This is a genomic window from Cupriavidus sp. 2KB_3, assembly GCF_052115685.1.
In the GTDB taxonomy this organism is placed as follows: domain Bacteria; phylum Pseudomonadota; class Gammaproteobacteria; order Burkholderiales; family Burkholderiaceae; genus Cupriavidus; species Cupriavidus campinensis.
Genome location: NZ_JBFRHD010000006.1, coordinates 1 through 112980 on the forward strand (window position 1 = coordinate 1; position 112980 = coordinate 112980).

106 protein-coding genes, 1 rRNA gene and 1 pseudogene (1 of these 108 only partly in view) are annotated in these 112980 nt (G+C 67.7%); 69 read left to right on the plus strand and 39 right to left on the minus strand.

Translation table 11 applies throughout. The features are described from left to right. Together rrf and AB4120_RS07470 are read left to right on the plus strand one after the other, a co-directional pair. A 5S ribosomal RNA gene (gene rrf, locus AB4120_RS07465) occupies positions 1–93 on the plus strand; the annotation flags it as partial. A gap of 99 nt (positions 94–192) precedes the next feature. Further along, complete coding sequence (locus tag AB4120_RS07470) at positions 193–474, plus strand: GIY-YIG nuclease family protein (RefSeq protein WP_441642151.1); 282 nt, start codon at positions 193–195, stop codon at positions 472–474. A 60-nt stretch (positions 475–534) separates the two neighbouring features. Here the strand turns inward: AB4120_RS07470 and AB4120_RS07475 are convergent, their stop codons facing one another. Both AB4120_RS07475 and AB4120_RS07480 read right to left on the minus strand, forming a co-directional pair. Further along, positions 535–957, minus strand: coding sequence for an organic hydroperoxide resistance protein (locus tag AB4120_RS07475; RefSeq protein WP_092296121.1), 423 nt, complete (start codon positions 955–957; stop codon positions 535–537). A 60-nt stretch (positions 958–1017) separates the two neighbouring features. Then, positions 1018–1488: a MarR family winged helix-turn-helix transcriptional regulator gene (locus AB4120_RS07480; RefSeq protein ID WP_149138637.1), complete on the minus strand. Its 471-nt coding sequence runs from the start codon at positions 1486–1488 to the stop codon at positions 1018–1020. 185 nt (positions 1489–1673) lie between these two features. On the opposite strand from AB4120_RS07480, the gene AB4120_RS07485 reads away from it, so the two are divergent. Then, complete coding sequence (locus AB4120_RS07485; RefSeq protein ID WP_149138638.1) at positions 1674–3143, plus strand: DegQ family serine endoprotease; 1470 nt, start codon at positions 1674–1676, stop codon at positions 3141–3143. Positions 3144–3367: 224 nt separating this feature from the next. Then, complete coding sequence (locus AB4120_RS07490; protein WP_149138639.1) at positions 3368–3694, plus strand: hypothetical protein; 327 nt, start codon at positions 3368–3370, stop codon at positions 3692–3694. Positions 3695–3754: 60 nt separating this feature from the next. Here AB4120_RS07490 and AB4120_RS07495 read toward each other — a convergent pair whose 3' ends face one another. From AB4120_RS07495 to AB4120_RS07515, 5 genes are all read right to left on the minus strand, one after another. Then, positions 3755–5290, minus strand: coding sequence for an MFS transporter (locus AB4120_RS07495; protein ID WP_149139358.1), 1536 nt, complete (start codon positions 5288–5290; stop codon positions 3755–3757). 47 nt (positions 5291–5337) lie between these two features. Further along, complete coding sequence (locus AB4120_RS07500; RefSeq protein ID WP_149138640.1) at positions 5338–5835, minus strand: MarR family winged helix-turn-helix transcriptional regulator; 498 nt, start codon at positions 5833–5835, stop codon at positions 5338–5340. An 80-nt stretch (positions 5836–5915) separates the two neighbouring features. Next, positions 5916–7916, minus strand: coding sequence for a transglutaminase TgpA family protein (locus AB4120_RS07505; protein ID WP_149138641.1), 2001 nt, complete (start codon positions 7914–7916; stop codon positions 5916–5918). Beyond that, complete coding sequence (locus AB4120_RS07510; RefSeq protein WP_149138642.1) at positions 7913–8890, minus strand: DUF58 domain-containing protein; 978 nt, start codon at positions 8888–8890, stop codon at positions 7913–7915. Before AB4120_RS07510 ends, AB4120_RS07505 begins: the two co-directional genes overlap by 4 nt. A gap of 13 nt (positions 8891–8903) precedes the next feature. After that, positions 8904–9827: an AAA family ATPase gene (locus AB4120_RS07515; protein ID WP_149138643.1), complete on the minus strand. Its 924-nt coding sequence runs from the start codon at positions 9825–9827 to the stop codon at positions 8904–8906. Between the two features lie 225 nt (positions 9828–10052). Here AB4120_RS07515 and AB4120_RS07520 point away from each other — a divergent pair, with 225 nt between their 5' ends. Next, positions 10053–10898 (plus strand): phytanoyl-CoA dioxygenase family protein, encoded by an 846-nt coding sequence (locus tag AB4120_RS07520; RefSeq protein WP_441642111.1) that lies wholly within the window; start codon positions 10053–10055, stop codon positions 10896–10898. 79 nt (positions 10899–10977) lie between these two features. Here AB4120_RS07520 and AB4120_RS07525 read toward each other — a convergent pair whose 3' ends face one another. The 7 genes from AB4120_RS07525 to AB4120_RS07555 form a co-directional block, all read right to left on the minus strand. After that, positions 10978–11154: a hypothetical protein gene (locus AB4120_RS07525; RefSeq protein WP_187645311.1), complete on the minus strand. Its 177-nt coding sequence runs from the start codon at positions 11152–11154 to the stop codon at positions 10978–10980. Between the two features lie 152 nt (positions 11155–11306). Then, on the minus strand, positions 11307–12035 hold the full coding sequence (locus AB4120_RS07530) for a GntR family transcriptional regulator (protein ID WP_149138644.1): 729 nt from the start codon (positions 12033–12035) through the stop codon (positions 11307–11309). Between the two features lie 142 nt (positions 12036–12177). After that, entirely contained in the window at positions 12178–13200 is a 1023-nt protein-coding gene (locus AB4120_RS07535; RefSeq protein WP_149138645.1) for a 2Fe-2S iron-sulfur cluster-binding protein, read from the minus strand. Positions 13201–13214: 14 nt separating this feature from the next. Then, positions 13215–13694 carry a GlcG/HbpS family heme-binding protein gene (locus AB4120_RS07540; RefSeq protein WP_149138646.1) on the minus strand — a complete coding sequence of 160 codons (480 nt, stop codon included), beginning with the start codon at positions 13692–13694 and terminating at the stop codon, positions 13215–13217. A gap of 32 nt (positions 13695–13726) precedes the next feature. Further along, a complete protein-coding gene (locus tag AB4120_RS07545) occupies positions 13727–15175 on the minus strand; it encodes an aldehyde dehydrogenase family protein (RefSeq protein WP_149138647.1) in 1449 nt (482 codons plus the stop codon). 77 nt (positions 15176–15252) lie between these two features. Further along, the gene (locus AB4120_RS07550; RefSeq protein WP_144199753.1) at positions 15253–15972 is read right to left on the minus strand and encodes a TenA family transcriptional regulator; all 720 of its coding nucleotides are present in this window, start codon (positions 15970–15972) and stop codon (positions 15253–15255) included. 155 nt (positions 15973–16127) lie between these two features. After that, positions 16128–17054, minus strand: coding sequence for an ornithine cyclodeaminase family protein (locus AB4120_RS07555; RefSeq protein ID WP_149139359.1), 927 nt, complete (start codon positions 17052–17054; stop codon positions 16128–16130). Between the two features lie 335 nt (positions 17055–17389). Between AB4120_RS07555 and AB4120_RS07560 the strand changes: the two genes are divergently transcribed. The 4 genes from AB4120_RS07560 to AB4120_RS07575 are packed head-to-tail and all read left to right on the plus strand — an operon-like array spanning position 17390 to position 20042. Further along, positions 17390–18928, plus strand: a complete 1539-nt coding sequence (locus tag AB4120_RS07560) for a hypothetical protein (RefSeq protein ID WP_149138648.1) — start codon at positions 17390–17392, stop codon at positions 18926–18928. 48 nt (positions 18929–18976) lie between these two features. Continuing rightward, on the plus strand, positions 18977–19345 hold the full coding sequence (locus AB4120_RS07565) for a 2Fe-2S iron-sulfur cluster-binding protein (protein WP_262389723.1): 369 nt from the start codon (positions 18977–18979) through the stop codon (positions 19343–19345). Then, entirely contained in the window at positions 19336–19641 is a 306-nt protein-coding gene (locus AB4120_RS07570; protein ID WP_144199759.1) for a ferredoxin, read from the plus strand. The genes AB4120_RS07565 and AB4120_RS07570 overlap by 10 nt, the downstream gene beginning before the upstream one ends. Positions 19642–19685: 44 nt before the next feature. Beyond that, a complete protein-coding gene (locus AB4120_RS07575; RefSeq protein WP_149139360.1) occupies positions 19686–20042 on the plus strand; it encodes a 2Fe-2S iron-sulfur cluster-binding protein in 357 nt (118 codons plus the stop codon). A 41-nt stretch (positions 20043–20083) separates the two neighbouring features. Here AB4120_RS07575 and AB4120_RS07580 read toward each other — a convergent pair whose 3' ends face one another. Next, positions 20084–20905 (minus strand): IclR family transcriptional regulator, encoded by an 822-nt coding sequence (locus AB4120_RS07580; RefSeq protein WP_149138649.1) that lies wholly within the window; start codon positions 20903–20905, stop codon positions 20084–20086. 171 nt (positions 20906–21076) lie between these two features. Between AB4120_RS07580 and AB4120_RS07585 the strand changes: the two genes are divergently transcribed. Further along, a complete protein-coding gene (locus AB4120_RS07585; protein WP_441642112.1) occupies positions 21077–22063 on the plus strand; it encodes a LysR family transcriptional regulator in 987 nt (328 codons plus the stop codon). A 69-nt stretch (positions 22064–22132) separates the two neighbouring features. Here AB4120_RS07585 and AB4120_RS07590 read toward each other — a convergent pair whose 3' ends face one another. Both AB4120_RS07590 and AB4120_RS07595 read right to left on the minus strand, forming a co-directional pair. Then, positions 22133–22411 (minus strand): hypothetical protein, encoded by a 279-nt coding sequence (locus AB4120_RS07590; protein ID WP_149138650.1) that lies wholly within the window; start codon positions 22409–22411, stop codon positions 22133–22135. Between the two features lie 164 nt (positions 22412–22575). Beyond that, the gene (locus AB4120_RS07595) at positions 22576–23127 is read right to left on the minus strand and encodes a YggT family protein (protein ID WP_149138651.1); all 552 of its coding nucleotides are present in this window, start codon (positions 23125–23127) and stop codon (positions 22576–22578) included. A 174-nt stretch (positions 23128–23301) separates the two neighbouring features. Between AB4120_RS07595 and AB4120_RS07600 the strand changes: the two genes are divergently transcribed. Beyond that, positions 23302–23754, plus strand: coding sequence for a MarR family winged helix-turn-helix transcriptional regulator (locus AB4120_RS07600; RefSeq protein WP_149138652.1), 453 nt, complete (start codon positions 23302–23304; stop codon positions 23752–23754). A gap of 193 nt (positions 23755–23947) precedes the next feature. Next, positions 23948–24679 carry a glycine zipper 2TM domain-containing protein gene (locus AB4120_RS07605; protein ID WP_441642113.1) on the plus strand — a complete coding sequence of 244 codons (732 nt, stop codon included), beginning with the start codon at positions 23948–23950 and terminating at the stop codon, positions 24677–24679. Positions 24680–24708: 29 nt separating this feature from the next. Here AB4120_RS07605 and AB4120_RS07610 read toward each other — a convergent pair whose 3' ends face one another. The 3 genes from AB4120_RS07610 to AB4120_RS07620 all read right to left on the minus strand — a co-directional run bounded on the left by AB4120_RS07610 (position 24709) and on the right by AB4120_RS07620 (position 26957). After that, on the minus strand, positions 24709–25425 hold the full coding sequence (locus AB4120_RS07610; protein WP_149138654.1) for a dienelactone hydrolase family protein: 717 nt from the start codon (positions 25423–25425) through the stop codon (positions 24709–24711). Between the two features lie 231 nt (positions 25426–25656). Continuing rightward, positions 25657–26094 (minus strand): hypothetical protein, encoded by a 438-nt coding sequence (locus AB4120_RS07615; RefSeq protein WP_149138655.1) that lies wholly within the window; start codon positions 26092–26094, stop codon positions 25657–25659. A 254-nt stretch (positions 26095–26348) separates the two neighbouring features. Then, entirely contained in the window at positions 26349–26957 is a 609-nt protein-coding gene (locus AB4120_RS07620) for a phospholipase D family nuclease (RefSeq protein ID WP_149138656.1), read from the minus strand. A gap of 164 nt (positions 26958–27121) precedes the next feature. Here AB4120_RS07620 and AB4120_RS07625 point away from each other — a divergent pair, with 164 nt between their 5' ends. After that, complete coding sequence (locus AB4120_RS07625; protein WP_144199777.1) at positions 27122–27328, plus strand: dodecin; 207 nt, start codon at positions 27122–27124, stop codon at positions 27326–27328. Here the strand turns inward: AB4120_RS07625 and AB4120_RS07630 are convergent. The 4 genes from AB4120_RS07630 to AB4120_RS07645 all read right to left on the minus strand — a co-directional run bounded on the left by AB4120_RS07630 (position 27303) and on the right by AB4120_RS07645 (position 33734). After that, positions 27303–28118, minus strand: coding sequence for a tetratricopeptide repeat protein (locus tag AB4120_RS07630; RefSeq protein WP_441642114.1), 816 nt, complete (start codon positions 28116–28118; stop codon positions 27303–27305). The two genes, AB4120_RS07625 and AB4120_RS07630, sit on opposite strands and share 26 nt — an antisense overlap. 15 nt (positions 28119–28133) lie before the next feature. Continuing rightward, the gene (locus AB4120_RS07635) at positions 28134–30437 is read right to left on the minus strand and encodes a TonB-dependent receptor (protein ID WP_441642115.1); all 2304 of its coding nucleotides are present in this window, start codon (positions 30435–30437) and stop codon (positions 28134–28136) included. 114 nt (positions 30438–30551) lie between these two features. Further along, the gene (locus AB4120_RS07640) at positions 30552–32228 is read right to left on the minus strand and encodes a ShlB/FhaC/HecB family hemolysin secretion/activation protein (RefSeq protein WP_441642116.1); all 1677 of its coding nucleotides are present in this window, start codon (positions 32226–32228) and stop codon (positions 30552–30554) included. Between the two features lie 135 nt (positions 32229–32363). After that, entirely contained in the window at positions 32364–33734 is a 1371-nt protein-coding gene (locus AB4120_RS07645) for a collagen-like triple helix repeat-containing protein (RefSeq protein ID WP_441642117.1), read from the minus strand. 482 nt (positions 33735–34216) lie between these two features. Between AB4120_RS07645 and AB4120_RS07650 the strand changes: the two genes are divergently transcribed. The 20 genes from AB4120_RS07650 (at position 34217) to AB4120_RS07745 (ending at position 57329) form a co-directional block, all read left to right on the plus strand. Further along, positions 34217–35362: a collagen-like triple helix repeat-containing protein gene (locus tag AB4120_RS07650; protein WP_149138659.1), complete on the plus strand. Its 1146-nt coding sequence runs from the start codon at positions 34217–34219 to the stop codon at positions 35360–35362. A gap of 443 nt (positions 35363–35805) precedes the next feature. Next, the gene (locus tag AB4120_RS07655; protein ID WP_144199789.1) at positions 35806–36000 is read left to right on the plus strand and encodes a Flp family type IVb pilin; all 195 of its coding nucleotides are present in this window, start codon (positions 35806–35808) and stop codon (positions 35998–36000) included. Between the two features lie 332 nt (positions 36001–36332). After that, complete coding sequence (locus AB4120_RS07660; protein WP_441642118.1) at positions 36333–36794, plus strand: TadE/TadG family type IV pilus assembly protein; 462 nt, start codon at positions 36333–36335, stop codon at positions 36792–36794. Positions 36795–36857: 63 nt separating this feature from the next. Beyond that, the gene (gene cpaB, locus AB4120_RS07665; protein ID WP_144199793.1) at positions 36858–37808 is read left to right on the plus strand and encodes a Flp pilus assembly protein CpaB; all 951 of its coding nucleotides are present in this window, start codon (positions 36858–36860) and stop codon (positions 37806–37808) included. Between the two features lie 13 nt (positions 37809–37821). After that, positions 37822–39252, plus strand: a complete 1431-nt coding sequence (locus AB4120_RS07670) for a type II and III secretion system protein family protein (RefSeq protein WP_149138661.1) — start codon at positions 37822–37824, stop codon at positions 39250–39252. Between the two features lie 3 nt (positions 39253–39255). Then, entirely contained in the window at positions 39256–40518 is a 1263-nt protein-coding gene (locus tag AB4120_RS07675) for a response regulator (RefSeq protein WP_149138662.1), read from the plus strand. Between the two features lies 1 nt (position 40519). Next, positions 40520–41836 carry a CpaF family protein gene (locus AB4120_RS07680; RefSeq protein ID WP_441642119.1) on the plus strand — a complete coding sequence of 439 codons (1317 nt, stop codon included), beginning with the start codon at positions 40520–40522 and terminating at the stop codon, positions 41834–41836. 1 nt (position 41837) lies between these two features. After that, the gene (locus tag AB4120_RS07685) at positions 41838–42764 is read left to right on the plus strand and encodes a type II secretion system F family protein (RefSeq protein ID WP_149138663.1); all 927 of its coding nucleotides are present in this window, start codon (positions 41838–41840) and stop codon (positions 42762–42764) included. Positions 42765–42786: 22 nt separating this feature from the next. Next, positions 42787–43773: a type II secretion system F family protein gene (locus AB4120_RS07690; RefSeq protein WP_149139361.1), complete on the plus strand. Its 987-nt coding sequence runs from the start codon at positions 42787–42789 to the stop codon at positions 43771–43773. Further along, positions 43774–44580 carry a tetratricopeptide repeat protein gene (locus AB4120_RS07695; protein ID WP_262389729.1) on the plus strand — a complete coding sequence of 269 codons (807 nt, stop codon included), beginning with the start codon at positions 43774–43776 and terminating at the stop codon, positions 44578–44580. It begins immediately after the preceding gene. Continuing rightward, positions 44577–44900: a DUF3613 domain-containing protein gene (locus tag AB4120_RS07700; protein ID WP_441642120.1), complete on the plus strand. Its 324-nt coding sequence runs from the start codon at positions 44577–44579 to the stop codon at positions 44898–44900. Before AB4120_RS07695 ends, AB4120_RS07700 begins: the two co-directional genes overlap by 4 nt. 10 nt (positions 44901–44910) lie before the next feature. Next, positions 44911–46620, plus strand: a complete 1710-nt coding sequence (locus tag AB4120_RS07705) for a TadG family pilus assembly protein (protein ID WP_441642121.1) — start codon at positions 44911–44913, stop codon at positions 46618–46620. A gap of 14 nt (positions 46621–46634) precedes the next feature. Then, positions 46635–47999 carry a sigma 54-interacting transcriptional regulator gene (locus AB4120_RS07710; protein WP_149138664.1) on the plus strand — a complete coding sequence of 455 codons (1365 nt, stop codon included), beginning with the start codon at positions 46635–46637 and terminating at the stop codon, positions 47997–47999. 141 nt (positions 48000–48140) lie between these two features. Next, complete coding sequence (locus tag AB4120_RS07715; RefSeq protein ID WP_149138665.1) at positions 48141–49286, plus strand: exonuclease SbcCD subunit D; 1146 nt, start codon at positions 48141–48143, stop codon at positions 49284–49286. Continuing rightward, positions 49283–52336, plus strand: coding sequence for an AAA family ATPase (locus AB4120_RS07720; protein ID WP_149138666.1), 3054 nt, complete (start codon positions 49283–49285; stop codon positions 52334–52336). The genes AB4120_RS07715 and AB4120_RS07720 overlap by 4 nt, the downstream gene beginning before the upstream one ends. A 351-nt stretch (positions 52337–52687) precedes the next feature. Next, the gene (locus AB4120_RS07725; RefSeq protein ID WP_149138667.1) at positions 52688–53386 is read left to right on the plus strand and encodes a 3-oxoacid CoA-transferase subunit A; all 699 of its coding nucleotides are present in this window, start codon (positions 52688–52690) and stop codon (positions 53384–53386) included. Between the two features lie 18 nt (positions 53387–53404). Further along, positions 53405–54052 (plus strand): CoA transferase subunit B, encoded by a 648-nt coding sequence (locus tag AB4120_RS07730; protein WP_149138668.1) that lies wholly within the window; start codon positions 53405–53407, stop codon positions 54050–54052. 28 nt (positions 54053–54080) lie between these two features. Then, positions 54081–55283, plus strand: coding sequence for a 3-oxoadipyl-CoA thiolase (gene pcaF, locus AB4120_RS07735; protein WP_149138669.1), 1203 nt, complete (start codon positions 54081–54083; stop codon positions 55281–55283). A gap of 206 nt (positions 55284–55489) precedes the next feature. After that, positions 55490–56221 carry an SDR family NAD(P)-dependent oxidoreductase gene (locus AB4120_RS07740; RefSeq protein WP_144199817.1) on the plus strand — a complete coding sequence of 244 codons (732 nt, stop codon included), beginning with the start codon at positions 55490–55492 and terminating at the stop codon, positions 56219–56221. A gap of 103 nt (positions 56222–56324) precedes the next feature. Next, positions 56325–57329, plus strand: a complete 1005-nt coding sequence (locus AB4120_RS07745; protein WP_144199819.1) for a Bug family tripartite tricarboxylate transporter substrate binding protein — start codon at positions 56325–56327, stop codon at positions 57327–57329. Between the two features lie 167 nt (positions 57330–57496). Here the strand turns inward: AB4120_RS07745 and AB4120_RS07750 are convergent, their stop codons facing one another. Next, positions 57497–57712 carry a hypothetical protein gene (locus AB4120_RS07750; RefSeq protein ID WP_144199821.1) on the minus strand — a complete coding sequence of 72 codons (216 nt, stop codon included), beginning with the start codon at positions 57710–57712 and terminating at the stop codon, positions 57497–57499. Between the two features lie 337 nt (positions 57713–58049). Between AB4120_RS07750 and AB4120_RS07755 the strand changes: the two genes are divergently transcribed. Then, complete coding sequence (locus AB4120_RS07755) at positions 58050–58640, plus strand: PadR family transcriptional regulator (RefSeq protein ID WP_149138670.1); 591 nt, start codon at positions 58050–58052, stop codon at positions 58638–58640. Between the two features lie 9 nt (positions 58641–58649). Here AB4120_RS07755 and AB4120_RS07760 read toward each other — a convergent pair whose 3' ends face one another. Further along, a complete protein-coding gene (locus tag AB4120_RS07760) occupies positions 58650–59645 on the minus strand; it encodes an NAD(P)H-dependent flavin oxidoreductase (RefSeq protein ID WP_149138671.1) in 996 nt (331 codons plus the stop codon). 42 nt (positions 59646–59687) lie between these two features. After that, the gene (locus AB4120_RS07765) at positions 59688–60119 is read right to left on the minus strand and encodes a nuclear transport factor 2 family protein (RefSeq protein WP_441642122.1); all 432 of its coding nucleotides are present in this window, start codon (positions 60117–60119) and stop codon (positions 59688–59690) included. Positions 60120–60302: 183 nt separating this feature from the next. Between AB4120_RS07765 and AB4120_RS07770 the strand changes: the two genes are divergently transcribed. Further along, positions 60303–61355: a tyrosine-type recombinase/integrase gene (locus AB4120_RS07770; RefSeq protein ID WP_149138673.1), complete on the plus strand. Its 1053-nt coding sequence runs from the start codon at positions 60303–60305 to the stop codon at positions 61353–61355. 130 nt (positions 61356–61485) lie between these two features. Further along, the gene (gene galE, locus AB4120_RS07775) at positions 61486–62505 is read left to right on the plus strand and encodes a UDP-glucose 4-epimerase GalE (RefSeq protein ID WP_149139363.1); all 1020 of its coding nucleotides are present in this window, start codon (positions 61486–61488) and stop codon (positions 62503–62505) included. A gap of 126 nt (positions 62506–62631) precedes the next feature. Here galE and AB4120_RS07780 read toward each other — a convergent pair whose 3' ends face one another. Further along, positions 62632–62940, minus strand: coding sequence for an H-NS histone family protein (locus AB4120_RS07780; RefSeq protein ID WP_144199831.1), 309 nt, complete (start codon positions 62938–62940; stop codon positions 62632–62634). A 570-nt stretch (positions 62941–63510) separates the two neighbouring features. On the opposite strand from AB4120_RS07780, the gene AB4120_RS07785 reads away from it, so the two are divergent. The 19 genes from AB4120_RS07785 to AB4120_RS07875 all read left to right on the plus strand — a co-directional run bounded on the left by AB4120_RS07785 (position 63511) and on the right by AB4120_RS07875 (position 84606). Further along, positions 63511–65289 carry a methyl-accepting chemotaxis protein gene (locus AB4120_RS07785; RefSeq protein WP_149138674.1) on the plus strand — a complete coding sequence of 593 codons (1779 nt, stop codon included), beginning with the start codon at positions 63511–63513 and terminating at the stop codon, positions 65287–65289. Between the two features lie 133 nt (positions 65290–65422). After that, positions 65423–67408 carry a putative bifunctional diguanylate cyclase/phosphodiesterase gene (locus AB4120_RS07790; RefSeq protein WP_149138675.1) on the plus strand — a complete coding sequence of 662 codons (1986 nt, stop codon included), beginning with the start codon at positions 65423–65425 and terminating at the stop codon, positions 67406–67408. Between the two features lie 211 nt (positions 67409–67619). Then, the gene (locus AB4120_RS07795) at positions 67620–68003 is read left to right on the plus strand and encodes a response regulator (RefSeq protein ID WP_149138676.1); all 384 of its coding nucleotides are present in this window, start codon (positions 67620–67622) and stop codon (positions 68001–68003) included. 183 nt (positions 68004–68186) lie between these two features. After that, a complete protein-coding gene (locus tag AB4120_RS07800; protein WP_144199839.1) occupies positions 68187–68675 on the plus strand; it encodes a chemotaxis protein CheW in 489 nt (162 codons plus the stop codon). 79 nt (positions 68676–68754) lie between these two features. Further along, a complete protein-coding gene (locus AB4120_RS07805; RefSeq protein ID WP_149138677.1) occupies positions 68755–70413 on the plus strand; it encodes a methyl-accepting chemotaxis protein in 1659 nt (552 codons plus the stop codon). Positions 70414–70542: 129 nt separating this feature from the next. Next, positions 70543–72402 (plus strand): methyl-accepting chemotaxis protein, encoded by a 1860-nt coding sequence (locus AB4120_RS07810; RefSeq protein ID WP_441642123.1) that lies wholly within the window; start codon positions 70543–70545, stop codon positions 72400–72402. Positions 72403–72503: 101 nt separating this feature from the next. Further along, positions 72504–73256: a DUF4088 domain-containing protein gene (locus AB4120_RS07815; RefSeq protein WP_149138679.1), complete on the plus strand. Its 753-nt coding sequence runs from the start codon at positions 72504–72506 to the stop codon at positions 73254–73256. Between the two features lie 413 nt (positions 73257–73669). Then, positions 73670–73987 (plus strand): flagellar transcriptional regulator FlhD, encoded by a 318-nt coding sequence (gene flhD, locus AB4120_RS07820; protein ID WP_010812713.1) that lies wholly within the window; start codon positions 73670–73672, stop codon positions 73985–73987. After that, entirely contained in the window at positions 73984–74589 is a 606-nt protein-coding gene (gene flhC / locus AB4120_RS07825; protein WP_144199847.1) for a flagellar transcriptional regulator FlhC, read from the plus strand. The genes flhD and flhC overlap by 4 nt, the downstream gene beginning before the upstream one ends. Positions 74590–74712: 123 nt before the next feature. Then, positions 74713–75576, plus strand: coding sequence for a flagellar motor stator protein MotA (motA, locus tag AB4120_RS07830; protein WP_092295940.1), 864 nt, complete (start codon positions 74713–74715; stop codon positions 75574–75576). Between the two features lie 13 nt (positions 75577–75589). Further along, positions 75590–76585, plus strand: a complete 996-nt coding sequence (gene motB, locus AB4120_RS07835; protein WP_149138680.1) for a flagellar motor protein MotB — start codon at positions 75590–75592, stop codon at positions 76583–76585. Between the two features lie 61 nt (positions 76586–76646). After that, complete coding sequence (gene cheA / locus AB4120_RS07840; RefSeq protein WP_149138681.1) at positions 76647–78677, plus strand: chemotaxis protein CheA; 2031 nt, start codon at positions 76647–76649, stop codon at positions 78675–78677. 33 nt (positions 78678–78710) lie between these two features. After that, positions 78711–79205, plus strand: a complete 495-nt coding sequence (locus AB4120_RS07845) for a chemotaxis protein CheW (protein ID WP_092295931.1) — start codon at positions 78711–78713, stop codon at positions 79203–79205. Positions 79206–79284: 79 nt separating this feature from the next. After that, the gene (locus AB4120_RS07850; protein WP_144199853.1) at positions 79285–80202 is read left to right on the plus strand and encodes a CheR family methyltransferase; all 918 of its coding nucleotides are present in this window, start codon (positions 79285–79287) and stop codon (positions 80200–80202) included. Further along, positions 80202–80858, plus strand: coding sequence for a chemoreceptor glutamine deamidase CheD (gene cheD, locus AB4120_RS07855; RefSeq protein ID WP_149139364.1), 657 nt, complete (start codon positions 80202–80204; stop codon positions 80856–80858). The genes AB4120_RS07850 and cheD overlap by 1 nt, the downstream gene beginning before the upstream one ends. 22 nt (positions 80859–80880) lie before the next feature. Continuing rightward, positions 80881–81957 (plus strand): protein-glutamate methylesterase/protein-glutamine glutaminase, encoded by a 1077-nt coding sequence (locus AB4120_RS07860; protein ID WP_149138682.1) that lies wholly within the window; start codon positions 80881–80883, stop codon positions 81955–81957. A 71-nt stretch (positions 81958–82028) separates the two neighbouring features. Next, on the plus strand, positions 82029–82415 hold the full coding sequence (gene cheY / locus AB4120_RS07865) for a chemotaxis response regulator CheY (RefSeq protein ID WP_144199859.1): 387 nt from the start codon (positions 82029–82031) through the stop codon (positions 82413–82415). Between the two features lie 12 nt (positions 82416–82427). Next, complete coding sequence (cheZ, locus tag AB4120_RS07870; RefSeq protein ID WP_144199862.1) at positions 82428–83063, plus strand: protein phosphatase CheZ; 636 nt, start codon at positions 82428–82430, stop codon at positions 83061–83063. A 193-nt stretch (positions 83064–83256) separates the two neighbouring features. Further along, positions 83257–84606 (plus strand): M20/M25/M40 family metallo-hydrolase, encoded by a 1350-nt coding sequence (locus AB4120_RS07875; RefSeq protein WP_149138683.1) that lies wholly within the window; start codon positions 83257–83259, stop codon positions 84604–84606. Between the two features lie 32 nt (positions 84607–84638). On the opposite strand, the gene AB4120_RS07880 is transcribed toward AB4120_RS07875, so the two are convergent. After that, positions 84639–85589, minus strand: coding sequence for an ABC transporter substrate-binding protein (locus AB4120_RS07880; RefSeq protein WP_441642124.1), 951 nt, complete (start codon positions 85587–85589; stop codon positions 84639–84641). A 327-nt stretch (positions 85590–85916) separates the two neighbouring features. Here AB4120_RS07880 and AB4120_RS07885 point away from each other — a divergent pair, with 327 nt between their 5' ends. Continuing rightward, positions 85917–86810, plus strand: coding sequence for a hypothetical protein (locus tag AB4120_RS07885; RefSeq protein ID WP_149138684.1), 894 nt, complete (start codon positions 85917–85919; stop codon positions 86808–86810). A 12-nt stretch (positions 86811–86822) separates the two neighbouring features. Here AB4120_RS07885 and maiA read toward each other — a convergent pair whose 3' ends face one another. Beyond that, positions 86823–87458 carry a maleylacetoacetate isomerase gene (gene maiA, locus AB4120_RS07890; protein WP_441642125.1) on the minus strand — a complete coding sequence of 212 codons (636 nt, stop codon included), beginning with the start codon at positions 87456–87458 and terminating at the stop codon, positions 86823–86825. A gap of 76 nt (positions 87459–87534) precedes the next feature. Further along, positions 87535–88062 (minus strand): annotated as a pseudogene (locus AB4120_RS07895) (thioredoxin family protein); the annotation flags it as partial. Between the two features lie 238 nt (positions 88063–88300). On the opposite strand from AB4120_RS07895, the gene AB4120_RS07900 reads away from it, so the two are divergent. The 5 genes from AB4120_RS07900 to AB4120_RS07920 all read left to right on the plus strand — a co-directional run bounded on the left by AB4120_RS07900 (position 88301) and on the right by AB4120_RS07920 (position 94208). Continuing rightward, positions 88301–89044 (plus strand): response regulator, encoded by a 744-nt coding sequence (locus AB4120_RS07900; RefSeq protein WP_149138686.1) that lies wholly within the window; start codon positions 88301–88303, stop codon positions 89042–89044. 2 nt (positions 89045–89046) lie between these two features. Beyond that, a complete protein-coding gene (locus AB4120_RS07905) occupies positions 89047–90366 on the plus strand; it encodes an ATP-binding protein (protein WP_149138687.1) in 1320 nt (439 codons plus the stop codon). Between the two features lie 125 nt (positions 90367–90491). Next, a complete protein-coding gene (locus AB4120_RS07910) occupies positions 90492–91199 on the plus strand; it encodes a YceH family protein (RefSeq protein ID WP_144199878.1) in 708 nt (235 codons plus the stop codon). 202 nt (positions 91200–91401) lie between these two features. After that, positions 91402–93189 (plus strand): ATP-binding protein, encoded by a 1788-nt coding sequence (locus AB4120_RS07915; RefSeq protein ID WP_441642126.1) that lies wholly within the window; start codon positions 91402–91404, stop codon positions 93187–93189. A gap of 155 nt (positions 93190–93344) precedes the next feature. After that, positions 93345–94208: an oxidoreductase gene (locus tag AB4120_RS07920; RefSeq protein WP_149138688.1), complete on the plus strand. Its 864-nt coding sequence runs from the start codon at positions 93345–93347 to the stop codon at positions 94206–94208. Between the two features lie 36 nt (positions 94209–94244). Here the strand turns inward: AB4120_RS07920 and AB4120_RS07925 are convergent, their stop codons facing one another. Both AB4120_RS07925 and AB4120_RS07930 read right to left on the minus strand, forming a co-directional pair. After that, a complete protein-coding gene (locus AB4120_RS07925) occupies positions 94245–94526 on the minus strand; it encodes a type II toxin-antitoxin system RelE/ParE family toxin (RefSeq protein WP_244844735.1) in 282 nt (93 codons plus the stop codon). Positions 94527–94531: 5 nt separating this feature from the next. Next, positions 94532–94996 carry a hypothetical protein gene (locus AB4120_RS07930; protein ID WP_313817493.1) on the minus strand — a complete coding sequence of 155 codons (465 nt, stop codon included), beginning with the start codon at positions 94994–94996 and terminating at the stop codon, positions 94532–94534. 428 nt (positions 94997–95424) lie between these two features. On the opposite strand from AB4120_RS07930, the gene flhB reads away from it, so the two are divergent. The 6 genes from flhB (at position 95425) to AB4120_RS07960 (ending at position 103270) form a co-directional block, all read left to right on the plus strand. Further along, a complete protein-coding gene (gene flhB / locus AB4120_RS07935) occupies positions 95425–96567 on the plus strand; it encodes a flagellar biosynthesis protein FlhB (protein WP_149138689.1) in 1143 nt (380 codons plus the stop codon). Beyond that, positions 96564–98651 (plus strand): flagellar biosynthesis protein FlhA, encoded by a 2088-nt coding sequence (flhA, locus tag AB4120_RS07940; protein WP_144199888.1) that lies wholly within the window; start codon positions 96564–96566, stop codon positions 98649–98651. Before flhB ends, flhA begins: the two co-directional genes overlap by 4 nt. 9 nt (positions 98652–98660) lie before the next feature. After that, entirely contained in the window at positions 98661–101168 is a 2508-nt protein-coding gene (gene flhF, locus AB4120_RS07945) for a flagellar biosynthesis protein FlhF (RefSeq protein WP_149138690.1), read from the plus strand. A gap of 12 nt (positions 101169–101180) precedes the next feature. Further along, on the plus strand, positions 101181–101984 hold the full coding sequence (locus AB4120_RS07950) for a MinD/ParA family ATP-binding protein (protein ID WP_149139366.1): 804 nt from the start codon (positions 101181–101183) through the stop codon (positions 101982–101984). A 117-nt stretch (positions 101985–102101) separates the two neighbouring features. Then, the gene (locus AB4120_RS07955; RefSeq protein WP_144199892.1) at positions 102102–102818 is read left to right on the plus strand and encodes an RNA polymerase sigma factor FliA; all 717 of its coding nucleotides are present in this window, start codon (positions 102102–102104) and stop codon (positions 102816–102818) included. Continuing rightward, on the plus strand, positions 102818–103270 hold the full coding sequence (locus AB4120_RS07960) for a flagellar protein FlhE (RefSeq protein ID WP_244844730.1): 453 nt from the start codon (positions 102818–102820) through the stop codon (positions 103268–103270). Before AB4120_RS07955 ends, AB4120_RS07960 begins: the two co-directional genes overlap by 1 nt. 72 nt (positions 103271–103342) lie before the next feature. Here AB4120_RS07960 and AB4120_RS07965 read toward each other — a convergent pair whose 3' ends face one another. Further along, entirely contained in the window at positions 103343–104299 is a 957-nt protein-coding gene (locus AB4120_RS07965) for a tripartite tricarboxylate transporter substrate-binding protein (RefSeq protein ID WP_149138691.1), read from the minus strand. 50 nt (positions 104300–104349) lie between these two features. Then, the gene (locus tag AB4120_RS07970) at positions 104350–105501 is read right to left on the minus strand and encodes a TauD/TfdA family dioxygenase (protein WP_149138692.1); all 1152 of its coding nucleotides are present in this window, start codon (positions 105499–105501) and stop codon (positions 104350–104352) included. Between the two features lie 144 nt (positions 105502–105645). On the opposite strand from AB4120_RS07970, the gene AB4120_RS07975 reads away from it, so the two are divergent. Then, positions 105646–106524: a LysR family transcriptional regulator gene (locus AB4120_RS07975; protein WP_149138693.1), complete on the plus strand. Its 879-nt coding sequence runs from the start codon at positions 105646–105648 to the stop codon at positions 106522–106524. A gap of 40 nt (positions 106525–106564) precedes the next feature. On the opposite strand, the gene AB4120_RS07980 is transcribed toward AB4120_RS07975, so the two are convergent. From AB4120_RS07980 to AB4120_RS07995, 4 genes are all read right to left on the minus strand, one after another. Next, a complete protein-coding gene (locus AB4120_RS07980; protein WP_144199900.1) occupies positions 106565–106918 on the minus strand; it encodes a DUF1428 domain-containing protein in 354 nt (117 codons plus the stop codon). A gap of 68 nt (positions 106919–106986) precedes the next feature. Then, positions 106987–108921 (minus strand): hybrid sensor histidine kinase/response regulator, encoded by a 1935-nt coding sequence (locus tag AB4120_RS07985; RefSeq protein WP_441642127.1) that lies wholly within the window; start codon positions 108919–108921, stop codon positions 106987–106989. 108 nt (positions 108922–109029) lie between these two features. After that, positions 109030–111273, minus strand: coding sequence for an NADP-dependent isocitrate dehydrogenase (locus AB4120_RS07990; RefSeq protein ID WP_149138695.1), 2244 nt, complete (start codon positions 111271–111273; stop codon positions 109030–109032). Positions 111274–111498: 225 nt separating this feature from the next. After that, positions 111499–112383, minus strand: a complete 885-nt coding sequence (locus AB4120_RS07995) for a YihY/virulence factor BrkB family protein (protein WP_149138696.1) — start codon at positions 112381–112383, stop codon at positions 111499–111501. A 199-nt stretch (positions 112384–112582) separates the two neighbouring features. Between AB4120_RS07995 and AB4120_RS08000 the strand changes: the two genes are divergently transcribed. After that, positions 112583–112980 carry the 5' portion of a LysE family translocator gene (locus tag AB4120_RS08000; protein WP_149138697.1) on the plus strand. Its footprint extends 235 nt past the window's final position, so 398 of the gene's 633 nt are visible here — the first part of the coding sequence; the start codon lies at positions 112583–112585; its stop codon lies beyond the right edge, outside the window.

The window sequence follows — 112980 nt, forward strand, 5'->3', positions numbered from 1 at the left end:
GAACCACCCCTTCCCATCCCGAACAGGACCGTGAAACGACTTTGCGCCGATGATAGTGCGGACTACCCGTGTGAAAGTAGGTCATCGCCAGGCTCTTATACCCAAAACCCCCAGCCCCAAAAGGCTGGGGGTTTTGCTTTTGCGGCGACAGATTGGTATTTTCGTGACGAAAACGCTTATGATCTGCCTGCCATGCCCTCTGACGAAGAAGCCCCCTGGTATCTCTACCTGCTCGAATGCGAAGGCAATTCGATCTACACGGGGATTACCACTGACGTCCAGCGCCGCTATGCCCAGCACCTTGCCGGGATTGGTGCCAAATACACGCGTTCCCGGAAACCCAGGCGCCTGCTTGGATGGCTTCGCTACGACAACAAATCGGAAGCGTTGAAGGCCGAGCTGGCCACCAAGCGCATGTCGGCCGTGCAAAAGCGCGCGTTTTGCGCGGTGCTCGAAACGGAAGACAATGCATAAAAGCAAAAACGCCGGCAAATTTGCCGGCGTTTTTGTTTGTGATCGCAGCAGTAGCCAAATTTAGACCACCGTCAGCGTCACCTCGATGTTGCCGCGCGTGGCGTTCGAATACGGGCAGACCTGGTGAGCCGCTTCCACCAGCTTCTGGGCCGCTTCTTTATCCATGCCCGGCAGCGAGATCTTCAGATCGGCCTGGATACCAAAGCCCTGCGGAATCTGGCCGATGCCGACGGCGCCTTCGATCTTGGCGTCCGGCGAGACCGTGATCTTCTGCTGGCTGGCCACGAAACGGATCGCGCCCAGGAAACATGCCGAATAGCCAGCCGCGAACAGTTGCTCGGGATTCAGGCCATCACCCTTGCCACCCATTTCCTTGGGTACGGCCAGCTTCACATCCAGTTGATTATCGGACGTCACGGCGCGGCCATCGCGGCCACCGGTTGCGGATGCGTGGGCGGTGTACAGGACTTTCTCGAGTTTCATTTGCATTCTCCTAGCGATGCCCGCTCGGGGGCGTTTCAAAATCATGCCGAAATCGGCAACTCAATCCTCGGACCGTGCATTGTCCAGCGTGGTCCGCATCTCATGCAGGCGCGCCGTCAATGCCTGGATCTCCTCGATCGAGCACTGCGTCGCGCACAACATCTTTTCCGGGATACCTTCCGCCGATGCGCGCAGGCGCCGGCCGGCATCCGTCAGGCTGACCAGCACGCGTCGCTCATCTTCTTCATCGCGTGCCCGTGCCACGAACCCGGCGACCTCCAGCCGCTTGAGCAGCGGGGTCAGTGTCCCGGAGTCCAACGTCAACCGTTCCCCCAGTGCCGACACCGTTAGCTTGTCCGTCTCCCATAACACGAGCATGACCAGATACTGCGGATAAGTGAGTCCAAGCTCACCCAGAATCGGCTTGTAGATCTTGGTCATTGCCAGCGACGTGGAATACAGCGCGAAGCAGAGCTGTTGATCCAGCCGGAGCCATTCATCGGTAGCGGGAGAGTTCGTTGCGTCAGCCATGGCTCTATCTTATACACAATTAAATTGTGTGCAAGATAAATTTTCTATCGTGACTATTGAGGATAGGTGACGCGGGCGAGATGGGGCGAAACTTTAAGTCTGGTTTAAGGATGGCTGCTTAGGATGCTTCCATCGCGCCGCAACTCCTGCGTCCGCGCAAGAAGCCAAACCAGAAAGGAAAGACCATGATTCGCCAGACTTTTGCCCGCTCCGCCGTCGGTGTCGCCGCGCTCGTTGCGCTGGCCGGCGGTTATGCCTATCTCCAGAAGGATGCCATCACCCCCGGCTACGCCGCGCCGACGCCCGTCACGGCTTCGGCCTCCGGCGCGCCCGTCGCCGTCGCTACGCCGGCCGACTTCTCGGGCATCGTCGACCAGTACGGCCCCGCCGTGGTGAACATCAGCGTCACCGCGCGCGCCCAACGGACCTCCGCGCAGGCGCCGCAGGGTATCGATCCCGACGATCCGCTGTTCCAGTTCTTCAAACGCTTCGGCCCGCAGTTCCAGGGGCCGCAGAGCAGCCAGCCGCAGTTGGTGCGCGGCCTGGGCTCCGGCTTCATCGTCAGTTCCGATGGGCTGATTCTTACCAATGCTCACGTGGTCGACAACGCCACGGAAGTCACCGTCAAACTGACCGATCGTCGCGAATTCAAGGCCAAGGTGCTCGGCGCGGATCCGCAGACCGACATCGCCGTGATTCGCATCGATGCGAAGAACCTGCCCACGGTGCGACTTGGCGATCCGTCGAAGATCCGCGTCGGCGAGCCCGTGCTGGCCATCGGCTCGCCCTATGGTTTCGAAAACACGGTCACTGCCGGCATCGTCAGCGCCAAGTCCCGCTCGCTGCCGGACGACACCTATGTGCCGTTCATCCAGACCGATGTGGCGGTGAATCCCGGCAACTCCGGCGGCCCGCTGTTCAACCAACGGGGCGAAGTGATCGGCATCAACTCGCAGATCTATAGCCAGACCGGTGGCTACCAGGGGCTGTCGTTCGCGATTCCGATCAACGTGGCGACGAAGGTGCAGGAGCAACTGGTGGCGCATGGCAAGGTCACGCGCGGCCGCCTCGGCATCTCGGTGCAGGAGGTCAACCAGGCCCTGGCGCAGTCCTTCAACCTGCCCAAGCCGGCCGGTGCGCTGGTCAATTCGATCGAGCCGGACAGCCCCGCGGCCCGCTCCGGCCTGAAGCCGGGCGATGTGATCGTGCAGTTGGGCGACGATGTCATCGACCATTCAGGCGATCTGCCGGAGCACGTCGCCGACATGAAGCCCGGCACGCAGACCCAGCTCAAGGTCATCCGCAAGGGTGAGCCGCTGACGCTGACCGTCAAGGTGGGCACGGCCCAGGAAGGGGCCGTGGCGCAGAAGGCGAATGGTGGCGATACCGGCGGCAAGCTCGGCCTCGCGGTGCGCCCGCTCACGCCGGCGGAGAAGCGGGACAGCGGCATCGATGGCGGGTTGGTAGTGGAAGACGTAGCCGGTCCGGCCGCGCGCGTGGGCATTCAGCCGGGTGATGTCATCCTGTCGCTGAACGGCACGCCGATCAGTTCGGCGGAGCAGCTGCGGGCTCTCGTGTCGAAGTCCGGCAAGCAGGTTGCGCTGCTCGTGCAACGTGACGACGCCCGGATTTTCATCCCCCTCGACCTCGGTTAACGGGGTCCGGAAAACCGGGTTTACGGTGCCCGGTTTACGTATACAGGCCGTATACCGTAAACCGGTATACGGCCCGCAAACCCTTGCCAGAGGCCGAATTCAGGGCGATAAAACATCCCAAAAACGCGTTTGAGCAGGTATGATCTCGACTGCGATGCATGAAGCGTGTGGTGGCCATGGCCGCCACGTCTGGTTCTTGCTGAATCGACAGAACAAGGAAGTCTATGCAGTTGGATTTCACCCGCGCCCCCATCTCGCCGGGTACCGACCGAACGCGGCGCCTGACGCCTGCCACCACCAAGCCGACGACCCCGCGTCGCCGCAAGAAGGAAGCCGCTCCGCACTGGGAGCGCGGCTACCGTTCTCATTTCTACCGTAACGAACGCGGCGAAAAGCTTGGCGAGGTCCACCTCTCCGATCGCGGCGAACTCCCCGTGGTCTACCGTTGGGCGGCCGGCAACTACTCCGGCGCCGAGGGCTCGCTGGCCCATGCGCGTGCCCGCGTGGAAGAAACCATCGGCTTCGGCATGCGCCAGCTGTCGCTGTTCTGACGGGCGGAAACCTCTCCCGCCCCTAGTCGTATCCTCACCGCGCCGTCCACAGTCTGGGCGCTAGTCCAGCCGACGCTGCGCGAACATGCCGATTGCCGCCACCAGCGCGAGCACGGCAATCAATCGATAGAGATCCTCGCAGGCAATTAGCCGTGCCTGTTGGTCGACGATTGTCGCCAATTGCGCCAGCGCGCCCGCGTGCGCCTGTCCGGCATCAAAGCCCCGCGCCACCAGCGCCTTTTGTGCCGATTCCATCCACCGCGCCGTCTCGGCGGGGTGTTGCCCGATGGCATGGGTCAGGCTGGTATGCACCGCGAACTGCCGGTTTTGCAGCAGCACCGCCCCCAGGGCCGACGCAAACGAGCTGGCAATCTGCCGCATCAGGTTCTTGCTGCGGTAGCCGTGGGCGAAGTCGTCGTCGTCGGCCAGCGAGCGGAACGTCAGCCCGGCAATCGGGATGATGACCATCACACCGAACAGCCCCTTGCCCACGAGCCCGGGCAGCAGCGCCACCGGCCCGACGTCGGGCGGCATCATCGAAAACCACGTCATCGCGCCCGCCATCAGCAGCAGGCCCGCCACCATGACCGGCTTCTTGTGCTTGAGGTGCCGCGCTACGCGCAGATAGCACCAGATACCGGCGAGGCTGATCGTGGCGGCCAGCGTGTTGAGCCAGCCCGTGGTGGCCAGCGGGAACCAGAGTGCCTGTTCGGCGTAGATCGGGAAGACGTAGCCGCTCAGGTTGCTGATCATGTAGTAGACGAAATACATGGCCAGCCCGGTCAGGTAGACGGGGTGGCGCAGCGCGCGCAGTCGTAGCACCGGCGTGGCGTGGTGCCACTGGTGCCACAGGAAGCCGGCCAGCAGTGCCAGGGCTAGCGCGGCGACCACGGCCACGCGCGCGGGATGCGAGAACAGGTCGAAGCGCGCTTCGGTCAGGGATGCCTGGAGCGCCACGATGGCCACGCCGAACAGCAGCAACGGGCCGAGCGCCGGGCCGCCCACATCGTCGCGCGGCTCGGCATCGGGCAGGAGCAGCCAGGCGCCGAGCGTGGCCAGCGCCGCGAACGGCAGCACGCCGTAGAACACATCCTGCCAGACCCCGCGCTCGACCAGCTCGGCCGCGAACGCCGGCCCCAGCGCCGACGCGCCGAAGATCCCCAGCATGAAGATGCGTGTGGCGCGCGGCCGGTCAGCCGGGCCGAACATCAGATTCACGAGAATCCGGCAACTGGTGAACAGCGCGCCGCCGCCCACGCCTTGCACGAAGCGGGCGGCCACCATCTGGGTCAAGCCGGTGCTGGTGGCCGCGCCGAGCGTGCCGGCCATGAACAGCAGCAACGACGCCGTCAGGTAGTAGCGATAGCCGAAGCGCTGCGCCAGCCATTGCTGCTTGAGAATCATCAGCATGCTGCCCACGGCATAGGCCGCCTGCACCAGCGCAAAGCTACGCGGATCTGCATCGATGCCGCCGACGATATGGCTCGACGCGAACACGAACATGATGTTCTCGAGGAACTCCACGCCGGTGGCCAGTGCGAGCAGCATCATCAGCAGCGTCTGGCGCTGCGGTCGGCTCAACAGGCGACTCAACATACCGGGCCAGCGAGGGCCGGCGCGCTCGCCTTGCGGGGCGGGCAGGTTCACGACCGCTGCGCGTCGAGCGCCGCGAGATTCTGGTGCAGCTGCGCGAGGTCGCGTGTGACATCGGCCAGCCGGTCCTTGCCCAGCGGCGCCCAGGCCTCGCCATAGGCGGCATGCACGGCGGGCGCGGCGCGCTCCAGCAGCGCCCGGCCTTCCGCCGTCAGCGTCAGTTCCAGGCTGCGCCGATCCTGGGTGGAGGTCTTGCGCTGCACGAGCCCGCGCGCCTCCAGGCCGTCTATCAGACGCGTCATCTGGGTGCGCGTGGCGTCGATGGCGACGCCAAGCTCCGACGGCATGGTCGGCTGTCCGCCATCGGCGACCAGCAGGCTCATGACCAGGTATTGGCCCATGTCCAGCGCGTGCGGCGCCAGCGCGCGCTCGATGTGATGTCGGAGCAATCTGGCGGAGCGCAGCAGGAGGCGGGAGGCGAGCATCAGGTCGTGCGGCGCTTCCGGGTATTCCGCGCAGAACCGGGCAATGCGCTGTTCGAAGGGCATTTGTTACATCCGATATAGTTACAAAAGTAACTATATGCCCGGGACACGGGAATGGCAACCAACCATGGCGCGAGAGACGGTTAGCGCACCTGTCGCCGTACGAGTAGTAGCGCCTTGCGCATGCGTGCCATCGCCTGCAGCCGGCTCGCGGCGTCTGGCATGCCGTAGCGCAGCGCGATGTAGTCGCGTGTGAACGCCTGCAAGGCGGTGGCGGCGCCTGGCAATGCCTCGGCGGCGCGCAGTGCGAAATCGGCGGGCCCTTCCGATGCCCCGCGCGCGCAGCCATGGCGCGCCAGCAGCGCGCAGAAGCGGGCATAGAGCGCCTGGAGTGGATCGAGCCGGCGTTGCCGCAGCCAGAGCGGCAACAGTGCGACAAGACTCAGCGTTGCCAGCCCGCCCGCCAGCAGTGCCGGCAGCTGGCCATCCATGCCAAGCTTCTGCAGCAGCCGGCCCTGTTGCGCCCGGTCATACTGGAGCACCCAGCGCTGCCACGTATAGGTCAGTCCGTCGAGGCCCAGGCGCAGGTCCCGCAGCCATGCCGGCCCGCGCAACGCACGTAGCGCCTCGGCTTCATCGCCGCTCAGGGCGGCGTCCACGCCTTCTTCCACGCGGCTCGGCGCCACGGCGCTGGTCGGGTCCACGCGCACCCATCCGCGCCCGGCGATCCACACCTCGGCCCAGGCGTGAGCATCCGATTGCCGGATGATGTAGTGCCGGCCCAGCGGGTTGTACTCGCCGCCCTGATAGCCCATCACGGCGCGCGCGGGCACGCCGGCGGCGCGCATCAGGAACACGAAGCTGCTGGCGTAGTGCTCGCAGAAGCCACGGCGGGTGTCGAACAGGAAGCTGTCCACCTGCTGCTTGCCCAGCGGCGGCGGGGAGAGCGTGTAGGCGAAGGGTGCACCGGCGAAAAGCCGCAGTGCGGCCTGCACGCGCTGCCACGGGTCGGGATACTGCGCCATCCAGCTGGCAGCGAGTTCGCGGCTGCGCGGATTGCCTTCCGGCAACGCGAGCGACAGCGCCAGCGTGCGCCGCGACAGTGGTTGTGGAGTGCCCGCCAGCGTCGAGTGGCCCCGGTAGCGCAGTGGCCGGTCCACCGGGGCGCGGGCGAAGAATTCGTCGTCGGCGGAGACGCGGGCGTCGAGGCTGCCAGACACCGCGAGGCCCCGGTCGAGCAGGTACAGCCACGCCTGCTGGTTCGGCTCCAGCGTGACGTTGTACGCGCGCACACCAGCGGGCGGTGGCGTGGCGTCATCGTCGTCGTCGCGCAGCCCGTTGGCCGGGCGCATGGGCCGCATCGATCCATCGGCGGGCCGCCACGCCAGTCCGTCATAGTTCCAGAGCACCAGCGCGCGCCAGTACAGCGCGCTGGCGGGCAGCGGATCCCCGACGATATCGGCACGGAACGCCACCTCGGGCGAGCGGATCAGTTCGCCGACGCTGCCGGGTTTCATCGTGTCTGAAATGCCGGTCCGGCCCACCGGCTCGGACTGCGGCAGCCGCCACAGCGGATGGTCGAGTCGTGGAAACAGCACGAACAGGAACAGCGCCCACGGCAGGCCGATCAGCGCCATGCGGCCAAGCAGCGGCCAGATCGCCAGCCGCCCGCGCGCTTCCGGATGATGCAGCAGCAGCCAGTTGCGCAGGATCCATGCGCCAATCGCCATGCTGTAGATCGCCAGCCAGAACGGCTGATCGGCGAGGTAAAGCGTCAGTAGCAAGTAGAACGACAGTTGCGTGACCAGCGTGGCATCGGACAGTGCCCGGGTTTCCAGCAGCTTGAGGATGACGAACGCGCCCAGCAGCGCCACGCAGAGTTCGCGTCCGAGGCTGCCGCCCGACTGCCACACGAGCGCGGCGGCGGTCACCAGTACCAGCACGGCCGATACGCCGAGCATCAGCTTCGACGGCAGCGGTGCGCGCTGGCGCCAGAGCAGCCAGCGCCAGGCCAGCAGCACCAGCAGCAGCAGGCTGACCGACACCGGCAGCGAGCGCGCCTGCGGCGCCAGCACCAGCGCGAGCTGGCCCATCAGCATGCCGTGTTCCTGATGCCCGATCGGGCGAACTTCGTGCCGCGTCATGACGCGCGCCGCTCCGGCCACACGGCCAGCGCTTCCAGGCAGGCGCGGCGATGGGCGGCACCCTGGGCGGGCGGCAATGCCACGCCGGGCAGGCGCAGGCCGATCTCGATGTCGTCGCCGGCGGCCAGCACCCACGCGCACAGTCGCGACAACCGGGCCTCCGTATCCATGCCCGGTGGCAGCGCGTCCCAGTCGAGCCAGCAGCCGGGCAGGCGCGGCGTGGACCCGGTGCGGCTCAGCATCCGGCCCGTACGGGCGCTGTGCTTCCAGGCGATGCGGTGCAGCGGGTCGCCAGTGCGATAGCGGCGCAACTGGTCGATGCCATCGTCCGACGCGACGGACAGCGTGCCGTCCTCGGCGTCGTCCGGACGGGCCACTTGCGGCAGTGGCGGAGCGTTCGGCTCGGGCGCCGGATAGACGAAAGCCACCAGCGACAAGTCCGCGTAGCTCCACACGCGGAACAGGCCGAACGGAAAGCGGCTGGAGAACGTGACGCGTGGCAGCTTCAGGCGCCCGCGCGCGGAGGCCGGCACGCGCAGCGGCAAGGTGCCCCGGCTGTCGCCGTCGAGGGTCAGCGTGGCCACCTCGGATTGGGGCGTGCGGGCCTCCAGGCCGATGCGGGCCGCTGGGTCGGCGTTGTCCACGTTCAGCGCAAAGACTGCCGCATCGCCCACGAAGGCCGGAGAGGCGGCACCCGTGGACACCGCCAGTTCCAGCAGATTGCGATAGGCCATCCACATGCACGCCATGCCAATGCCGGCGAGCAGGAACGTGAGCGCGAAGCCGAGGCTGATGTTGTAGTTCAGCGAGGTCAGCAGCATCGCCACGAGCAGCACGCCAAAGCCGGCCCCGCTGCGCGTAGGCAGGATATAGAGATGGCGCCGATCGAAGGTCACCACACCATTGACCGGCCCGTGCTGGCGATGCAGCCAGGCGGTCAGCGGACGATGCGCGGTGGCGGAGGCTTGCCGCATGGCGGGCCGGAAATCAGGGAATGGCGACGTTGGACAGCAGGCGGTCGAGCACCCCGGCGCCCTGGCCCACGCCATGGCCGGACGGCAGCAGACGGTGCCCCGCCACTGCCGCGAATACGGCCTGCACGTCCTCGGGGACCACCAGCTCGCGCTGCTCCAGCAACGCCCACGCGCGTGCGCAGGCCAGCAGCGCCAGCCCCGCACGCGGCGACAGCCCGGCCACGAAGCCCGGTTCCGCACGCGTGGCCTGCACCAGCGCCAGCACGTAGTCCACCAGCGCCGGGCTCGCGTAGACCTTGGCGGCGGCGGCCTGCAGCGCCATCACCTGCTCGGCGTCCATCACGGCCACCGGGCGCTGTTCGGCGGCCCCGCCGAGGTACAGCACCCGCTCGAAGGCCGGATCGGGATAGCCGAGCGAGATCCGCATCGTGAAGCGGTCGAGTTGCGACTCGGGCAACGCATGCGTGCCGATCTGCTCGAGCGGGTTTTGCGTGGCGACGACGAAGAACGGCGCGGGCAGCGCATGCGTGGTGCCGTCGTGGGTCACCTGCCGCTCGGCCATGGCTTCCAGCAGCGCGCTCTGGGTTTTCGGGGGCGCGCGGTTAATCTCGTCGGCGAGCACCAGTTGGGCGAAGATCGGGCCGCGATGGAAACGGAACTCGTTGGCCTCGCGCAGGAAGACCGAGACGCCAACCAGATCCGCCGGCAGCAAATCGCTCGTGAACTGCACCCGCTGGTACTGCAGGCCCAGCGTCTGCGCCAGTGCATGCGCGAGCGTGGTCTTGCCCACGCCGGGTACGTCCTCGAGCAGCAGGTGGCCGCCGGCCAGCATGCAGGCCAGGGCAAGGCGCACCTGGCGCGGCTTGCCCAGCACGATGCGGCCTAGCTGGGTTTGCGCCTCGGCGAGCGAGGCAACGATCCTGGGTCGGGCGGTCACGAGTTGCCTCCGGTGACGTGGCTGCAGGTGCAGAGTGCGGCCATTGTAGCGGCGTAGGGGTCGCATCGGACAGTGGGTTGCCGCACGCATTCGGGGCGACAAATGTCCTGTTGTCTCACGCGAAATGGGCCGTATCGCCCGCCAGCCCGCGCCGGATCTCGCCGCTTCTGGCATCATCGATCTGTTGGCGCCTTGCCACTTTCAGATTGGTCTCATCCCTCCCCGATGACTGCCTCGCAACACCGCGCCTCCGGCGCCCCGGTTTCCCTCGATTTCGACTCCTCCGCGCCCCTGGCTGACCAGGCGGGTCTGGCCAGCCTTGCGCGTGAATTCCACGCGGGCGGCTACATCGTGCTGCGCCGCTTTGCCAGCGAGGCCATGTGCGCCGCGCTGGAGGACATGACCCGCAAGCATCTGGCCGCCGCCGTGCCGCCGGTGGAGCTGGAGGCCGATCTGGGCTATCCCGGCGCGCCCGCCTCGCGCCAGGCCGAAGGGGGCGGCACGGTGCGCCGGCTGCGCCAGGCCTATGGCCGTGACGAGGTATTCCGCCGCTGGGCCAGCGATCCGCACGTGGTGGCCACGGTGGAGGCGCTGCTGGGCGAGCCCGCCCGTCTGACCCTGGCGCACCACAACTGCGTGATGACCAAGCATCCGCACTTTGGCAGCCAGACGGGTTGGCATCGCGATACGCGCTACTGGTCATTCGTGAAACCCGAGTTGGTGACGGTTTGGCTGGCGTTGGGCGATGAAGACGAACGAAATGGCGTCTTGCGTGTGATTCCGGGCTCGCATCAGGCCAAACTGGCGCCTGAGCAGCTCGACCCGGCCGAATTCCTTGTCGAGGCGCATCCCAACAGTCAGAGCCTGCTGAAAGGGGCGATGCCGCTGACCCTGCATCGGGGCGACGTGCTGATGTTCGACAGCAGGCTGTTTCACGCGGCGGGCCGGAACGACGCCGAGTCGGTCAAGCTGTCGGTAGCGTTCGCTTACTTCGGCGCGAGCAACCGGCCGCTGGCCGGCACACGGTCAGCCGAATTCGGCAGTGTGGAGTTGCCGCCGGCCGCCTTGTAAGCGCGCTGTGTCCCAGAAACACAAAAGCCGCCATCATGGCGGCTTTTTCATTGGCGCGATGTCCAGCGGGTGGCGTGCGTCAGGCGGCGTTGCCGCGGGTCGTGCCCGAACGGAACAGGGCAAACAGATCGGCCAGACGGACAGGCAGCAGCGGGGTGGTGTGCCGAACCGCGTCGCGGCGGGCAAAGTGCTTCAGGAGTTGCTCGCCGACCGGACGGCCGAGGTACGAAGCATCCGGGTATTGCATGATGGTCATTCCCTATTGTGGTTAACAACGGCCTACAGTATACACCGCGATGGTGCGGCGCGCCATTTGCTGGTGCGGTCGGGGCATGACCATGTGCAGACGCCCGCGCGAAGGCGGGCGTCGGTGCACCGGTATGTGGCGGGAGCGTCAGGCGGAGGGCGTTACGCGTCCTTGTCGGGTGTGTCGCTTGCCGGGGCGCCGTTCATGTTTTCGACAGCTTTTGCCGCACTGAACACATGGCGCGTAGCCAGCAGCGCGGCCAGGTCGGCATCGCCGGCAATCACGGCCTGGAGAATCTGGGCGTGCTCGTCCCAATTCAGGCGCGCGCGGCTCAGGTTGGCCGGCGCGAACAGCAGCCCCGTGCGCTCGCGCAGCGAACGCATCATGTCCTGCAGCACGCTGTTGGCGGCGATATTGCCCAGCAGTTCGTGGAACCTGGAGTTCAGTTCGACGAAGCGCTCGGTCTGGCCGCTGTTCACGGCGTCGTTGCCTTCCTTGAGTACCTTCTCGATTTCCAGAATCAGCGCGGGGTCGCGGCGTTGCGCGGCGAGCTTGGCGTTGAGACCCTCGAGCGTGGCGCGGACCTCGACCATCTCGCGGGCGATATTGGGCGACAGGCGCGCCACCGACGCCCCGCGCCGGGGCTCGATCTTGACCAGCCCTTCCGCCGCCAGCGCGCGCAGCGCCTCGCGCACCGGAATGCGGGACACGCCGAGCTCCTGCGACAGCGTGTTCTCCACCAGACGCTCGCCGGGGTCGTACTGGCCGCCGAGGATGCGCTGCCGCAACGTATCGGTCACAAGCGCGAAAAGCGGGGAATGCTGGGCGCCCAGGCTGGCAGCCGGGGTGTCCGGATTCGGGCTGAAGGCACTGGTGGTGGCGTCGTTCATGGTCGGGATCGGCCGTGGAAATCGTGGAGCGCGCAAGAAACTTGAGCGTTGAAGCGCCGGCCCGTCGAAACGAAATGGAACCGATGGGACCGGCGTGAATGCCACTATTGTATACCGTCAACCTTTGCGACCAGACATTCCACTACATCGTCGGATGCTGGAAAGTGAACCCGTCGGCATACAGGAACGGTACCTGCGCGCCGAGTCCGGTGAACAGCTGTTTCGCATCGCGGATCATGTTGGGCGAGCCGCAGAGATAAATCGCATGCTCGGACAGGTCGCCCAGGTCCGCCGCCACGGCTTCGTGCACATAGCCGCGCCGGCCCTGCCAGTCGGCGCCCGCGCGGGACAGCACCGGCACGTACTGGAAATCGTAGAGCCGCTCGCCCCAGGCGCGGATCTCGTCGTCCAGGTAGAGGTCCGATGCGGACCGCATGCCCCAGTAGAGCCACACCGGCGGGCAGTCCGGGTCGTCCATCAGGGACTCCAGCATGCTCTTGATGGGCGCAATGCCGGTGCCCGTGGCCACCATCAGCAGTGGGCGGTAATCCTCCTTGCGCAGCGCGAAGTTGCCGAGCGGCACTTCCACATCGAGCCGGTCGCCCGGTTGCAGGCGTGGCAGCTGCCCCGCCGTGAAGCGGCCGCCGGCAATGCGGCGCACGTGGAAGTCCACCTCGTTGCCGCGCGGGGCGGATGCCATCGAGAAGCTGCGATGGCTCCCGTCGTCTAGCAGAATCTTCATGTACTGGCCCGGCGCGAAGGCCAGCGGCGCGTCGTCGGGCAGGGCCATGCGCAGGTGCAGCACGTCGGCCGCGAGCGGCGTCACCGCCTGCACGATGGCCGACGCGCGGCGTGCCGGCTCGGCCGGCTCCATGGCGCGCGCGGTGCTGATGACGAGGTCGGCCGTGGGCCGGGCCTGGCAGGCCAGGGCGAAGCCGGCGGCGTCCTCGTCTTCGGTCAGTCCCATCGGAAATTCTTCATAACTGACCGATCCTTCCACCACGCGCACGCGGCAGGTGCCGCAACCGCCGAAGGTGCATTCATGGGCCAGGCTGACGCCCGTGCGCAGCGCGGCATCCAGCACGGACTCGCCGGGCTGCGCCGTGAACGACTGCTGCGTCTCGGCAATCTCGATGCGATAGAGGGGATGGGTACCGTGGGACATGACCGCGCTCCTGCTTACTTCTTGATGTCGGCCTGCGCCAGCACGGTCAGGTCCTCGGCGGCCAGCAGGTCGCGCAGCGCCTCCAGCGCGGCCACGCCGCAGGCGGTGTCCTGCTCGCCGTTGCCGCCGGACAGGCCCACGCCGCCAACCACCTCGCCGTTGACCACCACCGGGTAGCCGCCGACGAATACCGCGAACTTGCCTTCGAAGCTCCACTGGATGCCGAACGCCTCGTTGCCGGGCAGCGCCGGGCCGTTGGGCGCCGTGTTGAATAGGTGCGTGGAGCGCTTGTGGCCGGCCGCCGTGAACGCCTTGTTCCAGGCGATCTGCGGGCCGGTGATGCGGGCGCCGTCCATGCGCTCGAGCAGCAGCGGATAGCCGCCTTCATCGACAATGCAGATGGACTCCAGCACGCCGATTTCCTCGGCCTTCTTCACCGCCGCCGCCACCATGCGGCGGGCTTCCCGCAATTCGAGCTTGATTGCCTTTTTCATCGTGAAATCCTTAATAACCGGGGACTGACGGCTTAGCAGCCGCGATAGATGGTCTTGATCTGGGTGTAGAACTCGAGCCCCGCGCGGCCCGACTCCCGGAACGTGGAGGTGCTCGAGCGCTTCAGCCCGCCGAACGGCGCGTTGACGAGGTTGCCGGTGGTGGTGCGGTTGATCTTCACCGTTCCGGACTCGATGTCGTGCGCAAAATCGTGCATGTAGCGCGGATTGCGCGTGGCGATGGCGGCGGACAGGCCGTACTCGGAGTCATTGGCCACGGCGATGGCCTCGGCGTAGCTGCCCACTTCCAGGATGGCGAGCACCGGGCCGAAGATCTCCTCGCGGGCGATGCGCATGGTCGGCGTGACATCGGTGAACACGGCTGGCGAGACGTAGTAACCGTGCGAGAAATCGCCTTCCGTCAGTGCCTCGCCACCACACAGCAACGTGGCTTCGGACTTACCGGCGGCGATGTAGCCCAGCACGGTCTCCAGCTGCTTGCGCGTGGCCAGCGGGCCAAGATCCATGCCGGCCGCCATGCCACTGCCGATCTTCAGCGTCCTGACCTTGGCCACGAGCTTGTCCGTGAACGCCTGCTTCACCTCGCGCATGACGAGGATGCGGCTGGTGCCGGTGCACGCCTGCCCGGACAGCGACAGTCCGCCCTTGATGGCCAGGTCCACGGCTTTGTCCAGGTCGGCATCCTCCATCACGATAAGAGGATTCTTACCGCCCAGCTCCATCTGCGTGCGCGTGGTCATCGGCACGGACTTGTGGATCTGCTCGCCCGCCGCCGTGGAGCCCGTGAACGACACCGCCCGCACCGCGCGCGATTCGACGATGGTCGGGCCCACCTCGGCAGCGCTGCCGGTCAGGAAGTTGAGCACGCCCTTCGGAATGCCCGCCTTGACGAAGGCTTCGGCCAGCCGGTAGCCCGAGAGCGGCGCGTCCGACGAGGGCTTGAAGACCACGGTGTTGCCGGTGATCAGCGCCGGCGCGATCTTGCGGGCCGGAATCGACACCGGGAAGTTCCACGGCGAGATCACGGTCACCACGCCCAGCGGTTCGCGCTGGCTGTAGACCAGCATGTCCGGGTCATCGTTAGGATACGTCTCACCGCCGTAGGTCTGTCCCTCCACGGCGTAGAAGCGCAGCGTCTGGGCAGAGCGCATGACTTCGTCGCGCGCCAGCGACAGCGCCTTGCCTTCCTCGCGGGTCAGCTCGGCGGCGATGGCGTCGGCGTTGGCTTCCAGATGCGCGGCGGCATCGTTGAGAATTTTCGCGCGCTTGCCGATCGGGGTTGTCTTCCAGGCGTCGAAGGCGGCCGAGGCGGCGGCCACGGCGGCGGCAGCGTCACGCGCGTCCGAAGCGGCGTGCCGGCTCACGATGTCGCGCGTGTCGGCCGGGTTGAGGTTGTCGGTGGTACGGCCGCTGGCGCTGTCGCACCATTCGCCGTCGATGTAGTTGCGGTACGTCTCGGTCATGACTGTGGCCTTTGCGAACGGGGGCGGGGCGCCCGGCCTTGCCCGAGGGAGCAAGCCGGGGCAGATGCGGGGGCCGCTCAGGCGGCCACGGTCTCGCGCGTGCCGTCCACGTAGTCGTAATAGAGCGCGGTGGTGTAGAGCAGTCGCATCTGGGCGCCAATCTCGCAGATCTTCAGGCAACGCTGCTGCAACTCCGGCGTATTGGCGTGCTCGAGCACGATCTGGTAGCCGCGTTCGCCGTGGATCTCGTCGGAGACGATGTGCAGGTCGAAGAATTCAACTTCCTCATCGGTGAAGCCGTACTTCTCGCGCAGCGTGGGGGTCTGCTTGCGGTAGATCGACGGCACCTGCGACTCCAGGCCCACGACCAGGCCGGCCACGGCCACCACCGGGTCTTCGCGCATGGCCACGGCGTAGCACCAGCTTTGCAGGCCGCGCGTGGTCGGCGACATGTTGTCCGCATCCACCACGCGCTCGCGGGTGGTGCCGCAGGCTTCGGCAAAGCGGATCAGCAGGTCGGTGTGGCGGTCGCCGCCGATTTCTTCCTCGTACATATTGGCCAGCAGGAAGTCCTTGGCCTCGGTCATGTGGTCCGGCGTGCGCGCATAGATATAGGCGAGATAGTCCGCGAACGGGCCCACGTAGTGATAGTGGTTCTCGGCCCAGCGGGCGAGGTGGTCGCGCGAGAGCGTGCCGCCGGCCCATGCCTTGCTGAAGGGGGCCTGGTTGGCGCTCTTGCCCTTGATTGCGTTCTCGAGGGCGGCGCGGAAATCTTCACGGTTCATCAGTTCGGCCATTTGGGGGCTCCTGTTTTGACGAGGGGTGGTTCAGGGGTGGTTGTGAGCCGCGACGTGAGAGACGTCTTATCTGCGGCGGGTTTGAATCGGAATGCTGTTTGTATACTTTCTGCAATCGGATCTGGGCGGCAGAAGGCAACTGGGCACAGGGCGCCTCAGCCTTTCCCGGCCTCCGCTTCGGTAATCCGTCGATAGGCCATGCCGGCCAGGGCGATGTCCTCCAGGCCGACGCCGACCGACTTGTAGATCACGATGTCGTCCGCGTGGCGGCGCACTGGCTTGCCCAGCAGGACATCGGCCAGTTCCACGATCTTGCTGTCGGGCAGCACCGCCTTGTCGGCCAGCACCAGGTCGCCCGCCTCGCGCAGCGACTGCGGGCGCCACTCCACCACCACGGTGGCGGCGCGGGCCAGCGCGGTGTCGTCGAGTTCGCGGGTGTGGGGCAGGCTGGAGCCGATGGCGGCGATAAAGGTGCCCGGCTGGATCAGCTCGCCCGAGAACAGCGGCGTGGTCGAGCGCGAGGCGGTGACGATGATGTCGGCCTGCGCGGCGGCCACGGCCGGATCGGCAAAGGTCACGGGGATGCCGCACTGCGCGGCGAGCCGGTCGGGCAGCCCCGCATCGGCATAGGGATCGACCACCAGCACGCGGCGCAGCGGCAGCGCGGCGGACAACTGCGCCGCATGCTGCACGCCCTGCGTGCCGGCGCCGAACAGTGCGAGCGTGGCGCTCTCCGGCCGGGCCAGCCGCTGCGCCGCCAGCACCGTGCACGCTGCCGTGCGCAGCCGCGTGATCGCGCCCGCATCGAATGAAGCCAGGGGGCGGCCGTCAACGGTTGAAAACAGCAGGATGACAAATGAGAACTGTCCTGCGATCGTCGTATATACCTTGGCCCCCGCCACCTCCTGCTCCGGAATCACCGCGCCAAGCGTGGAAAGCTTCACACCGCCCGCCTCCGTCCGGATCCGTTCCTGCATCGCGGCCGCGCCGCGTCCAAAACTCTGGAAGGCCGCCAGCATCGCCTGCTGGGCGTCCTGGGCTGTCACGTGTCGGTCGATTCGTTCGTCGGTGATATGGAGCATGTTCGATGGGGGCTCAAGGCTGTTCTGGCTCGATTCGGTATACAGTCTACACATGACCGGAAAAATTGCTAGCGCTGATGCATCGATATTTTTTTGGAGCGCGCCTTCCAGGGTGGTGCGTGATGCGCTGAAACCGTGCACTGACGCGGCTTTTCGCACCGCATTGGGGGATTACCCCAAGCCATGCAGGTTTCGCTTGTTCGGAAGCATCAACGGGATATAGTATACAAATTAGATCGACGCACAGCGCTGCACGCACGCAGCCAAGAGGTCGACGGCAGGTTTTATTTCATCCGCCCCCACAAGGGCCCCAAGATCAGGATCAGGGGAGCCTCATGCAACAAACCGTAGAAATCGGCCTGGCACACTGGGTGTATCTGCTAGGTGTCGCAGTCATCGTCTTGACGATGATCCTGCGGGCCAACGTTGTCGTGCCGTCGATAGTCGGCACCTTCCTCGTGATCCTCGCCATCACGGGCAACCCGGTCAGCGCGTTGGGGGGCATCTTCTCGGCCAGCCTCGTCGCGGCCAAGGAACTGTTCAATATCTTCCTGGTGATCGCCTTCATGACGGCGCTGCTCAATGCGCTGAAATCGTTGCGATCCGATATCCGCATGGTGGAGCCGTTCCGCCTCGTCATGAAGAACGGGCATAGCGCCTACTTCATCCTGGCGGGCATCACCTATGTGATTTCGCTGTTTTTCTGGCCCACGCCGGCCGTGCCGCTGGTGTCGGCCATCCTGCTGCCCGCGGCCATCGCCGCCGGGCTGCCGCCGCTGGCCGGCGCCATGGCCATCGCCATCGCGGGGCAGGGCATGGCGCTCTCGTCGGACTACGTGATCGGCGTGGCGCCGGGCATCAGCGCCAAGGCGGCGGGCGCGGCGGTCAGCGCTGCCGTGGTGGCAGACCGGGCGCTGATCCTGTCGATCATCACCGGCACCATCGCGCTGACGCTGGCCTATCTGTCGATGCGCCGCCACATCGTGCCGGCCAACGGCGCGCTGCTGGACCGCTGGCAGGCCCGTGCCACGGGCGTGGACACGGCCATGGAAGCCACCGGCACCTTCGACAAGGCGGAGATTGCGCGCGGCACGCAGCACCCGGAACCGCTCGCAACGGACGCCAATATCGAACAGAGCCTGGCGATGGTGGCCAAGCGCCGCATCAAGTGGTCGAAGTTCTTCGCGGTCCTCACGCCGGTAGCCTTTATCTGCGTGGTGTCGTTGATGGTGCTGCCCAAGCTGGCCGCCGGCATGCCCGACCTCAAGGGCGGCGCGGCAGCGGCGCTGGTGGGCGGCGTGGCTGCGCTGCTGATGATGCTGGCCACGCTGGCCGCCGAAGGGCCGCGCAAGATGCTCGACGTTTGCCCGGAGCACATCACCGATGGCTTCGTGTTCGCGTTCAAGGCAATGGGCTCGGTGCTGCCGATTGCCGGCTTCTTCTTCGTGGGCGCCGGCGAGACCGCCGCGCAGATCCTGGGCGTGGACGCCGGCAAGGCGCCCAGCCTGCTGTTCGAGCTGATCCAGGCCTACCAGCACATGATTCCGGACAACCACGTGTTCGTGGCGTTCGGTGTGCTGCTGGTGGGCATGATCACCGGCATCGACGGCTCCGGCTTCGCCGGCCTGCCGCTCACCGGCACGCTGGCCGGCGCGCTGGGCCCGGTGGTGGGTTTCGACTCCGCCACGCTGGCAGCGGTTGGCCAGATGGGTGCGGTCTGGACCGGCGGCGGCACGCTGATCGCCTGGTCCTCCCTGATCGCCGTGGCCGGGTTTGCGCGCGTGCCCGTGCTCGATGCGGTGCGGGCGCTGCTGCTGCCCGTGCTGGCAGGGCTGTTCGTTTCCACGATCTGCGCGATGCTGCTCTGGCACTGACGCCGGGCACCGCCGCTCCTTTCATCCGATTTCAGCGAAGTCATCAACATGCCGAAAGTCGTCTTTCACAAGCACGGGCAGGTTTTCGTGGACGAGGTCAAGCCCGAGACCAACCTCGTCGTCCGCGCCGGCATCAAGCAGTTTCCGTATCCGAACCTGCGCTACGAATGCGGCATGGGCAAGTGCTCCAAGTGCGCGTGCCGCGTGCTGGCCGGCGCCGAGCACCTGCCGCCGCCGAACTGGAAGGAAAAGAAGCAGTTGGGCGAGCGGATCGACCAGGGCTTCCGGCTCGCCTGCCAGATCTGGCTCACGCATGACATCGAGCTGGAGCAGGAGGAACTGCAGCCAGAGACCCAGGCACAAGAGACTCAGGCCAAGACTCAGGCCAAGACCGCGGCCCAGACGTCATGTTCGTGATCCTGACCAGCAAGCCGGGCCAGTTCCGCACCGAGCCCGTGCCCGGCGTGGAGCCGGTGGAGACCTACGAGTACCTGTTCTACGGCCGCCCGAAGGCGATCTTCGTGATCGCCACGCTGCACGGGGCGGTGAAAGTGCCCGTGATCGACGAAACCGGCGGCCCGGACGCGCCGCCGGTGGTCAACCACGTGCCATCGAAATTCCTCGAGCGCTTCGACACGCTCGACGCTGCCCGGGCCGCGCTGCAGGCGCTGGCGCACTTCGGCAGCATGGACCTCTCTTTAAGGAAACAATGATGCGGGCAGATATCGAGACGGCTGCCGCCGACACCACCGGGGACATGGGAAGCGGGAGCGGTAGCCCCGCGCCCGTGGCGCCAATAGCGGCGCCGGAGATCCGCAAGGTGGAAATCGAGTTCGTGACAAATGCCGGCAAGACCGTCAGCGCGCCCGCCAACAGCAACCTGCTGCGCGTGTCGCTGCGCGAGCAGGGCGGCATTCCGTTCAAGTGTGGCGGCGGGCTATGCGGCACCTGCAAGTGCCACATCGATCGCGGGCTGGAGCATACGGACGCGGTCAAGCCCAAGGAGCGCAAGCATCTGAGCGATGACGACCTGCGCGCCGGCTTCCGCATGGCCTGCCAGACCTTCGTCAACGGCGATATCGCGGTGTCCTGGGAACCGAAGCCGCGGGTCTGAGCCCGTCTTCAGCCCAGGTCCGCCGCCCCAGGTCCGCCGCCCTAGGTCCGCAGGCCGACCAGCCCGGAAATCTTCTCCGAGGCTTCCAGCAGCGGTGGCAGGAAGCGATCCGCCATCTCCTGCGCGCTGGTGCGGTTGGCCTGCCCGCTGATATTGATGGCGGCGATGATCTGCCCGGCGCGGTTGCGGATGGGCGCGGCCAGCGAGACCAGCCCTTCCTCCAGTTCCTGATCGTTCTGCGCCCAGCCGCGCGTGCGGATGTCGGCAATCAGCGCCTTCAGCTGGTCGATGTCGGTCACGGTGCGGCGCGTGCGCGCCTCCAGCGCGGTGTCGCGCAGCACGCGATCGAGCGTGTCTTCATCGAGCCCCGACAGCAGCACGCGCCCCATCGACGAGCAATAGGCCGGCAGCCGGCTGCCGATGGACAGGTTGATCGTCATGATCTTGCGTGCCGGCACGCGCAGCACGTAGACGATCTCGGTACCGTCGAGCACGGAAATCGAGCAGCTTTCATGCACCGACTGCGAAAGCGCCTCCATGATTGGCTCGGCCAGGTTCCAGAACGGCATCGAGGTCAGGTAGGCGAAGCCGAGATCGAGGATCTTGGGCGTGAGGCGGAACTGGCGGCCATCGGCCTGCACATAGCCCAGCCCCACCAGCGTGAGCAGGATACGCCGCGCGCCAGCCCGCGTGAGGCCGCTGGCCTGGGCGATCTCGGTCAGCGTCTGGGTCGGGTGGCGGGCGTCGAACGCGCGGATCACGGACAGCCCGCGTGCGAAGGACTGCACATAGCTGTCGCTCGGCTTCTCTGCGGACGGGGCGCCCGGCGTGCGGGAGGTTTCGGTATCGGCAGGGCTCGCCATTGCGGAATGGGCTGGAAATTGGCTCGGAAAGGCCGAAAGGGTAGTGGAAATGCGCCCGAATCGCTAGTGCGGGGCGATCGGCCACACCCCGCCGCGACCGACCGCCACGCTGACGGACGCCCCGCTCTCCCTCATAATGTGCGATCGCAAAATGTCGCAGGTATCGGGTCAGTGAACGAAACAATTCAGTGGAATGATTGGGAGGCGTTCTGCTGCGTCGTCGAGCAGGGCACCTTCACGGCGGCGGCCGCAGCGCTGGACTGCCCCAAATCCCGGGTGTCGGCCGCCGTGGCGCGGCTGGAAACGGCCATCGGCGCCAAACTCCTCGAGCGCACCACGCGCCGCATGCGCCTCACCGATGCCGGGGGCGCGGTCTATCGCGACGTCGCCCCGCTGTTCGCGCGGCTGCGCGAGATCCGTCAGGAAACCCTGGCGCGCGAGGAGCGTGTGCAGGGCATGCTGCGCATCGCCACGCCGTACGAGTTCGGGGCCCAGCAACTGGGTGGTGTGATCTGCCGGACACTTGCGGCACATCCCGCCCTGGATATCACCGTGGAGATTTCCCAGGGTCTGGTCGATCCGATCCGCGAGGGCTTCGACATCGCCTTCGTTACGGTGGAAACCGAGCTGCCCGACTCCGGCACCATCGCCCGGCGCATCTGGCACGTGGAACGCGGCCTGGTGGCCGCGCCCTCGCTGGCGGCCAGCCTGCCAGCGCAGATGCACCCGGAAGATCTCTCGAACATGCCGACGCTGGCCACGCCCGGCGTCTCGGTCTGGGAGTTCGCGCGCGATGGCGAGCGCATCTCGGTGCCGATCCGGCCGCGCATGCAGACCTATAACGCCGAGCTGCGCATGCAGGCGGCGCTGGCCGGGCTGGGCATCGCCCGGGTGCCGATGACGGCCGCCGAGACGGAGATTGCGCAGGGCCGGCTGGTGCGGGTGATGCCCGACTATCCGCTGCCGCCGCTGCGGGTCTTCGCGCTGCTGCCAGACCGGCGCCTGCAACCGCGCAAGGTGCGCGCGTTCATGGAAGCCATCGAATCGATGATGGGCGCGGACCTCGGCGATCTGGCCGAGCCGGCGGCGCGGATGGCGCCCGCGGCACAAATCGAGGCCTTCGAGCGGATGGAGCGGATGGAGCAGGGGGAAGTCTAGCGGGGCGAGGGGAGCGCCCCGGGGGTGCTGCCGGGCGGCGTTGCGCCGCCCTGGGTACCACTACGCGGCTCAGGCGCCTTCGCTGAACTGGTCGCGTTGCTCGGTCACGGTGCGGGCGCCTTCCGAGTACACGTCACGCTTTTCCGTCACGCTGCGCGAGCCTTCGGTGTAGACATCGCGCTTTTCGGTCGCGCCACGGGCGCCGTCGGTGAACGGGTCGGCACGGCCGACGTGGCCGATGGCGCCGTCGAGGCGGGCCAGGTCGGTGATCGACTGCGAAGCCTGGGCAGCGGTGGCGCCAGCGGCCAGGCCGAGGGCGAGGAGGGAGAGGGCAAGGGTCTTCTTCATGGTTGTGCTGTTCCTACTTATTGGCAGAGATCGCGGTGGGTCCGCGGTGGCTGTAATGTAGGCTTCGGCACGCACAGGAAAAAGGGTAAATCCTCGACAGACTGTCCAGCGATCTGGACAATAAGGGTTAACCCTAGGGGGTCGATTTATGCTAGCCTTGCGGCTCAGATCACGCCACGGCTCACGCTGGCAATGACCATCAGCAGGATCTGGGCGATCACGAACAGGATCAGCGGCGAGATGTCGAAGCCGCCCAGGCGCGGCACCACCCGCTGGATCGGGCGCAGCAACGGCGCGGTCAGGTGCCAGAGCGCCGGCGCCATCGGCGACTGCGGGTTGACCCACGACAGGATGGCCATCAGCAGCGTCACCCACATCACCATGCTGATGCCCCACTTGAGCACGTTGAGCAGGCCCAGCGCCAGGATCACGGGCAGGAAGGCGAGCGGATCGGCATCCAGCACCAGCGCGCGGCAGACCAGGAACAGCACGGCGGTCAGGTAGGCGGCGATCAGCGTGGCCCAGTCGATGCCGCCGAAGCCCGGAATGATGCGGCGCAGCGGCCGTACGAGCCAGTCCGTGACCTGGAACACGCCCTGCGAGACGGGATTGCGCGACGGCAGCCGGGTCAGTTGCATCCAGAGGCGCAGCAGCAGCGCCATGCCGAACAGCGTGAAGACGGTATCAAGCAGGAACAGGACAATTTCCGTGAACATCGGGCGGATTTCCGGGTTGGCGGTGTTAGGGTGTCGGTCTCCGCACAGATTCTGCCATACCCGGTCCGGCGCGCACGCGGAAATGCGTGCCAGCGCACCGGAGGATGCCTGCGGGCACACGGTGCGCTTTTATAATGAGCGCCGGATTTCCCCCTCTGCAAAACTGATTCTTCAATGCCACGCAAGCCCGCCGCGCCCCAAGCCGCCCTGACCAAGCAGGATTTCGAGGCGCTGTCCGATTTCCGATACCAGTTGCGGCGTTTCCTGCGGTTCTCCGAAGACGCCGCGCGCGCCGAAGGCGTGACGGTGCAGCAATACCTGCTGATGCTCCACATTCGTGGCTCGGCGGACCGGAACTGGGCCTCGGTGGGCGAGCTGGCCGAGCGGCTGCAGGCCAAGCAGCATGGCGTGGTGGCACTGGTCAACCGCTGCGAGGCGGCCGGGCTGGTCAGCCGCAAGGTGAACCCCGATGACCGCCGCGTGGTGCAGATCCACCTGCTGGCCAAGGGCGAGCGCTGCCTGAACCGGCTGGCGATGCTGCACCGGGCCGAACTCGAGTCCCTGCGCAACACCTTCCGCGTGGCCCGCATCACGGCGTTCAACGACGACGGTGCCGACCGGCTTTGATCGGCGCCTGATCGACTCCTGATCGACTCCTGATCGGCTCCCCCGATCGGCGCTGAGCGCGCCCCGGGGCGGGCACGACAGCGCGGGTTACAGTCCGTTACCCATCACAATCTCCGGTGACACCTGCCGCCCGGCCTCGGCCCTAGACTCGCGCGCATCATCCACACGCGCATTGGCCGCAGGAGTCTCCACCATGTCTTTCCCGTTTCGTTCCACGGCGTTGGCCGTCATCGCCGCCGGCGCGCTGGCCGGCTGTGTCACCGCGCCGTATGGCAATGGTTATGCCGACGGGTACGGCACTGGCTATGGAGGCGGTTACGGCGGCAGCTACGGCAGCGGCTACCCGCAGCAGGCGGGGTATGGCACCAGCGGCACGCAGATCAGCGGCGGGTATCCGGCGCAGTCGTATCCCCAGTCGGGCTATCCCCAGTCGGGCTATCCCCAGCAGCCGGCATACCAGCAGCCGGGCTACCCGCAGTCCGGCTACCCGCAGTCCGGCTATCCCCAGGCGTCCTACCCGCAGCAGCCCGGTTACGACCAGTACGGCTATCCGTCGGCGCAGGCCGGCAATGGCGGCGACCCGTACGCGGTGCGCTATGGCTGGGTGGAATCGATCGAGATGGTGCGTGGCCAGCCTGTGGACACCAGCGGCGTCGGTGCGGTGATCGGCGGCGTGGCGGGCGGGCTGCTTGGCCACCAGGTGGGCGGCGGGCGCGGCAACACCATCGCCACGATTGGCGGCGCGGTGGCCGGCGCCGTGGCCGGCAATGCGGTGGAGAAGCAGACCAACACCGGGCCGGCGGCCTACCGGGTGCGGGTGCGCACCAACGACAACGGCTACCTGACCCTCACGCAGGCCAGCCCGTACAACCTGCGTTCGGGCGACCGCGTGAAGATCCAGAACGGCGTGGCCGTGCCCTACTGAGTGAGGCTTAGCGCGGCTTAGCGGGGGACTCAGGACAGCGCGTTGGCCAGGAAGGTCAGCGCGCGGCCATGGGCCAGCGCCGCCGAGCGCTGGTGGAACGAGGCGCGCGCCCAGCAGTTGAAGCCGTGATCGGCCTGGTCGTAGACGAAGACCTCGGTGCCGCGCTTGCCGGCCACGGCCTGGCGCACCTGTTCCACATGCTCGGGCAGGATGTGCTTGTCCAGCGCGCCATAGTGGAACTGCACCGGCACGTTCAGCGCGGCGGCCTCGTGCAGATGGTTCTGGATGCCGCCGCCGTAGTACGGCACGGCTGCATCGACCATGCCGCGCGCCGCCGCCAGGTACGACAGCAGCCCGCCGAAGCAATAGCCCACCGCCGCCACCTTGCCGCCCGCGCCAATCTCGGCGCGCAGCGCGGCGGCCGTGGCGCCGATGTCGGACACCGCGGCCTCCAGGTCCACGCCGGTGCGCAGCGCCATCGCCTTCTCCCAATCCGCGCCGCTATAGCCCAGCTCCACGCGCGGGGCCTTGCGCCAGAACACGTCCGGGGCCAGCACCACGTAGCCGTCCGCCGCGTACTGGTCTGCCACCGCGCGGATGTGCTCGTTCACGCCGAAGATCTCCTGTACCAGCACGATGCCGGGATTGCCGGGCTGCTTGCCGCCCGGCGGCAGGCTCAGGTAGGCGTCAAAGCTGCCATCGGCGGTGTCGATGCGAATCCAGCGGCTATCGGGCTTGGTCGTCATGATGCGAACTCTCCAGGGTTTGAGGCAATTTCCATCGTGGAACCCAGAAGTGTGCCATTCCTGTTGCATTCATGCAGGCGGGTTCATTTGCGAAAACCGTGGACAAAAACGCGCGCAAAAAAATATGCCGGCCCCGCGGGGACGGGGCCGGCATGGGGCCGCGCAGGGGATGGCGGCTCAGGGCTGCATCTCTATATAGAGGGCCGGTGGGGCGATGGCCCGACCAGCGCCTTACCAGCGCAACTGCACGTTCTTCTCGCCAGGGCTCAGGGTGGTCCGCTTGGACCTGCCCTCGAACGTGGCCACTACCTGGTACGACGCGCGCGGGCCCTTGATCAGGCAGCGCGGGCCGGTGGACGTGAACTCCGCCACCTGCTTGCCGTTCCGCAACAGCTTCACGTTGACGTCCGAGAGGTACTCGCCCCGGCCGCCCTGCGTGAACAGCAGGCCCATGTCATACCCGCGGGCTGCGCTGTTCATTTCCGCCTGTTCGTCCGCCGCCACGCCACCGCACATATAGGTGAACGGACCGGCGCTGGACGTGGTCATGTCGGCGCGGGCGCCCATCGACAAGCCCAGCGACGCCACGGCCACGCCGATGACGCACAGCGCGCGCGCCCCTCGGCGCACGCGTTTCTCGGTGTACTCGGTGTTCTGATTAGTATGCATACATCCTCCTGCCAGGTTGGCCGGCGCGCGCGAGGGCGATCTACGACCAAGGCGATGCGAGAGGGCAGGCTCGAGACATCGCCGGACAGGTCTGATCGGGGGGATCATGGCTGGCATGACCCCGGGCAATAGCCGTTCGCGGCATCCGGGGATACACACCTGAAGTAGATACCGGCGTGGGCGGCCGGTCTGTCAGCGTTTGGCTGATCTTGCTGCGGGAGGATGCCGAGGGGCCGGCGGCCCCTGGCGTGTGATCAGTACGCGGAGGACTGCTCGAAGCGGGTGCGCCAGTTCTCCGTGTAGGCGCGCACCACGGCGGCGTCGCCCCGGATCAGCATGCCGTTCTCGGCATTACGCTGTTCGGCCGACTTGGTGAAGTTGAACGAGCCGGTGAAGACCGCCTGGTCGTCGAAGACCATGACCTTGTTATGGGCGATGGCCGGCTTGGTATCGATCACCACGGGAATCCCCGCATTCTTGAGGAAGGTGGCGCTGGTGTAGCGCTCTGACACCTGGCTCTTGTCCACGATCACGCGCACGTCCACGCCGCGCTGGTGCGCATCGGCCACGGCCTTGGCGATCTGCGCGTTGGTGAACGAGTAGGCCTGGATCAGCAGCTTGCGGCGCGTGTTGTGGATGGCGTCGATCAGCATGTCCTGGCAGCTCGGGCCGTCCGGCACGAAGCAGAGCGTATAGGTGCTGCCGGCCGCGAACGCGCTCGGGCGCGCGGCGGGCGTGAGCGCATCGGCCAGACGTTCGAGCGTGGAGGTGGTGCGGGCCTGGGCCACGGCGGCGAGGCCGGTGGCGGCAACCATCAGGCTCGCCAGGGCGAGCCGCTTGCAACGGCGAAGGGAAGGAAACATCAGGTTACAGAGTGGTGGCAGAAGTTCAGCGGCCCGCAGCGTAACAGTGGATGCGGCCCTTCCGCAACCCGCGCAGGGACATCGGCGGCGTCCGTGGCCCTTGGGCTTGCCGGACATGCTGCCTATGATGGAAGGCACGACGCCAGATAAGACAGGAGACCTCCATGACGGACCACACCTACAAGCTGGTTGAAATCGTCGGCTCGTCCGCCGACGGCTCCGACGGTGCCATCCGCAACGCCATTGCCAAAGCCGGTGAAACCATCAAGAACATCGACTGGTTCGAAGTGGTGGAAACGCGCGGCCATGTGCAGGACGGCAAGATCGCGCACTTCCAGGTCATGATCAAGGTGGGCTTCCGGGTGAACTGAGGGGCACCGCCGGGGCGCCCGGATGGTTTTGGGCGCCCTGGGCACCTTGCACCGCATCCGCCAGCGCGCGTAGCGCCGGTTGCGGCGCCGCGCGCAGCCAGTGCAGCATCTTTTCGACGAACGGCGCATTGGCGGTCACGGCAGCGCGCCGGACCCACGCGCGTGCGGGTGTCTCATGCCCGCCCAGCGCCAGCATGCGCGCGTGGTTGAAGCAGCCGCGGAAGTCCCCGCCGGTTGCGGCGCGACGGTAGTGGTCCGCCGCGCAGGCGAGGTTGCGCGCCACGTGCCAGCCATCCTCATAGAAGCCCCCGACGATGTTGAGCGACTTGGCATGGCCGCGCGCCGCCGCGCGTTCGAACCACGTGAAGGCGGCGGCGCGGCTGGCGGCAATGCCGCGCCCGAGTGCCAGTGAGGTGGCGAAGTTGTACATCCCCCAATCGGAGCCGCGCAGGGCGGCGGTGTGGAACCAGTGCGTGGCGGCGCGCGCATCGGCCGCCGTGCCCCAGCCGTTCTCATAGCAGCGGCCGACGAGGTTGGCGGCGCCCGCGTGTCCGCACAGCGCCGCCCGCTTGAACCAGTAATGCGCGCGGGCCGCGTCCGGCGGCACGCCCCGCCCGGCCAGGAACCACTGGCCGAGCGTCATCTGCGCATCGAGCTGGCCACCCATGGCGGCCGCGCCGAGCCAGCGCAGCGCCGGCCCGGGCGGGCCGGCCAGCATCTGGCGCAAGGCATCGGGCGCAAGCTGGCCCAGCTCCAGCGCGGAGGCCACGCGGAATGGCAGCGTATCCATGCCCGCCTCCGGCCGTCAGTAGCGCAGCGTGAGCGTCAGCGTGGCGGCGCGTCCCGGCGCCATGGTGGCGTAGTGGTTGCGGTGCGCCTGCGCGTAGTAGGCCTTGTCGGTCAGGTTCTGCAGGTTGAGCTGCACGCTGGCGAACTTGCTGAGCCGGTACGCGGCCATCGCGTCAAAGCGCCAGTAGGCCGGCACCCACTTGGTATTGGCCTCGTTGCCCCAGACCTTGGACATGTAGTTGGCGCCGCCGCCGAAGATCAGGCCCGGCAGCACCTCGTAGGTGGTCCAGAGGCTGAAGCTGTCGGCCGGCGTGTTCGGGAACACGTTGCCGTCGGTGGCGCCGTTTGCCGCGCCCTTGCCACCGTTCCTGCGCAGCCGGGCCTTCTGGTGGGTGTAGCCGCCGAACACGGCCCACCTGGCCGTGACGTTGCCGGCGAAGCCGAGTTCCACGCCATCCACGCGCCGCTCGCCGGCCATGCGCGCACTGCCGTCCTGCTCGATGATCCGCGTATTGTCTGTATCGATGCGGAACACGGCGGCGGTCAGCGCCAGCTTCTCGCCCAGTACATCCCACTTGGTGCCCAGCTCCACCGCGCGGCTCTTCTCGGGCGCGAGCTGGTCGCCGCGATTGCCGGCGGCATCGGGCGCCAGCGCGTTGATTTCGGCCCCCTGGCCGAGGAACGAGCCCGCTGGCGTGGACGACGTGCCGACGCTCGCATAGACGCTGCCCCACGTCACCGGCTTGTAGACCGCGCCCAGCTGGTAGTTGAGCAGCGTGTCCTGCCGGGAGAACTGGTTGCGCACGCCGCTGGCATTCGGCGCCTGCGTCAGCGTGGTGTCATAGCGATCCAGCCGCAAGCCGGCGTTGACCAGCCACTGCGGCGTGATCTCGGCCGAGTCGAACAGGTAGGCCGATAGCGTCCGCGTGCGCACATCGGTAGGCCGGTGATTGCGCTGGATCGTGCCTGCCCACGGATCGGCCGGATCCGGATCGAACACGGTCGTGCAGTTGTAGCCGCTGGCCGCGCCGGCGCCCTTCGCGCAGCGGCGGTCGCCGGTATCGACCTTGTAGGTGTCCCAGTTGGCCTTTTCCTCGGAGAATTCCACGCCCGCCACGTACTTGTGGCCGATGGCGCCGGTACGGAAGCTGCCGGAGAGGTCTGTCTGGTTGGCCACCGTGTCGACCGTGCCCACGCGCGTGTTGGCGCGCCGCCAGAGCAGGTTGTAGTAGGTGTTGCCGAGGTTGGAGTCCGGCTGGGTCCAGATGAAGTCCTGCTCGGTGCGCGAGAGCCGCGTCTGGTTGCGCAGCTTCAGGGCCGGGCTGAAGTCGTGCTCGATGCGCAGCGTACCGGTGTCGTTCTGCTGCTTCTGGAAGTCGCGGTTCAGCAGGCCGTAGTAGGTGTCACGCGGCACGTCGAGCGGCCGGCCATCGCCGGTCGGGCGGACCCGGGGCAGCCCGTCCTTGCGTGCGGTGTGCGACGCGTTGTTGTACGGGATGCCGACGTCGGGCTGGTCGTCGCTCTGCAAGTGGTACCAGGAGGCGGTGACGCGTGTGGCGGTGCCCAGGCCGAGAGCGACGGATGGCGCCACGCCCCACCGGCTCATGCGCGCGGCGTCGCGCCCGGGGATGTCGCTGCTGTGGGACATCGCGTTGAGCCGCACGGCGGCGTGCTCGCCCACGCGCCAGTTGCCGTCCACCGTCGCGCGCACGTACTCGGCATTGCCCACGCCAAGGGTGCCTTCGGCGAAGTGCTCCAGCCGGGGCGCCTTGCTCTGGATATTGATCGTGCCGCCGGCGCCGCCCCGCCCGTCATAGGCGCCGGCCGGCCCCTTGTTGACCTGCACCGACTCCACGTTGAACATCTCGCGCGACTGCGCGCCGATGTCCCGGAAGCCGTCGAGGAAGGTGCTGGCCTGCGCGTCATAGCCACGGATGAAGGGCCGGTCGCCGATGGGATTGCCGCCTTCGCCCGCGCCAAACGTGATGCCGGGCACGGTGCGCAGCACCTCCGTCAGGCTCGTGGCGGCGGTCGTGCGGATGACCTCCTGCGGAATCACGCTGACCGAGCGCGCGGTGTCGCGCAGCGCCTCGGGGTCCTTGGGCGATCCGGTGGACGCGGCGCGGAAGCCGCCGTGGCGCTCCTCGCTCACGGTGGCGGGTGGCAGTTCCACCTGCGCCAGCGCCGCCACGGGCACGGCGGCCAGGGCCGCGCCCACGGCCTGCGTCAGCCGGGGCAGTGACGCCCCGCCACGGCCTTCGGCTGCTTCGTCGGATTGGGACAATGTGGCCGATCCGGCCACGACGCGTGAGACCTGCATGACAACCCCCTGGTACGTGCTGATGTGCGCAAATGCGAGCCATTCTCATTTGCGCACGACGCAGGGGTCAAGGATCGAACTGCACCAAACCGCCTCAGCGGCTGGCGCGGGGCATCAATCGAACTGGTACGACCACAGCAGGTTGAAGCGCGGCGAGCGATGGCTCGCATTGGTGGGTTTGTCGCCCACCGGCTGGGCCACCGAGATATCCATCGTGTAGTAGCGCCGGTCCGAAAAACGTAGGCCGATGGCCAGCGATTGCAGCGTCCGGTGCGAGAGCGACACACTGTTCGAATACACGCGCGCCATGTCCGCCACCAGGAACGGCTGGAGCGTCTTCAGATAGGTGAAATCCACCGTGAACAGCCGGTTCAGCTCCGCCGAGGCGCCCCAGCCCTTGTCCCCGGCCACCTCGCCCGCCGGATAACCGAGGCCGAAGAAGCGGCCGCCGAAGCTGATCTGCTCGCTCGACGCCAGCCGCTGGTCGCTGAACTGCCCCGCCGCCGAGAGCGCCATGCCGAAGCCAAACGGCAGGTCGTTGGCCTGCGAGGCCAGCAGCCGCGTGCGCAGGAAATTCAGATCGTTCTGATTGTTTTCCCGATTCGCGCCCAGCGCGTCGAAGCCCTTGTAGAGGCCCAGCGTGGCGCTGCGTGTGACGCCTTCGGCACGTTGGACGTAGCCCATCTCCAGGCTCGCCACGCGCACGCTGGTGGACAGCTCCACCTGGCGGCCCGCCCCCGGCTGCACGGCCTGGGTATAGCGCTCGAACTGGCTGTTGGCGTACATCCCGCCGGTCAGCGTCAGCGCGTGGCGGTTATTGAGGATGAGCGGGTAGCTCAGCGTACCGCCCAGCCGCTTGGAATCGTTGACATAGCGCGATTCGAAGCCGATCGGGGCCAGCGCCGCGTTCTCGGGCACGCCACGATAGTGGGAGGCGGTGAGCTTGGCCAGCATGCCTTCGGTGCCGATCGGCTGCGCGTAGCTGGCCGCGTAGTACTCCTCGTTGTCGCGGCCCTTCGGGAACAGCGTGGAGAACGAGAGCTGCTCGCCCAGCGGCGTCAGGCTGTTGGTGGTGGCCGTGGCGATGGCCCGCACGCCGGGAGACATCCATTCCACGCCGGTGCCGAAGGTGAACGGCTTGCGCTTGACCTCGAGCACCATCTCGCAGGCGCCGTCCGTGGTGGTGGGCGGCTGCACGGTGGCCGCCACCTGCATGCCCGGCTGCTGCGCCAGCACGTTGACATAGTGCTCGAAGCGCTCCTGGCGCAGCGGCCGGTCCCGCTTGAGCTGCTCGGCGATCTTCCGCAGCCGCGCCTCGGCGGGGCCGGGCTTGCCCCGCACGGTGACGTTGGCGACGTAGCCCTCCACCACGGTGACCAGCACGTCGCCATTCTCGAAGGACTGCGCCGGCACGAAGGCGAACGAGAGCGGGTAGCCAGCGTCCTTGTAGAGCTGCGTGACGGACTCCGCGGCCTGGAGCAACTCGGCGACGGTGACCTCGCGGTTGGCGAGCGGCGCGAATTTGGCCGCGATCTGGTCGAAGGGCAGCGTCTTCGCGCCCTCGATGCGGAAGTGGCGCGGCGTCAGGCGCGAGGCCAGCAGGTTCTGCAGGGCGGCATCGGGCCGCTCCACCTGCACGGTGACGTTGCTGTCGGCCGGCTTGCTCGGCGCAATGCGCGGCAGGGTCTGGGTCGGGTCGCCCTGCACCGGGCCCCGTTCGGCAAAAGTGAGACTGCAATGGCAGGCGCCGGCGCTGAGCAGCAGCGCGGCAACACGGATGCGTGGTCGCATGGCAATACCCCTGGCAAGAAAGAACTGCTTCGCGGCTATGCGTGGCGTGCCACGGCGGGCGGGGATGCCGCTATCCCCGCCGCCTTGCGGTGGCCGCTACGCTTGTCTTGGAAGTGCGATGTCGACGGGAGGTCGTCAGCGCCGCGTGCCGCCTGCCGTGCCGAGTGCGCCGGTCAGGCCGCCAACCAGTCCGCCGACCAGCCCGGTGACCGGGGCGGTGATTGGCGCCAGCGGGTTCGCGGGCTTGCTGCCGCCCGTGCCGCCGCTGGGCGTGGTCGGGGCAGGCGTGGTGCTGGCCGGCGCGTTACCGCCAGTCAGCCCGGCAACCAGGCTAGTCACCGGCGCGAGCGGGCTGGACGTCCCGGTGCCGCCGCCAGCGTTACCGCCCGTCAGGCCAGACGTGATGCCGCTGACCAGCCCCGTCACCGGCGCCAGCGGACCGGCGGCGCTGCTGCCACCGCCGGTCAGGCCCCCGGTCAGGCCGCTGACCAGCCCCGTCACCGGCGCCAGCGAGCCGGCGCCGCCCGTGGCCGGGCCGTTCACCGCACCGCCGAGGGATGCCACCGTGTTGCCCGTGCCCGTGACGATGCCGCCCACGCCGGACACCCCTGGTGTCTGCGTCGATTGCAGCGACGTGCCGGCCGTCGCCAGCGCGCCGCCTACCGTGGTCAGCTGGTTGCTGACCGGCTGGCCGAGGCCGGTGGCCGCGCCCAGCGTCTGTGTGCTGCTGGTCAGCGTGGAGGTGAGCGGCACGATGGCCTTGCTCACGCCGCTGGTCAGCTGCTCGACCGGGCCCGTGGAGAGCGCGGTGCCGAGCTTGCCGCCGGCATCGGTCACGGCGCCGCCTACCTGCGAGACCACGCCGCCGAGCGGGTTGGTGATTGTGCCGAGCGGCGCCAGCGGGCCGCTGCCGAGGCCGCTGACCGCGCTGCCGGCACTCGTCACCGCGTTGCCGACCTGCGCGACCACGCCGCCGGTGCTGGCCACCGTGGTGCCCAGCGGGTTGGTGGCGTTCGGCATATTGCCGAGCCCGTCCTGCACGCCGGTGCCCAGCGTGTTCACGGCGCTGCCGAGCGCGGTCACCACGCCGGCCAGGCCGGTCTGCGTGGCCGGCGACACCACTGGCAGGTTTGCATCCTTGATGGCCGTGCCGACGTCGGTCACGGTATCGCCCACGCCCTTCACCACGCCGCCGGCGTTGCTGACGATGGTGCTGGTGGGTGTGAGCGCCACCGTGCCGCCGCCGCCGTTGTCTCCACCTCCACCTCCACCTCCGCCGCCACCACCACCACCGCCGTTGTTGCTCGTATCCGTGCCGGTGCCGCCCGTACCGCCCGTGCCGCCGATGCCGCCGATGCCGGCGTTGCTGCCCGAGCCATTCGAACCACTGGTGCCACTGGTGCCCATCGACGTAGACCCGCTGCCGCTGGCGCAGCCGCCCAGCACGATGAGCGAACCGAGCAATGCCGACAGGGCGATGTGCTTCGCGAACGTTTGATTGCGCATGACCTTTTCCTTTTTTAGTTTTTCCCGACTCGCCACGTATGCGTGGCGGTGCATGCCATTGCGCAAACGGTGTGCCATGGCAGGCAACGGCCGGCGGGCATGCCATGCGAAAGGAGGGAGGCGTCGCGGAGAGGCGCGTCAGGCAAGCGTTTGCGGGGCGCGGGCTCAAACGCGCGCATGAAGCGGGCGGGGCCGGCGTGGCGCGGCGGCGTGTGGCGTGGGCGGGAACACGTTACGTAGCACGTAACACGCCACACGGTGTTCGGGCCGCGTTCGGCAACGCACGTCCGGGCGCAGCGCGATGACCGGAGTGCCGCGCCGGACAACGGTCTCCGGGCAGCGGGGGGAGCTTGCGACGCGCCCGTATCGAACGTGCGCTTGATGCTGGCACACCGCTTGCGCTCATCGGCAAGCCCCCACGGGATTTCGAGCACACCAGCACAACGCACACCAGCACACCTGGACACCATAGGAGACAGATCATGAGGTCAACGATGCAACGCGAACGGTCGGTATCGGTCATCACCATCGCCTGTGGCGCCGTGCTGGCGCTGCTGGCCGGCTGCTCGTCGGGAGGCTCCGGCAGCGGCGCCACGCCGAACGGCAACACCGTCACGCCGCCGCCAGCCACGCCGACTCCCGCGGCCTCGGTGGACACCACGCCCATCGGCAAGGTGACCGAAGGGGCCGGCAATACCGTGGTGGCTACCGGCAACGCGGTGAGCCAGATCGGCCAGCAGGTCAAGGACGCGAACCTGCCGGTGGTGCCGGACGCTGCGCAGAACGCCACCGGCGATGTGGTGATGAAGGCCGGCGACACCGTGGCCACGCTCGGCGTGGGCGTGCGTGAAGGGCTCGGCAAGATCGGCAGCGTGGACAACCCGCTCGGCGTCACCGTCGGCAACACCGGCAACGTGGTCACGCGGGCCGGCAAGACGGTGGTCAGCGCGGGCGATCTGGTCCAGTCGCTCGGCACCGAACAGCTCTCGCCGCTGGCGCCCGTCACGCAGCCGGTGGGCGGCGTGGTGCAGACCGTGGGCGGCACGGTCATGCAAGTGGGCGGCAAGCTTGGCGATAGCCTGTCCACCGGCCCCGTGGCACAGCTGACCGGCAGCGCGAGCAAGGCCATCGTGCCGCTGACGACCAAGCTGACCGACACCACGCAGACCGTGGGCGGGGCCAGTGGCCTGGGCGTTCCGGTCGATAACCTGCTGACCAAGCTGGGCAACACCGTGGCCACCGGCGGCAGCATGCTGAGCAACGCCGACAAGCCGATCGTCTCGCCGCTTGGCGGCGTGGTGACGGAGACCGGCAAGACCGTGGCGGCCGCCGGCGTGCTGCTGAACAACCGGAACGGCACGGCGGGCGGTGCGGCGGGTGCAGGCGGCAATCCGCTGGGCGGCCTGCTCAACAGCCTGCCGCTGGCCGGTGCGGCGGGCGGCAGCGCTGGTGTTGGCGCAGGTGTTGGTGCGCTGGCCCCGGTCACCGGGCTGGTCGGCACCGTGACGGGCGCCCTCACCAATGCCACCAATGCCACCAATGCGACCAGCGGCGCCACCAGCAGCGGCAATGCCGGCTCCCCGCTCAATGGCGTCACCGGCCTGCTTGGTGGCCTGACGCAACACTGAACCCCCCCGAGCCAGAAGACGGCTCGGGACTTTCCCTAGCCATCGCCCGGCTACTTTACGGTGCGCTGTCGTCCTTACCCCGCGCAGCGCATCCTTTTATTTCGTGCCGTGCAGCGACCTGTATCAAAACGTGCAAGACGCCGCACGGCACTCCCATTTTTATTGCGGCCGCTCGAACAATTCGGACCGTCCTTTGCCCGGGGCCGCGTTGTTTCAAACGTCTGTCCTACCTTAAGCTGAGCTGCATGGGCTTTCCCTTAGTTCCTCTGGGGGGTATGGATGGAGACATAGCATGTCTTATAAATGTTGCACCAGCACCAAATACAACAGAATCGCGGCTCAACGAAGCGGCGATCACAACCGGCAACGGGGCAGTGGGACTGGCGTTCACGTGCAACACCCATACGGGATCGGAACTTTTCTTGTCGTTTCGGGAGTGCATCATGAAAAAGAACTCGCAGGCGCGTTTCAGCCGCTACCAACGCGGCGCCACGGCCATTGAATACGGCCTCATCGTAGGCCTGATCGCCCTCGGCATCGTCACCGGGGCCACGGCCCTTGGCGACGGCCTCAGCCAGGGCTTCACCCAGCTCTCGACCAAGGTCACCACGCTGTTCGGCGTCAAGAGCGGCAGCTGACGACCCTTCCTGGCCACGCCCATGGATGCGATTGCCCGCGCGGTTCCGCGCGGTAACCATCCGGACTGACCTGGCACACCGGAAAGACTCCCACTCCGTGCTGGCGGCAACGCTGGCCACGGCGGGCGCAGCTTGGCTGTCCGGGTACGGCGCGGTCACCATATTGGCGTAGATCGTGATGGCAATGCACTGGCCGCAGGCAGCACACGGACGGCCGGGCAAGAAACGGTAAGAGTGGTACCAAGTCGCGAAAAGGCTGTCGGCGATCCTCCCCCGGCAACGGGGGAGGCCGCGCCTCCGGTTTGGCGCTAACAGAAGAGACCGGGTGAAGCATGTCATTACGGGGGAAGGCGACCCGGCGTAGCCACACGGGAGTGGCGGCGCTCGAGTTCGCGATTGTGTTTCCGCTCCTGCTGACGCTGGTGCTGGGCATCGTGTACTACGGCATGGTGCTCGCGCTGCAGCAGGTGCTTACGCTCGCCGCCGAGGAAGGCGCGCGGGCCGCGCTGCGTTATCCGTTGACGTCGAACGGGGGCACGCTCGCCACCACCATCGACCTGCGGGTGTCCGCCGCGGCGCAGGCCGCGCGCGCCACGCTGCCCGACTCCATCGCCACGCTGGTACCCGCCGCCGATGTCGCGCAGGCCATCGCCTGCTCCGCCCCGGCCGGCACCACCTGCGTGCGCGTCACGCTGAACCTGCCCACCACGTCGCTCCTGCCCAGCGTGCCGCTGGTGCCGGTGCCCGCCACGCTGACCGGCTCGGCCGTGGTGCAGATCTCCCCCGATATCTGAGACCGATTTTTCCGAGACGAATGCCGAGAATCCAGCCATGTCGATGACACCCGGAGCCCCCACATGAACAGCAGGCAGATACGGATCGCGGCGGTCGCGCTGCTGGTGCTGGCCGCGCTGCTGGCGCTGCTGGCCTGGCGGGTGGCGCGCCAGGCCGCAGTGCCGCAGCCGGTGCAGGGCGCCGCGCCGATGCATGCCGTGGTGGTCACTACGCGCGCGGTGGAAGCCGGCAAGCCGCTGCCCGCCGATGCGCTCAAGGTCATGCAACTGCCAATCGACCCGACCGGCGCCTATCAGGACGTCGCGCGCGTGACCGGGCAGGTGCCCGTGGTGGCGCTCGGCGCCAACGTGCCGGTACTCGAAGGCCAGCTGCTGGCCGGGCTGGCGCGTCAGGTGCCCGAGGGCCAGCGCGCCATGGCGGTGGCGGTGGACGAGGTGATTGGCGTCGGCCATCAGGTGCAGCCGGGCGACTATGTGGATGTGTTCGTCGTCCTGCGCCGCGACAGCCAGGAAATTGCCGACAGCCAGGCGCGCATGCTGCTCTCGCGGCTGCGCGTGCTGGCCTACGGCGCCGGCGCGGTCAACGACGCGAGGCGCGCCGAGGGCGCCGAGCAGATGATGTCGCGCCGCGAGGGCGCGAAGACGGCGGTGCTGTCGGTGCCGCTGGAGCAGGTCAACAAGCTGGTCATGGCGCAGCAGGCCGGACGCCTGACGCTGGCACTGCGCAACCCCAAGGACGAGACCATGCCGAGCGAAGGCATGTTTGCCGATCCGCCGGGCGTGTTGCAGGCGCGCGCCGGCGTGCCGCCCGAGGCCGCGCGCGCCCCGGCGGACAAGGCGCTGGGCGGCGTGGCACTGGCGGGGCTGGTCGGCACGGCGCCGGTGCGGCACACGGCGCTGGCCGCGGCCCCTGTTGCCCCCCCGGTACCCGCCGCAGCCGTGGCGCGGCAGGGATCGAGCGACACCCGAAGCGGCGTGGAGATGATCCGCGCCGGCAAGCGAGACATCGAATAACGGACCCCACGGCATGTTCACCCCCACGCGTTACCGCGCCCATTCAGGCCCCGAGGCGTATCTATATAGAAGGATGATCGCGGCGATGGCGCTCGCGCTGGCCGCCGGTGCGGCGCTGCTGCCCGCCCGTGCCCCGGCGCAGGAGTCGTCGCCAGCCCCCCGCACACTGCGGTTGCTGGCCGGCGCCCAGCAGGAAATCCGCCCCGGCCAGCCGCTGGAGCGCGTGGCCGTGGGCAACCCTGCCGTGGCGGACGCGCTGCTGCTCAAGCATCGCGACGGCCCGCCCAGCGTGTTGGTGGTGGCGAAGAAGCCCGGCGCCACCGACCTCAAGCTCTGGACCCGCAACGCCGCGCCGCTCAGCTACACGGTGCGCGTGGATGCCGTGGCGGCCGACGCCGATGGCGCGCAGGTCGATGTCTCGGCGGCCGGCGCCACCATCAGCGGCCAGTCCCCGGACGCCGCCGCCGCCTACCGGGCCCAGCAGGCCGCCCGCGCCGCAGTGGGTGGGGCAGCGGGTGGGGCAGCGGGTGGGCCGGACGGCAGGCCGGGCGGTGTGATCGTCGACCGCTCCACGCTGCCGGTCTCGGGCACGGTGCAGGTCGATGTGAAGGTGGTGGAGATCAGCAAGACCGTGCTCAAGGAGGTGGGGCTCAACTTCATCCGCAACAAGGGCGGCTTCACGTTCGCGCAGTTCAGCCCGTCGTCGCTGACCAAGGTGGACTTCACGTCCGGCGTGGGCACGGCCGGCGAGATGACATCGCCGATCAGCAGCGCGTTCAACCTGATCGCCGCGTCGGCCTCGAAGGGCATCTTCGCCAACCTGAGCCTGCTGGAGGCCAACGGCATGGTGCGCGTGCTGGCGGAGCCGAGCCTGGTGGCGCTGTCCGGGCAGAGCGCCAGCTTCCTGGCCGGCGGCGAGATCCCGATCCCGGTGCCGCAGGCGCTGGGCACCACCACCATCCAGTTCAAGCCGTTCGGCATCGGGCTGACGGTGTCGCCGACGGTGCTGTCCGGCCAGCGCATCGCACTGAAGGTGGCGCCCGAGGCCAGTGACCTCGACCCCTCGCGCGGCATCCAGATCAACGGCGCGTCGGTGCCGGCCATCGTCACCCGCCGCGCGGACACCACCGTGGAGCTGGGCGATGGCGAGAGCTTCGTCATCGGCGGGCTGGTCAGCCGCAACACGGTCAGCAACGTCAGCAAGATCCCCTTCCTGGGCGACCTGCCGATCCTGGGCAGCTTCTTCAAGAACCTGAATTTCCACCAGGAAGACCGCGAGCTGATGATTGTCGTCACGCCGCACCTGGTGAAGCCGCTGGCCAAGGATGCGCCGGTGGTGGCCGGTGTGGGCAACGACGGCCGCACCCGCAGCGACCCCAACGTCTGGGGCCGCTTCATGCTCGGCGAGTTCGCCGACCCCACGCTGCCCGGCTTCTCGAGGTAAGACATGGACGCCCAGACGGAGGTCTTCCTGCTCAACACTGCGCGCGATGACGTGCGCCTCTGGCTGGCCGGCGCGCTGGCGGGGCTCGGCACGCTGGTGGTGGAGGCCAGTTCGCAGGAGGCGGTTGCCGACCAGATCAGCGCGCTCCGGCCCGGGCTGGTGTTTCTCGATTTCACGGCGCCGCACGCGGTGGCCTCGGCGCGGCTGGCCGAACAGGTGACGCGCCTGTTTCCGCAGGTGCCGCTGGTGGCCGTGGGCCATGCCACCGAGCCGGACACCATGCTGGCCGCGCTGCGCGCCGGCGTGCGGGACTTCATTGACCTGCACGGCGCCACCACGCAGGCCAAGGCCGCGGTGCAGCGGCTGATGGTGCCGCGCGCCGCGCTGCGCGCCGACGTGCGCGCCGTGGAGCCGGCGCGGCACGGCAAGGTGGTGGCGATGCTGGGCGCGCGCCAGGGCGTCGGCGTGACCAGCGCCGCCGTGAACCTCGCGGCGGCGGTGCGCCAGCGCGGTGCCAGCGAGGTGCTGCTGCTCGACCTCGGCCTGCCGGCGCGCGATGGCGCGCTGTACCTCAATATCGCGCCCGAAATTCATTTCGCCGAGGCCGTGCGCAACCTGCGCCGCTTCGACCAGGTGTTCGTACGCACCGCGCTGGCGCGCCACGCCAACGGGGTGTCCGTGCTGCCGCTGCCGGGCACGCTGTCCGAGTTGCGCGATGTCTCCTACTCGGAGGCCCTGACCCTGCTGGACCGCCTGCGTGCCTTCTTCGACCTCCAGGTGGTGGATCTCGGCGGCTTCTCCAATGCCGAGTTCATGGCCCAGATTGTCAAGGCGGCCGATGCCGTGGTGATCGTCACCGAGCAGAGCGTGGGCGCCATCGTCTCCGCCGTGGAACTGGTGCAGGAGCTGCGCAAGCGCGAGATCGAACGGGACGACCTGCACCTGCTGGTGTCCCGCTTCGACCCGCAACTGGGCGTGGACGCCGCGCAGGTGGCCGAGCGGGTGGGCGTGGCATCGGTCAGCACCCTGCCGGAGCGGCGCGGCGCATTGCTGCGTGCGGCCAACCGGGGCGCGGTGCTGGCGGACGACGACGCGGCGGACCCCTACGTGCGCGCGCTGGGCACGCTGATGGCGCGGCTGGGCTACGCCGCCGGGCCGGGCGAGGCACGCAGCATGCTGGCGCGGATGAAGGACAGGCTGGCGGAGGCGCTGCGCGCCGTCCGCGCCGGGCACCTGATCGGGAAGCAGGAATCGAGCTGGAACTGACATGACCCAAGCGATCGAATTTTCGGACAACGCCGCCGCACCGTTTCCTGTCTCGCAGGAGTTCCACACCATCAAGGAAGCGGCGCACGAGCACCTGCTCACGCGCATCGAGGAACTCGGCGCCGAGTTCGGTCGATGGTCGCGCACGGCGATCCATCGTTTCGTGGACCTGGAGCTGGAGAGCTTCACCCGGCTGCGCCGCATCCCGATCAACGAGGCCGAGCTGCGCCAGATTGCCGAGGCGCTGACCAAGGAGCTGGCCGGCTTCGGCCCCATCGAGGACCTGCTCAACGACCCGGCCGTGGAAGATATCCTCGTGAACGGGCACATGGACGTCTACGTGTCCCGCCACGGCGTGCTGGAGCGGATTCCGGTGCGGTTTGCCGATGGCGGGCACCTGCTGCGCATCGTGCGCCGCATCCTGGCGCCGATTGGCCGGCGGCTGGACGAGTCCAACCCGATGGTCGATGCGCGCCTGCCGGACGGCGGGCGCATCAACGTCATCATCCCGCCGCTGGCGCTGGAAGGCCCGGTGGTGTCCATCCGCAAGTTCCGCAAGGACCCGCTGACGCCGGCCGACCTGCAGGCGCTGGGCACCATGAGCCCGGAGATCTGCGAGCTGCTGGAGGCCGCCGTGCGCGCCCGCTGCAACATCCTGGTCAGCGGCGGCACCAGTTCCGGCAAGACCTCGCTGCTCAACGCGCTGGCCACCTTCGTGCCGGCCACCGAACGTGTGATCACCATCGAGGACACCGCCGAACTGGCGCTCAACCACCCGCACGTGGTGCGGCTGGAGAGCCGGCCGGGGGGGTTCGAGGGCACCGGCACGGTGACCATCCGCGACCTGCTGCGCAACAGCCTGCGCATGCGGCCAGACCGCATCATCGTGGGCGAAGTGCGCGGCGGCGAGGTGCTGGAGATGCTCCAGGCCATGAGCACCGGGCACGATGGCTCGATGGGCACGATCCACGCCAGCAGCCCGCGCGAATGCCTGTACCGGCTGGAGATGCTGGCCGGCTTTGCCGGCTTCCAGGGCAGCGAGGTGAGCCTGCGCCGGCAGATCGCCAACGCCATCGACTTCATCGTGCAGATTGGCCGGCTGTCGAGCGGCAAGCGCCGCATCCTGTCGATCACCGAAGTGACCGGCCTGGGCGACAACATCATCTCCACGCAGGAGCTCTACCGGCACGAGCCGGTGCAGAACGCCGACGGCACCGAGGCCGACCGCTGGCAGTCGCTCGGCATCCTGCCGCACTCGCCCAAGCTCGCGCGCATGCGGCCCGCGAACTTCGGGCTCGATGACCGGTTCGATCTCTGAGATGGCGGTCGCCGGCCTGCTCATCGCCGCCGTCGCCCTGGTGCTGCTCGGCACCGGGCTGCTGCTGCTCGCCACGGCCCGCGCGCGCGGCCAGGCGGAACACGCGCGCGCCCATCTCGCCGCCCAGACGGAGCAGGTGCGGGCGCGCTACGCCACCGCCACCGACCCGGCCCCGCAAGCGGGCGCGCGCGACCTGCGCCGCCGCTGGACCGACCTGCTGCGCCGCGCCGACCTCGCGCCCACGCGCGCCACGGCGCTGCGCTGGGGCGGCCCGGTGGCCACGCTGGTGCTGTTCGGCGGGCTGATCGGTGGCGCGCTAGGCGCGGCGGCGATGCTGGTGACGGGCGTGGCGCTGGCCGCTTTCGTGCTCTGGGTGCGCATCCGGCGCGTCCGGGAGAAGATGCTGCGCCAGTTGCCGGGCTTTCTCGATGGCGTGGTGCGGCTGATGACCATCGGCAGCAGCGTGCCGGCCGCATTCCAGAATTCCGTGGCGAACACCGAGGCGCCGCTGCGCCAGTGCCTGGTGCAGGCCATCCACCTCCAGCGCGCCGGCAAGGAACTCGACCAGGCGGTGCTGATGGTGGGCCGCGCCTACGATCTTGCCGAACTCGTGATCGTGTCGTCGGTGCTGCGCCTGTCCGTGCGCTACGGCGGCCGGGCCGATGTGGTGATGGAGCGCACCGCCACCTTCATGCGCGACCGCGAGGAAGCGCAGCGCGAGCTGATGGCGCTGTCGGCGGAGACGCGCCTGTCGGCGTGGGTGCTGGGCCTGCTGCCGCTGGTGGTGGCGGGCGGCCTGTTCGTGATGAACGCCGGCTACATCCTGCTGATGTGGCGCGACCCGATGGGCAAGGCGATGCTGCTGACCGCGCTGGGGCTGGAGGTGGTCGGCGCCTTGCTGCTCTACCGGCTGGCCAAGTCGATATGAGGGCGCGCGCATGGATGTGACGATCGACATGACCTCCCTGCTCTCGATGAGCCTGCTGGCCGCCGCCGGCGCGGCGGGGCTGCTGGCGTGGCCGCTGGTACGGCAATGGCGCCAGCGCCGTGCCGCCACGCGCACGCTCGACGCCGCGCTGGACCGTCAGGCGGTGCGCGCGGCGGCCACGCCGGCGTCCCCATCGGCGTCCCCCCCGGCCTCCGCTCCCAATCCCAGCGCCAACCCCGGTTCCACCACCCTGGGCGGGCGCCTCAGCGAGACCTGGCTCACCTCGAAACTGGGCCGCGCCGTGGTCACCGCCGAGGAGCAACGGCTGCTGGAGCAGTGCGGCTACTACGGCGTGCGCCCGCGCGCGGTGTTCGGCGGGCTGCGCGTGGCGGTGCCGGTTGCGCTGGCGCTGGCGGCCTTCGTCTGGCGGCTGCCGGTGTCGCTGGCAGGCGCCATCGGCTGGAGCTTCGCCACCTTCGCGGTGGCCTTCCTGCTGCCCAAGCTGGCCCTGCGCCGCCGCGCCAGACAGCGGCAGGCGCGGGTGGCCGACGAACTGCCGGTGCTGATCGACATGCTGCGGCTCCTGCAGGGCGTGGGGCTGTCCATCGACCAGAGCCTGCAGATCATCGTGGTCGAGTTCGGCAGCATGCTGCACGTGCTCGGCCCCGAGCTGCAGCGCGCGAACCAGCAGTTCGCCTCGGGCCGCTCGCGCGAGCAGACGCTGCAGCGCATCGGCAAGCTGTTCGACGATGAAGACCTCAAGGGCCTGATTACGCTGCTGACGCAGGTAGACCGCCACGGCGGCGCGGTGCAGGAGCCGCTGCGCCAGTTCGGCGAGCGGCTGCAGACCGCGCGCAAGGCGCGCATGAAGGACAAGATTGGCCGGCTCACGGTGAAGATGACCGGGGTGATGGTGGTCAGCCTGCTGCCGGTGCTGCTGATCCTGACCGCCGGCCCGGGCTTCCTGGGCGTGATTCGCATGCTGGCGCGCATGAACGGAGGGCACTGAATGACGAAACCGATGATCGCCATGATGGCGGCTGTGATGGTGGCGCTGCTGCAGGTAGGCTGCGCGAGCCCAGGCCAGCAGAGCGCCGACGCGCTGGCGCAGCAGGCCGAGGCGCAGATCGCGCTGTCCAAGCTGCGCGACAAGGAGGCCCGCGCCGAGTACAACGACCAGGCTGTCTACCTCGGCCTGATTGCCCGGATGCAGCAGGAGGGCCTGTACTTCGCCTCGCTGGCTCATATCGACGCCTTCCAGCAGCGCTTTGGCACCCAGCCGGGCCTGCAGCTGATGCGCGCCGCCGCGCTGCGCGAAACCGGCCAGGACGACGCGGCGCTGGCCGCCTACCGCGCGCTGCTGGGCACCGACCGCGCTGCCGCCGCGCATCACGGCATCGGGCTGGTGCTGGGCCGGCAGGGCGATTTCATCCGCGCCGCCGCTTCGCTGCGGCAGGCCGCCACGCTCGATCCGGTGAACCCGCAGGTGGCCAACGACCTCGGCTACGCGCTGATGCGCGGCGGCGCCTTGCAGGACGCGCGCATTCCGGTGATGCAGGCGTTGCAGCTGGACGGCAGCAATCCGCGCATCGTCAGCAACGCGGCGGTGTGGTTGTGGGCGAGCGGCAAGCGTGCCGAGGCCAACGCGATGATGCAGCGCGCCGCCATGCCCGAGACCACGCGGGCCGCCGTCCGCAAGGAGGGCGAGCGCGTGGCGCGTGCGGCGCTGGCCCACGAGCGCCCACCCGCCACCAAGCCGCTGGCGCTGCTGGCCCCGGCCAACGCCATCGCCATCGCTTCCGGAGACGCACGATGAACATCCGCCGATCTTTCCGTTACCTGGCGCTGCTGGCGCTGCTGTCCACCGCCCCAGTGTCGGCCCAGACCGCCGAGCCCCAGCCGGCTCCCGCGCAACTCCCGGTCGGCCAGCAGACGCGCACGCTGCTGGAGATCCAGCGCAACGGCTCGCTGGCCGGCGCGGCCATCCCGCTGGGCGGCGAGCAGGCCGCCATCGGCTATGAGCGGTATATGCGCAGCTTCCGCTACGAGCTGCCGGAGTTCTTCACCAGCCAGGCCACCGGCAGCCCGCTGCGCGGTGGCGGCAGCAATATGCCCCCCGCGCGCAACGGGCAGTAAGGCCACAGCCATGCGTCCGCTCCGAGCCCATCGCCACGCGCGCGGCGCCGTCAGCCTGATGGCGGCGCTGCTCATCGCCACGGTCGGCATTGCCGCGCTGGTGTCGATCGACGTCGGCCATGTGTTCTACAGCCAGCGCCAGTTGCAGAAGTTGGTCGACCTGGCCGCGCTCTCGGGCGCGCAGCAGCTCAAGCGTGCCGCCGACCTGCCCGCCACCACGGCCAGCGTGCTCGGCAGCGTGACGGCGGCGGCGGCGCAGAACGGCTATGCGTCGGGCGTGAGCGCGGATTGCGCCGACGTAGCCGGCGGCGCCGCCGATGGCCTGCGCGCCTGCCTGGGCCTGTGGGACCCCGCCAACCCGGCCAACGGCGACAGCGTGCGCCACTTCAACCCCGCCTATCCGGCCGCCACGGTCTCGCCCAACGCGGTGCGCGTGCAGGCCACCTATACGGTGCCGGTGCTGTTCGTCATCCCCGGCACGGCGTCCCGGCAGTTGCGCGCGGAGGCCATCGCGGCCGGCAGCCCGCCCGTGGCGTCGTTCACGCTCGGCAGCGGCCTGCTCGATGTGTCCACGGCCAGCGGCATGCTCGGCCTGCTGCTCGGCAACACGGTGTCTTTGTCCGTGCTCGACTGGAGCGGGCTGGTCGGCGCCAACGTCACGCTTGAGCAATTGCGCCTGCAAGCCGGCGTGGGCACCATCGACCAACTGCTCAATGCCACGCTCTCCATCCAGGACTTCTATGCGCTGGTGCTGGGCGCGGCGGGCAAGAGCGCGCTGCTGAACGCGGCGCTGGGCAGTCCGGTGACGCAGCTGGGGGTGAGCGGCATCGGCACCACGGTCTCGCTGGCGAAGATGCTCGACCTGGGCGTGCTCACGCCGGCGGCCTCGTCGGCGGCGGAGGTGGCCGTGAACGTGGCGTCGCTGCTGACCACGGCGGCCTATGTGGCGCGCGGCACCAGTGCCATCGACCTCGACAAGATCGCAGTCAACGTCGGGCTCGGCACGGTGGGCGGCAAGCTCTATATCGTGCAACCGCCGCAGGTGGCGGTGGGGCCGGCGCGGCAGTTGCCCGGCGGCACGTGGCAGACCACGGCCACCACCGCGCAACTGGGGCTCTGGCTGGCGGTGAAGGCCAACCTCCCGGTGCTGGGGCTGGCCAGCGCGGACGTCAACCTGCCGGTCTGGCTGCGCGTGGCGCAGGCCCGGGGCGATTTGACCAACGTCCAGTGCGCGGCCAACCCGGCGCAGCGGCGCGCCACCGTCAACGTCACCACGGACGTGTTGACCACCTGCGTGGCCGATGGGACGAAGCCGCAGTGCGCGCCGGCGGCGACGCCGGTGGATCTGGCTGTGGTGAAGCTGCTTGGCGTGCCGTCGACAAGGCTCGTCGCCAATCCCAAGCCGGACGTCACGCCGATGAGCCCGCTCAACAACGTCGTGCTGGCGCCGGGCGGCAGCGCCTCCACGTCATCGACCAAGCCGCTGTCCCGTGCCATCACGGACATGATCCGCAATCTCAACCCCGATGTGACGGTGGGCCTTGGCGGGCTGGGCATCTCGCTGGACGTCGGCGGTCTGCTGGACATCCTGCTGCCCCCCATCGCAGGCCTGCTGGACGCCCTGCTCACCCCGCTGACGTCCACGCTCGGCATCCGGCTCGGCAATGCCGACCTGTGGCTGAACGGGGTCGATTGCAACAACGCCGAACTGGTCTACTGAAGAACCGAACCATCATGAAAGCCGACCGCTGGGCCTACGAGACCCTGGAAGTCTATGTCTGGGAAGGCAAGTACGAGATTGCCGACCGCGTGGCGCGCTTCCTCACGCCGCTGGGCGTGGAGGTGATCCGCGCCGGCGCGCTGGACGCGCTGCCCGCCGAGCCGCGCGTGAAGCCGTGCATCGCCGTGATCAGCGCCTCGGCCATCGGCGCGGCCAAGTTCACGCTCGACTGGGAGGCCGCCCACGGCATGCCGGTGATCTGGGTCGGCGCGCCGGACCGGGAGAACGACCCCGGCCGCTTTCCGCCCGAGTACGCGCACATCCTGCCGCACGACTTCACCGGCGCCGACCTGCGCACGCAGATCGGCAAGCTGATGCCGCAACTGCTGGCCGCCGCCGCCACCGGCCCGGACGTGGCCGACCTTGTCGCCGGTTCCCCGGCCATGCTGCAACTGATGTCGCAGGTGGATACCTACGCGGACTTCGGCAGCAACGTGATGCTGTATGGCGAGACCGGCGCCGGCAAGGAGCGCATCGCGCGGCTGTTCCACGAGCGCAATACCAGCTACGGCAAGGGGCCGTTCGTTGCCGTCAACTGCGGGGCGATTCCGGACGGCCTCTTCGAGTCCCAGTTCTTCGGCCACGCCAAAGGCGCGTTCACGGGCGCCATGTTCGCCCACCGGGGCTACTTCGAGCAGGCTACCGGCGGCACGCTGTTCCTCGATGAAATCGGCGACCTGCCGCTGTTCCAGCAGGTCAAGCTGCTGCGCGTGCTGGAGGAAAACGCGCTGACGCGGCTGGGCTCGACCATGCCGGTGAAGCTGGACTTCCGGCTCGTGGCCGCCACCAACAAGGACCTGCGCGAGGCGGTGAGCCAGGGCCGCTTCCGCGCCGACCTCTATTTCCGGCTGGCCGTGATCGAGCTGCGCATCCCCAGCCTGGAGGACCGGGGCGCGGCGGACAAGGTAGGCCTGCTGGTCTCCTTCCTGCGCCATATGCTCGGCCCGGCCGGCTTCGACGCCCTGCCGCCCCTGCCGGACTGGCTGCGCGGCGCGGTGGGCACGGCGTTCTTCATCGGCAATGTGCGGGAACTGCGCAACCTGGCCGAGCGGATTGGCATCACCGTGCAGCAGTGCGGCCATTGGGACGAGGCGCGCATCCGTCCGCTGTTCCGCGCGCTGCGCCCGGGTGCCTTTGACGGCACCGAGCGCGCCGACCCGCGCGGCGACGCCGAGGAGCGCCGCCGCATCATCGCGGCGCTGGACGCCAACGGCTGGCGCCGGCAGGACACCGCCGCCTGCCTCGGCATCAGCCGCAAGGTGCTGTGGGAGAAGATGCGCAAGTTCCAGATCGCCGACAGCGAAGCGGAGCCCGCTTGACGCGGACCCACTTGACGCGGACCCACAAGGGCGGACCCACAACGGAAGACTGGGGGATGCGGGGCGGGGGTCCACAACGTTATGATGCGGGACCGCGCGGCCCGGCCGTGCTTCTCGCGCCACGGCGCCGAAGGACTCAGATTGCGTTTTCTCCACACCGCCGACTGGCATCTTGGTCGGCTGTTCCACGCCCGCAGCCTGCTCGAAGACCAGGCCCATGTGCTCGACCAGTTCGTCGCGCTGGTCCGTGACGTACGGCCAGACGCCGTGCTGATCGCGGGCGATGTCTACGATCGCGCCGTGCCGCCGCCCGAGGCCGTGGCGCTGCTGGACGACGTGCTGGCACGCATCGTCGTGGACGCGGGCGTGCCCGTGGTGATGATCGCCGGCAACCATGACAGCGCGCACCGGCTGGGCTTCGGCGCCCGCCTGATGGCGGCGCAGGGGCTGCACGTGGCGGGGCGCACCGGCCCGCAGGCCAGCTGCGTCACGCTGCACGACGCCCATGGCGAAGTGCGCATCTATGCGCTGCCCTACGCGGAGCCGGCCGCCGTGCGCGATGCGCTCGGGCTGGATCTGCCCAGCCACGAAGCGGCGCTTCAGGCACAGCTGGCCGCCATCCGCGCCACCCACACGCCCGGCGTGCGTGCCGTGGCGGTGGCCCACGCCTTCGTGGTGGGCGGGGCGGTGAGCGAGTCGGAGCGGCCGCTGTCCGTCGGCGGCAGCGGGGCGGTGGCGGCAGAGGTGTTTGCCGGCTTCGATTTCGTCGCGCTGGGCCACCTGCACCGGCCCCAGACCATCGGCGAGCGGGTGCACTACTCGGGCTCGCTGCTCAAGTACTCGCTGTCGGAAGCCGAGCACATGAAGTCGGTCTCGCTGGTGGAGATCGACGGCGCCGGGCAGGTGACGATCGAGCCGATCGCCCTCCAGCCGCTGCGCAACCTGCGCGTGCTGCAGGGCGAGCTGGCCACGCTGCTGGCGCAGGGCATGGATGACGCGTGCCGCGACGACTATATCTATGCAGTGCTGTCCGATACCGGCGCGCTGCTGGACCCGATGGCGCGGCTGCGCCAGGTCTACCCCAACGCGCTGGCGATGGAGCGCACCGTGCTGGCCCGCAGTGGGCAGGCCAGCGCGGCGGGGCGGCAGTTGCGGGAACTCGATACGGGCACGCTGTTCGCCAACTTCTTCCGCGAGGTAGCGGACGCGGATCTCGACGGCGATCAGCGCCGGACGCTGGACGACCTGCTGGCCGACATGGCCGCGGCGGAAAGGGAATCGGCATGAAACCGTTGCACCTGACGCTCCAGGCGTTCGGCCCGTTCGCGGCCACGGAGACCATCGACTTCACAAAGCTGGGCGATCAGGCGTTCTTCCTGATCCACGGCCCCACGGGCGCGGGCAAGACCACGCTGCTCGATGCAATCTGCTTCGCGCTGTACGGCGACACCTCGGGCGGCGAGCGCAACCCCCAGGACATGCGCAGCGCCAACGCCGACCCGGCGCTGCGTACCGAAGTCACGCTGGAATTCTGCCTGGGCGCCACGCGCTACCGGGTGACGCGCTCGCCCACGCAGGACCGGCCGAGCCAGCGTGCCGCCGGCGGCTTCGTCAAGGAGGCCGCCAAGGCGCAGCTGGACGTGATGATGGACGACGGCTGGCGGAGCAAGGCGACCCAGCCGAACCGCGTGGGCGATGCCGTGCGCGACCTGCTCGGCTTCGACAGCGCGCAGTTCCGGCAGGTGATCGTGCTGCCGCAGGGCCGCTTCCGCGAACTGCTGACGGCGGATTCGCGCGCGCGGCAGGCCATTCTGGAGCGGCTGTTCCGCACCGAGCTGTATCGGCGCGTGGAGGAGCACCTCAAGGATCAGGCGGCGGGCATCCGGCGCGAGGCGGAGCAGATTGAACTGCGCCGCCGCACGCACCTGGAGGGGCACGGGTTGCCGTCGACGGATGCGCTGGCAGAGCGCATCGCCGCGCAGCAGGAGGCGCTGCTCGACCTGCAACAGCGTGAAGCGCTGGCCCGCGCCGCGAGCGAGGCGGCGCAGGCGTCGCTGCGCAAGGGCGAGATGGAGCAGGCGAACCTGAAGGCGTGGCACGAGGCCGAGGCGACCTTCGCGCAGCTCAACGCCCGCGTGCCGGCGAAGGATGCGGAACGGGACAGGCTGCGCGCGGCCCAGCGCGCCGCGCACGTGACGCCAGTGGCGCGCAACGCCGAGGCGGCGCGCCGCGAGCAGGGCACCTCCCGCGAGGCGCTGGCCCGTTCCGAGGCCGCCGCCGCGCGTGCCCGGCACGAGGCGGACGCCGCCACCGTGGCCCTGCGCGCCGAACAGGCGCGCGCCGGGGAGCGGGAGGCGGCCCAGCGCAGCGCCACGGCGCTGGAAGACCTGCTGCCGCGCGCGCGGCAGCTTGGCCTGCTGCAACACGCGCTGGCGCAGGCCAACGCCGCGTTGACCGAAGCGCAGGCGGCCCACACCAGGGCCGTGGAGGCGCTGGATGCCGGCACCAAGCGTCAGCAGGCGCTGGACGAGGCGCTGGCGCAGGCGCGCGCCACGGCCGCCCCGCTCGACGCCACGCGGCTGCAGCGCGACAACGCGCGCGAGCGCCTGGCGCGCATCGCCAAATATCGACAGGTGGAAGCTGCCCTGCCGCCGCTGCGCGCGGCGCAGACGGCCGCCCAGACGCAATGGACCCGGGCCGGTGCCGCGCGCGACGCCGCGCGGGCCGCGCTGGCGCAGTCCGAAGCCGCCTGGCGCGTGGGGCAGGCGGCGCGGCTGGCCGCTGGCCTGCATCGTGGCGAGGCCTGCCCGGTGTGCGGCGGCACTGACCATCCGGCGCTGGCGCAGCAGGTGCTGGCGCTGGTGACCGATGACGACCTCGACGCGAGCCGCGCCGCGCTCCAGCGTGCCGACGAGGCGCTCGCCGAGGCCACGGCGGCACGCCAGAAGGCTGACGCGGACGTCGCGCAGGCCCAGCAGCGGCTGGCCGATATCGCCGAGGCCATCGACGATGTATCGGAGGACGGTGCCCGCCGGCTGGAGGCCGACGTGGCCGCGCTGACCGCCGCCGTGACGCAGGCGGAGGCCGCAGCGCGCCGTGCGCAGGAACTGGAAGCGGCAGCCACGCAGGGCCGGACGGCGCTTGCAGCCTCCGAGGCCGCCGCCAGCGCCGTCGATGCACAGGCGCGCGCCGCCGCGCAGGACCAGGCCAAGCGCGAGGGCGAATGGCAGGCCGCGAGCGCTTTGGTGCCGCCGGAATCGCGTGACCCCGATGTCATCGCCACATCGCTCGAAGCGGCCCGCCGCCACGCCGGCGCGCTGGAAGCGGCGTTGCAGGTGGCGCAGGCCGCGGAACGGCAGGCGGCGACGACGCTCTCCGGCAACAATGCCGCGCTGGCATCGGCCCAACAGCACGTGGCCCAGGCCGACGCGCGCACGGTCCAGTGCGACACCGAGCTGGCCGATGCGCTGGCGCTGGCCGGGTTCGCCGATGTCGCGGCCTACGCAGCCGCCACGCTCGCGCCGGACGCCATTGCCGCGCTCGACGAGGCCGTGCGCCGCTTCGATATCGACCTGGCCACCGCTGCCGAGCACCGCGCGCGCACCGCCGCCATCGCCCAGGCCATCGCCGCGCCGGACCTGCCCGCGCTGCTGGCCGCACGCGACACCGCGGCCGTGCAGCTGGAGGATGCCATCCGCCAGCGCACCGAACTCGCCGCCGCGCGCGACGCGCTGCTGCAATGCCAGGCCCTGCTCGATGCGCTGGCTGAGGACAGCCGCGATGTGGAGGCGCGCTACGCCGTGCTGGGCCGGCTCTCGGAGGTGGCCAACGGCAACAATCCGCGCCGCATGACGTTCCAGCGCTTTGTGCTGGCCACCCTGCTGGACGAGGTGCTCGAGGCGGCGTCCCTGCGGCTGATGCGCATGAGCCGGGGCCGCTACGCCTTGCAGCGCGTGCGCGAGCAGGGCGACCAGCGCGTGGCGGGCGGGCTCGACCTGGAGGTGTTCGACCACGACACCGGCAGCGCGCGGCCCGCCAATACGCTGTCTGGCGGGGAGGGGTTCCTCGCTTCGCTGTCGCTGGCGCTGGGGTTGGCCGATGTGGTGCAGTCGCGTGCCGGCGGCATCCAGCTCGACACGCTGTTCGTGGACGAAGGCTTTGGCACGCTGGACCCGGAAAGCCTCGATTTCGCGATCCGCACGCTGCTCGATCTCCAGCAGGCCGGCCGGCTGGTCGGCATCATTTCGCACGTGACCGAGCTGCGCGAGCGCATTGATGTGCGGTTGGAGGTACGCCCCGGCGTAAGCGGCAGCCAGGCCGTCCTGCGTCTACCCTGAAGGGATGGCGGCGCCCCCGCGCCGAGGGGTGCGATTATCGCCCGCCACGGGTCGGGCCGCCTTGACCCTGTTTCCGCGCCGGGTGTAACCTTTGTTCAGTCTGCGAATTGGAGTTCGAATAGCGAACTTATTTTGCAGGATTCGCAGGTTTCAGATGCACTCATGGCCGCCCAGACGGCCGCCAAGACAACACCAAGATTGTTGGACCCGGTCTGCGCCCGCCACCATGCCTAGCATGGGACAGACGGCGCGGACGCCCCGTCCTGCATGACGCCGGAGACAGTTTTGCGTGCCGCCCCCTTGCGGCTGGTCCCGGCCTTCGCTGCCGGACTTTTCCGTACTGGAACGCAAGTGATCAACAAGCTATATGACTCGGTGGAAGCGGCAGTGGCCGGCATCCACGACGGCGCCACGATCCTGATTGGCGGCTTCGGCATGGCCGGCATGCCGGCCGAGCTGATCGACGCGCTGATCGCACAAGGCGCACGCGACCTCACCATCGTCAACAACAACGCCGGCAACGGCGACACCGGCCTGGCCGCGCTGCTCAAGGCCAAGCGCGTGCGCAAGATCATTTGCTCGTTCCCGCGTCAGGTGGATTCGTACGTGTTCGACTCGCTCTACCACGCCGGCGAGATCGAGCTGGAACTGGTGCCGCAGGGCAACCTGGCCGAGCGCATCCGCGCCGCCGGTGCCGGCATCGGCGGGTTCTTCACCCGCACTGCCTACGGCACCCCGCTGGCCGAAGGCAAGGAAACCCGCATCATCGACGGCAAGGGCTATGTGTTCGAGTCGCCGATCCACGCCGACTTCGCGCTGATCAAGGCCGACACGGCGGACCGCTGGGGCAACCTCACCTACCGCAAGACCGCCCGCAACTTCGGGCCTATCATGGCCATGGCCGCCAAATGCGCGATCGTGCAGGTGAGCCACATCGCCGAACTGGGCGAGCTGGACCCCGAGCACATCGTCACGCCGGGCCTGTTCGTCAAGCGCGTGGTCAAGATCGATGGCGCCGCCCAGGCCGCCAACGCCGATCAAGCCGCCTGAAGCCAAGGAGAGATCACAATGCAACGCCTGACCCGCGACCAGATGGCCGCCCGCGTGGCCCAAGACATTCCCGACGGTGCCGTGGTGAACCTCGGCATCGGCCTGCCCACCCTGGTGGGCAACCACCTGCCGGCCGACCGTGAAATCCTGCTCCAGAGCGAAAACGGCCTGCTCGGCATGGGCCCCGCGCCCGCGCCCGGCCAGGAAGACGGCGACCTGATCAACGCCGGCAAGCAGCCGGTGACGATCAAGCCCGGCGGCTCCTATTTCCACCATGCCGACTCGTTCGCGATGATGCGTGGCGGTCACCTCGACTTCTGCGTGCTGGGCGCGTTCCAGGTCTCGCAGACCGGCGACCTGGCCAACTGGCACACCGGCGCGCCGGGCGCCATCCCCGCCGTGGGCGGTGCGATGGACCTGGCCATCGGCGCCAAGCAGGTGTTCGTGATGATGGAACACCTGACCAAGCAGGGCGAAAGCAAGGTCGTGCGCGAGTGCACCTACCCGCTGACGGGCATCGGCTGCGTCACGCGGATCTACACCGACCTGGCGACCATCGACGTGACGCCGGACGGCCTGGTCGCCCGCGACCTCGTCGACGGCCTCACCTTCGACGAACTCCAGCGCCTGACCGGCGTGCCGCTGCTGCAACCCGTGGCCGCCTGACCCATACCAAAGACGAGTGAGACAGAACATGACCGACGCCTTTATCTGCGACGCCATCCGTACCCCCATCGGCCGTTATGCCGGCAGCCTGTCCGCGGTGCGCGCGGACGACCTCGGCGCCGTGCCGCTGCGCGCCCTGATGGCACGCAACCCGAACCTGGACTGGTCCGCCATCGATGACGTGATCTACGGCAACGCCAACCAGGCCGGCGAGGACAACCGCAACGTGGCGCGCATGTCGTCGCTGCTGGCGGGCCTGCCCGAGGCCGTGCCCGGCGCCACCATCAACCGCCTGTGCGGCTCCGGCATGGACGCCACCGGCACGGCCGCGCGCGCCATCAAGTCGGGCGAAGCCACGCTGATGATCGCCGGCGGCGTGGAAAGCATGAGCCGCGCCCCGTTCGTGATGGGCAAGGCTGCCTCGGCTTTCTCGCGCGATGCGCAGATCTTCGACACCACCATCGGCTGGCGCTTCATCAACCCGGCGATGCGTGCCGCCTACGGCGTGGACTCGATGCCCGAGACCGCCGAGAACGTGGCCACGGACTACAAGATCAGCCGCGAAGACCAGGATCTGATGGCGCTGCGCAGCCAGGAGAAGGCTTCCCGCGCCCAGGCCGACGGCACGCTGGCCCAGGAAATCACCGCCGTCACGATCCCGCAGAAGAAGGGCGACGCCATCGTGGTGGAGCGCGACGAACACCCGCGTGCCACCAGCATGGAAGCGCTGGCCAAGCTGCGCGGCGTGGTTCGTGCCGACGGCACGGTTACCGCCGGTAACGCCTCGGGCGTGAACGACGGCGCCTGCGCGCTGCTGCTGGCCAGCGAGGCCGGCCTGAAGCAGCACGGCCTGACCCCGCGTGCCCGCATCGTCGGCATGGCAACCGCCGGCGTGGCGCCGCGCGTGATGGGCATCGGCCCGGCACCGGCCACCCAGAAGCTGATGAAGCAACTGGGCATGTCGCTGGACCAGATCGACGTGATCGAACTGAATGAGGCGTTTGCTGCACAGGGCTTGGCCGTGCTGCGCCAGCTCGGCATTGCCGACGATGACAAGCGCGTGAACCCCAACGGCGGCGCCATCGCGCTGGGCCACCCGCTCGGCATGAGCGGCGCCCGCCTGGTGACCACGGCGATGTACCAGCTGCATCGCACCGGCGGCCGCTACGCGCTGTGCACCATGTGCATCGGCGTGGGCCAGGGCATCGCCATGGTGATCGAACGCGTCTGACCGTTGCTGAACGTGTCCTGACGGACTTGAGGGGCGCCGGGCGCCCCTCAAGTTTCGTCCGCTTCCTGCCGTTTACCCGGATGGGAAGTCTCAGTGGTGTCTCTTCCCCAACGAGGTAGAGCAATGCGGCCGGGCCGACGGGCTCGCCGGCTGGCCGCATCTTTTTCTGACGGACCCGGCTGAAGTTGCCGGTACGGAGTACCGAGATGTCCCTTCCCGTTGCCACGCTTGTCACCGGCGCCAGTTCCGGTATTGGCCGCGCCATTGCAGAAATGCTGCTGGCCGATGGCGTGACCCAGGTGGTCAATGTCGATTACGCGGAACCCGCGTGGTCGCACCCCAACATGACGTTCTTCCAGGCCGACCTGACCAACGCCGACGCCACGCGCGCGGCGGCGGCCCAGGTGACGTCGCGCTTCGCCGTGACGCGGCTGGTGAACAACGCCGGCGCCACCCGCCCCGGTACCGCCGACACGGCCACCACGGCCGACCTAGACTACGTAGTGGGCCTGACGCTGCAGGCCACCATGCTGCTCACCCAGGCCTGCCTGCCCGCGATGCGGGCGGCCGGCTTTGGCCGTATCGTCAACATGGCCTCGCGCGCGGCGCTGGGCAAGCCCGACCGCGTGGTGTATTCCGCGGTCAAGGCCGGGCTGGTTGGCATGACCCGAACGCTGGCGATGGAGCTGGGCGGCGACGGTATCACCGTCAATGCCGTGGCACCGGGTCCCATCGCCACCGAGCTGTTCCGCCGGAGCAATCCGGAGGGCAGCGAACAGACACGGCGCATCCTGGCAAGCATCGCCGTGAAACGAATGGGAACGCCGGAAGACGTGGCGCGTGCCTCGCTGTTCTTCCTCTCGCCCGAGAATGGTTTCGTGACCGGACAGGTGCTGTACGTCTGCGGCGGAACCACGCTGGGCGTGGCACCCGTATAAGAAAGATGCCCGCCCTGGCACGGGGCGGAAATGGCGATTCAAAGCTTTGCGCCGGCGGCACCTATCCCAGCCGTTGGCGAGCATTTCATTCCTGGAGCACAAGATGAGCATGACCAATCAACCTTCGAAGGCGCGCAGACGCCTGCTGGCCGCTGGCGTGGCACTGGCCGCCGGCATTGCCGCCGTGGGCGGCGCGCAGGCGCAGGGCACCTATCCGACCAAGCCGATCACGATGATCGTGCCGTTCTCGGCCGGTGGCACCACCGACATCCTGGCGCGTATCGTCAGCCTGCAACTGGGCAAGGTGCTGGGCCAGCCCGTGGTGGTGGACAACCGTCCGGGCGCGGGCGGCAACATCGGCGCCTCGCTGGCCGCCAAGGCCCCGGGCGACGGCTACACGCTGTTCATGGGCACCATCGGCACGCACGCCATCAACCAGTCGCTGTACTCCAAGCTGCCGTACGACCCGGTGAAGGATTTCGCGCCGATCACGCGCGTGGCCATGGTGCCGAACATCGTCGTGGTGAACCCGAAGGTGCCGGTGCACAACGTGAAGGAGCTGATCGCCTACGTGAAGGCCAACCCGGACAAGCTGTCGTACGGCTCGTCGGGCAGCGGTTCGTCGATGCACCTCTCGGGTGAGCTGTTCAACTCGATGACCGGCCTGCACATCCAGCATATTCCGTACAAGGGCAGCGCCCCGGCCGTGAACGACCTGCTGGGCAACCAGATCGGCCTGATGTTCGACAACATGCCGTCGTCGTACCCGCACGTGAAGGCGGGCAAGCTGCGCGCCATCGCCGTGACCTCGGGCAAGCGCTCGCCGGCCCTGCCGGACGTGCCGACGGTGGCCGAAGCCGGCGTGCCGGGCTACGAAGCTACGTCGTGGTTCGCGCTGTACGCCACGGGCGGCACGCCGCAGCCGATCGTCGACCGCCTGAACGCCGAAGTGGTGAAGATCCTCGCCATGCCGGAAGTGAAGAAGCAGATGGCCGAACAAGGCGCCGAGCCGAACCCGGAAAAGCCGGCCCAGCTCGCCGCCTTCATGAAGTCCGAGTCTGCCAAGTGGGCCAAGGTCGTGAAGGCCTCCGGCGCGACGGTGGACTGATCGTTGCAGCACTGAAGCACGCAGTACGCAGTAAGCAGTACTGGGAACCGGCCCGATGGGCCGGTTTTTTTATGCCCAAGAAAAAGCCCGCAAACCAGTTGCGGGCAGAAATCCCAGGTCCCGGAGGGACAGGAGGAGACAACCGACACGGGCCGGTGGGCGGGAAATCAGGTCAGGCTGTACTTGACCACTTGTTCCTCGACACCGACAAAGCGCACAAGCTGGCGCAGCCCGCTTGCGTATTCCTTGATGTGATGCCCTTCCGGCGTATCGGGCAGCCGGTAGTAGATTGGGGCCGAACCGGCGCGGGCGCGGGCCGCGGGGGCAGGCGCGGCGGCTTCGCCAGCGGCGGAGCCTTCGGCAAATTCCGGTCTTGCGTTCATAGACAACTCCCGGGAGACGCATGACGCGGAACGTTGGGCCGGCAAAGGGGCGCGCGCATGCGGGTGGCAATGTCTGGAATGTATTGCAATCGGTCGGGAAATGCCATTTCGTTTTTTTTAGATCTGTTTCGAGACAATTGACTAAATTGTCATAAATAGACGCCGGCGCGCATTGCCGATGCCCCGGGCCGCAACAAGCGCGTATCCCATGGGTTAACGGCATGACGCCGCGTGACTTGCGCGTTACCATACCGGGCAGCTTCACCGCGGCCCGCCCGCTCACCGTGGGGCAGGATTGCAACCTTCATGCCAGGCCTCCGCACCCAGATCCCGCCTCATGTCTACCCAGCACGCCCTGTTGATCTCGTTGATCGAAAAGCCGTCCTCCGGCTACGACCTCGCGCGCCGGTTCGACAAGTCCATCGGTTATTTCTGGCACGCCACGCACCAGCAGATCTATCGGGAACTGGGCCGCATGGCCGATCACGGCTGGATTGCCGCCGATGAGCAGGGCAACAGCGTGACCAACGGCGAGCCCGCCGAGGCGGATGGCGCGGAGAAGAAGAGTCGCAAGAAGGTGTATCGCGTGTTGCCGGCTGGCCGCGACGAACTGGCGCGCTGGGTGCTCGCCCCCGGGCTGGGGCTGGATCAGCGTGAGGAAATTCTGGTGAAGCTACGTGCAGATGCTGCCATCGGACCACTTGGACTGGCCGACGAGATGGCGCGGCTGATTGCGCTGCATGAGGCGCGGCTTGAGACGTTTCTCAAGATCGAGCAGAAGGATTTCGCGGCTGGGCAGGCCGACCGCACGCGGCAGATCCATCATGCGCTGCTCAGGCGCGGCATCCGCTACGAGGAAGACTGGGTGAAGTGGGCCAAGGACCTGCTGCCGTTGCTGGCGGCCCCGGCCGCCAGCGACAACGCCTAAACGCTACCGTCAGGCTACGTCGAGCGCGGAGGCCGCGCTGGCCGGCGCTGCCTCGGCCAACCCCAGGCGGCGGCGGGCGAGTGCGTATTCCTCCACAAATCGACGCACCAGTTCGCCGGCCGGCACCACGCGCTTGATCGCACCCACGCCCTGGCCGGCGCCCCAGATGTCCTTCCACGCTTTGACGCTCGCCGAGCCGAAATTCATCTTCGAGGCATCGGAGGTGGGCAGGGCCTCGGGGTCAAGCCCTGCGCGCACGATGCTGTTGCGCAGGTAATTGCCGTGTACGCCCGTGAACAGGTTGGAATAAACGATATCGTCCGCCGAGCTATCGACGATCATCTGCTTGTAGGCGTCCTGGGCGTTCGCTTCCTGCGTAGCGATGAAGGCCGAGCCGATATAGGCGAGGTCTGCCCCGGCGGCCTGCGCAGCCAGCACGGCGTTGCCGCTGGCGATGGCGCCGGACAGCAGCAGCGGGCCATCGAACCATTCCCGGATTTCATGCAGCAGCGCAAACGGCGACAGCGTGCCGGCATGGCCGCCCGCGCCGGCGGCCACGGCGACCAGCCCGTCCGCGCCCTTCTCGATCGCCTTGCGCGCAAACGTGTTGTTGATGACGTCATGCAGCACGATGCCGCCATAGGAATGCACGGCGTCGTTGACTTCCTTGCGCGCGCCGAGGGACGTGATGACGATGGGCACCTTGTAGCGCACGCACAGTTCCAGGTCGTGCTCGAGGCGGTCGTTGGACTTATGCACGATCTGGTTCACGGCGAACGGCGCGGACGGGCGGTCCGGGTGCCTGGCGTCGTGCTCGGCCAGTTCCGTGGTGATGCGGTCCAGCCATTCCTCGAGCTTCTCGGCCGGGCGCGCGTTCAGCGCCGGGAACGAGCCGACCACGCCGGCCTTGCACTGGGCGATCACGAGGTCGGGGTTGGAAATGATGAACAGCGGCGAGCAGACAGCCGGCAGCGACAGGTTCTGGAGCAGGGCGGGCAGGGCCATGGTGGGATTCCTCTGAAAGATATGCGTGGTAATACGGGCCGCTCAGGCGCCCCGCAAGATGTGTTTCTGGGCGCCGAGGCGGGCGCCCATGGCCTCGCCAAGCGCCTGCAATGCGCTCAGCGGGCGCACCATGACCTCGAATTCGACGATCTTTCCGGCTGCATTGAAACGGATCATGTCGATGCCTTTCAGCGCCTTGCCGGCCACATTGGCACTGAATTCGAGCACCACGCTCGCCTGGTCGTCACCGACGAAGCTGCGGTGGTAGCGGAAGTCCTCGAAGACCTCGTTCACCGTGGTCAGCACCAGCTGGATGGCGGCGCGGCCCGGGTAGGGCGTGTGCGCCACGGGGGAACGGAACACCACTTCGTCGGCGACGATGGAATCGAGCGCGTCCATATTGTGGGTGGCGATCATCGTGTGCCACGTATCCAGCGATTGCGCCGCGGCGGGCGCGAGTGAGAGGTTTCGCATCGGGTCTCCTCCGATCACGTCGTTGGGAATCGTATCGCGTATTTATGCAACTGGTTGCATAGTGGATGGCAAGGTATCACGGCGCCGCGGCGTTTTGCAAGCGGCCTCGTGTGGCTTCGTGTGCCGGGTTGTCTACAATGCACGCATCGCCGCTTTTTCGCGGCGCGTCATTCAGGAGCGCCCTTGACCACGCCTTCCGGGGCCGACCCGCAACCCGATGCCCTGTTCGATGCCGACCTCGACGCCTGGCACCGTCAACCCGAGCGCGCGTTCGATGGCTGGCTGGCCAGCCACGGTTTCCGGCACGGCACCGCCGTCGTCTATCGGGCGATGTGGGGCAAGCTGCTGCGCTGGTCCGGCGAGCAGGGTTTGCCGCCGCTGACGTGGTCGGCAGGCCAGATTGGCGCGTTTCTCGATGCGCAGGACTTGCACAAGCGCCATCGCTATCGTTATGCGCGGCTGATCGAGCGGGTTTTCCACCATCTGTCGCTGCTGCAACAGAATCTGCACAATCCCGCGAGTCAGGCGGTGAAGAATCATCTGGCGGAGGGGGACAACGACCCCACGGCCTTCCTGCTGCCGGGCGAGCGGGACCTGCTGGTGGCGCGCGTGCTGTCGCCCGATGGGCTTGAGCGTCCGGACCTGTCGCGCGGGATTTCGCCTACGCAGTGGAAGCGGGCGCGCGATGTGGCGCTGATTGCCGTGCTGCTGGGCGGTGGCCTGAAGGTGGCCGAGGTGCGGGCGCTGCGCGTGGAGACCATCGACGGATTGGACGAAGACGCGGAAGGCGGCGCGCAAGAGGGCGCCGGGCTGGCCCTGCGCATGGTGCGCCCGGACAACGGCCGCGCCTATACCGTGCCGCTGTTCCCATTCGCCGATGCGCCGCTGCGACACTGGCTGGCGTTGCGCGCGGCCGCCGGCACGCTCGGCGAACTGGTCTTCCCGGCGATGGCAAACGGGCGGCCGATGCATGCGGCATCCATCTACCGTCGGGTGGAGTTGCTATTAGAGGAGGCCGGCGTGCTGGCCGGGCGGCGCGAGCGGGCGTCGCCGCAGACGCTGCGCAATACGTGCGGCGCGATGCACTTTGATGCCGGCACCGCTCCGGCCAGGGTGGCCCAGGTGCTGGGCATGCGCGATCTGGAGTCCGGCTGGCGGCTGCACGCCGCCTATGAGGCTTGGCAGGCACGTGCCGGCCTGCCCCCGGCCGCGCATTCGGCGCCTCAGCCGTCTTGACGATGGCGCTGTGATGCAGCCGTGATATGTTCGGCGTAACCTGCGCCGGCTATGATGAGCGCCCCGCGTAAAGCGCCTGATCCGGCGCGTGGCATCGCCCCCGAACCCATTTCTGACCCTGACCCTTTCCATGGCTGAGACCTTACTGCTGACCGGTGCCACCGGCTATATTGCTTCCCACACCTGGGTGGCACTGCATCAAGCGGGTTACAACGTTGTCGGTATCGATAATCTCTGTAACAGCAACCGGGCGGTTGTCGAACGCCTGGCACGGATTACCGGCGCGACACCCAATTTCGTCGAGGGTGACGTGCGTGACCGCGCGCTACTGGACAAGCTGTTCGCCGAACACAAGATTTCCGGCGCGATCCATTTTGCCGCGCTGAAGGCGGTTGGCGAGTCGGTGAGCAAGCCGATCGAGTATTACAGCAACAATCTCAACGGATTGTTGACGCTTTGCGCGGCGATGCAGTCGGCCAACGTGAAACAACTGGTATTCAGTTCGTCGGCCACGGTTTACGGCAATCCGCATGCCGTGCCGATCCTCGAGGATTTTCCGCTGTCCGCGACCAATCCGTACGGCCAGACCAAGCTGATGGGCGAGCAGATTCTGCGTGATCTCGAGATTTCGGATGAAAGCTGGCGAATCGGATATCTCCGGTATTTCAACCCGGTTGGCGCCCACGAAAGCGGGCTGATTGGCGAAGACCCGGGCGGCATCCCCAACAACCTGATGCCTTATGTGGCCCAGGTGGCGGGCGGGCGCCGGCAGAAACTGAGCGTCTATGGCGGCGACTATCCCACCGTGGATGGCACCGGCGTGCGCGACTATATCCACGTCTGCGACCTGGCCGACGGCCATGTGGCGGCCCTGAAATACCTGCGCGAGCAGCCGCGCGGCATGACCGTTAACCTCGGCACCGGCCGTGGCTACAGCGTCCTGGAGGTGGTGAAGGCTTACGAACGCGCGAGCGGGCGGCCCGTTCCCTACGAGATCGTGGCACGGCGGCCGGGCGATATCGCCTCCTGCTATGCCGATCCAGCGCTTGCCCAGGAACTGCTTGGCTGGCACGCCCAGCATGACATCGACCGGATGTGCGAGGACTCGTGGCGCTGGCAGTCCATGAATCCGAACGGGTTTGCGGGCTGACCGATGACGGGCGCGTACCCGTTTCTGCGGCGTTGGCGATAACGTAGCGCAACCAAACGAATCGCAACAAAAAACCGGGCCAAGGCCCGGTTTTTTGTTGGTGCGGTGGTTCGGTGGATGCGACGATCAGCGGATCAGGAAATCTTCCACCGATTTGCCGTTGGCCAGTGCCTGGGTCAGCCAGCCCGGACGCTTGCCACGGCCGGTCCAGGTATTGCCCGCGCTGTCACGATAGCGCACCGGCACCTTGCGTGCGGCCTTCTTGCTGGCCACGGCCTTGCCGCTGCCAAAACCGAGATCGTCCGCAGTCAGGCCATATTGTTCGATTTTTTCGCGAATATCGGCAATCACAGCCGCCTGCTCGCGCGACTTGATCTCTTCCGCCTGCTTCTGCAGTTCGCTGATTTTCTGAACGATTTCCTGATAGGTCGCCATTTCCAAGCCTCGATTTATAGATGGGTCCGCGAATAGTCGTGGGCATTATAACCGCTGGGCCTGGCACTGCAAATCCCTTTTCCGCGCTGGGGGCTAATTTGCGAAAAGTCTCAAATCACTTAATCCCCTGAACTTTTATCGGGGTGAGCTGTCGCCCCCCGGCATTTGCCAAGGGGCATTCCCGGTAACGCGAGAGCGAATACCTGGGTGGTCAGGATATGCATCGCTACGACAGGGCCACACGCAGATGCGTGTACAAAAGGTGGCGATATTCAGCGGGTGCTGAACTGGCATGCCGATGTGTTTCGGATTCTGCTGCATTTCAGACAATTCGCCTGTTTGACTCGGTTGTTTTGTGCGACGCATCCGATGCATATGTGCGGTGTATGCCACCGCATTTTGCACATTCGCCTGGGGTGCCTTATCCACACCGGGAATTCGATTTGCCAGTTGCCTCAAGGATGGTTGAGACCGCGCCGTTATCGTGTCTTGAGCAGGCTGCCAGGGGTGTCCGCCTGCCGGACCGGTGCCGGGAGGGCGCCGGGTTTCCTCCTTTTCATTCAGCGAATCATGTCCTTTCACAACGATATTCAGATCAAGACCCTTTTGCGGGGCGCCATGGTCGTGCTGACCGCAATCCTGCTGCTCGTTGGCGGGGCTGGGCTGCATGGCATCTCGCAAACCAATGATGCGCTGAAGGAAACCTATTCGAACCAGCTCGCCTCGGCGCTCTCGCTGAGCGAGGCGATGCTGGGCACCACCCGCCTGCGCCTGGCGCTGGACCGTGGCGTGATGCCCGGCAGCGAGAACGACGACATGAAGAAGAACGTGGAGCGCTCCATGATCTTCGTCGAATCGTCCAACGCCGGCTGGAAGCGCTATTTGGCGCTGCCCCAGAACGATGAGGAAAAGGCGCTCGCCACCCCGCTGGACACGGCGCGCAAGGCCTTCTTCGAGAAGGGCGCGGTGCCGCTCCAGCAGGCGCTGGTCGCCGGCAATCGCGAGGAGGCCCTGCGCCTGGCCCGCGACGTCATGCCCGACCTCCAGCGCACGATGGCGGCGGCGCACGAGAAGCTCGAGAAATTCCAGATGAACGCGGCCAAGGCCAGCTTCGAAGCCGCCCAGGCCCGTTTTGAGACCATTCGCCTGTTGTCGATCGCCCTGATCCTGGCCGGCATCGTCGTCGCTATCATGGCGGCCGTGATGCTGCACCGCGCGATCGTGCGCCCGGTGGAGGAAGCGCTCGACGTGTTCGAGCGCATGGCGGGCGGCGACCTGACTTCGCGCATCGTCAGCATGTCGAAGAACGAGGTCGGCCGCATGATGCAGGCGCTGGCCAAGATGCAGGAGAGCCTGTCGGGCATCGTCGCGGAAGTGCGCGGCGGCACCGATTCGATTGCCTCGGCCACGCAGCAGATTGCCGCCGGCAACACGGACCTGTCGCAGCGCACCGAGGAACAGGCGTCGTCGCTGGAGCAGACCGCGGCCAGCATGGAGGAGCTGACCACGGTGGTGCGCCAGAACGCCGACAACGCGCGCCAGGCTGGCGTGCTGGCTGGCGAGGCGTCGCAGATCGCCATGAAGGGCGGCGACGTGGTGGGCCGTGTGGTGGATACGATGAACGAGATCAACGGCGCCTCGCGCAAGGTGGTCGAGATCATCGGCGTGATCGAGGGCATTGCCTTCCAGACCAACATCCTGGCGCTCAATGCCGCCGTGGAAGCGGCGCGGGCCGGTGAGCAGGGCCGTGGCTTTGCCGTGGTGGCCGGCGAGGTGCGCAGCCTGGCGCAGCGCAGCGCCAATGCCGCCAAGGAGATCGAGACGCTGATCGGCGAATCGGGCCAGCGCGTGGAAAGCGGTACGCGTCTGGTGGCCGAGGCCGGCCAGACCATGGGCGAGATCGTCCAGGCCGTGCGCCGCGTGACGGACATCATGAACGAGATTGGCGCGGCGTCGCAGGAGCAGACCACCGGCATCGAGCAGGTGAACCAGGCCGTGAACCAGATGGACCAGGTGACGCAGCAGAACGCGGCGCTGGTCGAAGAAGCGGCCGCAGCCGCCGGCGCGCTCGAGGAACAGGCGCAGAAGCTCAAGAACGTGGTGTCGGTGTTCACGCTGGGTGGCGAGGCCGGACGTCGCGCCGCCGTGCCGGCCCCGGTGCATGCCGCGCCGAAGTTGGCCATGTCGTCGCCGGCCCCGGCCCCGGCACGGGCCGCTGCCCGCCCCGCCAGCGCGCGGCCGCCGGTGGTGCGCAAGTCGCGCGAGGCTGCGCTGGTGCGCCCGCAGTTGTCGGCAGCCGGCGCCGCCCCCGCCGGCTCGCGCGCGGACGACGATTGGGCGGCGTTCTGATCGTCCCAATCATTGTTCGAAGCAAGCGCTTGACTGTTCACATGGCGGAGACAGGATGCCGTGATGCGGGCTGCCCGATGGCCCACATCGAGGGCATGCCGGCATCCGTGCCCGCCACCAACGCGCCGCCCCCATGACTGCCACGAGTTACAGCCTCCTGCTGCTTGCGTCCGTGCTCGGCCTTGCCGCCGCGCGCTGGCGCCGCACGGCATCGGGCGACCGCACGCCGGGCCGCAAGGTCGCGCGCAGCCTGACGTGGTCGGCGGCACTGATGTCGCAGGCCACGCTCGGCATGCCGGTCTGGGTGGCCATCGCCTCCGGCACGCTCACCGCCGCCAATGACGGCGTGAAGATGGCCGCCACGTTCGTGGCCACGCTGGCTGCGACGGCGATCGTCGCGCAAGTGATTCCCCCCATCTTCCATTGGTTCCGCCAGGGCCGGCGCGGCTGGGGCGTGGCCGTGGCGCTGGCGATGGCTTCAGGCGCCGGCCTGGTGGCCGTGGCCGGCGCGCGCCTGGGGCGCGTGTGCGGCGGCACGGCGCTGAGCGCCCGCGCCTGCGTGGAAGCCACCGGACTGCCCGCCCCCGCCTGGCTGGCTGGCGGCCTGGCGCTGCTCTGCGCCGCGATGTTCGCCGTGCACCGTGCGCAGTCGCGCGGCTGGTTGCCCGTACCGGCTGGCGTGGAGCCGGCCCTGGCGGGCGATGGCATCGACGAACTGCCGGCCGGCATGCTCTCGCGCCAGGACCAGCGCACGGGGCGGCGCGGTCCGCCGCGCATTCCCGGCCTGACCGTGCGGCCCGCCGCGCGTGGACAGGCCCCGGTCGGCGAGTACAGCGTGGCCACCGACCTGCCGGACCGCAACGCGTTCGCGCGCTGGCTGGACCAGACCATCGCCCATGCCCGGCTCTCCGAGACCGGCTGCGCGGTGCTGCTGATCCATATCGCCGATTTCCGCGAGGTGGACGAAGTATTCGAGGTGCGCGCCGACGACATCCTCGCCCAGGACGCCGGCGCGCTGGCGCAGGCCGCGCTGAAGCCGCACGATTTCCTGGCCCGGCTGGCGCGCGACGAATTCGCCGTGGGCGTGCCGGAACTGGTGCAGCACAGCCGGGCGCATGAACTGGGCTCGCGCGTGCTCGGTTCCCTGGCCGAGTTCGTGGCGGCGCGCGGCCTGCAGATGCAGATCGGCGTGAATATCGGCATCGCCATCTATCCGCGCGACGCGCAGACCTCCGAGGCGCTGATGCAGGCCGCCCGCGTGAGCCTGGCGGAGGCGCGCGAGAGCGGCTCCAACCAGGTGCGCGTGTTCAATTCCGCCGCCGGCGAGCGCGCGCGCCGCATGCGCGTGATCCGGCGCGACCTCTGGCTGGCCATCCAGGACGATGGGCTGAAGCTGATGTACCAGCCGAAGTTCGATGTGAAGACCCGCCGCGTGGTGGGCGCCGAGGCGCTGTGCCGCTGGCGCCATCCCACGCTGGGCGCCGTCAATCCGGCCGAATTCATCATGGTGGCGGAGCAGTCGGGCCAGATCGACAAGCTCGACGACTGGGTCATCGCCACGGTCTGCGCGCAGGTGCGCCAGTGGCACGACGCGGGGCTGCCCATCGTGCCGGTGGCGATCAATGTGTCCGGGCTGCGTTTCGCGAGCCGGAATTTCCCGCAGTACCTGCTGGAGCAGATCCACCAGCACGACATTCCGCCCTCGGCCATCACGCTGGAGATTACCGAGACCGCGGCGATGAAGGACATCGGCAAGTCGCTGGAGACGCTGGCGGAGCTGCAGGCGCTGGGCATCCAGGTGGCGCTGGACGACTTTGGCAGCGGCTATTCGAGCCTGGGCTACCTGAAGCGGCTGCGCGTGGGCACGCTCAAGATCGACCGGACGCTGATTGGCGGGCTCGATACGGACCCGCAGGGCCGCGCGATCGTCGGCTCGATGGTGGCGCTGGCGCACGAACTGCGCATGAAGGTGGTGGCGGAGGGCGTGGAGTCGAACTCGCAGCTGGACATCCTGCACAGTATGGGCTGCGACGAAGTGCAGGGCTTCCTGATGGCGCTGCCGCTGGAGCCCTCGGCCTTCGCCGATACCCTGCACGGCGCCGAACCGCTGCGCGCCTGACCCCGCGCCAGTCTCCCGGATTAGAGGCTTCCCTCTAATTGGCGTGTTGTAGCCTCAAATCCGTGCGCGTTCGGGACGATATGCTGAAGACAGGGCAGTGGCACGCGCACCGCGTGCGCACGGCTGGCCCGTCCGTCGCCAGCCGCCTGGGCGCCCGAGCGCCCGTTGCACGCACGCAGGCGGACCAACTTTTACCCCCGGAGTCCCCCCAATGTCCCTCCCGAGCATTCTCGTCGTCGACGATTCGCCTTCCCTTCGCCGCATGATCGGCGCCTGCCTGCGGGCCGGCGGCTACACGGTGACGGAGGCCGCCGACGGCAAGGAAGCCCATGAGGTGGCGCTGGAAGGACGCTTCGGCATGCTGGTGACCGATCAGGTGATGCCCGGCATGGATGGCCTGACGCTGATCCGCGCGCTGCGGGCGCTGCCGGCCTATGCCGGCGTGCCGATCCTGATGCTCTCCACCGAACACGACGACCGCATCCGCGACCAGGCCCGCGAGGCCGGTGCGTCCGGTTTCCTGGCCAAGCCGTTCGATCCGGACGAGCTGATGGAGTCGGTGGAAGCCCTGCTGACCCCTCCCACGGAGGGGTAATGTCCGGGTCCATGTCGCCCTTCATTCACCCCGTTTGATGCCGTAAATACTGGAGGGCCATAGCAGGTGTCCGGCGTGCGCCGGCTGCCTCTGGCCGCATATTGTGGGTCGCAAATCGCGGGTCGCCACAAGCCAAGGGGCACGGAACCCCGGCCTCGACCCATCCAGCCAGCGGGGGCAACCATGAATACGAGCATCAACAAGGCAGACGGCGCGGGTGAGGAATTCCTCGCGTTCCGCCTGGGTCGCGAAGAATACGGCATCGACATTCTGAAGGTGCAGGAGATTCGCGGCTACGAATCGGTGACGCAGATCGCCAACGCGCCCGCCTATCTGAAGGGCGTGATCAACCTGCGCGGCACCATCGTTCCCATCATCGACCTGCGCATCAAGTTCAACCAGGCCGAGGTCAGCTACGACCAGTACACCGTGGTGATCATCGTTGATCTCAATCAACGCACCACCGGCATCGTGGTGGACGGCGTGTCAGACGTGCTGACGCTGGCGCCGGCGCAGATCAAGCCCGCCCCGGCGCTCTCCGGCGGCGTGGACACCGAATACATCCGCGGGCTGGGCTCGCTCGAGGGCCGCATGCTGATCCTGGCGGACATCGAGAAGCTGATGAACATCGACGACCTCGCCGCCATCGACGCCGCCGCCAGCAGCCACTGATCCCCACTTCACACCGGCCTACGGCGCGCACGCCTGACAAAGCGCGCTGGCGCCCACGGCATTTACGCAGCAACGAGACATGCGCAACAACCAGCCTGTAACCCAACGCGAGTACCTGCTCTCGCCGAACGACTACCTGATTTCGCGAACCGATCTCAAGGGACGGATCACGTTCGCCAACCGGGCGTTCATCGAGACCAGCGGCTTTACGGCGGAGGAACTGCTCGGCGCGCCGCATAACCTCGTGCGCCATCCCGACATGCCGCCGGAGGCGTTCGCCGATCTCTGGCGCGCCCTGGAGGCCGGCCAGTCCTGGACCGGCGTGGTCAAGAACCGCCGCAAGGACGGCGACCATTACTGGGTGCTGGCCACCGTCACGCCCACGCGCGTGGCGGGCCGCGTGGTGGGCTACACCTCGGTCCGGGCGATGGCCAGCCGGGAGCAGATCGATGCCACGGCCGCGCTGTACCAGCGCTTCCGGGAGAACCGGGCGCGCGGGCTGGCGATTCGCGACGGCGCCGTGGTGCGCACGGGGCTGGCCGGGCTGGTGGGCCGCCTGACGCGCGTGGACCTCAAGCGTCGCATCCTCTGGGCCCAGCTTGCCGGGCTGGTCTGGTTCCTGGCCGCCGCGGGCGGCGCGCACTGGCTCGCGCCGGAGGCCGCCGCGCAACTGTGGCCGTGGCTGTGGGGCGCCTTCGGGCTGTCCGTGCTGTCCTCGTTCGCGGCGGGCTCGATGCTGGTGACGCGCGTGGAGCGCCCGGTGGGCGAGATGCTCGACTTCGCCCTGCGCATGGGCGCGGGCGACCTGACCACCGGCTTCGACCACGAATCGAACGACGAAATCGGCGCGCTGGCCCGGGCCATGCGCACCATGCAGCGCAGCCTGCTGTCCGTGGTGCACGACATCCACGAGGGCATGGCGAACATTTCCACGGCCACGCACGAGGTGGCGGCCGGCAACAACGACCTGTCGCAGCGCACCGAGCAGCAGGCGGCCTCGCTTGAGGAGACCGCCTCGAGCATGGAGCAGCTGACCAGCACGGTCCGCCAGAACGCCGACAACGCGCGCCAGGCGACCGGGCTGGCTGCCAATGCCTCGGATACCGCCGTGCGCGGCGGCGACGCCGTGGGCCGTGTGGTGCAGACGATGGACGAGATCAACGCGGCCTCGCGCAAGATCGTCGACATCATCGGCGTGATCGAGGGTATCGCCTTCCAGACCAACATCCTGGCCCTGAACGCCGCCGTGGAAGCGGCCCGGGCCGGCGAGCAGGGCCGGGGGTTTGCCGTGGTGGCGGGCGAAGTGCGCAGCCTGGCGCAGCGCAGCGCCAACGCGGCCAAGGAAATCAAGGGCCTGATTGGCGACACCGTGGCGCGCGTGGAGAACGGCGCGGCGCAGGTGAGCGACGCGGGCGCAACCATGGACGAGATCGTGCAGGCCGTGCGCCGCGTGACCGACATCATGGGCGAGATCAGTTCGGCATCGGCGGAGCAGAGTTCTGGCATCGAACAGGTGAACCAGGCCGTGGCGCAGATGGACGAGGTGACGCAGCAGAACGCTGCGCTGGTGGAGCAGGCCGCTGCCGCGGCCGGCGCACTGGAAGAGCAGGCCAACCGGTTGCGCGAGTCGGTATCCACCTTCCGCGTCAGCATGCAGGCCGAAGTCCGGCCGGCGCGCCCGCGCAAGGGCCTGCCGGCGCCGGAAGTGGGGAGCGGAGCCGGGTACGCAAGTATCTGAACGTCAAGACGCCACGGGCACAACGTGGCGCCAGGAACGGGGTAAGAGCGGCCTTGCGGCCGCGATAACAACGCGGGAGGCGGCAACCGATGCCCATCCCGGTCTTTTTTGACAGAAGGGGGTAGTTCTATGCAGTGGTTCAATCAACTGCGCGTTACGACCAGGCTCATTGCCGGCTTCCTGGTCGTTTCCGTAATCGGCGCCATCGTCGGCCTGCTGGGCGTTGTCAATATGGGGCGCATGGCGGAATGGACCGGCAAGATCTACAACAGCGACCTGCAGGCACTGAAAGCCGTGCAGGACGGCAATATCAACCTCGTCTACGCCAGCCGCTCGCAGATCGCGCTGCTGTCCGCCTCGACGATGGGCGAGCGCGCCACCGAGAAGGAGACCATCGAGAAATCGCTGGCCGCCATGGAGTCGCGCGTGAAGGCCGCCAAGGACTCGTTCACGGCGCCGGAAGGCCAGGCAATGGTCAAGCAGTATGAAACGCTGCTGCCGGCCTTCCGCGAGCGCATGGAGAAGTATGTGGCGCTGGTTGGCAAGCAGCCGCTGGACACGTCGCAGTTCGAGTCCACCGTGTTCACCGAGAGCGCCGACCTGCTCAAGGACAGCCGCGCGCTGGAAGACGTGCTGTTCAAGATGGTCAAGCGCCGCGACGAGCGCGCCAAGGCCAACATGGAGGAATCGACCAGCGTCTATAACAGCTCGCGCGTGCTGATGCTGATCCTGGTGGTGGGCGGCCTGGGGCTTTCCGTACTGCTGGGCTGGTTCCTGGCGCGGCAGCTGTCCAAGCAGCTGGGCGGCGAGCCGGATTATGCGGCATCCATCGCCTCGCAGATCGCCGAGGGCGACTTCTCGGGCAAGGTGGCGCTGCGCAGCGGCGACCGTGGCAGCCTGCTGCTGGCGATGAGCCAGATGCAGGAGCAGCTGTCGTCGATGGTGCGCGAGTTCAAGGAATCGGCCGAATCGATCGGCACGGCATCGCGGGAGATCGCGGCTGGCAACAACGACCTGTCGCAGCGTACCGAGCAGCAGGCGGCCTCGCTCGAGGAAACCGCCTCGAGCATGGAAGAGCTGACCAGCACGGTCCGCCAGAACGCCGACAACGCCCGTCAGGCCAGCGGGCTGGCTGCCAATGCCTCGGAGACCGCCGTGCGCGGTGGCGAGGTGGTGGGCCGCGTGGTGCAGACGATGGACGAGATCAACGAGGCCTCGCGCAAGATCGTCGACATCATCGGCGTGATCGAAGGGATTGCCTTCCAGACCAACATCCTGGCGCTGAACGCCGCCGTGGAAGCGGCGCGGGCCGGCGAACAGGGCCGTGGCTTTGCCGTGGTGGCGGGCGAGGTGCGCAGCCTGGCGCAGCGTAGCGCCAACGCGGCCAAGGAAATCAAGGGCCTGATCGGGGACACCGTGGCGCGCGTGGACAACGGCGCGGCGCTGGTGGGCCAGGCGGGTACGACCATGGGCGAGATCGTCCAGGCCGTGAAGCGCGTGACCGACATCATGGGCGAGATCAGCGCAGCCTCCGCCGAGCAAAGCTCGGGCATCGAGCAGGTGAACCAGGCCGTGGCGCAGATGGACGAGGTGACGCAGCAGAACGCCGCGCTTGTGGAGCAGGCCGCGGCTGCGGCGGGCTCGCTGCAGGATCAGGCGATGAAGCTCCAGGATTCGGTGTCGGGCTTCAAGCTGTCGCATGACGACGTGGCGCCGTCGGCGCCCGCGCTTGGCCTGTCGGCTGCGCCAGCGGCGCGTTCGGTGGCCCGGCCCGGCGCGAAGGCGGTGACGTCGGGGCTGAAGGGGGCCAAGGCCCGTGGCGCGCGTAACAAGGCTGCCGGCACGGCGCTGGTCGTGGCCGGTGCGGGTGCGGGTGCGGCGGCAGCGGAAGCCGCCGACGACACGGAAGCGGCCGAGCCGAAGCTGTTGCGTCCGTCCGCCACGGCGGCCGGTAATGGATCCGACAACGGCGACTGGAGCGCATTCTGACCGGCCCCACGCCGTTCTGACTGCCGTGCCCAGTCGCGCCGTGCGCCCCGGCTGCAGCGTTGTAAAAGCCGCGCCGGGGCGCGTTTGCATGCGATGACATCATGACTACCGATATCAACCTGTCGCTGTCGGCCGAAGCCACGGCAAGGCTGCGCGCGGATTTCGACGCCTTTGTAAAAGTTTCCACCGGCATCGACCCGCAGTTCGTGCCGCCTGCGTTCGACGACTTCCTGCGGGCGCGGCTGATGCAGCAGGATGGCCCGCTGACCGAGCGTGCCGTGATGCGGCTGCTGGCTAGCGGCGAATACGGCTGGGCCAAGAAGGTCTTCGACAAGCAGTTGCCCAACGCGCTGGCTGCACTGATGCGCGATGCCCAGCGCTTCGGCTTCGGCCTGGCCATCCAGCCCGACTGGACGCCGCAGCAGCGCGTGGAGCACGCGCGGGAGTGGGCCACGCAGATCCTCACCGAGGCCGGCGCCGACGCCGCCTTTACCGAAGCGCTGGCCGCGCAGATTTCCGCGTCGGCCATCGACATCCGCACGCTGGAGGAGCGCATGCGTACCCCGGCGTGGCGGATTTCCGACAGTCTTCGCCAACGGGCGTATGACGTCATGTATGCGTTACAGACCGAGCAGAGCGAGGCGCTGGGCCGCAGCAAAGTGGGCGAGATGCGCGCGCTGCTGGGCCTTGCGCTCGAGTACGGCTCGGTCAGTGCCGAGGAAGCCGCGCGCATGCTCGAGCAAGTGGAGCGGGCGCGACCCCAGCTGTTCCGCGAGGCGCCCGACGACGTCTTCGCGCGGCTTGCCGCATGGTTGCGGCGCGTGTTTAGCCAAGGCGCGCTGGTTCGTCAATAGTGGAATCTGCTGGCCTCTGTCTGGCCATGCCATGTCCACCGCACAAGGCGTGTATCCGTTTGGTACACGATGCGTTACGTGCTTGAACGCGCTTGATGTAAACCACAAGCAGGCGCGTGCTGGTGTTACAAATTCGGCGGGCCATGTCTTTTCCTTGCGACATTTGCCAGACCCCAACTCAAGTAGGGATTGGCATTCCGGGCCGATTGCCGATATAAACGTAACAGTTTCACTTACACTCTGTAACAGATGTAACGTTTCAGAGAGAAGGTGTAACCGGGCGAAGTTCTTTCGTAGTACGTCGTACCCATCGAACACGCACTAAACGATCTGGTCGCCGGCCAGTGTCCCCACGGACACAAAGCCGGTAAGCGCCGGACAAGCGGTCGAAGGGTTTTGGTAGCGGGGAAAAATTGGAAAGCAGTGAAGTTCTCCAGGAGATCAGGGAGGTCAATCTCGCCTATCTTCTGCTTGCGCAACGACTGGTGCGCGAAAACCAGGTGGAAGCCATGTTCAGGCTTGGCGTCAGCAAGGAAATTGCCGACATTCTTGCCAAACTGACCTCGGCGCAACTCGTCAAGCTGGCAGCATCGAACATGGTGCTGTGCCGTTTCCGCTTTGACGATCACGCGCTGCTATCCACGCTCACCCACACGGCCAAGAGCCATGATATGCAGCAGATCCACGCTGCTATCCTGCTGGCCCGGCAACCTGTGGAGTCGCTCAATTGACCGCGCTCCTACAGGCCCAGCCGGCCCGCAGCTTTACGGCCACCCCTGCCCCCAACCGGAAAAGCGTCCTGCAGGACGCGAACCAGACCCAGCTCGCCATCGAGCTGATTGGCCTGGGCGCGCGCCTGCAGGTGCTGGAAGCCGAGACCACGCTCTCGCGCGACCGGTTGATCCGCCTCTACAAGGAGCTGCGGGGCGCGTCGCCGCCCAAGGGCATGCTCCCGTTCTCGACTGACTGGTTCACCACCTGGCTGCCGAATATCCATTCGTCGCTGTTCTTCTCCGCGTACCAGTTCATGGTGCAGGAAGGCGAGACGTCGGGCATTCGTGCCGTAGTGGCCGCTTACCGTCTGTACCTCGAGCACGTTTCGCTGCTGGGCGGCGAAATTGTCTTAAGTTTCACCCGTGCCTGGACGTTAGTACGGTTTTTCGAGAGCAATATGCTGCAGCTTTCCTCGTGCACATGTTGCGGCGGACAGTTCGTGACACACGCTTATGAGCCGCACGCGAACTTCGTGTGCAGCCTGTGCCGTCCGCCGTCGCGTGCTGGGAAAGTGAAGAAGCTCTCGAAGGACGCCGCAGCCACGCTGACTGAAGCCTGATTCCATCGGGCCAGACGTCCGCGCGGCAATCGGGCTCCCCGGGACGGGTGAGCGGTGACCCCGCTCGCCCCTACAGGATGCCCGTGCGTGCCTGACGCGTGTTTTTCAGACGGGGATCCGATCGTGCTAGTAGTTATTGGCTATGTCGTCGTGGTGGCATCGGTGCTGGGCGGTTATGCCATCACCGGCGGCCACATGGGCGCGCTTTATCAACCGGCGGAGCTCATCATTATCGGCGGTGCCGCATTGGGCGCCTTCGTCAGCTCCAACAGCGGCAAGGCCATCAAGGCCACCATGAAGGCCATGCCGATGCTGCTGCGTGGCTCGAAGTACAACAAGGAGTTGTACCTCGACATCATGGCGCTGCTGTACGTGCTGCTCTCCAAGGCCCGCCGCGAGGGCATCCTGTTCCTCGAGAAGGAAATCGCCGACCCGGCGGCCAGCAGCGTGTTCAGCCAGTATCCGCGCATCCTGGCCGACGCGGTGATGATGGAATTCCTCACCGACTATCTGCGCATGATGGTCAACGGCAACATGAACGCCTTCGAGATCGAGGCGCTCATGGACCACGAAATCGAAACGTACCGCCACGAGGCCGAGATTCCTGCCCATGCGCTGTCGCGCGTTGGCGACGGCCTGCCCGCCTTCGGCATCGTGGCCGCGGTGATGGGCGTGGTGCACGCGCTGGCCTCGGCAGACCTGCCGCCGGCCGAGCTGGGTGCCCTGGTGGCCCACGCCATGGTCGGCACGTTCCTCGGCATTCTGCTTGCGTACGGCTTCGTCTCGCCGCTGGCCTCCCGCGTGGAGCACCAGGTGTCCGAGAGCGTGAAGATGTACGAGTGCATCAAGGTCACGCTGCTCGCCTCGCTCAACGGCTATGCGCCGCTGGTGGCGGTGGAATTCGGCCGCAAGGTCCTGTACTCCACGGTGCGGCCGTCGTTCCTTGAGCTCGATGACCACGTCCGCGAAGTCAAGAGCCTGACCTGACCGGAGAGACGTCATGAGCAGCGCCCAGGATCTGCGCCCGATCGTCATCCGCAAGGCCAAGTCGCATGCCAAGCCGCATGGCAACCACAGCTGGAAGATTGCCTACGCCGACTTCATGACGGCGATGATGGCCTTCTTCATGGTGATGTGGCTGCTGAGCTCGGTCTCGCCGAAGACGCTGGCCGGCGTGGCGGAGTACTTCCGCACCCCGCTCAAGGTGGCGATTGCCGGCGGCGACAAGAGCAGCCTGTCGAAGAGCGTCATTCCCGGCGGCGGCAAGGACGTGCAGGCCAAGGATGGCGAAGTGATGCGCGCGCAGACCAACGATCCGTCCGACGCCCAGCGCCGCCGGGACCAGCTGGACACCGAGCGCCTGCGCGCCCTGAAGGGCCGCCTCGAACAGATCATCGAGAACAACCCGGTGCTGCGCCAGTTCCGGCCGCAGCTGTTGCTGGACATCACGAGCGAAGGGCTGCGCATCCAGATCCTGGATACGCAGAACCGGCCGATGTTCCGCACCGGCAGCGCCTCGGTGGAGCCGTACATGCGCACCATCCTGCGCGAGATCGGCCCGGTGCTGAACGAGATGCCGAACAAGGTGAGCCTGTCCGGCCACACCGACTCGGCCACGTACATGATGGGCGAGCGCGCGTACAGCAACTGGGAGCTGTCGGCCGACCGGGCCAACGCCTCCCGCCAGGAGTTGATTGCCGGCGGCATGCAGGAAGGCAAGGTGCTGCGCGTGCTGGGCCTGGCGGACACCATGCCGCTGGAAAAGAACGACGTGCTGGCCCCGGTGAACCGCCGCATCAGCATCGTGGTGCTGAACAAGCGGGCCCAGGCGCAGTTCGAATCCGAAAACGCGAGCGCGGCCGAAGTGTCCGTGCAGGCGCAGAAGGGCCGTGCCGCAGAGGAATTGCAGGCACAGGTGGAGCAGGCGCAGGCGGCATCCGCGCCGGCGGCCAGGCCGGCCGGCAGCGGCGCCGCCGGCAAGGGCAAGATCGAATGAGGCGTGCCGCCCGTGACAGGGCGGCACATCTTCCAGAGCAATTTAGCGAGTCAGGACGGTCATGTCTGTCGATATCGATATCACGCAGTTTTATCAGACCTTCTTTGAAGAGGCGGAAGAACTGCTCGTGGAAATGGAGCAGCTGCTGCTCGGGCTGGACATCGAGTCCCCCGATTCGGAAGAGCTGAACGCCATTTTCCGTGCCGCGCACTCCATCAAGGGCGGCGCCGCCACCTTCGGCTTCGCGGCACTGACCGCGACCACCCACATTTTCGAGAACCTGCTCGACCGTACGCGTCGGCGGGAACTGGCCCTCAACCGGGTCATCATCGACACCTTTTTGGAAACCAAGGACGTGTTGCAAGATCAGCTCAACGCCTACCGCAACGGCACCGAACCCGATCCGGAAACGCTGGCGCGCATCTGCGCCGTCCTGCAGCAGCTGGCCGAGGAAGCCGGCGGCGAGCCGGGCCATGCGCCGGCGGCCGCGCCCGCTCCGGCCCCGATGGCCGCCGCGCCCACTGCCGCTACCGGTGGTGGTGGTGGCAACCTGAAAATCAGCCTGCTCAAGGTATCGGCCGCCGACCAGGCGCTGCTGCGCGAGGAAATCGCCAACCTGGGCGAGATCACCGGCCAGCAGGAAGCCGACGGCGACCTCGTCATCTGGCTGAACAGCCAGTGCAGCGCCGACGACATCATCGCGGTGTGCTGCTTCGTGATCGACGACAAGCAGATCACCGTGGAAACCGTGGACGGTGGCGCTGCCCCGGCCGCCGCTGCACCTGCGCCGGCCCCGGCCCCGGTGGCTGCTCCGGCCCCCGTGGCCGCTGCCCCGGCTGCCGCCGCGCCCGCCAAGGACAAGGAAAAAGCCAAGCCGGCTGCCGGCGCCGCCGCGCACGCGCCGGATTCCGGCTCGATCCGCGTGCCGACCGAGAAGGTCGACCAGATCATCAACCTCGTGGGCGAACTGGTCATCACGCAGTCGATGCTGGCGCAGACCGCCTCCTCGCTCGACCCGGTGTTGTTCGACCGCCTGTTCTCGGGCATGGGCCAGCTGGAACGCAACGCGCGTGACCTGCAGGAAGCGGTGATGTCCATCCGCATGATGCCGATGGACTACGTGTTCTCGCGCTTCCCGCGCCTGGTGCGCGACCTGGCCAGCAAGCTCGGCAAGCAGATCGACCTGGTCACGTTCGGCAAGGCGACCGAACTCGACAAGAGCCTGATCGAACGGATCATCGACCCGCTGACCCACCTGGTGCGTAACAGCCTGGACCACGGCATCGAGACCCCGGAAAAGCGCGTGGCCGCCGGCAAGGAGCCGACGGGCCAGCTGATCCTCTCCGCGCAGCACGCGGGCGGCAACATCGTCATCGAAGTGAGCGATGACGGTGGCGGCCTGAACCGCGAGCGCATCCTGGCCAAGGCGATCCAGAACGGCCTGCCGGTGTCCGAGAACATCAGCGACGAGGAAGTCTGGCAGCTGATCTTCGCGCCGGGCTTCTCGACTGCCGAGGTGGTCACCGACGTGTCCGGCCGCGGCGTGGGCATGGACGTGGTCAAGCGGAACATCCAGGAGATGGGCGGGCACGTGGAAATCGCGTCGCGCCCGGGCAATGGCACCACCACCCGCATCGTACTGCCACTGACGCTGGCGATCCTGGACGGCATGTCGGTGCGCGTGGGCGAGGAAACCTTCATCCTGCCGCTGAACTGCGTGATGGAGTCCCTGCAGCCGAAGTCCGAGGATGTGCACACCGCCGCCAACGGCGAGCGTGTGATGAACGTGCGTGGCGAATACCTGCCGCTGCTGGAACTGCACAAGGTCTTCAACGTGACCGGCGCGCTGCAGGAGCCGACGCAGGGTATCGCCGTGATCCTGGCCGCCGAGGGCAAGCGCTTCGCGCTGCTGGTGGACCAGTTGATCGGCCAGCACCAGGTGGTGCTGAAGAACCTCGAAACGAACTATCGCAAGGTGCCCTGCATCTCGGCCGCCACGATCCTCGGCGACGGCAGCGTGGCCCTGATCGTAGACGTGGGCGCGCTGCAGCGCACCGGCGTGCGCCGCCAGGACGCGGTGGTTGCACAGTAACTGACAGCATAGCGACAGCAAAGGAGCACTGACATGGCCGGCATCGGACACATCGATACCCAGGCAGGCGAAGCCTCTGGCCAGGAATACCTGGTCTTCACGCTCGGCACCGAGGAATACGGCATCGATATCCTGAAAGTGCAGGAGATCCGCAGCTACGAGACCGTCACCCGCATCGCCAACGCGCCCGGCTTCATCAAGGGCGTGACCAACCTGCGCGGCGTGATCGTCCCGATCGTGGACCTGCGCCTGAAGTTCGACCTCGGCAACGTGCGCTATGACCACCAGACCGTGGTGATCATCCTCAACGTGGCGGGCCGTGTGGTCGGTATCGTGGTGGATGGCGTCTCGGACGTGCTGACGCTGACCGGTGACGATATCAAGCCGGCGCCGGAGTTCGGCGTGTCGGTCTCGAACGAGCACCTTACCGGACTCGGCTCGGTGGAAGGCCGCATGCTGATCCTGATCGACATCGAACGCATGATGACCAGTTCCGAGATGGAGCTGGTGGAAGCCGAACTGGCCTGATCGGGCCAGCCGGCAAGATCGCCCAGAAGCCCCATAAGATTTACCCGCCGACCCCCGGCACTCCACGAAGATATACACCATGACGCCGCTCCGTTCTTCCTCCAGCGCCATCGGGAAGCCAGGCGCGGTTGCCGCACCCGCCGTACCGGTGCTGGCGCCGCTGCGCGACGACATGCGTGACTTCCTGCTTACCGAGCATGATTTCGAGAAGGTGCGCGCGCTGATTCACAAGCGCGCGGGCATCTCGCTCGGCAGTCACAAGCGCGAGATGGTCTACAGCCGGCTCGCGCGGCGCCTGCGTTCGCTGGGACTGGCCGATTTCGGCAGCTACCTGGCCCTGCTCGAGTCTGATGATCGCTCCCAGGAATGGGAGTTCTTCACCAACGCGCTGACCACGAACCTGACCTCGTTCTTCCGCGAGGCGCACCACTTCCCGCTGCTGGCCGAGCACGCCAAGAAGGTTGGCCGGCCCTACAGCGTGTGGTGCGCGGCGGCATCGACGGGCGAGGAGCCGTACTCCATCGCCATCACCCTGGCCGAGGCGCTGGGCGACCGCGCCGGCACGGTGCTGGCCACGGACATCGACACCCAGGTGCTGGCCAAGGCCCGCGCCGGCGTGTACACGGCCGAGCAGGTGGGGCGACTTTCGCAGGAACGGCTCAAGCGGTTTTTCCTGAAGGGCACCGGCGCACGTTCGGGCTCGGTCAAGGTGAAGCCGGACCTGGCTTCGACGATCACCTTCGAGCCGCTCAACCTGCTGGCGCCGGAATGGGGATTGCGCGAGAAGTTCGACGCCATCTTCTGCCGCAACGTGATGATCTATTTCGACAAGCCGACCCAGGGCCGCATCCTGGAACGGTTTGCCCCGCTGCTCAAGCCGAATGGCCTGCTGTTCGCCGGCCATTCCGAGAATTTCTCGTATGTCACGCGCGCATTCCAGCTGCGCGGACAGACCGTGTACGAACTCGCCGGCAAGGGCGGCAGCGGAGGTGCATGATGCGTACGCCCCAGATGCCGGAAGCCATTGCCACCCGCAAGTACTTCGACCGCGAGTTCGGCAAGCAGGCCATCAAGCTGCTGCCGAACGAGTATTACGTGAGCGGCGAGGATGTGGTGCTCACCACGGTGCTCGGCTCATGCGTGGCCGCCTGTATCCGTGACGAGGTGGCGGGCGTGGGCGGCATGAACCATTTCATGCTGCCGGACGACGAGAACGCCGGGCCGGACCGCATGCTGTCCGCCTCGATGCGCTACGGCTGCTACGCGCTGGAAGTGCTCATCAATGAACTATTGAAGATGGGCGCCCGGCGCGAGCGCCTGGAAGCCAAGGTTTTTGGTGGCGGCGCGGTACTGGCGAACATGACGACCCTCAATATTGGGGATCGGAATGCCGATTTTGTATTGAAGTACCTGAAGACCGAAGAGATTCGCGTGGCGGCGCAGGACCTGCGCGGCCCGCACGCGCGACGGGTGAGCTATTTCCCGCGCAGCGGCCTGGCGCTGGTGCGCCGGCTGACTCGACAAGACGATACGGTAGGCGTGGAACGCGAGGAGCGTGCGCTGGCACGCGCGATTTCCACCTCCACGAAGGCGCCCGTACGAGGCGCAGTGGAATTGTTTACGCGGCAGGCCACGGCAAGGGTGCCGACCTGAAAATGAGACGTAGAGACCAGATATGACCGCCGCGAAGATCAAGGTGCTGTGCGTGGACGATTCCGCGCTGATCCGCAGCCTGATGACCGAGATCATCAACAGCCAGACAGACATGGAAGTGGTGGGCACTGCCCCCGATCCGCTGGTGGCGCGCGACCTCATCAAGCGCCTGAACCCGGACGTGCTGACGCTGGACGTGGAAATGCCGCGCATGGACGGGCTCGATTTCCTCGAACGCCTGATGCGCCTGCGGCCCATGCCGGTGCTGATGGTGTCGTCGCTGACCGAGCGCGGGTCCGAAATCACCATGCGCGCGCTGGAACTGGGTGCGGTGGACTTCGTCACCAAGCCCAAGCTGGGCATCCGCGACGGGCTGATGGAGTACACGGACACCATCGCCGACAAGATCCGCGCGGCGTCGCGTGCCCGGGTGCGGGCCCCCCGCGCCGAGGGCGCGGCAGAAGGCGCGCCGCCTGCGCCGGTGCTGCGCACGCCGCTGCTGTCGACGGAAAAGCTGATCATCGTGGGCGCGTCCACGGGCGGCACCGAGGCCATCAAGGAATTCCTGATGCCGCTGCCGCCGGACTGCCCGGCCGTGATGATCGTCCAGCATATGCCGGCCGGCTTCACCAAATCGTTCGCGCAGCGGCTGAACGGCCTGTGCCGCATCACGGTCAAGGAGGCCGAGCACGGCGAGCGTGTGCTGCCCGGCTACGCGTACATCGCGCCGGGTGACTCGCACCTGCTGCTCGCGCGGAGCGGCGCCAATTATGTGGCGCACCTGTCGCAGGAAGCGCCGGTGAACCGGCACCGCCCGTCGGTGGATGTGCTGTTCGACTCCGCTGCCGTGCACGGCGGCAAGAACGTCACGGGCGTGATCCTGACCGGCATGGGCAAGGACGGCGCGCGCGGCATGCTGCGCATGCGCGAGGCTGGCTCCTACAACCTTGCGCAGGACGAGCAGTCCTGCATCGTGTTTGGCATGCCGAAGGAGGCCATCGCCACCGGCGGCGTGCATGAAGTAGTGCCCCTGCATTCGATGAGCCAGCGCGTCATGGCGCACCTGGCCACCTTCGGTGCGCGGGCGCAGCGCGTGTAGGGCACAGACCCTGGGCACGCGCCGGGCGCAGTTTTCGTATTTGTTATCCACAACCGTATTGGAGCCGTAAAGTGGACAAGAACATCAAGATCCTCGTGGTCGACGACTTCCCGACCATGCGTCGGATCATCCGTAACCTGCTCAAGGAACTCGGTTTCACCAACGTGGAAGAAGCCGAGGACGGCGCCGCCGGCCTGGAGAAGGTGAAGGACGGCAGCTTCAACTTCGTGGTGTCCGACTGGAACATGCCGAACATGGACGGTCTGACCATGCTGCAGTCGATCCGCGCGATTCCCGAGATCGCCAAGACGCCGGTGCTGATGGTGACGGCCGAGGCCAAGAAGGAAAACATCATTGCTGCGGCTCAGGCTGGCGCCAATGGCTATGTGGTGAAGCCGTTCACCGCGGCGACGCTCGACGAGAAGATCACCAAGATCTTTGAGAAGCTGGGTCAGTAAGAGGGGCACGACATGTCGACGACTCCGACTTTCAGCAATGAATCGGCCGAGCAGATCATCCATCGCATCGGCAACCTTACGCGGATGCTGCGCGATAACATGCGGGAGCTGGGGCTCGACAAGGAAATCGAGCGGGCCGCACAGGCCATTCCTGACGCGCGCGACCGCCTGAGCTACATCGCCGCCATGACCGAGCAGGCCGCAGAGCGCACGCTCACGGCCGTGGAAATGGCGCAGCCGCTGCAGGAAGATCTCGAAGCCAAGGCTAACGCGCTGGACAAGCGCTGGGAAGCGTGGTTCGAGACCCCCGTGGAACTGGGCGATGCCCGGGCCCTGGTGCTCGATACGCGCGAGTTCCTGACCGAGGTGCCGCAGAAGGCCAAGGCCACGGGCAGCCACCTGCTCGACATCATGATGGCCCAGGACTTCCAGGATCTGACGGGCCAGGTCATCAAGAAGATGATGGACATGATCCGTTCGCTGGAGCAGGAGCTGCTGCAGGTACTGATCGACAACGTACCGGCCGAACGCCGCGTGGAAGCACCGCCCACGCTGATGAACGGCCCGCAGATCAACCCCGAGGGCAAGGCCGACGTGGTGTCGGACCAGTCGCAGGTGGACGATCTGCTGGCAAGCCTGGGCTTCTGACGCCGCATCAGGTCAATCGCAGGATGCAACGGGACAATCGCGTGGGGCGATTGTCCCGTTTGTTTTTGGAGACGGCGCGTCGAGCACATTGCGGCGTTCGCTGGCAGAATGTGACCGCTCCCCGGCTTCGCGGTACCGAGCAGGTCCCGGGCCGGGCCTTCGTGTCGTATCACTGCCAGAGGATACCGTCGCCATGCCCGCCGTTTGCCGTACCGTCTTCGCCCGTCACGCTGTTCCGTTCGCCACGCTGGCCTTCGCCGGTATCGCCGCCGCGCAGACGCTGACGGTGCCGCAGGTCTCGCCCCAGGTTGACAGCACCTATACGCGCCTCGAGGCTTCGCCGGTGGTGAAGAAGCTGCTCGACGACGTCAAGGCGGACGACGCCCGCGCGCTGGCCGAACTGAAGACGATGACCGAGATTCCCGCGCCGCCGTTCAAGGAGTCCGCACGCGCCCAGTACTTCGTGTCGCGCCTGAAGGCGCTGGGGCTGGCCGATGCGCGCATCGACGCCGAAGGCAATGCCATCGGCATCCGCAAGGGCACCGGCAAGGGGCCCAAGCTGCTGGTCTCTGCCCACCTCGACACCGTATTCCCGCAAGGCACCGACGTCACCGTGAAATCCCGCGACGGCAAGCTCTACGCGCCCGGTATCGGTGATGACACGCGCGGCCTGGCCGTGCTGCTGTCCTGGCTCAAGGTGCTCAACGAAAACAACGTCCGCACCGTGGGGGACATCGTGTTCGTTGGCAATGTTGGCGAGGAGGAGCTCGGCAATCTGCGCGGCATGAAGGCGGTATTCCGCGATCACCCCGATATCGACGGCATGGTCGGCCTGGAGCCGGGCACCGGCGAGCGCGTGCTGACGCAAGGCACCGGCAGCCATCGCTACGAAATCACGTTCCGTGGCCCGGGCGGCCACAGCTTCGGCGCGTTCGGCCTGCCCAGCGCCATCCAGGCGATGGGCCGCGCGATTGGCAAGGTCAGCGACGTGCGCACGCCGACGGACCCGAAGACCACGTTCACGGTGGGCACGGTGGCGGGCGGCACATCGGTCAATGCCATCGCTGGCGACGCCAGGATGGCCGTCGATATCCGCTCCAACGGCACGCCTGCCCTGCTCGAGACCGAGAAGCACATCATGTCCGCCATCGCATCGGGCGTGGCCGACGAGAACGGCCGCTGGTCGCCCACCAAGGGCAACGAGATCACCTTCCAGGCGCGCCAGATCGGCGACCGGCCGGCGGGCCAGACGGCCACCGACTCGGTCATCGTGCAGTCGGCGGTGCGGGTGATCAAGGCCAACAGCAAGGAAGCGCCCAGCCTGCGTGGGGGCAGCACCGATGCCAATGTGCCGATGTCGCTCGGGATTCCGGCGGTCATTCTCGGCAGTGGCGGCAAGTCGGGCGGTTCCCACTCGCGCGACGAATGGTTCGACCCGACCAATGCCCACGAGGGCGCCCAGTGGGCACTCACCACGGTGCTCGGGCTGGTAGGTGTCGACGGCGTGAGCGAGCCCTTGCTCGCCAGGCGGCCAGCGAAGTAGGGCGCTGCCCCGGAGCGCTGTCAGGCGGGCAGTCAGGCGGGCAGTCCGAAGCGGGTGTCGAACGTCGATGCCACTTCGAGCCGCTGCTTCAGCAGGCCGGACTTGAGGTAGAAGTCAGCGGTCTGCTGCTGGGTGGCGACCAGGCTGGCATCGATCGGCTGCCAGGTCGTGTGGCGCCGCTCGAACTGCAGCCGCGCCGCCTCCGGCGAGATACCGATGATGCGGGCCAGCGTGGCGGAGAACTCCGCCACGTGTTCATAGGACCAGACCTGGGCGCGCACCACGCGCTGGAGGAAGTCCGCCAGCACCGCGCGCTTGGCGGCCAGCGCCGCGTCGGTGGCGGCCAGGTAGCTGAGCCCCGACCACAGGCCGCGCCCGCTGACAAGCACGCGGGCGTGTCTGCTGGTCTCCGCCATGGCCGTGTACGGTTCCCAGGTCGCCCAGGCATCGACGGAGCCGTTGGTCAGCGCGAGCTTGGTATCGGCCGGTGGCAGGAAGCGGATATTCGCGTCCTCGGGTTTCAGGCCGGCCGACGCCAACGCCTTCAGCGTCACGAAATGGCCGATCGAGCCCCGGTTCGTGCCGATGCTCTTGCCCTTGAGGTCGGCCGCGGTCTTCAGCGGCGAATCGGGGCGCACGAGGATCGCGGTGCCGTAAGGGTCGGACCGATTGGCCCCGATCAGCTTGATCCGCGTACCCGCTGCGAGCGCGAAGATTGCGGGCGCATCGCCAATCGGCCCGCAATCGACGGCGCCGGCATTGAGCGCCTCGGCCAGCGGCGCGGCGGCCGGGAACTCGGTCCACTGGATGTCATAGCCAATGCCCTTGAGCGCATCGGCGGATTCGAGCAGCGCGCGCAGGCCGCCCTTTTGATCCCCCGCCTTGAGAACGGGGCGCGACTGCCCCCGCGCGGTGGAAATCAGCACGGGTGCAGCGGCAAGCGTGGCGCCAAAGCGCAGGAACTGGCGGCGGGAAGCGGTCATCGGAATCCGTTCGAACAAGGCCGGACTGGCCAATAGTCCAAGACCCTACGCCGTGCCCCCCGCGATGCGAACGAATGTTTTCGCGCTTTGTTATGCGGGGGTGGCGGCTTCTCGCAACGCCCCACAATCTTTCAGAGTCGTCTTATCGAAAATCGCCCCGGCTTTCCGGACACTGACTGCGTGCGCGCCGCTCGGCGGCAGAAAGCAAAAAGGCCGCACGAATGCGGCCTTTCCACTCATTGGCGTCTTGGATCGTGGCGGCTGTCGAAGGATTGAGAGCGCAGTCAAGATTGAGTTCCAAGCGCGTACGACGCTATCGTAACTGGAATGAGCAGTCTGAAGCAAGAGTATTTGGAGGGCATCATCAGGGCCATCTCGCGACCGAGACTGAGTACCTACAGAAGGTTCTTCTCGGTGGCCTCGGATCGGGAGGCGTATGGCGTCTATTGCTGGAGCGAAGCGCTGGCCGGATACCTGGCGGATGCACTGCGCCTTGCGGAGGTCGTGATGCGCAACCGCCTTCATCAAGCATTTGGACAACACTACGGTGCCAGCCAGGCAAACGCGTCCGGTGATTGGTACAGTGCCATCAAACTTGCACCAACCTCGGCTGAGGCGGTGCGCAGGATTACGCATGAGCGCTTGCGCATCCAGGGTCGAATGGCGTGGGTGAAGCGTGTTCCAGACGTGTCACCGGACGATGTGGTCTCCAGGCTGACGTTTGGGTTCTGGCCCCATTTGCTCGATGCGGAGGCCGATGCGGGGGGCAGCCCGATCGCATGGGGGCCGATCCTCGTGGATGCGTTGCCCGGCCATCGATACAAGGCCGTTGCGTACTGGGCGAGCCAGCGGAACCGGGACAAGTTGTTCGCCAGAATGGACTACTGCAACTGGCTTCGCAACCGCATCGCCCATCTTGAGCCGGTCTGGAAAGCCGGGCCGCTGCTGGTGGAAGACCGGGCGCGTCAACACTTCACGCCGCGCATCGTTGCGCCAGCCCCAAGAACGCCCGCGGAGGCCATCGCTCGCATGTCCTTGAGTTATGGCCGAGTTCTCGAGCTGATGGGCTGGTTTTCCCCTGAACTGCGCGCCACACACGCGATTGGCGAGGCGCACTATCAGTTCGTCTCGCTCAACTCATTGGCCGCGCTTGCGGCATTCCGGCGCCATTGCGGATACCGGCAGGCGCGGCCCGTCGCCCTCTGGGTCCCACTCCCCTAGCCATCCCCCGGATCAGCACCGCGCCGCCGGCACATTCTCCGCAAACGCCTTGATGTCCCGCAGCCGATCCATGATCTCCGCGATATTTGGCCATTGCTCCAGTTCGATACCCGCGCGCTCGGCGTTGATCGATTGCGGGAACAGGAAAATGTCCGCGATCGTCGGCGTGTTGCCGGCCACGTAGGGGCCGGTGCGGCGGGTGGCGAGGCGGGCTTCCACGGCGCTCAGGCCTTCCAGGATCCAGTGGCGGATCCACGCCACGACGCCCGTCGCGCCCATGCCGGGGATCCTGGCGAGGTGGGCGGCCACGCGCGGTGGCACCAGCGCATGGATTTCACTGGCGATGGCCAGGGCGATCGAGCGGGAGAAGGCGCGGCCCGCACCGTCCTTGGGCAGCAGTGGCGGCAGCGGGAAGCGCTCGTCCAGGTACTCGACGATAGCCAGTGACTGGGTCAGCAGTTCGCCCTCGTCGGTCTGCAGCGCCGGCACCAGGCCTTGCGGATTGATGCCGAGGTAGTCCGCCTGCCGGTTCTCGGCGCCGTCGCCCAGGATGCCGACGGTGACGATGTCCACCTGCACACCCTTCATGGCCAGCGCGATGCGCACGCGCGACGTGGCCGACGAAATCTCGTTTGCGTAAAGCTTCATGCGGAATCTCCTTGGGTTGGCCGCCGGCTTACTGCGCCGGTGCCGCAGTGGGTGCCTGTGCCGCGCCGCCAGCCTTGGCTTCCTTCAGCAGCGACTGGATGATCTGCTCGGACTGCTCGTAATCGCCTTCGCCCACGTGGTAGTGGCGGATGCGCCCGTTCGCGTCGATGAAGTACAGCGCCGGCCAGTAGTTGTTCTGGAAGGCGCGCCAGATCTTGTAGTCGTTGTCCACGGCGATGGGGTAGGTGAGCTTGAACCGCTTCAGGGCGTCCCGGACGTTGCCCACGTCCTTTTCGAACGGAAACTCGGGCGTATGGACGCCGATCACGGTCAGCCCCTGGTCCTTGTACTTCTCGGCCCACTTGCGCACATACGGCAGGGTGTTGATGCAGTTGATGCACGAGTAGGTCCAGAAATCGACCAGCACGACCCGGCCACGCAACTGTTCGAGGGTCAGCGGGGACGAGTTGAGCCAGGTCGTCGCGCCGTCCAGCGGGGGCGCCGGGGCGTCCATGCGGGCGGCACGGGCGTCGCCCAGCCCCGGAAACTGGCCGCTGGCCAGGCTGATGCCGACGGCGGCAACTGCCGCCAGCGCCATGGCGCCAAAGGTGCGGCGCGTGAAGGAAGAGGGGGTGGTCATGGCAGTGCGCTCCGTTCGGGTGGTGTATGGTCGCTATCAGACACCGTGCGCGTGTACCGGATGTATCGCCCGCCGGCCGCCAGGTAAGGTATTGTCTGCCCGGCTTGGCCAGATACATTGGCATACAAAGGGAAGTGCAACCAATCGCCAGAGCGGGCAAACTCCGCTCATCGCCACTGAAACCTACCGAGAGCGCCGCCAGATGGACGCCCACATCGACCATATCCTTGTTGTTGACGACGACCGCGAAATCCGCGAGCTGGTTTCCACCTACCTGACCCGCAACGGCCTGCGCGTGACCATTGCGCCGGACGGCCGCCACATGCGGCAGTTCCTGGAGTCGAACGTCGTCGACCTGATCGTGCTGGACATCATGATGCCCGGCGACGACGGCCTGACGCTGTGCCGCGAACTGCGCGCCGGCAGGCACAAGAGCACCCCGATCCTGATGCTGACCGCCCGCAGCGACGAGACGGACCGGATCATCGGCCTCGAGATGGGCGCCGACGACTACCTCGCCAAGCCGTTCGCCGCGCGCGAGCTGATGGCGCGGATCAAGGCGGTGCTGCGGCGCACACGGATGCTGCCGCCCAACCTCCAGGTGTCCGAGGCGGGCCGGCTGCTCACCTTTGGCGACTGGCGCCTCGATACCACGGCACGCCATCTGCTGGACAAGGACGGCACCGTCGTGGCCCTGAGCGGCGCCGAATACCGCCTGCTGCGTGTATTTGTCGACCATCCGCAGCGCGTGCTGAACCGTGACCAGCTGCTGAACCTGACGCAGGGCCGCGACGCCGAGCTGTTCGACCGCTCGATCGACCTGCTGGTCAGCCGCCTGCGCCAGCGGCTGGGCGACCACGCCCGCGAGCCGATCTACATCAAGACGGTGCGCAGCGAAGGCTATGTGCTGGCGATGCCTGTCGAGATCACCGAGGCACGCGAATGACCATGTCCGCCCTGGTAGCGCCGCCGCGGGTGCGCTGGTGGCCCGGCACCCTGAGCGCGCGGCTGTTCCTGATCCTGCTGGCGGGGCTGGTCATCGCCTATGCGATGTCGTTCACGGTGCTGTTCATGGAACGCTACGTCACCGCGCGCACGGTCATGCTGGGCACGCTGGAGAATGAAGTGGCGACCTCCATTGCCATTCTCGACCGCCTGCCCGCCGCCGAGCGCCCTGACTGGATCCACCGGCTGGACCGGCCGACGTACCGCTACATCCTCGGTCCGGGGCTGCCGGGCGTGCCCGACATGACCATGCGCGCCAAGGACATCGCCACCAAGATCGAGGAGGCGGCCGGCCAGCGCTTTCCGGTCCGGGTCGAGATGATTCCGGGCGACGGCAAGCGCCTGCAGGCGCACCTGACGCTGAGCGACGGCAGCCCGCTGACCATCGACGTCCACCCGGCCATGGCGCCGCTGGCGCGCTGGCTCCCCTATGTGATGGTGGCGCAACTTGCCCTGCTGGTGCTGTGCAGCTGGCTTGCGGTGCGGCAGGCCATCCGGCCGCTGGCAACGCTGGCCGATGCGGCGAACACGCTCGACCCGAACCAGACCACCCCGCGCATGAGCGAGACCGGCCCGAGCGAGGTGGCCCATGCGGCGGTGGCGTTCAACGCCATGCGTGACCGCATCGCCCAATTCGTGGAGGAGCGCGTGCGCATTCTGGCAGCCATCTCCCACGATCTGCAGACGCCCATCACGCGCATGAAGCTGCGTGCCGAGATGGCGGAGGAATCCGTGGAGAAGGACAAGCTCATCAGCGACCTGTCCGAGATCGAGCGGCTCGTGCGCGAAGGGCTGGCGTACGCGCGCAGCACGCACGTCGATGGCGAGGCCGATACGCGCATCGACATCGGATCGTTCCTGGAAAGCCTGGTCTACGACTACCAGGACACCGGCAAGGCCGTGACCATGGAGGAATGCGTGGGCGGGGCGATCGTCACGCGCCCGCATGCCTTGCGGCGCATCCTGACCAACCTGATCGACAACGCGCTGAAGTTTGGCGGCGCGGCCGAGATCGTCGCCCGGCGCGACGCCAACGGCGCCCTGCGGCTGATGGTGATGGACCGCGGCGCCGGCATCCCGGAGGAACAGCTCGATGCCGTGCTTCAGCCGTTCTATCGCGTGGAGGCTTCGCGGAACCGCGACACCGGCGGCAGCGGGCTGGGGCTGGCCATCGCGCAGCAACTGGCGCAGGCGCTGGGCGGCAAGCTGGCGCTGCGCAACCGCGAAGGCGGCGGACTCTCCGCGGAGGTGATCCTGCCCTGATGGATTGATGGATTGATGGTTTGATGGCTTGATGCGCTGCGGGGGGCGCTGCGGTTGCATCGTCCCCGCGCTTGCGATTCAATGGGCGCCTTCGCGTGATCGCGCCTCTCACCTTGATGTCATTGATGAATGCTACGACAGAAATCCCGGCGCGGCCGCCGCTGCGCGCGCTGACGGCGCTGGAAGGCCGCGTGCTCGCCGTGCTGCTGGAGAAGCAGTACACCGTGCCGGACACCTATCCGCTTTCGCTCAATGCGCTCGCGGCGGGTTGCAACCAGAAGACCGCGCGGTCCCCTGTGATGAGCGTGTCCGAGGACGAGATCCTGACGGCTATCGACGGTCTGAAGTCGCTGAGTCTGGTGTTCGAGGGCAGCAGCAGCCGGGTGCCGCGCTTCGAGCAGAACATGGCCAAGGTGCTTGGCGTGCCGAGCCAGTCGGCGGCGCTGCTGTCCACGCTGTTGCTGCGCGGCCCGCAGACGGCGGCGGAGCTGCGCCTCAACACGGCGCGCCTGCACGCCTTCGCGGATATCTCGTCCGTCGAGGCGTTTCTCGACGAACTGGCCGAGCGCAATCCGGCCCTCGTCATCCGCCTGCCGCGCGCCCCGGGCGAGCGGGAGAGCCGCTGGATGCATCTGCTCTGCGGCGAGGTCAGCGTGGCGGACCTGGCCGCACCACGTGGGGCCTCGGCGCCGGAAGCCGGCTCGTCGTCGGAATTGGAAGCGCTGCGCATCAGCCATCGTGAGCTGGCCGACAAGGTGGCGCGGCTGCAGTCCCTGGTCGAAGAGATGGCAGCACAGCTCGGCATCGACGTGGAGCCCGGGCGGCTCGCCTAGGCTCCCACCTACCCACCCGACTGTTCCCAAGCTTGATGGCAGTTGCGTTAAACCCGCCGCCCCGCCAACGTGGGGGTGTTGCGGGGAGGAATCAGTCCGCGCGCGCCGGGCGCCGTTTGCGTCTCGGCTTGAGGGGTTCGATGCTATAAAGGGGCGTCGGCCGTCACACGGCCCTGTTTGCCTGCGCCTTCCCGGAATCCTCATGAGCCAGCCCAGTGGCGACATCCAGTCCGCCATGGTGCGACTGCTGTATCGGCAGTCGCACGGGGTCCTGTTCGCCAACTTCGTGATTCCGGTGGCCGTCGTGTTCGTGCTGCGCCACAGCACGTACGCCGGCCCGCTGCTGTGGTGGATGGCGATGGTCTATGCCGTCACGCTCGCGCGCATCCTGCTCTCGATGGTGTTCTATCGGTATGAGTCCAGCGCCACGCCGCGCGCCTGGGCCAATCGCTTCGCAGCAATGTCATGGGTATCGGCGGCGTTGTGGGGATGGCTCGGCTCGACCGCGCTGTTCCCGCCGGGCGCCGAGTGGACGGCCTTCGCCTGCATCGTGCTGGCCGGCATGACGTGCGGTGCCGTGCCGGCGCTGTCTGCCCAGCCGCGCATCTACGTCGGCATGGTTTTGCTGATGGGCGGCCCGTTCATCGTCCACAATGCGATGCAGCCGGAGCCCATCTACAACGTCTACGCGGCGTTCGGCATTGCCATGATCGTGGTGAACAGCTATTTCAGCCGCGTCACCTATCACACCCTGCTGACCGGCGTGAAGCTGCGCTTCGAGAACCTTGCCCTGATCGGCCAGCTCGAGCATGAGCGCGACCGGGCGACCGCTGCCGACATGGCCAAGACGCGCTTCCTGGCCGCCGCCAGCCACGACCTGCGCCAGCCGGTGCATGCGCTGGGGCTGCTTTCCGCCTCGCTGGCGGCAGTGGCGGAGTGTGGCGATGTCCGCGCCGACGCAGCTTCGCAGATCAGCCAGCGCCTGAACGGCACGCTCGACCGCATGGGCGGACTGCTCGACGGGTTGCTGCACGTGTCGCGGCTGGACGCCGGCCTGATGCCGGCCCGGCGCCAGCCGTTGTCCCTGGGCAAGCTGCTCGCCGACTTGCGCGATGAGTACGCCGAGCAGGCCAGCCAGCACGGCAGCACGCTGCGCGTGCGGGTCACGCAGGCGTGGATCGACAGCGACCCCGAACTGCTGCGGCGCATCCTGGACAACCTGTTGAGCAACGCGCTGCGCTACGCGCCGCAGTCGCGCATCGTGGTGGGCGCCCGACGCCGGCCCGGCGCAATCGAGATCCAGGTTCTGGATAGTGGGCCCGGCATCGACCCCTCGCAGCAGGCGCTGGTCTTCGAGGAATTCACCCAGTTGCCCAATGTGCAGAGCGAACACGGGCTGGGCCTCGGCCTCGCCATCGTGCGCCGGCTGGCGGACCTGCTCGGCCATCCGGTGACCCTGCGCTCCACGCCCGGCCGTGGCAGCAATTTCTCGGTGACCGTGCCGCTGGCGCGCGATGCCGAGCCGGAAGCGTCTGCCCTGACCAGCGCCGAAGGCCTCGCCCCGGCGGACCTCCAGGCGCGTTATGGCGTGATGCTGGTCGACGACGATCCGCAGATCCTCGCGGCGCTGGGCGACCTGCTCGCGTTCTGGGGCCATACGGTCTATGCGGGTGCCACGGTGGAAGCGGTTTGCGCCGCGCACCAGCGCGCCCGCATCGTCGGCCCGGCCCCGGTGGACCTGATCCTGGCCGATTTCCGGCTGGCCGCGCAGGTGACTGGGCGGCAGGCCATCGCGTGGTTGCGCGAATACCTCGACACCGAGGTGCCGGGTCTGATCGTCACCGGTGACACGGCGCCGGATCGGCTCAAGGCGCTCCACGCCAGCGGCCTCCGGGTGCTGCATAAGCCGATTGCCGCACCGCTGCTGCGGCAGGCGATCGTCGAGACGGTGCGTGGCGGCGTCACGGTGGAAAGTGCGCATGCCGGCTGAGGTCGATTCACAACCAGTAGTTGCTTTTCATGCAATCCACATCACCATTGTTTGTGGAAGTCTGACTACCTACCATGGGTCTCAACGGTAACCGACGCGCCGCGGCGAACGCAGCGAAGGCCGGAACCGAGCCACCCAAATCCCAGGAGTCAGTCATGTCCGATTCGAAACAATCCCAAAAGAAGGTCTGGTTCATCACCGGTGCATCGCGCGGTTTCGGCACGCTGTTTGTCCGCAACGCGCTGGCGCGCGGCGACCACGTCATCGCCACGGCGCGCAACCCCCAGGCCATTGTCGATGCCATTGGCGATCAGCCTGGCCTGCTGGCGGTCAAGGTCGATGTAACCAGCGAAGCGGACGCCATCGAGGCCGTGCGCCAGGGCGTGGCCCGCTTCGGCCGGATCGACGTGTTGGTGAACAACGCCGGCTATGGCGTGCTCGGCGCGGTGGAGGAGACCAGCATCGCCGAAGCGAAGGCTAACTTCGACACCAACGTCTTCGGCATGCTCGCCGTTACCCGGGCCGTGCTGCCGCAGATGCGCCAGCAGCGCAGCGGCCATGTCATCAACATCTCGTCGCTGGGCGGCTACTCGGCCTATCACGGCTGGGGCGTCTATGGCGCCTCGAAGTTCGCGGTGGAAGGGCTGACCGAAGCCATGTCCCAGGAACTGGCCCCGCTGGGCATCCGCGCCACGGTGGTCGAGCCGGGCTTCTTCCGTACGGACTTCCTGAACGACAACTCGCTGGTCGCCACCAAGACCGAGATTGCCGACTACGCCGAGACCGTGGGCGCGATGCGCGTGTTCGCCGCCGGTGCCAACCATAACCAGCCGGGCAACCCGGAGAAGCTCGCCGAGGCGATGCTGCAGCTGGTGGACAGCGATAATCCGCCGCTGCGCCTGCCGCTCGGCTCCGACGCCGTCGCCCGCATCGAACAGAAGCACAAGTTCGTGGAAGCCGAACTGGCCGCCTGGCGCACCCTGGCTGAGTCGACGGACCACGCGGACGTGGTGCGGTAAGGCCGTCGCGGCAAGTCGGGCCGGGGCGCTGCGTCATCAGGCGCGACGCCCCGGAAACGCTTGGCGGGCGCCCACGATTCGAACAATTTCGATAATCTCGCGCCGCGGCTTGATCCGATAGACGAGGATATGCTCCTCGTCCAGCACGATCTGACGCGTGCCGGGCGCGCGACCGACCGCGTACATGGCCGGAAAGGCCATCAGCCGTTCGACCCGCTCGCGAATCAGATCGTCGAATCGTACGGCTGCCGTCGGGTTATGTATCAGGGTTCGTTCGAACAGTGCGCGGCGGTCCTTTCTTGCAGCGGCCCGCCACACGACGATCAAGCCTTGTCTCCCGGTTCTCCCGCCCGGGCCCGGACGGCAGCCTTCAGTGCGTCCATCTCCCGTTCCACCTCTTCGTGGGTTGCGGTGGGGCCTTTGTCCTCAAGCCCCCCCTGCACCTGCCCCTTGAACCACCGGTCATAAGCCGCCGCCTCATGGGCCGCGCGCATGCGCTCGGCGGCGTCCAGGCGTGGACGGGCGACGGGGGTGCCAGGCTGGAACGCCGTGGCGTCGACTTCGAATTCTGCAATCTGCATACGGACGAGAAAGGTGACCAACGTGTCGAGCTTCGGCCAGACGCGGATGTTGCCGCGCCGGACCACCAGGGTGCTCTCGCTCGTCCCGTACCGGACCACGATCCGCCAGCCGCCCGTCTGCGCCACGACGCGTACGCGCTGCAGGCTGCCGGATGCGGCCAGTTTTTCCAGCATGGCCTGGTCGATAGTCGCCGTCTGTGCTGTCATCGCATGTCCCCTGAAAGTGATCGATACGGAGGATATGCTACCAAATATCTATTGTTTGGCTGCCAGTTCACAACAGCCTGACGAGATTCGCGAAAGCCGCTCCACACTACCCGGATAACCCGCAAAGACTGTCGAATTGCTGTTGAGATCACATGTTTGGTGCAATCCTTAACAAAAACACATCATTGCGTGGTATCGGCAAGACATGGCAAGATGGCCGCCCGATCGGTGCCAAAACGGCGCCCAAGCGGCCGGAGGCGCACCTTTCCCCTAAAGGTCGGCACCCCCCGGACCGTTAACTCCGCTGCCCCCCTCATTCCTGAAACAGGCACCTGTTTCCCTCCCTTTTCCCCTGAATGCCAGCGCCCCCGGGATTTGATAATCCTCGCTGACGAAGTGCCGCCTGCGCGCTTCGCGTTGGAGCGTCCATGTCCGAGGAAAGCGATCTCGAGAAAACCGAACCCGCCTCACCCCGGCGCCTTGAAAAGGCGCGCGAGGAGGGGCAGGTGGTGCGTTCGCGCGAGCTCGGCACGTTCGTGATGCTGATGACAGGCGTGATCGGCCTGTGGGCCATGGGCGGCACGCTGGGCCGCCGGCTGGACGCCGTCATGCACAAGAGCCTGGCTTTCGAGCCGGCCACGGCGTTCGACACCAACCGCATGCTGTCGCAGTTCGGCATCGCCATCTGGGACAGCCTGCTGGCCTTCATGCCGCTGCTGCTGATGTTCGGCGTGGCTGCGCTGGTGGCGCCGCTGGCGCTGGGCGGCTGGCTCTTCGCGAGCAAGTCGTTCATGCCCGATTTCTCGCGCCTCTCGCCGCTGCAGGGGCTGGGCCGGATGTTCTCCTCGCATTCGCTGGTGGAACTCGGCAAGGCCATCGCCAAGTCGCTGCTGGTAGGCGGCGTGGGCGCCTGGATGGTCTGGCGCAAGCTGCCCGAGGCCGTGGCGCTGATGAACGCGCCGGTGCAGGAGGCGCTGCTGCACCTGATGGAGCTGGTGCTCTACGTGTGCGGCGTGGTGTCCGGCTCGCTGCTGCTGGTGGTGGCGCTGGACGTGCCCTGGCAGCTCTGGACGTTCTACAAGAAGCTCCGCATGACCAAGGAAGAGGTCAAGCAGGAGCTGAAGGAAACCGATGGCGATCCGCACGTCAAGGCCCGCATCCGCCAGCAGCAGCGGGCCATGGCGCGTCGTCGCATGATGACCGAGGTGCCCAAGGCCGATGTGGTGGTGACCAACCCCACGCACTTCGCCGTGGCGCTGCGCTATGAGGAAGGCCGCATGGGCGCGCCGCGCGTGGTGGCCAAGGGAACCGAGGAAGTGGCCGCTCGCATTCGCGCACTGGCCGCCGAACATCGTGTGCCGATCCTGTCCGCGCCGCCGCTGGCGCGGGCGCTGCACCGGCACGTGGAGCTGGGCCATGAAATCCCGGCGGGCCTGTATACCGCCGTGGCTGAGGTCCTGGCCTGGGTCTATCAACTGAAACACTGGCACTACTCCAACGGTCCGCAGCCTTCTGGCCCGACGGAGCTGGTGGTGCCGGACGAACTTGCCGTACCGGAAGCCCGCGCATGAACGCACTGACGAATTTCTTCAACACCCCGGGCCTGCGCTCGGGCGCCCAGCTGAAGGCGCTGGCAGGACCGCTGCTGATCGTCATGATCCTCGGCATGATGATCCTGCCGCTGCCCGCGTTCGTGCTGGACCTGCTGTTCACGTTCAACATTGCGCTGTCCATCATGGTGCTGCTGGTGGGCATGTACACCCGCACGGCGCTGGACTTCGCGGCGTTCCCGGCCGTGCTGCTGTTCTCCACGCTGCTGCGCCTGTCGCTGAACGTGGCCTCCACGCGCGTGGTGCTGCTGGAGGGCCATACCGGCCCGGACGCCGCCGGCAAGGTGATCGAGGCTTTCGGCCACTTCCTGGTGGGCGGCAACTTCGCGGTCGGTATCGTGGTGTTCGCCATCCTGGTCGTGATCAACTTCATGGTGATTACGAAGGGTGCCGGCCGTATCGCCGAAGTGGGCGCGCGCTTCATGCTCGATGCCATGCCCGGCAAGCAGATGGCCATTGACGCCGACCTGAACGCCGGCCTGATCAACGAGGAAGGTGCCCGCAAGCGCCGTACCGAGGTGGCGCAGGAGTCCGACTTCTACGGCGCCATGGACGGTGCCTCGAAGTTCGTGCGCGGCGACGCCATCGCCGGCCTGATCATCATGTTCATCAACGTTGCGGCCGGCATGGTCGTGGGCATGGTGCAGCATGACCTGGATTTCGGCACCGCGGTGCACAACTACACGCTGCTGACCATCGGCGACGGCCTGGTCGCGCAGATCCCGGCGCTGGTGATCTCCACCGCCGCCGGTGTGATCGTGTCGCGCGTGTCGAACGAGCAGGACGTCGGCCAGCAGCTGACCGGCCAGCTGTTCTCGAACCCGCGCGTGATGTTCCTGACCGCCGGCATCATCGGTGCGATGGGCATCATCCCCGGCATGCCGCACTTTGCCTTCCTGCTGCTGGCCGGCGCGATGTTCTGGTTCGGCCGCTACATGCTGCGCCGGGACGCCGTGCAGGCCGAGACCAAGGTCCGCGAGGAGCGCAAGCCGGCCGTGGCCGCCGAGGCCGCTGAAGCCACCTGGGAAGACGTCACGATGGTCGACCCGCTGGGCATGGAAGTGGGCTACCGCCTGATCACGCTGGTGGATCGCGGGCAGAACGGCGAGCTGCTGGGCCGCATCAAGAGCATCCGCAAGAAGATCGCGCAGGACATCGGCTTCCTGGTGCCGGTGGTGCATATCCGCGACAACCTCGAACTCAAGCCCAACGCCTACCGCATCACGCTCAAGGGCGTGGAGATCGGCAGCGGCGAGGCCACGCCGGGCCAGTGGATGGCCATCAACCCCGGCCAGGTCAGCGGCACGCTGCCGGGCCCGGTCACGCGCGACCCCGCCTTCGGCCTGCCGGCGGTGTGGATCGACGCCAGCCTCAAGGAACAGGCGCAGGCCTACGGCTACACCGTGGTCGATGCCAGCACCGTGGTGGCCACCCACCTGAACCACCTGATCCAGATGCACGCCTCCGAGCTGCTGGGCCGCCAGGAGGTGCAGTCGCTGCTGGACCGCATCGCCAAGGAATCGCCGAAGCTGACCGAAGACCTCGTGCCGAAGACGATCTCGCTGACCGGCCTGCAGAAGGTGCTGCAGAGCCTGCTGGACGAAGGCGTGCCGATCCGCGACATGCGCACGATCCTCGACGTGGTGGCCGAGCATGCCACCAAGGTCAGCGACCCCACCGAACTCACGGCGCTGGTGCGCGTGGCGCTGGGCCGGGCCATCACGCAGCAGCTGTTCCCGAACAATGCCGACCTGCAGGTCATCAGCCTCGACGCCGGCCTGGAACGCGTGCTGACACAGGCGCTGGCCAACGGCGGCGGCATCGAGCCGGGCCTCGCCGACGCGCTGCTCCAGCAGGCGCAGGGTGCGGTGGGCCGCCAGGAGCAGATGGGTCTCGACCCCGTGCTGCTGGTGCCGTCGCCGCTGCGGCCGCTGATGGCGCGCTTCCTGCGCCGCACGCTGCCGCAACTGAAGGTGCTGTCGCATGCCGAAGTCCCGGACAACCGCAATATCCGCATTACCGCAATGATCGGCGGCGCGGCGTAAGGAACGAACATGAGCGTGGCAAAGTTTGTGGCGGCCAACGGCCGCGAAGCGATGCGCAAGGTGCGCGAGGCCATGGGTCCCGACGCCGTGGTGCTGTCCAACCGGGCCGTCGAGGGTGGCGTGGAGATCGTGGCGATGCGCGATGCCGACCTGGGCGCCGTCAGCGCCACGGCACAGCCGTACGCGCCATCATCACCATCCGCGCCGATGCTGGCGATGAGCCCGATGGGCTCGCTGTCACCGATGTCCCAGATCGCACCGGCCCCGATGGCGCAGATGCCGTCGATGATGGCCGCGGACGCCCCCGAGCCGGCCGCACTCGGCGACCTGCGCGGCGAGCTGGCCTCGATGCGCAGCATGCTGGAGCGCCAGTTCGCCGGCCTGGCCAACACGCCCGCCGGCGTGGCCGCTGGCGACCCGCTGCGCGAGTCGCTGTTCGAATGGCTCGTCAACGCCGGCTTCTCGGGCCAGCTCTCGCGCACGCTGCTCGCCCACCTGCCCGTGGGCACGGACCGTCCGGCCGCGATGGCCTGGATCCGCCAGGAACTGGCCCGCAAGGTGCCGGTGCTGGCCGATGAGGACACGCTGTTCGCGCAGGGCGGCGTGCTCGCGCTGATTGGCCCGACCGGCGTCGGCAAGACCACCACCACCGCCAAGCTGGCGGCGCGCTTCGTGCTGCGCCACGGCCCCGGCAAGCTCGCGCTGCTGACCACCGACCGCTTCCGGATCGGCGCGCACGAGCAGCTGCGCATCTATGGCGACATCCTCGGCGTGCCCGTGCACGCCGTGAAGGACGCCGCCGACCTGCGTTTCGCGCTGTCGGCCATGAAGGACAAGCACCTCGTCATCATCGACACGGTGGGCATGAGCCAGCGCGACCGCAGCCTGTCTGACCAGATCTCGATGCTGGCTGGCGTGCAGGCCCCGATGCAGCGTGTGCTGCTGCTCAACGGCGCCGCGCACGGCGACACCCTCAATGAAGTGGTGCACGCCTACCGTAACGACACCGCTGGCGACGCCGCCGGCATCGACGGCTGCATCATCAGCAAGCTGGACGAAGCCACCCACCTCGGCTCGGTGCTCGACGTGGTGATCCGTCATCGCCTGCCCGTGTTCTACGCCTCCACTGGCCAGCGCGTGCCCGAGCATCTCGAACTGGCCCAGGCCGATGCCCTGGTGGAACGTGCCTTCCTGACGCCGCGCCGTGGCTCGCTGTTTGCCGATGCCGATGTGGCGCGCCGCCAGGCCAGCGCCGCCGAGCCGGCCCAGACCGAGCGCGCCGGCGCCGACGATGTGCTGCGCTCGCTGACCGACAGCGCCAACGCCGTGGGCGTATGCGTGGAGGAACTCAACGGCGCGCAGTACGGCTTCGACGTGGCCCGCTCGCTGTGGCAGCAACGCGGGGCCGGTGCGCCGGCGCTGCGCCAGATGGCCCAGCAGGTGCGCCTGTCGATGTGCCGCGACGCCAGCCGCGCGTGCGACCGCTATGTACTCGCCGTAACCGGCACCGCCTCGCAGACCGTGCCGGGCCGCCGCGCCCCGCAACTGCTGCAACAGACGCTGTGGCTGGCCGACCGTGACGGCACGCCGCTGGCCACCACCGTGGTGCCCGCCGGCCGCACGCGCCAGTCGATGGCCGAGGCCGAGGCGGAAGCCGAAGCCGCTACCGTGCGCGCCACGCTGTCCGCTGCCCGCACCGTGGTCAACCTCAATGCCTCGCTGCCGTCCGCCACCACGCTGGCGCGCTGGCAGCAACTGGGCGAGCGCTGGGTGGCCGGCACGCGCAAGACCACGCGCGTGATTGCCGACGGCGCTGCCAACAAGCTCGACACCATCGCGGACACGCTCACCTTCCTCGCCATTGGCGACACCACTTGCCGCGACCGCGACGCCGTGCACTGGCTCGGCCACTGCATGGTGCGCGTGCCCGAAGGCCAGGTGCGCGCCGCCGCGCGTGGCCGTGGCCAGGGCGCCGGTGCCGAAGCCGGCACCGAGGCTTGCCTCGTGGTGTCCCGTCTGGTCGACCGCGAAACCGGCGACATGCTGTCCGTGGACTACGTGCTGTGCGATCCCGCGCTGGCCGACGTGGCCGCCCAGGTGGCCCGCTGGGCCCAGTGGACGCACCATGCGGAGGAGCAGTTCCGCACGCTGCGCCATGCGATGGAGCACTTCGCGCAGGGCAACGAGGGCGACGTTGAGGGCGATGGCGACACACTCGGCACGCTGGTCTCGGTGCAGCTTGGCCTGACCGCGCTGCGCCTGCAACACAACCCCACGCCGACGGCCCCGGCGTTCCTGTCGCGCCTGGCTGGCCGTGCCTCCGCCCGCGTCAACGCGCCGGTGTCCGGCGCCGTGCTCAACGAAGGCATGGGCCGCCTGCTGGCGCTGCTGGACGTGCTTGAGAACTATCCGGGCCGCAACGCGGCCCCGGCGCCGGCCTTTGACGACACGCCCGACGCGGCACGCCAGGCGATGGACGCCATCGGCGCGCGCCAACTGGCCCCGGCAGGAGAGTAAGCCTTGAACCTGATGGGCTCCGACCAGGCGGAAAGCCTGCGCCGCATGCTGGCACCGCGCGTTACCCGGCGTATCGCCGTGGTGGGCTGCGAGGCTGGCGCCGGTACCACCACCGTGGCGCTCGGCCTGGCCAACGCGCTCGCCATGCAGGGCGAACGCGTGCTGCTGGCCGATGAAGACCGCGCCGCCGCGCGCGCTATCCGGCTGGCCGGCGCGGCGCCGAAGGCCACGCTGGCCGATGTGCTGGGCGGACGGATGCCGTTCGACGCAGCGCTCGGCACCCGCGCCGCCAGCGGCGTGGCGGTGCTGCCGGCCGGCAACGTGCCCGCCGGCGCGCCGATCGACGACCGTGCCTTGCCAGGCATCCGCACGGTGCTGGTCGATGCGCAGTCGAGCGAGACCGGCGCGCTGTCGCCCATGGCCGGCGCGGCGCACAACTTCGTGATCGTGATGCGGCCCGAGGCCACGTCGATCACCGCAGCCTATGCCTGCATCAAGCGGCTGCACCATGAATTCGCATGCCGTCACTTCCAGCTGATCGTCAACATGGCGGACAAGGAAGCGACGGTGATGGCCCTCTCGCGCAACCTGGCCCGCACGGCGAGCCAGTACCTGGGCGTGGAGGCAAGCCTGGCGGGCTACCTGCCGCTGGATCCGCTGGTGGCGCGTGCGCTGCAGCTGGGCCGCTGCGTCGTGGAGGCCTATCCGGCCGCCGCGGCCACCGGTGCGCTGCGCCACGTGGCCAGCGGCATCGGGGCATGGCCGCTGCGCCAGGAAGCAGTCTCTCCGGGAATGGCCGCGGCCGTTCCCGCCTGACAACAGAACAAGAAGTCGCAACAACCGGACCGACACTCAGCCAGCCAGTCCGCCCCGCAGGCCACCATGCCAGGCGGGGCGCTGGCACCGAACCAAGTTCTTACCGAGAATTCCACCATGTATACGATTCAGGGAAAGCTCGAACAGGCAGGCGTGGTCAAGTCACATGCGCCGCTGGTGCGACGGATCGCGTTGCAACTGGCGGCCAAGCTGCCTGCCAGTGTCCAGATCGACGACCTGATCCAGGCCGGCATGATCGGCCTGCTCGATGCTGCCAAGCGCTATGAAGACAACCATGGCGCGCGCTTCGAGACCTATGCGAGCCAGCGCATCCGAGGCGCGATGCTGGACGAGGTGCGCGCCAACGACTGGCAGTCGCGCAGCCTGCGCCAGTTCACGCGCAAGATCGAGCGCACCCAGCGCGGCCTCGAACAGAAGCTCGGCCGCACGCCGATCGACTCCGAGGTGGCCAAGGAACTGGACATGCCGCTCGACGAGTACCAGGAGCTGCTCAACGAGGTCTACGGCTGCCAGCTGCTGCACTACGAGGACTTCGAGCGTTCCGGCGAGGAAGACTTCCTGGACCGCCACCTTGGCGTGACCGACGACGCCAACCCGCTGACCGTGCTGATGGAGTCCGGCATGCGCGAGGCGCTGATCCGCGCCATCGACAAGCTGCCCGAGCGGGAGAAGCTGGTGCTGTCGCTGTGCTACGACCAGGAACTGAACCTGCGCGAGATTGGCGCGGTGCTGGAAGTGACCGAGTCGCGCGTGTGCCAGATCCGCAGCCAGGCGATTACCCGCCTGCGCAACCAGCTGCGGGGCCTGTTGTAATGCGAGCCTGGCTGTCGATGACGGTGGCCGCGCTCTGCGGCTTCTTGCCGGCGATCCTGGCGGCGCAGGGCTTGACGAAAGCGACGCTGGAAATCGGCCCGTCGCGCCATGCCTGGACCGGCTCGGCGGTAGGCCCGATGATTGCGAACCGGGGCCAGCGCGCGCTGTCCGCGCCGATCGTGCCGGGCGGGGTGCTGCCCCAGTCGGCTGGCGTCATCACGGCGGTGCGCTGGCGCTACAGCTTCACACGCGTGCCGCCGCCGGACCTGCAAGCCTACCTCTGCAATGCCGACCGCTGCGTGATGCTGCCGGGCGCCGAGGGCAAGACCAACGCCTTCGTCGGCGACGATGCCAGCAAGGGCTTCGTGTTCGCCTTCCGCGTGCCGGGAAGCGGCGGTCTGGCGCCGTCGCTGCAAGGGCGCAGCAACGAGGTGACGGTCAGCTTCCGCTAACCGCCAGCGGCGCGTCCCCCGCACGTCCCCCGCACGTCCCCCGCACGTCCCCCGCATTTCCCATCTGCTGGCTCACGCCACGCGTGTGTGCGTGACGGCCACCACCTTCGCCCATCGCGCGATTTCCGCCTGCAGGAACTGCGCGAACTGGGTGGCGCTGTTCCCCACCGGTACCAGACCTTCCCCCTGCAAGCGCTTGCGCATGGCCGGCGCCGCTACGGCAGCGCGCGCTGCCGTCTCCAGCTCCCGCACCAGGTCCGGCGGCATGCCGGCCGGGCCGAGCAGCCCGTACCACGAGCTGTAGTCGAAGCCCGGCACGAGATCGGCAATCGGCGCCAGGTCCGGAAACGCCGCCAGCCGCTGCGGGCTGCTTACGGCGAGCCCCTTGAGCTTGCCGGCCGCCAGCAGCGGCTGCACCGTGGCCACGTTGCCGAGCAGCAGGTCGGCCTGACTACCCACCACATCGGCCACGGCCGGGCCGGCGCCCTTGTACGGCACGCTGACGATGTCGATGCCAGCCTCGTGCTTGAGCATTTCTCCCGCCAGATGGTTGGCGCTGCCCACGCCGGCCACGGCGATGCTCAGCTTGCCCGGCTTCGACTTCGCCAGCGCCACCAGCTCGCGCAGGTTGCTGACGCCAAGGTCCGGGCGCGACACCAGGATCAGCGGCGAACTGGCGATCAGCGAGATCGGCGTGAAGTCCTTGATGGCGTCGAACGGCTTCTTCTCGAACAGCGCCGGATTGATGGCGTGGCTGGTGTAGCTCAGCAGCAGCGTGCCGCCATCGGGGTCCGCCTTGGCCACGGCGATGGCCGCGATATTGCCGGCCGCGCCGCCCCGGTTCTCGACGATAAAGGGATGCTTGAGCCGCTGCTCCAGCTCCGCCGAGAGCGAGCGGGCAACGATGTCGGTACCGCCGCCCGGGGTAGCGCCGACGAGGACTTTCGTGACGGCTGGCGCTGCGCGCGCCAGACCCGGGGGCAGGATCAGCGCCGCCGACAGCAGCGCGAGGAAATCGCGTCGTTCCATGGCTTGTCTCCGTTTTTGTCTTTGTATTTTTCTGTGGGGGATGCCGGCGGCTAGGCCGTCGCGGCGGAGGCGGGCCGGGTGGCCGGTGCCCATGGCATCAGCGGCATGCCCAGCGCGGCGGCCTGGCGGCGCTCGTAGGCGTCGAACGCGACGCTGCGCGCGCTGCCGCGCAGGCCACCGCGCACCGCGCCCGCGCGGACGTCGGTGAAGTAGTCGGCCCACTCATCGGGCAGCGGCTGGGCGCCCGGCACGGCCAGCCAGAGCCGCAGCAGGTGGCGCTTGCGGTCGAACTCCTCGTAATCCTCGAAGTTCGTGCGTGAATGCACGGTGACGTAGTTGTTCAGCAGTTGCAGGTCGCCCTGCTCCAGCTGCATCGAGAAGCACAGGCTCGGGTCGGTCAGCAGGGTGTCCAGTTCGTCGAGGGCGGCTTCCTGGGCCGCCGTCAGGCGCGGCACATCGTCGAAGTCGCGCTGGGCGGCCACCACGTTCTTGCGATTGGTGCGCATGGCGAACGCCCACGGATGGTTGCCGAGGATGGTGCAGGCATAGTGCGGCGGCTGGGAGGGGTCCTGCGCGCCCTGGTAGCTGTAGTGGAACGGCGTGTGGAGCACGGCTTCGAGGTCCGGCCGGCGGCGCAGCATGGCGTCCCGCAGGGCGATCGAGCTGACCACTTTGCTCGCGCCGCCGGTACGGGCGGCGCGGCGGCACAGCAGGCCCACCACGTCGCAGGAATCGGTGTGGAAGTCGAGGCCGGCGTTGGTGTTGTAGCCCCGGCCGTTCTTGCTCTTGTAGGCGGCGCCCACGTCGCGCACATCGTTCATGAAGTCGCTGGCGCGGTTCTGCGTGCGGGCCACGCCCATGTGCAGGCCCATGCCCCAGTAGGCGAGGCGGGTCTCGTCCTCGGTCCAGCGGTGCACGGGAAAGCCTTTGACCAGGCACATGCCCCAGCGGCCCTGCGTGGTGTCGATGGCGCGGGCCAGCGCGTCGCGGGCGGCGGCATCGAGCGGGAAATCACCGGCGGTCATCTCCAGCAGCGGCTTGTCCAGCGCGGTGGCGTGGTGCAGGGCGGCGTCGAAGCTGGCGATTTCGGCGGCGGAGAGGCGCTGGATCCAGGAGGTGTCGCGGTCGGCATCGGCGGCCAGCCACGCGGTGGGGCGATAGGTGGGGTGATCTGGGTGATCAGTAGGGTGATCGGCAGTCATGGGGGCGGTGTCTCGGAGTCTTATGGAAGGGACGTCTGATGCGGGCGCCGGCGCAGCGCCTTGCATGACGTCGTGCAGCCAGTCTAAGCTTCAGCACAGCTAAGAAAAAGTGATGTTCCTTGACGTCGCTGATAAGGAAAACTGATGAAGCTGGAGACCTTCGCCACCCTTGCCGCCGTGATCGAGGAGGGCTCGTTCGCGGCGGCTGCCGCCACGATGCACCTCACGCCGAGCGCGGTCAGCATGCAGATGAAGCAGCTGGAGCAGTACGTCGGCCAGCCCCTGTTCGACCGTTCCGGCCTGCAGGTGCGGCCCACAGCCGTAGCGCACGAGGTGGCCGCCGCCATGGAGGGCGGGCTGCGCTACCTCCATGCGCTGCGGCGCCGGGTGTCCGTGGCCGTGGAGGGCTCGGTCCGGCTCGGGGTGATCGAGTCGATCCAGCCGGTGCTGCTGCCGGGCACGCTGCGCTACCTGCGCGACCACTACCCCAAGCTGCGCGTGCGGCCGGTACGCGGGCGCAGCGCCGGGCTGCTGGATCTGGTCAAGGCGGGGCAACTCGATGCGGCGGTAGTCGCCCGGCCCGAAACCGGCCGCGTGGCGAGCCTGCGCTGGCATCCGGTGGGCACCCGGGAGATGGTGCTGATCGCCCCGCCGGACGCCGGGGAGGCCAGCGCGGCCGACCTGCTCGCCCGCTACGACTGGATCCGCTACGACCGCGCCACCGTCACCGGCGCCATGGCGGCGCGCTATGTGCATGGCGTGATGCCGGAGAAACGCAGTGCGATGGAGTTCGACAGCGTGATCGCCATCGTCGCCATGGTCAGCGCGGGGCTGGGCGTCTCCGTGGTGCAGCTGATGGACCCGACGGTCTGTGACCGCTACCCGGTGCGCCGCGTGCGGCTGGGGGCCGACGCGCCGACGCTGCAGATCTCGCTGGTGTCGCGCAAGGCCGACGAGGACAGCCGGGTGCTGCAGGCGCTCACCGAGGCCGTGGAGCGCACTTTGCTACCCGGCGTCCGCTAGGCATCCACTAGGCATCCACTAGGCATCCACTAGGCATCCACTAGGCATCCACGATGACCTCGAAGCCGCCGAAGATCATGCGCTGGCCGTCGAACGGCATCGGGTCCATGCCCTCCTTGAGCCGTTCGTCCGCCATGGCGGCGGCCATGCCCTTGTCGCGCGCCTCGCGCGAGGGCCACAGGATCCACGAGAACACCACCGTCTCGTCGTCCTTGCGCTGGACGGCCATGGTGAACGAGGTGACCTTGCCTTCCGGCACATCGTCGCCCCAGCATTCCACCACTTTCAGCGCGCCGTGTTCCTTGAACACGGTAGACGCCTTCTGCGCCACTTGCCGGTAAGTTTCCCGATTGGCCGTCTTCACGGCCAGTACGAATCCGTCGATGTATGCCATGGCACTCGCTCCGCTGGTTCCTGGGCTTATCACCATAGACCATCGCCGCGGCGGGTGACGAATGCGGCTTATTTGGGCGGCGCGGCGCTGCCGCAGTCGGCGAGGAGCGCCAGCAGGGCGTCCAGCCCCACCGGCTTCACGAGGTGGGCGTCGAAGCCATGCGCGCGGGTGCGGTCGCGGTCGGCGGCCTGGCCCCAGCCGGTTAGCGCCACCAGCGTCACAGGGCGGTCGCGCCAGGTCTGGCGGATGCGGGTGGCTACCTCGTAGCCATCCATTGAAGGCATGCCGAGGTCCAGCAGCACCACGTCCGGCCACCATTGGGCGAGGGACGCCAGCGCGCTCGCGCCATCGTAGGCCACCGTCGCGGTCGCGCCGTACATGTCCAGCAGCATCGCCACGCTGTCGGCGGCGTCGCGGTTGTCATCCACTACCAGCACGCGCACCGGGTTGGGCAGGGAGTCGGGCCGGCGTTTCGCGTCGTCGGCCGCGGCGGGGGTGTCGCTGGCGGGCAGCGCGACGGTGAAGGTGCTGCCCAGCCCCGGGCCGGGGCTCGTGGCGTGGACGTCGCCGCCATGCATCTGCGCCAGCTTGCGCGCGGTGGCGAGCCCGATGCCGAGCCCGCCCTGCGAACGCGGCGCGTTCTTGTCGAACTGGCCGAACAGTGCGAAGAGCCGTCCCAGATGCCCGGGCGGGATGCCGATGCCGGTGTCGGCCACGGCGGCGTGGATGCCGGCGGCGTCGCGCCACGCGTGCACGTCGATGCGGCCGCCCGGATCGGTGTAACGCACCGCGTTGGCCAGCAGGTTGCCGAGAATCTGCGCCAGCCGCACCGCGTCGCCGCGCACCGGCAGCGGGGTGTCGGCCGGCTGGAGCGTCAGCACGTGGCCCGCTCGGATCGCGGCAGGGCGGGCGGCTTCCACGGCATTGCGCAGCACGTCGGCCAAGTCGAGCGCTTCATGCTTCAGTTCGATCACGCCGCGCGTGATGCGCGAGACCTCCATCAGCTCGTCGATCAGCCGCATCATGTGCTCCACCTGCCGGTCGAGCATGGCCTGGAGGCGCGGCGCGTCCACCCGGGTGGCATCGGCGCCCTGGAGCTGGAGCGCGTTGTGGATGGTGGCCAGCGGGTTGCGCAGCTCGTGCGCCAGCGTGGCGAGGAATTCGTCCTTGCGGGCATCGGCCTCGCGCAGGATGGCTTCGGCCTGCTTGCGCACGGTGATGTCCAGTGCCGTACCCAGCACGCTGGCCTGGTGCCGCCTGGGACCCTCGCCCTCGAACTCGACCTGCCCATTGGCCGCGTGCCAGTGCTCGCTGCCGTCGGGCCAGAGGATGCGGTAGTCCACCTCGAAGCCGCCGCCGCCGCTTTCGTCGGCCGTGGCGATGGCGGTTTCCACGGCCTGCAGCAGCCCGGGCCGGTCTTCGGGGTGCACGCGCTGGAGGGTCTCGGCCAGCGGCATGACTTCGGCCTCGCCGCCGCCGCGCAGCTCGCGCATGCGCGCATCCATATAGACCAGCCCGGTTTCCGTGTCCTGCCGGAAGGTGCCGAGCCGGGCGATGGCCACGGCCAGCTGCGCCTGGGTTTCGGTCTTGCGCAGCGCCGCCTCGGCCTCGCGCCGGGCGGTGATGTCGCGGAACAGCACGCCGACCAGCGGACGGACGCCATCGCCAACCCGGAAGGCGTGCACCTCGAACCAGCGGTCCAGCGCGCGCGCCTGTTCGACGAAGTGGCGCGGATGGCCGCGCAGCGCCACCTCGCCATAGATCTCGAACCAGTGGGCCTCGTGCCCGGGCGCGAGGTCGCGCATATTGCGGCCCTGCGCCTGATGCAGCCCGGTCTGGGCCTCGAATACGTGGTTGACGGTGATAAAGCGGTAGTCGATCGCCCGGTCGCCGTCGAAAATCACCTCGATGACGCAGAACGCCTGGTCGAGCGCGTCCGCCAGCGCTTGGAAGGCGGCGCTGTCGAGACCGGCGGCAGCGAGGGAGTGCGGGGATTCCTGCACGAAGTGGCTTGTCTGGTGGTCAATGCAAAACGGCCGGAACCACGCGGTTGCGCGGGCCCGGCCGTTCTGGCGGTTCCGCCCCGGGTGCCGGGGCGGAGAGGGAGGTCATCAGCCCTTCACGGCCTCCAGGGCCGCGTTGAGCGTCTTGCTCGGGCGCATCACCGCATCCAGCTTGTCGAAGTCAGGCATGTAGTAGCCGCCGATGTCGGCCGGCTTGCCCTGCACGTCCGACAGCTCGCCGACAATGGTCTTCTCGTTGTCGGTCAGCGTCTTGGCCAGCGGTGCGAAGGTCTTGGCCAGGTCGGCGTCGTCCTTCTGCGCGGCCAGTTCCTGGGCCCAGTACATGGCCAGGTAGAACTGGCTGCCGCGGTTGTCGAGCTGGCCGGTCTTCGGCGACGGGCTCTTGTTGTTGTCGAGCAGCTTGCCCGTGGCGGCGTCCAGCGTCTTGGCCAGCACCTTGGCGCGGGCGTTGCCGGACTTGATGCCCAGCTCTTCCAGCGACACGGCCAGGGCCAGGAACTCGCCCAGCGAATCCCAGCGCAGGTGGTTCTCTTCCACCAGCTGGGCCACGTGCTTCGGTGCCGAACCGCCGGCGCCGGTCTCGTACAGGCCGCCACCGGCCATCAGCGGCACGATCGACAGCATCTTGGCGCTGGTGCCCAGTTCCATGATCGGGAACAGGTCGGTCAGGTAGTCGCGCAGGATGTTGCCGGTCACCGAGATGGTGTCCAGGCCGCGGATCACGCGTTCCAGCGTGTAGCGCATGGCGCGCACCTGCGACATGATCTGGATGTCCAGGCCGTTGGTGTCGTAGTCCTTCAGGTAGGTTTCCACCTTCTTGATCAGCTCGGCCTCGTGCGGGCGGTACGGGTCCAGCCAGAACACGGCCGGCGTGCCCGAGTTGCGGGCGCGCGTCACGGCCAGCTTCACCCAGTCACGGATCGGGGCGTCCTTGACCTGGCACATGCGCCAGATGTCGCCCTGCTCGACCTTCTGCGTCAGCGCCGACAGCACTTCATTGGTGGCGTTGTCGACGATGCGGGCCTCGCCGTCTTCCGGAATCTCGAACGTCTTGTCGTGCGAGCCGTACTCTTCGGCCTTCTGGGCCATCAGGCCGACGTTCGGCACCGTGCCCATCGTCACCGGGTCGAAGGCGCCGTTGGTCTTGCAGAAGTTGATGATTTCCTGGTAGATCCGGGCGAAGGTCGATTCCGGGATCAGGCACTTGGTGTCCTTGGTGCGGCCGTCGGCACCCCACATCTTGCCGCCGATACGGATCATGGCCGGCATCGAGGCATCGACGATCACGTCGTTCGGTGCGTGCAGGTTCGAGATGCCCTTGGCCGAATCCACCATCGCCAGTTCCGGGCGATGCTCGTGGCAGGCGTGCATGTCGCGGATGACTTCCTCGCGCTTCGACTCCGGCAGCGCCTCGATCTTGGTGTACAGGTCCACCAGGCCGTTGTTCACGTTCACGCCCAGTTCGTCGAACAGCTTCTGGTGCTTGGCAAAGGCGTCCTTGTAGAAGACCTTCACGGCGTGGCCGAACACGATCGGGTGCGACACCTTCATCATGGTCGCCTTCACGTGCAGGCTCAGCATGACGCCGGTCTTGCGCGCGTCTTCCATCTGTTCTTCGTAGAAGGCCAGCAGGGCCTTCTTGCTCATGAACATGCTGTCGATGACCTCGCCGTCCAGCAGGGCCACCTTCGGCTTCAGGACGATGGTCTTGCCGCTCTTGGTGACCAGCTCCATGCGCACTTCACGGGCGCGGTCCAGCGTGATCGACTTTTCGCCGTGGTAGAAGTCGCCATGCTTCATGTGCGCCACGTGGGTGCGCGAAGCCATGCTCCACTCTCCCATGCTGTGCGGGTGCTTGCGGGCGAAGTTCTTCACGGCGGCCGGCGCGCGGCGGTCGGAGTTGCCTTCGCGCAGCACGGGGTTCACAGCGCTGCCCAGGCACTTGGAGTAGCGCTTCTGGATGGCCTTTTCTTCGTCGTTCTTCGGGTCTTCCGGGTAGTCGGGGATCTTGTAGCCCTTCGACTGGAGTTCCTTGATCGCGCTGACCAGCTGGAACAGCGAGGCGCTGATGTTCGGCAGCTTGATGATGTTGGTGTCCGGCAGCAGCGTCAGGCGGCCCAGTTCGGCCAGGTTGTCCGGCACGCGCTGTTCTTCGGTCAGGAATTCGGGGAATTCGCCGAGGATGCGGGCCGCCACCGAGATGTCGCTGGTCTCGACGTTCACGCCAGCCGGGGCGGCGAACGTGCGGATGATGGGCAGGAAGGCACTGGTCGCCAGCAGCGGAGCTTCGTCGGTCAGGGTGTAGATGATGGTTGGCTGCTGGGTACTCATTGCTTATCTCGCATCAAGAATCAGGTTGGAAAATGCCCCGGGTGGGTCACAGCCGGGGGCAAGACCCGAATTTTGCCTTATTTTTGGTGTCGGGAGGGGCGAACCATTGCGCTTTTTGCGCGGATGTATGCAAAGGCATCCAGATGTCGAGGTCGTCTCTGTCACTCATCATGCAGGCAAGTCTGTTGAATGTCGGTCATCTGCAGTCAAATTGTCGATTGACGACTAGGTGTGGAAGCCCTGCGGCGCAGGGTCGGCGCCGGAACGCTCCACGGCGGCGATGACCTGGGCGCCGAACAGCAGCAGCGTGGCGGCAATCTCCAGGCTCAGCAGCACCACGATGGCCGTGGTCAGGGAGCCGTACACCCGCCCCACCTGGGACAGCGTGGCGAAATACCAGACCAGCACGTGACGGGACACTTCCCAGAGCATGCAGGCGAAGACCGCCCCCACCAGCGCATGGCGCACCGACAGCCGGCCTACCGGCATGACGAGGTAGATCGAGGTCAGCAGGAGGATCTCGCCAGCCAGCCCGAGCAGGTAGAGCAGGGTGCCGGAGAGGCGGTCCAGCGACCAGTCATGGCCCAGCACCTCCAGGTGCCGTTCGCCGATGGTCTGGAGCCCGCCCGCCACCAGCGTCACCACCAGCAGCCCCACGCTGAGCACGAGGATGTAGCAATAGGGCAGGATGGCCGAGACCAGGAAATGCCGCCGCCGGATGGCCACGCGATGGATGAAGATGACCGACATGGCGTTCTCGAGCACGGTGAAGGCCAGCGAACTGAAGAAGATCATCGTCACCAGCAGCACCCAGCCGAGGGCGGGGTGCTCCATGAAGCGCGCCAGTTCTGCCACCAGCGCGCGTGACTGCCCCGGGAGCAGCCATTCCAGGTAGCGCGCCAGCGTATCGAGCAGCCGGGCCGGGTCGATCACATGCGACAGGCCAATCAGCATCAGGATCAGCAACGGCACGATCGACAGCAGCGCGTAGTACGCCACCGCCCCGGCCAGCAGCAGGCCCTGGTTGGCGCGGAATTCCCGGAGCGTGGCGAGGATGAAGCGCCCGGGGTGCTGGAGGACGTGCCGGATGCGGGTATCGAGGATAGGCATGGGAGGCAATGAGGCGTCACGGTCCAATGTGGCCCATCGGCGCAGCCCCGACAAGGCGAGTTTGTCCGACACGGCGGCCGGCGCCGTACAGATCGGGCCGAAAGCCATGCGGATCTGTATCCACTCGACGATCGCACCCGTTCCTATAATGGCCCGATCCCCGGCGCCCTCGTAGCCCCGTTTTTCAAGGAAATCCGACATGCTCGACTGGCACGACCTGGCCTTCTTTGCCCTGGCCGCCCTTGTCCTGGTGCTGACCCCGGGGCCCAACATGATCTATTGCGTGTCCCGCGCGCTGTGCCAGGGCCGGGCGGCTGGGCTGGTCTCGCTGGCGGGCGTGCTGCTCGGGTTTGTGGTCCACCTGATGGCCGCCGCGCTGGGGCTGACCGCGCTGCTGATGGCGGTGCCGTTCGCCTTCGATGCCATCCGGCTGGCCGGCGCGGCCTATCTGCTCTGGCTGGCCTGGCAGGCGGTGCGCCCCGGCGGCGCGGCGCCGTTCCAGGCCCGCGCGCTGCCGGCCGATCCGCCGCGCAAGCTGTTCAGCATGGGCTTTGTCACCAATCTGCTGAATCCCAAGGTGGCGATGTTCTACCTGTC

Excerpts from the sequence above, each read along its gene's own strand:
- AB4120_RS07550 (WP_144199753.1), bottom strand. The coding sequence starts at position 15,972 with ATGGCCGAACTGATGAACCGTGAAGATTTCCGCGCCGCCCTCGAGAAC.
- AB4120_RS07570 (WP_144199759.1), top strand. The coding sequence starts at position 19,336 with ATGTTCGTGATCCTGACCAGCAAGCCGGGCCAGTTCCGCACCGAGCCC.
- AB4120_RS07535 (WP_149138645.1), bottom strand. The coding sequence starts at position 13,200 with ATGTCCCACGGTACCCATCCCCTCTATCGCATCGAGATTGCCGAGACG.
- AB4120_RS07495 (WP_149139358.1), bottom strand. The coding sequence starts at position 5,290 with ATGTTGAGTCGCCTGTTGAGCCGACCGCAGCGCCAGACGCTGCTGATG.
- AB4120_RS07670 (WP_149138661.1), top strand. The coding sequence starts at position 37,822 with ATGTTCACCCCCACGCGTTACCGCGCCCATTCAGGCCCCGAGGCGTAT.
- AB4120_RS07765 (WP_441642122.1), bottom strand. The coding sequence starts at position 60,119 with ATGCGAAACCTCTCACTCGCGCCCGCCGCGGCGCAATCGCTGGATACG.
- AB4120_RS07655 (WP_144199789.1), top strand. The coding sequence starts at position 35,806 with ATGAAAAAGAACTCGCAGGCGCGTTTCAGCCGCTACCAACGCGGCGCC.
- AB4120_RS07485 (WP_149138638.1), top strand. The coding sequence starts at position 1,674 with ATGATTCGCCAGACTTTTGCCCGCTCCGCCGTCGGTGTCGCCGCGCTC.
- AB4120_RS07785 (WP_149138674.1), top strand. The coding sequence starts at position 63,511 with ATGTCCTTTCACAACGATATTCAGATCAAGACCCTTTTGCGGGGCGCC.
- AB4120_RS07980 (WP_144199900.1), bottom strand. The coding sequence starts at position 106,918 with ATGGCATACATCGACGGATTCGTACTGGCCGTGAAGACGGCCAATCGG.
- AB4120_RS07580 (WP_149138649.1), bottom strand. The coding sequence starts at position 20,905 with ATGGCGAGCCCTGCCGATACCGAAACCTCCCGCACGCCGGGCGCCCCG.
- AB4120_RS07675 (WP_149138662.1), top strand. The coding sequence starts at position 39,256 with ATGGACGCCCAGACGGAGGTCTTCCTGCTCAACACTGCGCGCGATGAC.
- AB4120_RS07815 (WP_149138679.1), top strand. The coding sequence starts at position 72,504 with ATGACTACCGATATCAACCTGTCGCTGTCGGCCGAAGCCACGGCAAGG.
- AB4120_RS07470 (WP_441642151.1), top strand. The coding sequence starts at position 193 with ATGCCCTCTGACGAAGAAGCCCCCTGGTATCTCTACCTGCTCGAATGC.
- AB4120_RS07650 (WP_149138659.1), top strand. The coding sequence starts at position 34,217 with ATGAGGTCAACGATGCAACGCGAACGGTCGGTATCGGTCATCACCATC.
- AB4120_RS07520 (WP_441642111.1), top strand. The coding sequence starts at position 10,053 with ATGACTGCCTCGCAACACCGCGCCTCCGGCGCCCCGGTTTCCCTCGAT.
- AB4120_RS07990 (WP_149138695.1), bottom strand. The coding sequence starts at position 111,273 with ATGAGTACCCAGCAGCCAACCATCATCTACACCCTGACCGACGAAGCT.
- flhB (WP_149138689.1), top strand. The coding sequence starts at position 95,425 with ATGTCCGAGGAAAGCGATCTCGAGAAAACCGAACCCGCCTCACCCCGG.
- cpaB (WP_144199793.1), top strand. The coding sequence starts at position 36,858 with ATGAACAGCAGGCAGATACGGATCGCGGCGGTCGCGCTGCTGGTGCTG.
- AB4120_RS07970 (WP_149138692.1), bottom strand. The coding sequence starts at position 105,501 with ATGACTGCCGATCACCCTACTGATCACCCAGATCACCCCACCTATCGC.
- AB4120_RS07950 (WP_149139366.1), top strand. The coding sequence starts at position 101,181 with ATGGGCTCCGACCAGGCGGAAAGCCTGCGCCGCATGCTGGCACCGCGC.
- motB (WP_149138680.1), top strand. The coding sequence starts at position 75,590 with ATGAGCAGCGCCCAGGATCTGCGCCCGATCGTCATCCGCAAGGCCAAG.
- AB4120_RS07590 (WP_149138650.1), bottom strand. The coding sequence starts at position 22,411 with ATGAAGAAGACCCTTGCCCTCTCCCTCCTCGCCCTCGGCCTGGCCGCT.
- AB4120_RS07875 (WP_149138683.1), top strand. The coding sequence starts at position 83,257 with ATGCCCGCCGTTTGCCGTACCGTCTTCGCCCGTCACGCTGTTCCGTTC.
- AB4120_RS07780 (WP_144199831.1), bottom strand. The coding sequence starts at position 62,940 with ATGGCGACCTATCAGGAAATCGTTCAGAAAATCAGCGAACTGCAGAAG.
- AB4120_RS07505 (WP_149138641.1), bottom strand. The coding sequence starts at position 7,916 with ATGACGCGGCACGAAGTTCGCCCGATCGGGCATCAGGAACACGGCATG.
- AB4120_RS07645 (WP_441642117.1), bottom strand. The coding sequence starts at position 33,734 with ATGCGCAATCAAACGTTCGCGAAGCACATCGCCCTGTCGGCATTGCTC.
- AB4120_RS07500 (WP_149138640.1), bottom strand. The coding sequence starts at position 5,835 with ATGCCCTTCGAACAGCGCATTGCCCGGTTCTGCGCGGAATACCCGGAA.
- AB4120_RS07900 (WP_149138686.1), top strand. The coding sequence starts at position 88,301 with ATGGACGCCCACATCGACCATATCCTTGTTGTTGACGACGACCGCGAA.
- AB4120_RS07575 (WP_149139360.1), top strand. The coding sequence starts at position 19,686 with ATGGGAAGCGGGAGCGGTAGCCCCGCGCCCGTGGCGCCAATAGCGGCG.
- AB4120_RS07995 (WP_149138696.1), bottom strand. The coding sequence starts at position 112,383 with ATGCCTATCCTCGATACCCGCATCCGGCACGTCCTCCAGCACCCCGGG.
- AB4120_RS07810 (WP_441642123.1), top strand. The coding sequence starts at position 70,543 with ATGCAGTGGTTCAATCAACTGCGCGTTACGACCAGGCTCATTGCCGGC.
- cheD (WP_149139364.1), top strand. The coding sequence starts at position 80,202 with ATGCGTACGCCCCAGATGCCGGAAGCCATTGCCACCCGCAAGTACTTC.
- AB4120_RS07710 (WP_149138664.1), top strand. The coding sequence starts at position 46,635 with ATGAAAGCCGACCGCTGGGCCTACGAGACCCTGGAAGTCTATGTCTGG.
- AB4120_RS07640 (WP_441642116.1), bottom strand. The coding sequence starts at position 32,228 with ATGCGACCACGCATCCGTGTTGCCGCGCTGCTGCTCAGCGCCGGCGCC.
- AB4120_RS07490 (WP_149138639.1), top strand. The coding sequence starts at position 3,368 with ATGCAGTTGGATTTCACCCGCGCCCCCATCTCGCCGGGTACCGACCGA.
- AB4120_RS07480 (WP_149138637.1), bottom strand. The coding sequence starts at position 1,488 with ATGGCTGACGCAACGAACTCTCCCGCTACCGATGAATGGCTCCGGCTG.
- AB4120_RS07610 (WP_149138654.1), bottom strand. The coding sequence starts at position 25,425 with ATGACGACCAAGCCCGATAGCCGCTGGATTCGCATCGACACCGCCGAT.
- AB4120_RS07805 (WP_149138677.1), top strand. The coding sequence starts at position 68,755 with ATGCGCAACAACCAGCCTGTAACCCAACGCGAGTACCTGCTCTCGCCG.
- AB4120_RS07755 (WP_149138670.1), top strand. The coding sequence starts at position 58,050 with ATGTCTACCCAGCACGCCCTGTTGATCTCGTTGATCGAAAAGCCGTCC.
- AB4120_RS07860 (WP_149138682.1), top strand. The coding sequence starts at position 80,881 with ATGACCGCCGCGAAGATCAAGGTGCTGTGCGTGGACGATTCCGCGCTG.
- AB4120_RS07630 (WP_441642114.1), bottom strand. The coding sequence starts at position 28,118 with ATGGATACGCTGCCATTCCGCGTGGCCTCCGCGCTGGAGCTGGGCCAG.
- AB4120_RS07615 (WP_149138655.1), bottom strand. The coding sequence starts at position 26,094 with ATGCATACTAATCAGAACACCGAGTACACCGAGAAACGCGTGCGCCGA.
- galE (WP_149139363.1), top strand. The coding sequence starts at position 61,486 with ATGGCTGAGACCTTACTGCTGACCGGTGCCACCGGCTATATTGCTTCC.
- AB4120_RS07635 (WP_441642115.1), bottom strand. The coding sequence starts at position 30,437 with ATGCAGGTCTCACGCGTCGTGGCCGGATCGGCCACATTGTCCCAATCC.
- AB4120_RS07920 (WP_149138688.1), top strand. The coding sequence starts at position 93,345 with ATGTCCGATTCGAAACAATCCCAAAAGAAGGTCTGGTTCATCACCGGT.
- AB4120_RS07845 (WP_092295931.1), top strand. The coding sequence starts at position 78,711 with ATGGCCGGCATCGGACACATCGATACCCAGGCAGGCGAAGCCTCTGGC.
- AB4120_RS07560 (WP_149138648.1), top strand. The coding sequence starts at position 17,390 with ATGCAACAAACCGTAGAAATCGGCCTGGCACACTGGGTGTATCTGCTA.
- AB4120_RS07685 (WP_149138663.1), top strand. The coding sequence starts at position 41,838 with ATGGCGGTCGCCGGCCTGCTCATCGCCGCCGTCGCCCTGGTGCTGCTC.
- AB4120_RS07930 (WP_313817493.1), bottom strand. The coding sequence starts at position 94,996 with ATGACAGCACAGACGGCGACTATCGACCAGGCCATGCTGGAAAAACTG.
- AB4120_RS07850 (WP_144199853.1), top strand. The coding sequence starts at position 79,285 with ATGACGCCGCTCCGTTCTTCCTCCAGCGCCATCGGGAAGCCAGGCGCG.
- AB4120_RS07885 (WP_149138684.1), top strand. The coding sequence starts at position 85,917 with ATGAGCAGTCTGAAGCAAGAGTATTTGGAGGGCATCATCAGGGCCATC.
- AB4120_RS07680 (WP_441642119.1), top strand. The coding sequence starts at position 40,520 with ATGACCCAAGCGATCGAATTTTCGGACAACGCCGCCGCACCGTTTCCT.
- AB4120_RS07910 (WP_144199878.1), top strand. The coding sequence starts at position 90,492 with ATGAATGCTACGACAGAAATCCCGGCGCGGCCGCCGCTGCGCGCGCTG.
- AB4120_RS07915 (WP_441642126.1), top strand. The coding sequence starts at position 91,402 with ATGAGCCAGCCCAGTGGCGACATCCAGTCCGCCATGGTGCGACTGCTG.
- AB4120_RS07960 (WP_244844730.1), top strand. The coding sequence starts at position 102,818 with ATGCGAGCCTGGCTGTCGATGACGGTGGCCGCGCTCTGCGGCTTCTTG.
- AB4120_RS07510 (WP_149138642.1), bottom strand. The coding sequence starts at position 8,890 with ATGCGGCAAGCCTCCGCCACCGCGCATCGTCCGCTGACCGCCTGGCTG.
- AB4120_RS07565 (WP_262389723.1), top strand. The coding sequence starts at position 18,977 with ATGCCGAAAGTCGTCTTTCACAAGCACGGGCAGGTTTTCGTGGACGAG.
- cheA (WP_149138681.1), top strand. The coding sequence starts at position 76,647 with ATGTCTGTCGATATCGATATCACGCAGTTTTATCAGACCTTCTTTGAA.
- AB4120_RS07790 (WP_149138675.1), top strand. The coding sequence starts at position 65,423 with ATGACTGCCACGAGTTACAGCCTCCTGCTGCTTGCGTCCGTGCTCGGC.
- AB4120_RS07625 (WP_144199777.1), top strand. The coding sequence starts at position 27,122 with ATGACGGACCACACCTACAAGCTGGTTGAAATCGTCGGCTCGTCCGCC.
- AB4120_RS07600 (WP_149138652.1), top strand. The coding sequence starts at position 23,302 with ATGCCACGCAAGCCCGCCGCGCCCCAAGCCGCCCTGACCAAGCAGGAT.
- AB4120_RS07525 (WP_187645311.1), bottom strand. The coding sequence starts at position 11,154 with ATGACCATCATGCAATACCCGGATGCTTCGTACCTCGGCCGTCCGGTC.
- AB4120_RS07605 (WP_441642113.1), top strand. The coding sequence starts at position 23,948 with ATGTCTTTCCCGTTTCGTTCCACGGCGTTGGCCGTCATCGCCGCCGGC.
- AB4120_RS07750 (WP_144199821.1), bottom strand. The coding sequence starts at position 57,712 with ATGAACGCAAGACCGGAATTTGCCGAAGGCTCCGCCGCTGGCGAAGCC.
- pcaF (WP_149138669.1), top strand. The coding sequence starts at position 54,081 with ATGACCGACGCCTTTATCTGCGACGCCATCCGTACCCCCATCGGCCGT.
- AB4120_RS07745 (WP_144199819.1), top strand. The coding sequence starts at position 56,325 with ATGAGCATGACCAATCAACCTTCGAAGGCGCGCAGACGCCTGCTGGCC.
- AB4120_RS07540 (WP_149138646.1), bottom strand. The coding sequence starts at position 13,694 with ATGAAAAAGGCAATCAAGCTCGAATTGCGGGAAGCCCGCCGCATGGTG.
- AB4120_RS07700 (WP_441642120.1), top strand. The coding sequence starts at position 44,577 with ATGAACATCCGCCGATCTTTCCGTTACCTGGCGCTGCTGGCGCTGCTG.
- AB4120_RS07555 (WP_149139359.1), bottom strand. The coding sequence starts at position 17,054 with ATGCTCCATATCACCGACGAACGAATCGACCGACACGTGACAGCCCAG.
- AB4120_RS07800 (WP_144199839.1), top strand. The coding sequence starts at position 68,187 with ATGAATACGAGCATCAACAAGGCAGACGGCGCGGGTGAGGAATTCCTC.
- AB4120_RS07475 (WP_092296121.1), bottom strand. The coding sequence starts at position 957 with ATGAAACTCGAGAAAGTCCTGTACACCGCCCACGCATCCGCAACCGGT.
- AB4120_RS07740 (WP_144199817.1), top strand. The coding sequence starts at position 55,490 with ATGTCCCTTCCCGTTGCCACGCTTGTCACCGGCGCCAGTTCCGGTATT.
- cheZ (WP_144199862.1), top strand. The coding sequence starts at position 82,428 with ATGTCGACGACTCCGACTTTCAGCAATGAATCGGCCGAGCAGATCATC.
- flhF (WP_149138690.1), top strand. The coding sequence starts at position 98,661 with ATGAGCGTGGCAAAGTTTGTGGCGGCCAACGGCCGCGAAGCGATGCGC.
- AB4120_RS07595 (WP_149138651.1), bottom strand. The coding sequence starts at position 23,127 with ATGTTCACGGAAATTGTCCTGTTCCTGCTTGATACCGTCTTCACGCTG.
- AB4120_RS07705 (WP_441642121.1), top strand. The coding sequence starts at position 44,911 with ATGCGTCCGCTCCGAGCCCATCGCCACGCGCGCGGCGCCGTCAGCCTG.
- AB4120_RS07660 (WP_441642118.1), top strand. The coding sequence starts at position 36,333 with ATGTCATTACGGGGGAAGGCGACCCGGCGTAGCCACACGGGAGTGGCG.
- AB4120_RS07530 (WP_149138644.1), bottom strand. The coding sequence starts at position 12,035 with ATGAACGACGCCACCACCAGTGCCTTCAGCCCGAATCCGGACACCCCG.
- AB4120_RS07795 (WP_149138676.1), top strand. The coding sequence starts at position 67,620 with ATGTCCCTCCCGAGCATTCTCGTCGTCGACGATTCGCCTTCCCTTCGC.
- AB4120_RS07955 (WP_144199892.1), top strand. The coding sequence starts at position 102,102 with ATGTATACGATTCAGGGAAAGCTCGAACAGGCAGGCGTGGTCAAGTCA.
- AB4120_RS07620 (WP_149138656.1), bottom strand. The coding sequence starts at position 26,957 with ATGTTTCCTTCCCTTCGCCGTTGCAAGCGGCTCGCCCTGGCGAGCCTG.
- AB4120_RS07545 (WP_149138647.1), bottom strand. The coding sequence starts at position 15,175 with ATGACCGAGACGTACCGCAACTACATCGACGGCGAATGGTGCGACAGC.
- AB4120_RS07905 (WP_149138687.1), top strand. The coding sequence starts at position 89,047 with ATGTCCGCCCTGGTAGCGCCGCCGCGGGTGCGCTGGTGGCCCGGCACC.
- AB4120_RS07695 (WP_262389729.1), top strand. The coding sequence starts at position 43,774 with ATGACGAAACCGATGATCGCCATGATGGCGGCTGTGATGGTGGCGCTG.
- maiA (WP_441642125.1), bottom strand. The coding sequence starts at position 87,458 with ATGAAGCTTTACGCAAACGAGATTTCGTCGGCCACGTCGCGCGTGCGC.
- flhA (WP_144199888.1), top strand. The coding sequence starts at position 96,564 with ATGAACGCACTGACGAATTTCTTCAACACCCCGGGCCTGCGCTCGGGC.
- AB4120_RS07760 (WP_149138671.1), bottom strand. The coding sequence starts at position 59,645 with ATGGCCCTGCCCGCCCTGCTCCAGAACCTGTCGCTGCCGGCTGTCTGC.
- AB4120_RS07730 (WP_149138668.1), top strand. The coding sequence starts at position 53,405 with ATGCAACGCCTGACCCGCGACCAGATGGCCGCCCGCGTGGCCCAAGAC.
- AB4120_RS07965 (WP_149138691.1), bottom strand. The coding sequence starts at position 104,299 with ATGGAACGACGCGATTTCCTCGCGCTGCTGTCGGCGGCGCTGATCCTG.
- AB4120_RS07720 (WP_149138666.1), top strand. The coding sequence starts at position 49,283 with ATGAAACCGTTGCACCTGACGCTCCAGGCGTTCGGCCCGTTCGCGGCC.
- AB4120_RS07880 (WP_441642124.1), bottom strand. The coding sequence starts at position 85,589 with ATGACCGCTTCCCGCCGCCAGTTCCTGCGCTTTGGCGCCACGCTTGCC.
- AB4120_RS07975 (WP_149138693.1), top strand. The coding sequence starts at position 105,646 with ATGAAGCTGGAGACCTTCGCCACCCTTGCCGCCGTGATCGAGGAGGGC.